Annotated in this window: 95 protein-coding genes (2 of these 95 running past the window's edge); 52 read left to right on the top strand and 43 right to left on the bottom strand. The window is 40.8% G+C overall.

Annotated elements, in window-relative coordinates; genetic code table 11:
- The 13 genes from V2H41_RS02220 to V2H41_RS02160 form a co-directional block, all read left to right on the top strand.
- A protein-coding gene (locus V2H41_RS02220) for a translocation/assembly module TamB domain-containing protein (RefSeq protein ID WP_474064769.1) crosses the window boundary here: on the top strand, positions 1-1,401 show its 3' portion. Its footprint begins 3,588 nt before the window's first position; the window shows 1,401 of its 4,989 coding nt (coding positions 3,589-4,989); the start codon falls outside the window, past its left edge; the stop codon is at positions 1,399-1,401.
- A gap of 31 nt (positions 1,402-1,432) precedes the next feature.
- A complete protein-coding gene (tamL, locus tag V2H41_RS02215) occupies positions 1,433-3,739 on the top strand; it encodes a translocation and assembly module lipoprotein TamL (protein WP_330973483.1) in 2,307 nt (768 codons plus the stop codon).
- Positions 3,740-3,755: 16 nt separating this feature from the next.
- Complete coding sequence (locus V2H41_RS02210) at positions 3,756-4,724, top strand: YihY/virulence factor BrkB family protein (protein WP_330973482.1); 969 nt, start codon at positions 3,756-3,758, stop codon at positions 4,722-4,724.
- A gap of 139 nt (positions 4,725-4,863) precedes the next feature.
- Positions 4,864-7,284, top strand: coding sequence for a heavy metal translocating P-type ATPase (locus tag V2H41_RS02205; protein WP_330973481.1), 2,421 nt, complete (start codon positions 4,864-4,866; stop codon positions 7,282-7,284).
- An 18-nt stretch (positions 7,285-7,302) separates the two neighbouring features.
- Complete coding sequence (locus tag V2H41_RS02200; RefSeq protein WP_330973582.1) at positions 7,303-7,473, top strand: hypothetical protein; 171 nt, start codon at positions 7,303-7,305, stop codon at positions 7,471-7,473.
- Positions 7,433-7,528: a cbb3-type cytochrome oxidase assembly protein CcoS gene (gene ccoS / locus V2H41_RS02195; protein WP_330973581.1), complete on the top strand. Its 96-nt coding sequence runs from the start codon at positions 7,433-7,435 to the stop codon at positions 7,526-7,528. Before V2H41_RS02200 ends, ccoS begins: the two co-directional genes overlap by 41 nt.
- Complete coding sequence (gene ccoN, locus V2H41_RS02190; RefSeq protein WP_330973480.1) at positions 7,528-9,660, top strand: cytochrome-c oxidase, cbb3-type subunit I; 2,133 nt, start codon at positions 7,528-7,530, stop codon at positions 9,658-9,660. The genes ccoS and ccoN overlap by 1 nt, the downstream gene beginning before the upstream one ends.
- A gap of 6 nt (positions 9,661-9,666) precedes the next feature.
- Positions 9,667-9,831, top strand: a complete 165-nt coding sequence (locus tag V2H41_RS02185) for a CcoQ/FixQ family Cbb3-type cytochrome c oxidase assembly chaperone (RefSeq protein WP_330973479.1) — start codon at positions 9,667-9,669, stop codon at positions 9,829-9,831.
- Positions 9,824-11,014, top strand: a complete 1,191-nt coding sequence (locus tag V2H41_RS02180; protein ID WP_330973478.1) for a cbb3-type cytochrome c oxidase N-terminal domain-containing protein — start codon at positions 9,824-9,826, stop codon at positions 11,012-11,014. The genes V2H41_RS02185 and V2H41_RS02180 overlap by 8 nt, the downstream gene beginning before the upstream one ends.
- 13 nt (positions 11,015-11,027) lie before the next feature.
- Positions 11,028-12,446 carry a cytochrome c oxidase accessory protein CcoG gene (gene ccoG / locus V2H41_RS02175; RefSeq protein WP_330973477.1) on the top strand — a complete coding sequence of 473 codons (1,419 nt, stop codon included), beginning with the start codon at positions 11,028-11,030 and terminating at the stop codon, positions 12,444-12,446.
- Positions 12,447-12,451: 5 nt separating this feature from the next.
- A complete protein-coding gene (locus tag V2H41_RS02170) occupies positions 12,452-12,892 on the top strand; it encodes a FixH family protein (protein WP_330973476.1) in 441 nt (146 codons plus the stop codon).
- A 3-nt stretch (positions 12,893-12,895) separates the two neighbouring features.
- Positions 12,896-13,594, top strand: a complete 699-nt coding sequence (locus V2H41_RS02165) for a sulfite exporter TauE/SafE family protein (RefSeq protein WP_330973475.1) — start codon at positions 12,896-12,898, stop codon at positions 13,592-13,594.
- Positions 13,595-13,682: 88 nt separating this feature from the next.
- Positions 13,683-14,966, top strand: a complete 1,284-nt coding sequence (locus V2H41_RS02160) for a dicarboxylate/amino acid:cation symporter (protein WP_330973474.1) — start codon at positions 13,683-13,685, stop codon at positions 14,964-14,966.
- Positions 14,967-15,051: 85 nt separating this feature from the next.
- Here V2H41_RS02160 and uxuA read toward each other — a convergent pair whose 3' ends face one another.
- On the bottom strand, positions 15,052-16,224 hold the full coding sequence (gene uxuA, locus V2H41_RS02155; RefSeq protein WP_330973473.1) for a mannonate dehydratase: 1,173 nt from the start codon (positions 16,222-16,224) through the stop codon (positions 15,052-15,054).
- Between the two features lie 124 nt (positions 16,225-16,348).
- Complete coding sequence (locus V2H41_RS02150; protein ID WP_330973472.1) at positions 16,349-17,722, bottom strand: DUF6600 domain-containing protein; 1,374 nt, start codon at positions 17,720-17,722, stop codon at positions 16,349-16,351.
- Positions 17,723-17,973: 251 nt separating this feature from the next.
- On the opposite strand from V2H41_RS02150, the gene V2H41_RS02145 reads away from it, so the two are divergent.
- From V2H41_RS02145 to mqo, 7 genes are all read left to right on the top strand, one after another.
- A complete protein-coding gene (locus V2H41_RS02145; protein WP_330973471.1) occupies positions 17,974-18,615 on the top strand; it encodes a J domain-containing protein in 642 nt (213 codons plus the stop codon).
- Positions 18,616-18,668: 53 nt separating this feature from the next.
- Positions 18,669-19,373 carry a rhomboid family intramembrane serine protease gene (locus V2H41_RS02140; RefSeq protein ID WP_330973470.1) on the top strand — a complete coding sequence of 235 codons (705 nt, stop codon included), beginning with the start codon at positions 18,669-18,671 and terminating at the stop codon, positions 19,371-19,373.
- 85 nt (positions 19,374-19,458) lie between these two features.
- Complete coding sequence (locus V2H41_RS02135; RefSeq protein ID WP_330973469.1) at positions 19,459-21,039, top strand: M1 family metallopeptidase; 1,581 nt, start codon at positions 19,459-19,461, stop codon at positions 21,037-21,039.
- A 32-nt stretch (positions 21,040-21,071) separates the two neighbouring features.
- Positions 21,072-21,857, top strand: a complete 786-nt coding sequence (locus tag V2H41_RS02130; RefSeq protein WP_330973468.1) for an SDR family oxidoreductase — start codon at positions 21,072-21,074, stop codon at positions 21,855-21,857.
- A 98-nt stretch (positions 21,858-21,955) separates the two neighbouring features.
- Positions 21,956-23,290, top strand: coding sequence for a phosphatase PAP2 family protein (locus V2H41_RS02125; RefSeq protein ID WP_330973467.1), 1,335 nt, complete (start codon positions 21,956-21,958; stop codon positions 23,288-23,290).
- 188 nt (positions 23,291-23,478) lie between these two features.
- Positions 23,479-25,362: an ABC-F family ATP-binding cassette domain-containing protein gene (locus tag V2H41_RS02120; protein WP_330973466.1), complete on the top strand. Its 1,884-nt coding sequence runs from the start codon at positions 23,479-23,481 to the stop codon at positions 25,360-25,362.
- A gap of 404 nt (positions 25,363-25,766) precedes the next feature.
- Positions 25,767-27,248 (top strand): malate dehydrogenase (quinone), encoded by a 1,482-nt coding sequence (gene mqo / locus V2H41_RS02115; protein WP_330973465.1) that lies wholly within the window; start codon positions 25,767-25,769, stop codon positions 27,246-27,248.
- 18 nt (positions 27,249-27,266) lie between these two features.
- Here mqo and V2H41_RS02110 read toward each other — a convergent pair whose 3' ends face one another.
- From V2H41_RS02110 to dnaE, 3 genes are read right to left on the bottom strand one after another with little or no spacing between them, the layout of a single operon-like run.
- Positions 27,267-27,752 (bottom strand): GNAT family N-acetyltransferase, encoded by a 486-nt coding sequence (locus V2H41_RS02110; RefSeq protein ID WP_330973464.1) that lies wholly within the window; start codon positions 27,750-27,752, stop codon positions 27,267-27,269.
- A gap of 36 nt (positions 27,753-27,788) precedes the next feature.
- Positions 27,789-28,358 carry a thioredoxin family protein gene (locus V2H41_RS02105; protein ID WP_330973463.1) on the bottom strand — a complete coding sequence of 190 codons (570 nt, stop codon included), beginning with the start codon at positions 28,356-28,358 and terminating at the stop codon, positions 27,789-27,791.
- A 17-nt stretch (positions 28,359-28,375) separates the two neighbouring features.
- The gene (gene dnaE / locus V2H41_RS02100; RefSeq protein WP_330973462.1) at positions 28,376-32,044 is read right to left on the bottom strand and encodes a DNA polymerase III subunit alpha; all 3,669 of its coding nucleotides are present in this window, start codon (positions 32,042-32,044) and stop codon (positions 28,376-28,378) included.
- Between the two features lie 270 nt (positions 32,045-32,314).
- Between dnaE and V2H41_RS02095 the strand changes: the two genes are divergently transcribed.
- The 5 genes from V2H41_RS02095 to V2H41_RS02075 all read left to right on the top strand — a co-directional run bounded on the left by V2H41_RS02095 (position 32,315) and on the right by V2H41_RS02075 (position 39,272).
- Complete coding sequence (locus V2H41_RS02095; protein WP_330973461.1) at positions 32,315-34,825, top strand: phosphocholine-specific phospholipase C; 2,511 nt, start codon at positions 32,315-32,317, stop codon at positions 34,823-34,825.
- Between the two features lie 162 nt (positions 34,826-34,987).
- Positions 34,988-35,710, top strand: a complete 723-nt coding sequence (locus V2H41_RS02090; RefSeq protein ID WP_330973460.1) for a C40 family peptidase — start codon at positions 34,988-34,990, stop codon at positions 35,708-35,710.
- A gap of 256 nt (positions 35,711-35,966) precedes the next feature.
- The gene (locus V2H41_RS02085) at positions 35,967-37,415 is read left to right on the top strand and encodes a TolC family protein (protein WP_330973459.1); all 1,449 of its coding nucleotides are present in this window, start codon (positions 35,967-35,969) and stop codon (positions 37,413-37,415) included.
- Positions 37,416-37,436: 21 nt separating this feature from the next.
- Positions 37,437-38,792 carry an efflux RND transporter periplasmic adaptor subunit gene (locus V2H41_RS02080; protein ID WP_330973458.1) on the top strand — a complete coding sequence of 452 codons (1,356 nt, stop codon included), beginning with the start codon at positions 37,437-37,439 and terminating at the stop codon, positions 38,790-38,792.
- Between the two features lie 12 nt (positions 38,793-38,804).
- Positions 38,805-39,272 carry a VOC family protein gene (locus tag V2H41_RS02075; RefSeq protein ID WP_330973457.1) on the top strand — a complete coding sequence of 156 codons (468 nt, stop codon included), beginning with the start codon at positions 38,805-38,807 and terminating at the stop codon, positions 39,270-39,272.
- 14 nt (positions 39,273-39,286) lie between these two features.
- On the opposite strand, the gene V2H41_RS02070 is transcribed toward V2H41_RS02075, so the two are convergent.
- Positions 39,287-39,568 carry a barstar family protein gene (locus V2H41_RS02070; RefSeq protein WP_330973456.1) on the bottom strand — a complete coding sequence of 94 codons (282 nt, stop codon included), beginning with the start codon at positions 39,566-39,568 and terminating at the stop codon, positions 39,287-39,289.
- The gene (locus tag V2H41_RS02065) at positions 39,565-40,032 is read right to left on the bottom strand and encodes a ribonuclease domain-containing protein (protein ID WP_330973455.1); all 468 of its coding nucleotides are present in this window, start codon (positions 40,030-40,032) and stop codon (positions 39,565-39,567) included. Before V2H41_RS02065 ends, V2H41_RS02070 begins: the two co-directional genes overlap by 4 nt.
- An 86-nt stretch (positions 40,033-40,118) precedes the next feature.
- Here V2H41_RS02065 and V2H41_RS02060 point away from each other — a divergent pair, with 86 nt between their 5' ends.
- Positions 40,119-41,012 carry a 3-hydroxyacyl-CoA dehydrogenase family protein gene (locus V2H41_RS02060; protein ID WP_330973454.1) on the top strand — a complete coding sequence of 298 codons (894 nt, stop codon included), beginning with the start codon at positions 40,119-40,121 and terminating at the stop codon, positions 41,010-41,012.
- Here the strand turns inward: V2H41_RS02060 and V2H41_RS02055 are convergent.
- Positions 40,983-41,429, bottom strand: a complete 447-nt coding sequence (locus V2H41_RS02055) for a type I restriction enzyme HsdR N-terminal domain-containing protein (protein WP_330973453.1) — start codon at positions 41,427-41,429, stop codon at positions 40,983-40,985. The two genes, V2H41_RS02060 and V2H41_RS02055, sit on opposite strands and share 30 nt — an antisense overlap.
- A gap of 40 nt (positions 41,430-41,469) precedes the next feature.
- On the opposite strand from V2H41_RS02055, the gene V2H41_RS02050 reads away from it, so the two are divergent.
- The 3 genes from V2H41_RS02050 to V2H41_RS02040 all read left to right on the top strand — a co-directional run bounded on the left by V2H41_RS02050 (position 41,470) and on the right by V2H41_RS02040 (position 44,523).
- Positions 41,470-42,240, top strand: coding sequence for an AMP nucleosidase (locus tag V2H41_RS02050; RefSeq protein WP_330973452.1), 771 nt, complete (start codon positions 41,470-41,472; stop codon positions 42,238-42,240).
- A 187-nt stretch (positions 42,241-42,427) separates the two neighbouring features.
- Positions 42,428-42,817 (top strand): hypothetical protein, encoded by a 390-nt coding sequence (locus tag V2H41_RS02045; RefSeq protein WP_330973451.1) that lies wholly within the window; start codon positions 42,428-42,430, stop codon positions 42,815-42,817.
- Complete coding sequence (locus V2H41_RS02040; RefSeq protein WP_330973450.1) at positions 42,817-44,523, top strand: ABC transporter ATP-binding protein; 1,707 nt, start codon at positions 42,817-42,819, stop codon at positions 44,521-44,523. Before V2H41_RS02045 ends, V2H41_RS02040 begins: the two co-directional genes overlap by 1 nt.
- A gap of 25 nt (positions 44,524-44,548) precedes the next feature.
- Here V2H41_RS02040 and V2H41_RS02035 read toward each other — a convergent pair whose 3' ends face one another.
- On the bottom strand, positions 44,549-45,547 hold the full coding sequence (locus V2H41_RS02035; RefSeq protein ID WP_330973449.1) for an FAD:protein FMN transferase: 999 nt from the start codon (positions 45,545-45,547) through the stop codon (positions 44,549-44,551).
- Between the two features lie 477 nt (positions 45,548-46,024).
- Here V2H41_RS02035 and queA point away from each other — a divergent pair, with 477 nt between their 5' ends.
- Positions 46,025-47,074 carry a tRNA preQ1(34) S-adenosylmethionine ribosyltransferase-isomerase QueA gene (gene queA, locus V2H41_RS02030; protein WP_330973448.1) on the top strand — a complete coding sequence of 350 codons (1,050 nt, stop codon included), beginning with the start codon at positions 46,025-46,027 and terminating at the stop codon, positions 47,072-47,074.
- A gap of 97 nt (positions 47,075-47,171) precedes the next feature.
- On the opposite strand, the gene V2H41_RS02025 is transcribed toward queA, so the two are convergent.
- Complete coding sequence (locus V2H41_RS02025) at positions 47,172-49,766, bottom strand: phosphoenolpyruvate carboxylase (protein WP_330973447.1); 2,595 nt, start codon at positions 49,764-49,766, stop codon at positions 47,172-47,174.
- Positions 49,767-49,959: 193 nt separating this feature from the next.
- Here V2H41_RS02025 and V2H41_RS02020 point away from each other — a divergent pair, with 193 nt between their 5' ends.
- Entirely contained in the window at positions 49,960-51,183 is a 1,224-nt protein-coding gene (locus V2H41_RS02020) for a DUF1015 domain-containing protein (protein WP_330973446.1), read from the top strand.
- 1 nt (position 51,184) lies between these two features.
- Here V2H41_RS02020 and V2H41_RS02015 read toward each other — a convergent pair whose 3' ends face one another.
- From V2H41_RS02015 to V2H41_RS01985, 7 genes are all read right to left on the bottom strand, one after another.
- Positions 51,185-51,673, bottom strand: a complete 489-nt coding sequence (locus V2H41_RS02015) for a ribonuclease H-like YkuK family protein (protein WP_330973445.1) — start codon at positions 51,671-51,673, stop codon at positions 51,185-51,187.
- A gap of 148 nt (positions 51,674-51,821) precedes the next feature.
- Positions 51,822-52,931, bottom strand: coding sequence for a PA0069 family radical SAM protein (locus V2H41_RS02010; RefSeq protein WP_330973444.1), 1,110 nt, complete (start codon positions 52,929-52,931; stop codon positions 51,822-51,824).
- 29 nt (positions 52,932-52,960) lie between these two features.
- Positions 52,961-53,572, bottom strand: a complete 612-nt coding sequence (locus V2H41_RS02005) for a 2'-5' RNA ligase family protein (RefSeq protein WP_330973443.1) — start codon at positions 53,570-53,572, stop codon at positions 52,961-52,963.
- A 117-nt stretch (positions 53,573-53,689) separates the two neighbouring features.
- Positions 53,690-54,076 (bottom strand): Co2+/Mg2+ efflux protein ApaG, encoded by a 387-nt coding sequence (apaG, locus tag V2H41_RS02000; protein ID WP_330973442.1) that lies wholly within the window; start codon positions 54,074-54,076, stop codon positions 53,690-53,692.
- A gap of 58 nt (positions 54,077-54,134) precedes the next feature.
- Complete coding sequence (locus tag V2H41_RS01995; RefSeq protein WP_330973441.1) at positions 54,135-54,476, bottom strand: translation initiation factor; 342 nt, start codon at positions 54,474-54,476, stop codon at positions 54,135-54,137.
- A gap of 24 nt (positions 54,477-54,500) precedes the next feature.
- Entirely contained in the window at positions 54,501-55,361 is an 861-nt protein-coding gene (gene nadC, locus V2H41_RS01990) for a carboxylating nicotinate-nucleotide diphosphorylase (RefSeq protein ID WP_330973440.1), read from the bottom strand.
- A 158-nt stretch (positions 55,362-55,519) separates the two neighbouring features.
- Positions 55,520-55,909 carry a DUF4783 domain-containing protein gene (locus tag V2H41_RS01985; protein WP_330973439.1) on the bottom strand — a complete coding sequence of 130 codons (390 nt, stop codon included), beginning with the start codon at positions 55,907-55,909 and terminating at the stop codon, positions 55,520-55,522.
- A 147-nt stretch (positions 55,910-56,056) separates the two neighbouring features.
- Here V2H41_RS01985 and gpmI point away from each other — a divergent pair, with 147 nt between their 5' ends.
- Together gpmI and uvrC are read left to right on the top strand one after the other, a co-directional pair.
- The gene (gene gpmI / locus V2H41_RS01980; RefSeq protein WP_330973438.1) at positions 56,057-57,607 is read left to right on the top strand and encodes a 2,3-bisphosphoglycerate-independent phosphoglycerate mutase; all 1,551 of its coding nucleotides are present in this window, start codon (positions 56,057-56,059) and stop codon (positions 57,605-57,607) included.
- 103 nt (positions 57,608-57,710) lie between these two features.
- Positions 57,711-59,531: an excinuclease ABC subunit UvrC gene (gene uvrC / locus V2H41_RS01975; RefSeq protein ID WP_330973437.1), complete on the top strand. Its 1,821-nt coding sequence runs from the start codon at positions 57,711-57,713 to the stop codon at positions 59,529-59,531.
- On the opposite strand, the gene V2H41_RS01970 is transcribed toward uvrC, so the two are convergent.
- The 3 genes from V2H41_RS01970 to V2H41_RS01960 form a co-directional block, all read right to left on the bottom strand.
- Positions 59,528-60,085, bottom strand: a complete 558-nt coding sequence (locus V2H41_RS01970; RefSeq protein WP_330973436.1) for a DUF1543 domain-containing protein — start codon at positions 60,083-60,085, stop codon at positions 59,528-59,530. The genes uvrC and V2H41_RS01970 overlap by 4 nt on opposite strands.
- A 1-nt stretch (position 60,086) precedes the next feature.
- A complete protein-coding gene (locus V2H41_RS01965) occupies positions 60,087-62,126 on the bottom strand; it encodes a thioredoxin domain-containing protein (protein ID WP_330973435.1) in 2,040 nt (679 codons plus the stop codon).
- 63 nt (positions 62,127-62,189) lie between these two features.
- The gene (locus tag V2H41_RS01960; RefSeq protein WP_330973434.1) at positions 62,190-62,999 is read right to left on the bottom strand and encodes an alpha/beta hydrolase; all 810 of its coding nucleotides are present in this window, start codon (positions 62,997-62,999) and stop codon (positions 62,190-62,192) included.
- Positions 63,000-63,148: 149 nt separating this feature from the next.
- Between V2H41_RS01960 and V2H41_RS01955 the strand changes: the two genes are divergently transcribed.
- Positions 63,149-64,087 (top strand): ATP-grasp domain-containing protein, encoded by a 939-nt coding sequence (locus tag V2H41_RS01955; RefSeq protein WP_330973433.1) that lies wholly within the window; start codon positions 63,149-63,151, stop codon positions 64,085-64,087.
- A 96-nt stretch (positions 64,088-64,183) separates the two neighbouring features.
- Positions 64,184-65,293, top strand: a complete 1,110-nt coding sequence (locus V2H41_RS01950; protein WP_330973432.1) for a carboxylate-amine ligase — start codon at positions 64,184-64,186, stop codon at positions 65,291-65,293.
- Between the two features lie 9 nt (positions 65,294-65,302).
- On the opposite strand, the gene V2H41_RS01945 is transcribed toward V2H41_RS01950, so the two are convergent.
- From V2H41_RS01945 to V2H41_RS01935, 3 genes are read right to left on the bottom strand one after another with little or no spacing between them, the layout of a single operon-like run.
- On the bottom strand, positions 65,303-65,923 hold the full coding sequence (locus V2H41_RS01945; RefSeq protein ID WP_330973431.1) for a SprT-like domain-containing protein: 621 nt from the start codon (positions 65,921-65,923) through the stop codon (positions 65,303-65,305).
- Entirely contained in the window at positions 65,916-66,323 is a 408-nt protein-coding gene (locus V2H41_RS01940) for a hypothetical protein (RefSeq protein ID WP_330973430.1), read from the bottom strand. The genes V2H41_RS01945 and V2H41_RS01940 overlap by 8 nt, the downstream gene beginning before the upstream one ends.
- The gene (locus V2H41_RS01935; RefSeq protein ID WP_330973429.1) at positions 66,307-66,528 is read right to left on the bottom strand and encodes an AtpZ/AtpI family protein; all 222 of its coding nucleotides are present in this window, start codon (positions 66,526-66,528) and stop codon (positions 66,307-66,309) included. Before V2H41_RS01935 ends, V2H41_RS01940 begins: the two co-directional genes overlap by 17 nt.
- Positions 66,529-66,717: 189 nt before the next feature.
- On the opposite strand from V2H41_RS01935, the gene V2H41_RS01930 reads away from it, so the two are divergent.
- Positions 66,718-69,129, top strand: coding sequence for a penicillin-binding protein 1A (locus V2H41_RS01930; protein ID WP_330973428.1), 2,412 nt, complete (start codon positions 66,718-66,720; stop codon positions 69,127-69,129).
- 172 nt (positions 69,130-69,301) lie between these two features.
- On the top strand, positions 69,302-70,561 hold the full coding sequence (locus V2H41_RS01925; RefSeq protein ID WP_330973427.1) for an aminotransferase class I/II-fold pyridoxal phosphate-dependent enzyme: 1,260 nt from the start codon (positions 69,302-69,304) through the stop codon (positions 70,559-70,561).
- A 70-nt stretch (positions 70,562-70,631) separates the two neighbouring features.
- Here V2H41_RS01925 and V2H41_RS01920 read toward each other — a convergent pair whose 3' ends face one another.
- Both V2H41_RS01920 and V2H41_RS01915 read right to left on the bottom strand, forming a co-directional pair.
- Positions 70,632-71,042, bottom strand: coding sequence for a hypothetical protein (locus tag V2H41_RS01920; protein ID WP_330973426.1), 411 nt, complete (start codon positions 71,040-71,042; stop codon positions 70,632-70,634).
- A 441-nt stretch (positions 71,043-71,483) separates the two neighbouring features.
- Positions 71,484-71,891, bottom strand: a complete 408-nt coding sequence (locus V2H41_RS01915) for a hypothetical protein (protein ID WP_330973425.1) — start codon at positions 71,889-71,891, stop codon at positions 71,484-71,486.
- Positions 71,892-72,594: 703 nt separating this feature from the next.
- Between V2H41_RS01915 and V2H41_RS01910 the strand changes: the two genes are divergently transcribed.
- A complete protein-coding gene (locus V2H41_RS01910) occupies positions 72,595-73,014 on the top strand; it encodes an OsmC family protein (protein WP_330973424.1) in 420 nt (139 codons plus the stop codon).
- Positions 73,015-73,223: 209 nt separating this feature from the next.
- Entirely contained in the window at positions 73,224-74,084 is an 861-nt protein-coding gene (locus V2H41_RS01905) for a helix-turn-helix domain-containing protein (RefSeq protein WP_330973423.1), read from the top strand.
- A 61-nt stretch (positions 74,085-74,145) separates the two neighbouring features.
- On the opposite strand, the gene V2H41_RS01900 is transcribed toward V2H41_RS01905, so the two are convergent.
- On the bottom strand, positions 74,146-74,568 hold the full coding sequence (locus V2H41_RS01900) for a winged helix-turn-helix transcriptional regulator (protein WP_330973422.1): 423 nt from the start codon (positions 74,566-74,568) through the stop codon (positions 74,146-74,148).
- Positions 74,569-74,801: 233 nt separating this feature from the next.
- The gene (locus V2H41_RS01895) at positions 74,802-75,257 is read right to left on the bottom strand and encodes a hypothetical protein (protein WP_330973421.1); all 456 of its coding nucleotides are present in this window, start codon (positions 75,255-75,257) and stop codon (positions 74,802-74,804) included.
- 193 nt (positions 75,258-75,450) lie between these two features.
- On the opposite strand from V2H41_RS01895, the gene surE reads away from it, so the two are divergent.
- Together surE and lpxB are read left to right on the top strand one after the other, a co-directional pair.
- Positions 75,451-76,293, top strand: a complete 843-nt coding sequence (gene surE, locus V2H41_RS01890; protein ID WP_330973420.1) for a 5'/3'-nucleotidase SurE — start codon at positions 75,451-75,453, stop codon at positions 76,291-76,293.
- 21 nt (positions 76,294-76,314) lie between these two features.
- On the top strand, positions 76,315-77,460 hold the full coding sequence (gene lpxB / locus V2H41_RS01885; protein ID WP_330973419.1) for a lipid-A-disaccharide synthase: 1,146 nt from the start codon (positions 76,315-76,317) through the stop codon (positions 77,458-77,460).
- Here the strand turns inward: lpxB and V2H41_RS01880 are convergent.
- The 3 genes from V2H41_RS01880 to V2H41_RS01870 all read right to left on the bottom strand — a co-directional run bounded on the left by V2H41_RS01880 (position 77,446) and on the right by V2H41_RS01870 (position 79,855).
- A complete protein-coding gene (locus tag V2H41_RS01880; protein WP_330973418.1) occupies positions 77,446-77,610 on the bottom strand; it encodes a DUF6728 family protein in 165 nt (54 codons plus the stop codon). The two genes, lpxB and V2H41_RS01880, sit on opposite strands and share 15 nt — an antisense overlap.
- A gap of 73 nt (positions 77,611-77,683) precedes the next feature.
- Positions 77,684-78,361 (bottom strand): hypothetical protein, encoded by a 678-nt coding sequence (locus V2H41_RS01875; RefSeq protein ID WP_330973417.1) that lies wholly within the window; start codon positions 78,359-78,361, stop codon positions 77,684-77,686.
- Between the two features lie 84 nt (positions 78,362-78,445).
- The gene (locus tag V2H41_RS01870) at positions 78,446-79,855 is read right to left on the bottom strand and encodes an FAD-binding oxidoreductase (protein WP_330973416.1); all 1,410 of its coding nucleotides are present in this window, start codon (positions 79,853-79,855) and stop codon (positions 78,446-78,448) included.
- Between the two features lie 101 nt (positions 79,856-79,956).
- On the opposite strand from V2H41_RS01870, the gene cysM reads away from it, so the two are divergent.
- The gene (gene cysM / locus V2H41_RS01865; protein WP_330973415.1) at positions 79,957-80,838 is read left to right on the top strand and encodes a cysteine synthase CysM; all 882 of its coding nucleotides are present in this window, start codon (positions 79,957-79,959) and stop codon (positions 80,836-80,838) included.
- Here the strand turns inward: cysM and V2H41_RS01860 are convergent.
- Positions 80,835-81,170, bottom strand: a complete 336-nt coding sequence (locus V2H41_RS01860) for an MmcQ/YjbR family DNA-binding protein (protein ID WP_330973414.1) — start codon at positions 81,168-81,170, stop codon at positions 80,835-80,837. The two genes, cysM and V2H41_RS01860, sit on opposite strands and share 4 nt — an antisense overlap.
- Before the next feature lie 570 nt (positions 81,171-81,740).
- Here V2H41_RS01860 and V2H41_RS01855 point away from each other — a divergent pair.
- Entirely contained in the window at positions 81,741-83,072 is a 1,332-nt protein-coding gene (locus V2H41_RS01855) for a sialate O-acetylesterase (protein WP_330973413.1), read from the top strand.
- A 30-nt stretch (positions 83,073-83,102) separates the two neighbouring features.
- On the opposite strand, the gene priA is transcribed toward V2H41_RS01855, so the two are convergent.
- Both priA and V2H41_RS01845 read right to left on the bottom strand, forming a co-directional pair.
- Positions 83,103-85,589: a replication restart helicase PriA gene (gene priA / locus V2H41_RS01850; protein ID WP_330973412.1), complete on the bottom strand. Its 2,487-nt coding sequence runs from the start codon at positions 85,587-85,589 to the stop codon at positions 83,103-83,105.
- A gap of 35 nt (positions 85,590-85,624) precedes the next feature.
- Positions 85,625-86,365, bottom strand: a complete 741-nt coding sequence (locus tag V2H41_RS01845; protein ID WP_330973411.1) for a lysophospholipid acyltransferase family protein — start codon at positions 86,363-86,365, stop codon at positions 85,625-85,627.
- Positions 86,366-86,520: 155 nt separating this feature from the next.
- On the opposite strand from V2H41_RS01845, the gene mtaB reads away from it, so the two are divergent.
- On the top strand, positions 86,521-87,810 hold the full coding sequence (gene mtaB / locus V2H41_RS01840; protein WP_330973410.1) for a tRNA (N(6)-L-threonylcarbamoyladenosine(37)-C(2))-methylthiotransferase MtaB: 1,290 nt from the start codon (positions 86,521-86,523) through the stop codon (positions 87,808-87,810).
- 12 nt (positions 87,811-87,822) lie between these two features.
- Here mtaB and V2H41_RS01835 read toward each other — a convergent pair whose 3' ends face one another.
- From V2H41_RS01835 to rpoB, 3 genes are all read right to left on the bottom strand, one after another.
- Positions 87,823-88,431 carry an OmpH/Skp family outer membrane protein gene (locus V2H41_RS01835; protein WP_330973409.1) on the bottom strand — a complete coding sequence of 203 codons (609 nt, stop codon included), beginning with the start codon at positions 88,429-88,431 and terminating at the stop codon, positions 87,823-87,825.
- 215 nt (positions 88,432-88,646) lie between these two features.
- On the bottom strand, positions 88,647-92,939 hold the full coding sequence (rpoC, locus tag V2H41_RS01830; RefSeq protein WP_330973408.1) for a DNA-directed RNA polymerase subunit beta': 4,293 nt from the start codon (positions 92,937-92,939) through the stop codon (positions 88,647-88,649).
- A gap of 93 nt (positions 92,940-93,032) precedes the next feature.
- Complete coding sequence (gene rpoB, locus V2H41_RS01825; protein ID WP_330973407.1) at positions 93,033-96,836, bottom strand: DNA-directed RNA polymerase subunit beta; 3,804 nt, start codon at positions 96,834-96,836, stop codon at positions 93,033-93,035.
- Between the two features lie 254 nt (positions 96,837-97,090).
- Between rpoB and V2H41_RS01820 the strand changes: the two genes are divergently transcribed.
- The gene (locus tag V2H41_RS01820; RefSeq protein ID WP_330973406.1) at positions 97,091-98,041 is read left to right on the top strand and encodes a ComEA family DNA-binding protein; all 951 of its coding nucleotides are present in this window, start codon (positions 97,091-97,093) and stop codon (positions 98,039-98,041) included.
- A gap of 30 nt (positions 98,042-98,071) precedes the next feature.
- On the opposite strand, the gene V2H41_RS01815 is transcribed toward V2H41_RS01820, so the two are convergent.
- The 6 genes from V2H41_RS01815 to rplK all read right to left on the bottom strand — a co-directional run bounded on the left by V2H41_RS01815 (position 98,072) and on the right by rplK (position 104,395).
- Positions 98,072-99,103 (bottom strand): hypothetical protein, encoded by a 1,032-nt coding sequence (locus tag V2H41_RS01815; RefSeq protein WP_330973405.1) that lies wholly within the window; start codon positions 99,101-99,103, stop codon positions 98,072-98,074.
- A 129-nt stretch (positions 99,104-99,232) separates the two neighbouring features.
- Positions 99,233-101,437, bottom strand: coding sequence for a hypothetical protein (locus tag V2H41_RS01810; RefSeq protein ID WP_330973404.1), 2,205 nt, complete (start codon positions 101,435-101,437; stop codon positions 99,233-99,235).
- A gap of 658 nt (positions 101,438-102,095) precedes the next feature.
- Entirely contained in the window at positions 102,096-102,470 is a 375-nt protein-coding gene (rplL, locus tag V2H41_RS01805; RefSeq protein ID WP_330973403.1) for a 50S ribosomal protein L7/L12, read from the bottom strand.
- Positions 102,471-102,610: 140 nt separating this feature from the next.
- Positions 102,611-103,183: a 50S ribosomal protein L10 gene (rplJ, locus tag V2H41_RS01800; protein WP_330973402.1), complete on the bottom strand. Its 573-nt coding sequence runs from the start codon at positions 103,181-103,183 to the stop codon at positions 102,611-102,613.
- A 46-nt stretch (positions 103,184-103,229) separates the two neighbouring features.
- The gene (gene rplA, locus V2H41_RS01795; RefSeq protein WP_330973401.1) at positions 103,230-103,922 is read right to left on the bottom strand and encodes a 50S ribosomal protein L1; all 693 of its coding nucleotides are present in this window, start codon (positions 103,920-103,922) and stop codon (positions 103,230-103,232) included.
- A gap of 29 nt (positions 103,923-103,951) precedes the next feature.
- Positions 103,952-104,395, bottom strand: a complete 444-nt coding sequence (gene rplK / locus V2H41_RS01790) for a 50S ribosomal protein L11 (RefSeq protein ID WP_330973400.1) — start codon at positions 104,393-104,395, stop codon at positions 103,952-103,954.
- 275 nt (positions 104,396-104,670) lie between these two features.
- Between rplK and V2H41_RS01785 the strand changes: the two genes are divergently transcribed.
- From V2H41_RS01785 to V2H41_RS01755, 7 genes are all read left to right on the top strand, one after another.
- Positions 104,671-105,570: an SMP-30/gluconolactonase/LRE family protein gene (locus V2H41_RS01785; RefSeq protein WP_330973399.1), complete on the top strand. Its 900-nt coding sequence runs from the start codon at positions 104,671-104,673 to the stop codon at positions 105,568-105,570.
- 92 nt (positions 105,571-105,662) lie between these two features.
- Positions 105,663-106,586, top strand: coding sequence for a hypothetical protein (locus V2H41_RS01780; RefSeq protein WP_330973398.1), 924 nt, complete (start codon positions 105,663-105,665; stop codon positions 106,584-106,586).
- 298 nt (positions 106,587-106,884) lie between these two features.
- Positions 106,885-108,777, top strand: coding sequence for an asparagine synthetase B family protein (locus tag V2H41_RS01775; protein ID WP_330973397.1), 1,893 nt, complete (start codon positions 106,885-106,887; stop codon positions 108,775-108,777).
- A 57-nt stretch (positions 108,778-108,834) separates the two neighbouring features.
- On the top strand, positions 108,835-109,098 hold the full coding sequence (locus tag V2H41_RS01770; RefSeq protein ID WP_330973396.1) for a PqqD family protein: 264 nt from the start codon (positions 108,835-108,837) through the stop codon (positions 109,096-109,098).
- A gap of 47 nt (positions 109,099-109,145) precedes the next feature.
- Positions 109,146-109,562, top strand: coding sequence for a lasso peptide biosynthesis B2 protein (locus V2H41_RS01765; RefSeq protein ID WP_330973395.1), 417 nt, complete (start codon positions 109,146-109,148; stop codon positions 109,560-109,562).
- Entirely contained in the window at positions 109,559-111,343 is a 1,785-nt protein-coding gene (locus tag V2H41_RS01760) for an ABC transporter ATP-binding protein (RefSeq protein WP_330973394.1), read from the top strand. The genes V2H41_RS01765 and V2H41_RS01760 overlap by 4 nt, the downstream gene beginning before the upstream one ends.
- Positions 111,340-112,497 (top strand): nucleotidyltransferase family protein, encoded by a 1,158-nt coding sequence (locus tag V2H41_RS01755; protein WP_330973393.1) that lies wholly within the window; start codon positions 111,340-111,342, stop codon positions 112,495-112,497. Before V2H41_RS01760 ends, V2H41_RS01755 begins: the two co-directional genes overlap by 4 nt.
- 5 nt (positions 112,498-112,502) lie before the next feature.
- Here V2H41_RS01755 and porU2 read toward each other — a convergent pair whose 3' ends face one another.
- Positions 112,503-115,343, bottom strand: partial view of a putative type IX secretion system sortase PorU2 gene (porU2, locus tag V2H41_RS01750; protein ID WP_330973392.1) — the 3' portion only. It continues 2,235 nt past the right edge of the window; the window shows 2,841 of its 5,076 coding nt (coding positions 2,236-5,076); the start codon falls outside the window, past its right edge; the stop codon is at positions 112,503-112,505.

Genomic DNA, 115,343 nt, shown 5'->3' with positions numbered 1-115,343 from the left:
ATGATTAAAACCAAAGATTATCAGAATTTCGGTTTCGATTTAAGGTTGCGGGCTAACAACTTTAGGGTATTGAACTCGACTGTTGCAGATAATGAATTGTTTTATGGCAAGGTATATCTTACTGCAATGGCTCAGATTGGTGGTGATATGAACAAACCTGAAGTTACCGGTACGCTTAGAGTGAATAAAGACACTAGGTTTTTCTTTGCCATACCGGATAGTGATCCGGACATCGTTAATCAGGAGGGCATTGTAGAATTTGTGGACATGGATGCACCACCTAATAACAGCCGACAAGCACTTGATGTGGACAGCATTACACGAGCTCCACTGAAAGGCATTAATCTATCCATGAACCTCCTTACAGAAAAAGAAGCCGAAATTACAATCGTAGTAGATCCTGCAAATGGTGATGCCTTGCTAGTAAAAGGTGAAGCAGAATTAAACCTAACCATGGACCCTAGCGGTACCATTGCAATGACTGGTCGTTACCTTATTTCGGAGGGTAATTATAATTTATCTATTGGAGGCCTCGCAAGAAGAAAATTCATATTGCAGCAGGGTAGTTATATCCAGTGGACTGGCGCTCCCACTGAGGCGAATATCAATATCACAGCTACTTATAATATCAATACCTCGGCTATCGATTTGATTGCTGACCAGATACAAAACGTGGATCAATCCACGAAGACCACCTATAAACAAAAGCTACCGTTTATTGTGTACCTGAAAATGACCGATCAGCTATTAAAACCGCGTATCAGTTTTCAGATCGATATGCCCGAAAATGAGCGAAACGCCTTTAGCGGTATTGTCTATACGCGCTTACAACAACTGAATACTAACGAAAGCGAACTGAACAAACAAGTATTTGCCTTATTGGCCTTAAACAGGTTTGTATCCGAAAATCCTTTCGAAAGCTTATCCAGTGGCATTTCTCCCGAAATGCTGGCACGGCAAAGCGTTAGCCGTCTGCTCACACAACAACTGAATAATCTCGCCGCCGATTTGATAAAAGATGTGGACATTTCTTTCGATCTTACGTCAGAAGAAGATTATAGCACCGGTTCACAGCAAACAAGAACTGATCTAAATGTTGCTCTATCCAAAAAACTGCTTAACGATCGTTTAACCATCACTGTAGGTAGTGACTTTGCATTGGAAGGATCCCGGAACACAGGTTCGGGAACGAATATTGCTGGTAATGTCAATATCGAGTACGCATTATCACGTGATGGGCGGTATAGACTAAGAGCTTATAGGCGCAACCAAAACGAAGGTGTCATCGAAGGCCAAATTATTGAAACCGGCTTGGGATTTGCACTGGTTGTAGACTACAATCGATTTAAAGAAATTTTCGACAGCTTTAAAAAACGAAACAGACGCGGTAGGGAAAGGTAAAACACAATATTAATCTTGAAGTAACCTCTTTGTGAGTATTTATATCTATATGCTAAAGCGCTGGAACATACTACTTCTAATCATTACTGCAGTTTTGCTTTACTCCTGTAGTGGAACAAAATATTTGAAAGAAGGACAGGTTTTATATACAGGAGCGGAGGTAAAAGTAAACCCGGATAGTGCTCGAAAAGTTCCGGGAGAGAAATCTATAAAAAGTACACTGGAAGAACAAACCCGACCTTTACCCAATAAATCCTTGCTGGGAATGCGATACAAACTATTTTTTTATAACCTAGCAGGAGAACCCAAAAAACAGAAGGGATTCAAATACTGGATGCGAAATAAGTTGGGTGAACCACCCGTATTGATGAGCGATGTACGTTTACAAACCAACATCAATGTATTACAGAGTTATCTACTGGGGAAAGGATATTTACAGGCTCAGGTATCTGCAGATACTGTAATTAAAGGAAAAACCGGAAAAGTAATTTATACAGCTATCACCAAAGATCGATATACACTTAACAAAATACAATTTCCTCAAGAACCCACTGCCCTAGACAATCTCATTCGACGCACTTCTAATGAATCGCTTCTTAAAAGTGGTGAATACTATGATATCGATATTTTCACAGCAGAAAGGGAGCGTATAGACAGTGAGTTGAAAGAAAGAGGGTATTTCTTTTTTAATCCGGATTATATATTGCTACAGGTAGACAGTACCATTGGCAATAATCAGGCAGATGTATATGTGAAAGTAAAAGACCTAACGCCTATCGAAGCATTAAAACCTTACAGAATAAATGATATCAATATTTATCCCAACTATAATTTACGCAGAGACTCAGCCATCAAGCATACTGCCCCGATTGTCTACAAAGACTTTAATATCTATGACCTTCAAAACACATACAAACCACAGCTATTTGAAAGGCTAGTATTCTTTAAAAAAGACGAACCCTATAATAGGAGTAACCACAGCCTGAGCTTAAATCGTCTTGTAAACATCGGTACATTCCGATTTGTAAAGGCCGAATTTAAACCTATCGATACGTTGGAAAGTGATCTGCTAGATGCTAATTTTATTCTTACTCCACAAAAGAAACGTTCTCTATCATTTCAAGTACTCGGAACCAGCAAATCCAACAATTTTGTGGGATCGGAGTTAAAAGTATCAGCCACTAACCGCAACTTATTTCGCGGAGCGGAGCAATTTAATGGCAGCCTGAGCGGAGGTTTTGAGACGCAGGTTAGCGGAGCTAATTTAAACTCTTATTCACTTTCCGCAGATGCTTCTCTGATTTTTCCAAGAACTGTTGCCCCGATTCGGCTTAAAAATCTTGGGAACTCGGTTCCTAAAACACGTATTTCCTTAGGTGGCCAATTCTTGAGCCGAGCATTGTATTATAGCCTAATCTCCGGAAAAGCAGAGCTGGGGTACAACTGGAAAGGCAGTGAATATATAGAGCACAATCTGAACCCCTTATCAGCTACCTACGTGCGTACACTGAATACCACTGATAGCTTTAACGTTTTGTTGGAGCGAGTACCCTCCCTCAAAGCCAATTTTGAGAATCAATTTATCTTCAGCTCAAGCTATAATTTTGTGTATAGCGATTACTTTAAGGAAAATAAGCGCAATCATATCTATTTCTTGGGCTCTTTTGAAACTGCGGGCAATCTTGTAAATGCATTTTTGAAAAAAAGAAATGAGAACGGACAAAAAACATTGTTCAACACTGCCGTAAATCAATTCATCCGTATTGAGGCAGATTTCCGCGACTTTTATAAACTCACGAAGAATTCGATACTTGCCGGTCGTGCCAACATAGGCTATGGTATTCCATATGGAAACAGTAATGTGCTCCCTTATATCAGACAATTCTTTGCAGGAGGTAGCAACGATATTAGAGCATTTCGCGCCCGAGCACTAGGTCCCGGCACTTACCATTACCCCGACAGCAGCAGGTATTTTGCAGATCAGGGTGGCGATATTAAAATGATGCTGAATGCAGAGCTGAGAACAAAGCTTTTCAGCATCATACATGGCGCCGTATTTATCGATGCCGGAAATGTATGGACTGCCAAGACAGACTCTTCCAGAATGGGCAGTAAGTTTAAGCTAGCCAATGCATTGAGTGAATTTGCAGTAGGTGGCGGTGTGGGACTCCGTGTCGATGCTACGATATTTGTTGTAAGATTCGACCTAGCCATGCCACTCCGAAAGCCATGGTTGCCAAAATCGGAGCGATGGGTACTAGATAAAATACGATTTGGTGACCCGGCCTGGCGCAAAGAAAATTTAATTCTGAACATCGGTATAGGATATCCATTCTAAATATAAATTATGCAATATGAGCTTTATCATTTCAAAACCTAAAAATTTCTTCGTGGCTACTTTTAATTTGCTCAAGACCGCAGGAAAGGGTTTTATTGAAGATAAGGTTCCTAAATTAAGTGCCTCACTGGCATACTGTACTATTATTTCATTAGCACCATTACTAACGATCATTATTGCATCAGCAAGTATTATCTACCGAAAAGAGATTGTTGAAGGTAAAGTTTACGACATAGTAGCTCAGTTCACTACGCCCGAAACTGCAGCGCAAATACAAACCGCAGTAATGAATGCCAGTCTTAGTGGTAAAACTACCATGGCACTCACAATAGGTATTATATCCCTGCTTATAGGAGCAACAGCTGTATTTTTGGAAATACAAGATAGTATTAACACAATATGGAAAGTAAAGGCCAAACCACGCAATGGATTGTTGAATTTCCTTTTCAATAGGCTAAAATCTTTTTCTCTGATTATATCCTTAGGATTTTTGTTATTGGTTTCCTTAACTATCAATAGCATATTAGGGAGCTTGCAAACCCGCTTTCAAGAGTTAATACCCATTAACTCAGGGTGGCTATTTTTTATATTGAATAACGTCATCACATTTGTAGTTATTACTTTACTTTTCGCGATAATTTTTAAAGTACTTCCGGACGTTATTATTAAATGGAAACCGGCTCTAGTAGGCGCAGCTTTTACTACAGTACTATTTGCAATAGGGAAATTGCTGATAGACCTGTACATTACAAAAGCGAAGCCGGGAGCCATATTCGGAACGGCCGGTACGCTTATCATCATTCTCGCATGGGTGTATTACACCTCTTTTATACTGTATTTTGGAGCCGAATTTACGCGAGCCTATGCCGAAAAATTTAGCGACAGAATTAAACCTTCTAAATATGCCGTACATCTAAAAGTACAGATAGAAGAAGAGCCTATTACTGAACTTCCGACACAACATACCGAAGAAAAACAAGCATAATATTTCAACTATAAGTATGTTGCATTTATTAGGCACTATGGTAGACTTCTGACAAAAATCATTTTTTCACCTAACCTAAGTCACCCGGTAGAAAACATATCCACTGCACCTTTGCCCGAGCCAAGTATGGCTATCAGCAATGGGAGTAGTCATCAACCATACAACATGTTATCACTGCGGTGAATCTTGTCCGGATACTGATATACGTATTGAAGAAAAAAAATTCTGCTGCGAAGGTTGTAGGATGGTCTACGAATTACTGAGTGCAAACAACCTTTGCAGCTATTACAAGCTTAACGAAAATCCAGGCGTTACACAAAACCGTCCTGTAAGTCCTAACAAGTTTGCATTCTTAGACCGCGCCGACATTGCTGAAAGACTCATACGTTTTTCGGACAATAAACAGACACAGGTCATCTTCTATCTCCCACAAATGCACTGCAGTAGCTGTCTGTGGTTGCTTGAGAACATTCATAAGATTAACCCTGGTATTCTTTCTTCCAGAGTCAATTTCGCACGCAAGGAGGTATTTATTATATTCGACAACAAGGCCACAACACTTAAAAAGGTAGCAGAAACATTAACCTCCATCGGGTACGAACCCCATATTAGCCTTGCCGGCAACCACGATGCAACGAAGAAAAACACCGATAACTCTCGGATTTATAAGATAGGGGTTGCAGGCTTTTGCTTTGCCAACATTATGATGTTTTCCCTTCCTGAATATTTTGGGCTGGGACAACAGTCAGAGCAAGAGATAGGATTGGCTTTCAAAATCCTCATTCTATTGTTTTCTTTACCTGTGTTGTTCTACTGTGCTTCAGAGTTTTTTACTTCCGCATGGAAAGGCCTTCGGCATCGCTTTTTAAATATCGATGTACCTGTTGCTACAGCTATTTTAATCACTTTTCTGCGCAGCATATTTGAAATATTACAAGATACCGGGAATGGTTATTTCGACAGTATGAGCGGCATTGTATTCTTCATGCTGGTAGGCCGCACTTTGCAAGATAAAACCTATCAAGCTATATCGTTTGACCGAGATTACAGATCCTTCTTTCCAATTGCGGTAAATGTTGTAAAAGACAGCTCCATCACACCAACACTTGTTCAGGATCTAAAAGTAAACGATGTTATACAAATTCATGCACAAGAGTTAATCCCAGTGGATGCGATCCTTTCAAAAGGCAATGCCAAAATTGATTACAGTTTCGTTACAGGAGAAAGCCTGCCTGTGCAGAAAAATATTGGAGAACTGGTGTACGCTGGCGGGCGCCAAACTGAAGGTTGTATCGAGCTAATTGTTGCCAAAACCGTATCTCAAAGTTACCTTACAGACCTCTGGAACAAAGCTGTATTCCGGGAAGAAAAACAATCAAAAAACTTATTCATTCACCAGATAAGCACATGGTTTACGATAATTGTACTAACACTGGGCATCAGCGCACTCCTTTATTGGCATCTGAAAGGCCAACCAACATTAGGTTGGAATGCCATTACCACTGTATTAATTGTCGCTTGTCCATGTACATTGGTATTAAGCGCATCCTTCGCTAACGGTAATTTGCTGAGAATATTTAGTAAAAATCAGCTTTATTTACGTCATCCCGATGTAATCGAGCAGCTACAAAAAGTTAATCACATTGTATTTGATAAAACAGGAACACTTACCGACAGTAAACATACTTGTAAAGTGTCTTATGAAGGTCACCTGCTATCACCTCAATTGGAACAAGAAATTGCGGCACTGCTTCGACAATCCATCCATCCGTTGGGAGTAGCCGTAGTGCAGACAATCGAGGATCGATTACAACATGCAATCGATATGCTTCCAATTGAAGTAGCCAATTTTAAATTATATGAAGGGGAAGGCATTGAAGGTTGGGTAAACGAAAAACACATCAAAGCAGGCTCTGCAAAATTTGTAAACATCAATTCAAAGCATGAAGAAAGCAGTGTAGTTTATATTGCTATTGATGGAAAAGTTTACGGTAAATACCTTATAAGCAATAATTATCGGAACGGAGTAAGAATGCTAGTTCAACAACTCAAAAAAAACTATACTCTTTCTCTTCTTTCCGGAGATAATGATAGCGAGAAAAGTACGCTGCAGACATTCTTCGGTCTAGATAGTCACCTCCTCTTTAATATGTCCCCTAAAGCAAAACTTACTTACATAGAAAATCTACAAAAATCCCAATCGGAATACGTGATGATGATTGGCGATGGCTTGAACGATGCTGGTGCACTCAAGCAAAGTAATGTAGGCATAGCTATCACCGATGATGATAACAAATTTACTCCAGCCTCCGACGGTATTCTGCATGCATCAAAGCTGAACAAGCTACCGGCCCTGCTTTCCTTAGCACAAAAGAATAGATTCATTATTCTATTTGGCTTTATGCTTTCATTTATATACAACGTAATTGGACTATCGTATGCATTAAGCGGCACCCTATCACCTGTGATATCAGCTATCTTAATGCCACTAAGCTCACTCACCATCATCCTTACATGCTATTTCCTTACTCGATACTTGGCATGGAAAAAAGGATTATGATATGATACGGATAACAGTATGATAAAAATCATTAGTACGGATGACCTAGGGCATTATAAAAAAATCAGTTCTGTTAAATATTTGTGTTGTTATGATGGTGATTATCCTACTCCTGATTATAAGCATCTGTATCTCTGGAGGATTCCTTATCGCCTTTCTATGGAGTGTAAAGGATGGACAGTACGATGATAATTACGCTGCGGCAAACAGGATATTATTTGATCAAACAAAAAATAAAGATTAATGCAAGTGGAGAAATTTCGTTACGACAACCGCATTCCTAAGCTTTTCTTGATTGCCACTATATTTTGGGGTGCTGTAGGCATGCTCGCTGGTCTTTTGATAGCTTTTCAATTAGCATTTCCTGCTTTGAACTTTGACTTACCCTTCACCACATTCGGAAGGGTTAGGCCGGTACATACTAATGCAGTGATTTTTGCATTCGTAGGTAATGGAATTTTTACAGCTGTGTATTACTCTTTGCCCCGCTTGCTTAAAACGCCCATGTGGAGCAATACATTGAGCAAAATACATTTTTGGGGCTGGCAGCTCATCATTGCTGTGGGTGCCACCACTCTTCTTTTAGGATATACTACAGCAAAGGAATATGCCGAACTAGAATGGCCACTCGATATTGCCATTACAGTAATATGGGTTGTGTTTGGCATCAACATGTTTGGTACCATATTCACCAGAAGAGAGCGTCACTTGTATGTTGCAATCTGGTTTTATATAGCCTCTTGGGTAACGGTAGCCATGCTACATATCGTCAATTCATTTGAACTACCGGTATCGCTCTTAAAAAGTTACTCGTGGTACGCAGGGGTGCAAGACGCCTTGGTACAATGGTGGTATGGACATAATGCCGTTGCATTTTTCTTAACTACCCCCTATTTAGGACTGATGTACTATTTCCTACCCAAAGCTGCTGAGCGCCCTATATATTCTTACAGATTAAGTATTGTTCATTTTTGGAGCCTGATCTTTATATATATCTGGGCAGGTCCACACCACTTGTTATATACGGCACTTCCGGAGTGGGCCCAGTCCTTAGGCACCGCATTTTCGGTAATGCTTTTACTTCCCAGCTGGGGTGGTATGTTAAATGGTCTGTTTACGCTGCGTGGTGCATGGGACAAAGTGCGTGAGGATCCAGTATTGAAATTCTTCGTGGTTGCAGTTACCTGCTACGGTATGAGCACTTTTGAAGGTCCCATGCTTTCTTTAAAAAATGTAAATGCTATTTCACATTACAGCGATTGGACTGTAGCACACGTACACATAGGCGCTTTAGGCTGGAATGGATTCCTCACATTTGGTATGGCTTATTGGCTGGTTCCACGATTATTCTCCACCAACCTCTATTCTAAGAAGATGGCTGCCCAACACTTCTGGCTAGGTACGCTAGGAATAGTGCTGTACGCTATCCCTATGTACTGGGCGGCATTCCGTTCTTACTTTATGATGTCTGCCTTTACACCCGAAGGGCAGCTGCAGTACCAGTTTATCGATGTAGTACAATCCATGATCCCCTTCTATATTCTTAGGGCGATCGGTGGCTCCATCTATCTTCTAGGCGTGCTACTGATGGTATACAATCTTGTTAAAACTGCTAAGCAAGGCAGCTTCTTAAAATTTGAAGAAGCTGAAGCACCCCGACTGGGAAAAGCATACAAACCACAACCCGGAACCTTCTGGCATGCAGTCATTGAAAGAAAACCCACCTTGCTTTTAATATTGAGTCTGATCGTAGTAGGATTAGGGGGGATATTTGAATTGATCCCTACTTTTCTGGTAAAATCAAATGTTCCCACAATTGCCAGTGTAAAACCCTACACACCGCTTGAGTTACAGGGAAGAGATATTTACATACGTGAAGGCTGTTATAATTGTCACTCACAAATGATTCGCCCGTTCCGGTATGAAGTGACGCGTTATGGAGAATATTCCAAAGCAGGAGAATTTGTGTATGACCACCCGTTTCAGTGGGGCAGTAAACGTACCGGTCCCGATCTGGCTCGCATAGGCGGCAAGTATCCTGATAGCTGGCACTTCAACCATATGCTCGATCCGGAATCCATGGCTCCCGGCTCTGTTATGCCCAAATACCCATGGCTTTTCGAAAACAAGTTAGATATCTCAACTACTAATTCCAAAATACATGCAATGCGAAAGCTGGGTGTACCTTATCCCATAGGTTATGAAAAGGAAGCCAATGAAGAGCTGAAAAAACAGGCAACAGATATAACCAACAATCTTGCAAAAGATAAAATAAAAATAAGTAGTGATAAAGAAATCATCGCTTTGATCGCATACCTGCAACGACTAGGCAAGGACATTAAGGGAGAAGAAAAAGAATCTCTCGCATCAAAATAACGCAATATGAAATTCACGTACTATCTGGAAAAAATAACAGGGGTAAGTATTTATCCCATTATCTCTCTGCTATTGTTTGTAACCTTTTTTATACTAGTTACGCTGTGGGTGTTACGAACAGATAAAAAAACTATTGAGCATGTTGAAAATCTTCCGTTAGACAATGATTAAATCAGTTTTTATGGGGAACCTGAAATTCATATATATTACAATACTCCTATCATTATCTCTTACAACTATACAGGCCCAAGATGCAGCGACTGCTGCAAAAACATCGTTCGGATTTATCAGTTCCAATGATATACTAATAGCATGTGCCGTATTTCTAGGACTTGTAATCATCGGACTAGGAAATGTATTAAAATCAGCCATCAGTTATCATAGACACAGAAAGAAAACTGCCACATCCGAAAGTATTAAAACGCTATTAGTACTGATAGCTCTTGTATGGTGGGGCGTGGCCGCTGCACAGGGAGGCGATACCGAAGCCCCTGTCACCCCCACATATACATTTACAGAAGCTGATTTTTTCAGGGGGGTAATGCTCATCATCATATTGTTGGAAATGATTACCATTTTTCTGTTTGCAAAATGGATTAAATATTTTACCGGCATAAAAGATTATGAGGAATCCTTAGCAGCAGCAAAAGCTCCTACAGAACAAAAATCTAAAACGGCCTTTCAAAGTTTTTGGGAGCGCATTAATAAGTTCCAACCCATAGAACATGAAGCACAAATTGATACGGGACATAGCTATGATGGCATTCGCGAATTGAACAACGTAACACCACCATGGTTTAAAATAGCATTTACTGCCAGTATTGTATTTGCTGTAATCTATCTATGGCGCTATGAAGTATCGGGCAGTGGTTTGAGTCAGATAGAAGAATATGAGCGAGAAGTAGCTATTGCCAGAGCTAAACAGGAAGAATATCTGAAAAAACAAGCCAACAAGGTGGATGAAACCAACGTAACCATGTTGGATGCTGCAGGCATAGCGGCCGGTGCCAAACTTTATGCCACCAACTGCACGGCTTGCCATGGTGACAAAGGTCAAGGAGGTGTGGGGCCGAACCTTACCGACAAATATTGGCTACACGGTGGCAGTCTCAGCGATATTTTCAAAAGCATCAAATATGGCTGGCCTGCACAGGGAATGAAATCTTGGAAAGATGATTTCTCTCCGGTACAAATAGCACAGCTAACTAGTTATATAAAATCCATTCAAAATACGAATCCGCCCGGAGCAAAAGAACCACAGGGAGAAGAATACATTGAAGAAGTTGTGGAAAATAATAATACTTCTGACAACAGATCAACAGGGAATGATAGTAATGAATTGGTAGCGCAATAGACACGACAACAATATGAACGAACCAATATCATCCATACAAGAAGAAACATATAGAGACAGAATCGCTTCGGTCACCGAAAAAGGAAAAAGAAAATGGATATATGCACAACAGCCGACAGGCCGATTTTATAAAGCACGTACTATCCTTGCCTGGTTATATCTGATTGTTTTTTTCACCATGCCGTTTATAAAGGTAAACGGCATGCCTTTCATCATGCTGAACTTCTTTGAAGGCAAATTCATACTGTTTAGTAAAATATTCTGGCCGCAGGATTTTATCATATTCGCGCTGGGCATGATTACTATGGTAATATTTATCGCACTTTTTACTGTAGTGTATGGCCGGCTGTTTTGCGGATGGGTATGCCCACAAACCATTTTTATGGAATTTGTGTTTCGAAAATTAGAATGGTGGATAGAAGGAACCCCAACACAACAGAAAAAACGTGCTCAGCATAAACAATCTTTCGATTTCTTATGGCGTCGCATCATTAAGTACGTACTCTTTTTTGTACTATCCTTTCTCATTGCCAATACTTTTCTCTCCTACATCGTTGGTATTGATGAACTAAAAAACATGATTGCGGCGCCTATTTCTGAAAACTTCGGATTACTAAGCGGTTTGCTGGTATTCACTTTGCTATTTTTCAGTGTGTATGCGTTTGTAAGAGATCTTGTTTGTACTACTGTTTGTCCTTATGGTAGGCTACAAAGTGTACTCTTCGATAAAAATACGATGCTTATTGCTTACGATTACAACCGGGGGGAACCAAGAGGGAAACTAAAAAAGCATACAGAAAATAATTCAAGACCACGAGGAGACTGCGTTGACTGCAAATTATGCGTAAACGTATGCCCTACTGGTATTGACATACGTAACGGTGTTCAGATGGAATGTATAGGATGTACTGCCTGTGCGGATGCATGCGATAGTGTTATGCTAAAATTAAATCGTCCTACAGGATTGATTCGCTATGCATCCGAAAATGAAATCCAACATGGACAAAATTTCCGATTTAGCGGAAAAGTACTAGGATACAGCATTATGCTGTTTTTACTTCTAGCGGCCATGTCGGTAATGATTTTTACACGAAGAAGTATCGACACTTCTATCGCACGGGTAAAAGGGCAACTCTATCAGGAAGTACCAGAAGGCAAACTTAGCAATTTGTACAATGCCAAAATTATTAACAAAACCCACCAACCGATAAAGGTTCATCTCAAATTAAACCATATAGAAGGAGGTGAAATTAAACTGATAGGTATACCTAATATCACTTTAAAACCTGAATCTATTAATGAAATTTTCTTCTTCGTTATTTTACCCGACAGAGCAGTAAAACAGAGGAGTCAGAAAATTAAAATCGATGTATATAGCGAAGAAAACAAATTACAGACTATAAAAACAACATTTCTTGGACCCTTTAGCTAAAACATATGAATTGGGGATTTAAAATATTAGCCGGAATCATTGTATTCATAGCAGGCATGATGACTATGGTAGTTATAGCTCATCAGCAAACCAACGAAATGGTAGATGAAGAATATTATCTGAAGGAACTACAGTATCAGGAGGTCATCAATGCCAAAAACAATTTGGCACAACTTGCAGATACGGTTCAGATAAAAGATAGCCTAAACATGATTTACATTCAATTGCCGCACCAAAGCTTTGAAGCAGGAGCAATCGGCACCATAACGTTTATGCGTCCCGCAGACAAAAGCAAAGACATTAGCATACCTGTGATGGTTGACAAAAACGGAATACAAATAATCAACAAAGAACAGTTATCGCCAGGCATGTATATTGTTACAATAAACTGGCACTGCAGAGAAATCCCTTATTATAAAGAAATGAGGTTCGTCATCAACAATTAAACCATGAGTATCGGAGGAATAATCATCACAGGATTTACTATAGGCCTTCTGGGCAGCTTTCACTGCATAGGCATGTGCGGTCCTATTACCTTAGTGCTTCCGATACAACAACCCACCATATCGAGACGACTCACAGCTGTTGCACTATACAATTTGGGAAGAGCCCTCACCTATGGTGCTATGGGTGCCCTTTTCGGAAGCTTAGGCTATGGATTATTTATGGCCGGATATCAGCAGTTGGTCTCCATCATTTTGGGCGGTGTTATGTTACTGTTTATTGCAGTAAAATACTTTACTCCCTACCCTATTAAAACAAGAAATACATTTCATCAATACATTCAGCAAAAACTAGGCGGCCTACTGAACAGCAAAAACCATGTACCCTATTTATGGATAGGCATGATAAACGGTTTTCTACCCTGCGGCTTAGTGTATATCGCTATAGCATCGGCAATAGCTACAGGGAATGGGCTACATGGAGCCCTTCTGATGTTCATGTTCGGATTGGGCACACTTCCGCTTATGTCCAGCTTTATGATAGTAAGCAAATATCTATCTCACTCTTTTAAAACCAGAATGGTAAAACTTATCCCAGTATTTACAATAATGATAGCTGTGCTGATGATTCTGAGAGGCCTCAACCTTAATATCCCCTTTATTAGTCCGATGGTTAAATCAACGCAAGGAGTAAGCTGCCATTAAAGAGTTTATCTCAAGACGTCTCTCCTTCCATTCTTTTCATTATTGATATTTTTATATAATTTACGCCCCTTTAAAGCGTATATTACTAATGATACAGGGGGTTGCTTCTTCGCCATATAAGAAGAAAAAGTTTTATCAGATACTGTATGTTCAGGTTTTAATAGCCATCGCCATCGGCATATTGCTCGGTTATTTTTACCCATCTCTAGGAGAAAAAATGAAACCGCTGGGTGATGGATTTATAGGATTGATCAAAATGATCATTGCTCCTGTAATCTTTATCACCATTACGGTGGGTATTGCATCGATGAACGACATGAAAAAAATAGGGCGTGTCGCCTCCAAAGCGTTTATCTATTTCATTACCTTTTCTACGCTGGCTCTTATCATTGGCTTGCTAGTAAGCAATATTGTACAACCCGGCAAAGGATTAAATATCAACCCTGCCACACTAGAAGCCTCGGCGATTTCAAAATATGTCGACAAAGCACATGAAAGCTCCCTTATCAACTTTATTCTCGACATCATCCCTAAAACACTCGTAAGCCCGCTTACGGGAGATAATATTCTGCAGATTCTATTAATCGCCATTTTGTTTGGAATATCTATTTCATTAACACTGCCCCATAGCAAGCCTGTACTGGATTTTCTGGAAGCGTTGTCCTATCCTGTGTTCAAAATTGTTGCTATTCTAATGAAACTAGCTCCCATAGGAGCTTTTGGTGCCATGGCCTTTACTATTGGAAAATACGGGATAGAGTCTATTGGCAATCTGCTCATGCTAGTTATTACCTTTTATACAACATCTATTTTCTTTGTTCTGGTTGTGTTGGGAGCTGTAGCAAAATATAACGGGTTTTCCATTTTCAAATTTCTTAAATACATCAAGGATGAACTATTGCTGGTGTTAGGAACCAGCTCTTCAGAGGCTGCCCTGCCCATGCTTATGCAGAAGATGGAGAAAGCAGGATGCCCCAAATCTATCGTAGGGTTGGTAGTGCCTACAGGCTATTCCTTTAATCTGGATGGGACCAATATTTATATGACATTGGCCGCCTTATTCATTGCACAAGCCTGTAATATCGAATTATCCTTAGAAAGTCAGATTGTATTGCTGCTTGTTGCCATGCTTAGCTCCAAAGGAGCTGCTGGAGTAAGTGGTGCGGGTTTCATTACATTAGCAGCGACACTGGCAGTTGTACCCGAAGTGCCTATAGCTGGAATGACTTTAATTTTGGGGATCGATCGTTTCATGAGTGAGTGCCGTGCCCTAACCAACATTACCGGCAATGCGGTAGCAACGATAGTGGTAGCCAATTGGGAGAAACAATTAGATAAGAAGAAACTAGAGGAAGCCCTTAATCAAAGATGATCTGAATTTGATACATCTATATCTAAATAAAAAGCCTGCATACTTATATTGCAGGCCTTTCTTTTATATGCTTTTATAGCGTAGGCTACAGCTTTAATTTATGAATAGCTTCTTCCACGCCTCGTATTTCTGCCAACCCTTTTAATCTACCTATAGCTGAATATCCAGGATAGTTTTTTTTATTCAAGTCGTCCAACATCTGATGGCCGTGATCGGGGCGCATGGGAATGCGGCGCTGTTGCTCCTGCTGTAATTGCGTTACATAATGGATAATCTCGATAAGATTGCCTTTACCTTCAAGGTGGTTTGCTTCGAAGAAATTGCCTTCCTCATCCACCTCGGTACTGCGCAAGTGTAGGAAGTACACCCTATCTCCATATTTTTTTATCATTGCCAGCAGGTCATTATCCCTACGGGCTCCATAGGATCCTGTACAGAAACAGAGCCCTGCACTTTTGGAAGGCACATTTTTAAATAACGCTTCAATATGTGCATCAGTGCTCATGATACGCGGCAATCCCAATATCGGATAGGGAGGATCATCGGGATGAATTGCCAGTTGCACTCCGTACTCTTCGGCTGTAGGCGTAATTTCATTCAGAAAGTCGAATAGATTTTGCTGTAGTTGTTCGGGAGATATTTTTCCGTACTCGTTTAAAAGCGATAACACTTCCTCGGTAGTAAACAGACCATCGGATCCCGGAAGCCCCATTAAACAGGAAACTTTCAGCTTTTCAATTTCATTCAAGCTAAGGCCGTCAAAGAATTTTTTAGCCTTTTTTACGGCAGCTTCGTCGTAATCGTTTTCCGCCCCGGCGCGTTTCAGTATAAAGACATCAAATGCAATGAACTCTTTCCATCCGAAACGCAAACAGAGGGCTCCTGTTTCTGTAGGATAGTCCAGATTGGTTCTTACCCAATCCAGCACCGGCATAAAGTTGTAAGTAACTACACGAATATCATTTTCAGCCAGATTTTTCAGGCTGATTTTGTAGTTCTCGATCCAGGTTTTGTAATTCCCGTCTCTTTTTTTGATATCCTCGTGTACAGGCAAGCTTTCCACCACATCCCAAGTAAGGCCGGCATCTTCAATAATTTTTTTTCTTTTCTGAATTTCTTCTGAAGTCCATACCTCGCCCACGGGAATATGGTGTAGCGCTGTAACAACTCCGGTGGCTCCTGCCTGCAGAATGTCGCTTAGCGAAACAACATCGTTAGGACCATACCAACGCATGGTCTGAATCATCTTATAACTCATAATCTGCTAAAATAATCAAAATAAACATACTCTACATCTTCCCGGGCAACAATAAAAAACAGCCCCATAAAAATGGAGCCGATTCCTAAACCTTAAATATATAAAAAACTAAAGCCTTATTTCATTACCTAGACCGACGATCAGAACGGCTGCTTCTCTCGCTGCGTGCTGCTGAACGACTAGGGGCGGAGCTGCTACTACGGCTTTCGAAGCTACGGCTCTGCGACCGGCTTTCCACTCGGGGGGCCGATTGCCTTTGCGCTTGTACCTCTCTGGCACGTCTTTGAGCTTCGGCCTGGCGTTGCTGTTGTTGCTGTTGAACACTACGCTGTCTAGCCTCAGCGGCTCTTTGCTGTTGTTGGGCGGCTTCATTTCGCTGCCTCATTTCCGAAATACGTGCCTGACGTTCCTGCTCACTGCGCTGTCTTGCCTCACGGGCTCTTTGCTCATGCTCCACCCTTTGTCTTTGCATTTGCTCCGTACGGCCTATATTATTTTCCCTCGTTCTGGACGCGTTATCAGTAATACGACGGTTATTATTACTTCTTATATCATTATTCCCTACGGCTCCTCTGTTTTGAATGGCATCTTCCCTACGTGGAGGAGTATTCACCCGCACATTTCTATCCCTGCTTAATTCGGAACGATTAGTATTACGCGAATTATTTCCATCGTTTCTTGCCTGACTAGGGGCTATAGCACTCCTATCATAACGTTGCACGGTTCGAGGAGCATAAGTAGCTTTACTGCTTCTTTCGACAGTAGGTCTATACACCGATACCGCATTCCTACTCAATGATGCCCTTCCCGGCCTATCAGAATTACGTACGCTCAAAGGGCGTATACGTCCAGTATATCTTTCCACATCGGTTCTGCGTGGGCCTGAGATATAATGTCCGCCTCTGCCACCTCGGTTACCATGATAGTGGATGATAGTGGTACGATTAATAATGGTAACATTATTGCGATACGGATAGTAGTACCTAGAAATATACCGCGAAGTCATATAACGACTGGGAGCAAATGTCCAGTAGTCGTAAGGCGGATTGTATGTTCCTATTCCAATGGAGATACTGATACCCGGACGCAATGGTGCCCAGCCAAAGTAATCACCACCACCACGCCATACTACCCATGCCGGGGCCCAATCATATCCAGGAACCCACAACCATCCATAAAAGGGATCGTAAAACCAGCGACCATAATGAAATGGAGCCCACCCCCACTCATAATCCGAATACCACATCCATTCATAATCGTTGGTATAAATCCAATAACCGTTGGTTGCATAAGGACGGAAATTAGCTCCTACTCGAGGACGCCAAGTATAACCGTATTCTGGATAATCGATCCATTCTCCGTAAGGACTCAGAGCATCGTAGAAGGTCTGGAAGCTTATACTTACGCCTACCCGAGGTTGTGCTTCAACGGGACGTGCCATCAATGCACCTACCAACACCAATACTCCTAGTCCCAACGATTTTATAATTCTTTTCATTATCGAAACGTTTTATTGCTGTTACAAATATTGTTTGAGCTGCGCGCTTCTGTATTAATGACGCATAGATTGCTGTAAAGTTGCTTGAACCGCTCTTAAATTATTTTTCCTAATTCTTTTTAGGATAACTTTTGCATTTAGAAATCGCGACCCACGTAAGAAACCTTTGAATATCAGGATGCTACAAGAAAACCTTCCCTCACAAAAAAATTTAGGAGCGAAGCATAAGAATTGGCATATTTGTAGCATAAATGACCGTTGATTATTACGAAATATTACAAATATCTCCTACCGCCACATTGGCTGAAATCAAAACAGCCTATAGAAGACTAGCACATCTTTATCATCCTGATAAAAATCCGGGTAATAAAAGAGCTCAGGCGCATTTTGAACTGATTAAAGAAGCTTACGAAATACTGTCTAATCCAGCTAATAAAGAACAATATTTACAGGATAGATGGCTTGCCAAAGCACAAGGTAATCCCTTTCAAAATGCGATTATCACCCCCGAAAACATCCTTACCGAAGTACTGGATACCAGTACCCGGCTAAGTTATATTGACCAGTATCGCATGAATAAAGAAGGCGTTAAAACCGAACTGCTTGAATTGTTATCCGATAGAAACATAACGATATTACAGGAGCACAATGAGATTTCCATTAATGACGCAATCGTGAGTGAATTTTTACGCATCATCAATATTTTGCCTGCAGTAGATGAGCTTGCTTTATTAGAAAGGGTACGCTTAATTCCTTCTAATCATACCGAAACGCTTAAAAAAAGAGAAAACACACTGCAATCAAATATGTTTTGGGAAAACTGGAAGCCTGCTTTCATTTTATTGATGGTAATTTTACTGTGCCTGCTTATCTGGAGTAATGCTATCCGATAAATTCCTGCGAATCTGCTTTATAAATTTTATCTTTCATAAATAAAATAAGCAATATGATTCCTATTGGAGATGATAACACCGGTCGTACTATAACTCCGTTCATTAATTATTTGCTTATTATCATTAACGTGGTCGTTTTCATATTTGCCCAAAGATTAGGTTCCAACGAGGCGTTTCTGATGAGCTACGCACTTATTCCTGAAGAAATACTTACAGGAAGAGATATTGTAGGAGGTGGTCTTTTGCATACTCCCATCAACATATATGGCACCATATTCACTGCAATGTTCATGCACGGTAGTATTGCCCATATTATAGGTAATATGTTATATCTCTCGATTTTTGGCGATAATCTGGAAAACGCCATGGGACATTTACGCTATCTTATTTTTTATCTATTATGCGGCGTGTTGGCATCCGCAGCCCATGTATTTATGGCCTACTATACTCATAGTGGTCTGTATATTCCCTGTATTGGCGCTTCGGGTGCTATATCGGGCGTCTTGGGAGGTTATATGATATTGTTTCCCCGCAATAGTATTCGCATGTTCGTTTTTCCCTTTGTTATAAGGGTGAATGCTTTTATAGCACTAGGACTGTGGATAGCCCTACAAGTGTTAGAAGGTATGGGCAACTTGGGTAGAGAAGGCGGCGGAGTAGCTTATGCAGCCCATGTAGGTGGTTTTCTAGCAGGATTGCTGCTGGTACGTTTTTTCGCTACTACTCCTCATCCCAAAACTAAGTACAGACGCTATTAGCTTTTCTTTTAAACAATATATTGCATCTTCGCATTCTAACCTATATTATAAACTTTATTTCAATTAACAACATTAAGCATTTTGTATGAAGTACATTTTTTCAACTATTGTAATCTGGTGTTCCGTACTCTTTGTGTATGGTCAGGATAGTAATACCTACTGGCAGCAAGATGTAGATTACACAATAAATGTTACACTTGATGACAAAGCCAATGCCCTAAAAGGCAACATCAGCATTCAATACAAAAATAATTCGCCGGAAACCCTGAACTACATCTGGTTTCACATCTGGCCTAATGCCTATAAACACGACAGCACCGCTTTGTTCCAGCAAATAAAAACTGATCCTACCTCACAAGAAGATTTATCGAGCATTACTTATGGATATATCGATGGACTCAACTTTAAAGTAAACGGCAAAGCAGCGAAAACCGAACCGCACAGCAATCCTCAATATATCGACATTATTAAAGTAGTACTCCCAAAAGGATTAAAACCGGGAGAGTCTACCAATATTCAAACAGATTTCTACGTAAAACTCCCCTCCTATTTTTCACGATCGGGTTATGCCGATGGTCAGTTCATGGCTACCCAATGGTATCCCAAACCCGCAGTGTTTGATAAAAAAGGGTGGCATGAGTTTCCTTATCTAAGCATGGGTGAATATTACAGTGAATACGGAAACTTTAAAGTAAATATTACACTTCCGGGAGAATATGTAGTAGGTGCTACCGGTGTGCTAGAAAATGAAGACGAACGGGAGCAATACAAAAAAATAGGCACATTCAACGCTACCTACCGCGATACAGTTCCGCAGTTATACCAGGGCAAGCCCGGCAATAAAACACTTACCTATATTGCGAAAAACGTTCCGGACTTTGCATGGTTTGCAGAAAAGAATGTCGTAATTCAATACGATACATTGGTACTTCCATCAGGAAAAACTGTAGATGTATTTACCTACTATAAAAATAAACCTGAAACTATTTGGAAAAACAGTGTGGACTATGCCAAAGATGCTACCAGATTTTATAGCATGGCTATCGGCGAATACGAATATCCCACCGTGCAAGTTTTTGAAGGCCCTAAAAACAATTCCAGTGGCGGTATGGAATATCCCATGATTACCTTGATTACAGTACCAGGAGCCAGCAAAGAGTATTTGGACGGTGTGATTGCACACGAGATCGGCCACAACTGGTTTATGAGTATGTTGGGGAGCAATGAAAGAGAACACACTTGGCAAGATGAAGGTCTCAACACCTATTATCAGTTTCGATATGAAGCCGAAAAGCACCGATATAACTCCATATTTGGAGATCAAATCCCCCCCGAACTGAAAAAGTTGCCACTGAATCAATTCCAGTCGCTTTTATATAATGCCATGAAACAGATTCCGATGACACAGGTGATTGACCAGCCTGCTGCCAATTTTAAGTCATCAGAAGAATACGGCATTATATCTTATATAAAAACAGCCGTTTGGGTTTACGAGATGGAAAAACGCTTTGGAAAGGATCAGTTGGATGCAGCTTTTCAGCAATACTTTAAAGAGTGGCGGCATAAACATCCGCAACCCGAGGACTTAAAAGCCTCTTTCGAAAAATCGTTAGGTACAAATCTGGACGAGTTTTTCGACAAACTGAAAACAGAAGGGAACCTATAATTTTTATAAGCATCATATAAAAATAGGGAACTATGAATATTGTTTTAAAAGGCCGTAAAGCTTTAGTGGGAGGAGCTAGTCAAGGGTTAGGAAAAGCTATTGCTATGCAGCTTGCAGCCAGCGGTGCATCGGTAACCATTGTGGCGCGCAATGAGGAAAAACTCAAAAAGGTGTTGCAAGAACTTCCCGTGACAGAAGAACAGCAACACGGATATATTGTTGCTGACTTTTCAGACTACGGGCGCTATAAAGCTATCATGAATGACTACTTCAGCAGTCATAGTGTTGATATCCTAATAAACAACACCAATGGTCCTAAAGCCGGAACCGTTAGTGAGCAAACCGATGCTGACTACCAAGCAGCCTTTTCGTTACTTTTCCAAACAGTGCAGTACACTACCAGCCTAGCATTGCAAGCCATGAAGGAAAAGCAGTACGGCCGTATTATTAACCTCACCTCACGCACTGTAAAAGAGCCGGCCGACAATCTGGCCTTATCCAATACCATCCGTGCTGCTGTAGTAGCCTGGGGTAAAACACTAGCACGCGATGTTGGCAAATACAACATTACCGTAAACAATATTCTCACTGGTAATTTTGATACCGAAAGACTGAGAGAATTGTTCACACTACAAGCTCAGGCGCAAAATACCACCCTCGAAGCTATTACACAAAAAGCCGAGGCCGACATCCCACTGCAAAGACTTGGCAAGCCCGAAGAACTTGCCAGTTTAGTAACATTCTTGGCATCAGAACAAGCTTCTTATATCACAGGAACCAGTATTCCGGTAGATGGAGGACTTTTAAAATCAATATAACTCTCATATTTCGAGTTACTACTTTTACTTCAAAACTCTTTCTCCAACGAAAGAGTTTTTTTATTTTTATCGCTCATTATCAATCAAAACAAACAATTATGACTAAACGATTATTCATCGTCCCACTTCTCGCCCCTCTTTTGCTAAAAGCACAAACTCAAGACTCCACGCTTGCAAATAATTTTTCCTCCGACCATCCTACCTTCTTTCAAAGAGATTGGGTAAAAAAAGCAGTGGCGCCAACAATTCTTTTCGGGGCATCTGCTGCAACATGGAATGACAGAGAAAAAATTCGCGAGTTAAGAAACCGCTATATACCCACCTTCCGAAGACATTATGACGACTATTTACAATACGTTCCCGCAGCAACCGTATTTGGTTTAAAGTTTGCCGGCGTTAAAGGACGGAATAATCTGGGAAGAGCCACCTTATCCTATGCCAGTAGTGCTGCCATTATGGCTATTATTGTAAACTCTATTAAGTATACGGCTAAAGTGGAAAGGCCCGATGGTTCTACAAAAAATTCATTCCCCTCTGGCCATACAGCCAATGCCTTTAACAATGCATCCTTCCTACATAAAGAATACGGACTCGTAAATCCGGCTTACAGTATCGGGGCTTATAGTGCTGCTACCTTTACAGCTCTTGGTCGTAACCTTAATAATAGACACTGGATTTCGGACGTGCTGGCCGGTGCAGGAATTGGGATTTTGTCTTCCGAACTGGGTTATTTCTTTATCGACAAGATATATAAAAACAAAGGCGACTACTTAGGGTATAAAGATAGAACCAGTGACAAACCCTCCTTCTTATCCTTGAAAGTAGGTACAGCATTATCTACTACCAATTTCCTGAAGGAATCTGAATTAGATGATAAGAAAGAAACAGGCTTAGAGGCCGGAATAGAAGGAGCCTATTTCTTCACAAAGAACTGGGGGTTGGGTGGTACATTCTCCTTCACCAGTTTCCCAGTGAAAGGAGTGTCCTTTGAATTAGATGATGAACCTGAAACTTATGATATCGTAACACAATCGTTAGGGTTTCTCAATTTCAGTGTAGGCCCCTACTTTTCGCATTCACTCAGCGACAGGTTGCAGCTTATGGTAAAAGGTTCCATGGGCTATTCTAGTGGCGCTAGCGGTAAGATTTTCATTAAAAGCGATCTTATCGATACTCCCACTAATGAACTCGAAATTGCAGATTACAAACCTTCCAATGGTTTCAGATGGGGAGGCGGCACTACGCTCACCTATAAATTCAATAATCGTATTGGGATAACCGCATATGCAGATTATCATAGAATGAACTCAACGGTAAAATATACCTTCAATGATATCATTGCCGATGATGATATGGACGAGAATCTCAATGCTCAGGCAAAGGAAAAAATGAACTATGTAGGATTAGGTTTAAAACTAACTGCATTTTTCTAATTAAGCGTCACAGCATTAATAGCTATTTCCCGGAACGGAATCTTGCAAAGTATCACTACTTCAGATTACCTTTCCGGGATTTTTATTAGGGTAATATTTGCAATATGCTTTGTACATTCTACCTACCTTTGCGCATTAATCAGTGTTCATCAATACTGATAATTGAAGGATTGAGTATAATTTGAGTCATGCATTACGTATCTGCGGAATCTTTAGAAAAAAGCTATGGCATCCAGCCTTTGTTTTCCAATATCTCGTTTCACATTGAAGAAGGCGATAAAATTGCTCTTGTAGCCCGCAACGGAACCGGTAAGTCTACCTTACTAAAAATACTGGCAGGCAAGGAAACACCCGATAATGGAAAGCTATGGATTCATAAAGATGTAGATATCGTACTTTTCGAACAGGAGCCCGATTTAGACCCTGAAAAAACAATTGCAGACAATATTTTCTTTCATAACAGCCCGGTCATAGAGGCCATTAAAAAGTATGAATCGGCCAGTGAAAGTAATAATCCCGATCTCATAGCCGAAGCCCTTGTGGCTATGGATGAATTGCAGGCATGGGATTTTGAGGCAAAAGTGAAGCAGATTTTTGGCAAGCTCAACATTCATCAGCTCGACACCTTAGTGAAACATCTCAGTGGTGGACAAAAGAAGAGAGTGGCATTAGCCAAAACGCTTATTGATATCGGTTTTGAGCATAAACATATACTACTGATTATGGACGAGCCTACCAACCATCTGGATGTAGAGATGGTAGAATGGCTGGAACATTATCTTAATAAAGAAAATCTTACGCTTTTACTGGTTACGCACGACAGATATTTTCTCGATGCTGTATGCAACGAAATATGGGAAATGGATGGCGGCAATCTATATGTACATAAAGGAGATTATGAAAATTATCTAGAAAAAAAAGCACAGCGGATAGAAAACGAACAAGCCAGTATCGATAAGGCCAAAAACCTTTACCGCCGCGAATTGGAGTGGATGCGCCGACAACCCAAGGCTCGTACCACCAAGGCGCGCAGCAGAGAAGAGAACTTCTATAGCATTGAGAAGAAGGCGAAGCAAAAAATTGTAGATGAGCAGTTGCAATTACAAATGAAGATGAATCGCCTAGGAGGTAAGGTAGTAGAGATGAAAAAAGTGTATAAATCTTTCGGCGAGAAAAAAATATTGGCAGGCTTCGATTATACTTTTAAAAAAGGGGAGCGCGTGGGTGTTGTTGGTAAAAATGGTGTGGGGAAGTCTACATTTCTCAATATCCTGCAAGGCCTCACCCCTCCAGACAGTGGTAAAATCAACATCGGAGATACAGTTGTATTTGGCAATTACTCGCAGCAGGGGCTGGAGCTAAAAAACGACATGCGGGTTATTGAATTTGTAAAAAGTATTGCAGAAAATTTTCCGCTAGCCAAAGGTGGTACTTTAAGTGCCGCACAATTTTTAGAGCTCTTTCTGTTTAATGCAGAAAAACAATATTCCTACATCAGTAAATTAAGTGGAGGTGAAAAACGCAGGCTGCATCTACTTTCAGTATTGTTTAAAAACCCTAATTTCTTAATACTGGACGAACCTACTAATGATCTTGACCTTCCTACGTTGGGTGTGCTGGAAAATTTTCTAATGGAATTCCCGGGGTGCCTGCTGATCGTAAGTCACGACCGCTACTTTATGGACCGCTTGGTAGACCATTTGTTGGTTTTTGAGGGGGATGGCGTCATCAGAGATTTTCCCGGCAACTATACCCAATACCGATTGGAAGAAGAGGTTAAAAAACAAGTTGCTAGTACCGTTCAGGCAACTTCAAAAACGGCTCAGCATGGCTCCCCTGCTTCTGAAAAGAGAAAGAAAGTATCCTTTAAGGATAAACGCGAGTTTGAACTATTGGGAAAAGAAATAGAAGCACTTACTCAGGAAAAAGATTCCATTACCGAACAACTCCATCAAGGCAACCTACCTTACGAGACATTGCAACAATTATCGGAAAGGATTGCAGAGATTACCTCCCTGTTAGACGAGAAGGAATTGCGCTGGTTGGAATTGAGCGAACTCATCGAAGGTTAATCCCTTGAAATCCTTATCAACACTGCCTTTCATGTGACAAAACAGTTTTGGAGACAAGAAAATTCGTCCTAATATGAATCTTAAAATTGAAAACATTTATATACATTTACCCGCAGACCCTATACGGATAAGATGATAACAGAATCTTCAAAATCAATCAATTACTTCCGTATAACTGTCGTTTTTGTTCATTGGGCTCTTTAAAATAACATGTTATGACAGGATGGTGCAGAACTGTAAATGAACAAGGTTTATAAACATTTCACAGCAATAAAAACCTGTACCGTAGAGAGGTATCAACATCCGAAGGCTGACGTTTCCCCTTCAGAAACTATCAGTAATAGGTTTTCACCTCAACATAATGTGGAAACAGTTAAGTCATATATTACATAGGTTATAAAACAATGAAAGAAACATTAGAAACAGATGTTGCACTGATTGGTGGCGGAATTATGACTGCCACACTAGGAATGCTTATCAACCAGTTTGCTTCCGACAAATCCATTCACATATTCGAACGATTGAACTATGTAGCCGGAGAAAGCTCAGATGCATGGAATAATGCAGGAACCGGCCATGCGGCATTATGCGAATTGAATTATACTCCGGAAGATGAGAATGGTGTAGTACGTACAGAAAAGGCACGTTCCATTATGGAACAATTCGAGGTTTCAAAACAGTTTTGGGCCTATCTTATCGAACAAGAAAAATTGGCTAACCCCAAAGATTTTATTCGCTCGGTTCCTCATATGAGCTTCGTAAGAGGTGAAAAAGATGTAGCCTATTTGAGGAAAAGATATGAGGCCCTTCAGGGGAGCGCTCTTTTCCAGCATATGGAATACACCGAAGATCCTGAAGTAATCAAGAAATGGGCCCCCTTAATCATGGAAGGGCGTGATCCCTCCGAAAAAATTGCAGCCACTTATTCTGCACTGGGTACCGACGTAAACTTTGGAGCCATTACGGGCGCGCTTATCCGTTCATTACAAAGCAGCGGTAAAGCGCATCTACATTTACAACATGAAGTAAGGAATCTCGAACAACAAAGAGATAAACGCTGGCGGCTCAGGGTAAAAGATCTGAATACCGGAAAAAAATTCAATGTAGTAGCCAAATTCGTGTTCATCGGGGCAGGAGGCGGATCTCTGGAATTGCTTCAAAAATCCGACATACCAGAAGGCAAGAAATACGGAGGTTTTCCTGTAGGTGGACAATGGCTCGTGTGCAAGAATCCCGATGTTAGTAACAAACACCACGCAAAAGTATACGGACAAGCCGAAGTGGGCGCACCTCCTATGAGCGTACCGCATTTGGATGCCCGTATGATCGATGGCAAAAAAGCCTTGCTGTTTGGACCTTTCGCCACTTTCTCTACAAAGTTTCTGAAAGAGGGGTCTTACTGGGATTTATTTGGCACCGTTAAGTATTGGAATATCTTTCCGCTCATCAAAGTGGGCATTAAAAATCTCGATTTGGAGAAATATCTCATTCGTCAATTAAGCCTCACTTTTGAAGAAAGAATAGAAGTACTGAAACGCTTCTATCCTGAAGCGAATCCGGCCGACTGGAAACTACAGCAAGCAGGTCAAAGAGTACAGGTCATTCATAATGATGAAAACAATGGTCCCTCTCTGCAGTTCGGAACCGAAATCGTAACTTCTGCCGATGGCACATTATCTGCACTACTGGGAGCATCCCCGGGAGCATCCACCGCGGTATCCATTATGCTGAGACTCCTGCAAAGATGTTTCCCCGATAGAGCAGAAGCCAATATGGAACGCTTGCTGAAGATCATTCCTTCCTTCGGTCAAAATCTGGAAGATAATCCTCAACTACTAGCTGAAGTAAGAGCCCGTACCAGTAAAGTACTGGAACTGGATGTCTAATAAAAAGTACCGCAGGTGTTACAGCCTGCGGTACATGATATATGCGTTGGTATACCCGTTTGTTTGGTGATTAAACGCCTCCGGAATTTCTCCTATAATTTCAAATCCGATTTTTTTCCAAAGGTTGACTGCATTGGTATTGCTGGCAACCACAATATTAAATTGCATCGCTCTGTATCCCAGTTTACGAGCTTCTTCTATAGAATACAATCCCATAGTTTTTCCTACGCCTAATCCTCGCGCCTCCGGAGCGGTCATGTAAGCTGCATTGGCAATATGTGAGCCTAGACCAGGGTGATTATCTTTAATGATAAAGGTACCTACAACTCGATCATCTATGGTGGCCACATAAGTATGTTTGTCCTTGCTACACCAGAATGCTAGCATGTCTTCTCTAGAGGATTTTGGATCAAATACATAAGTGTCGCCACTGGCAATTACTTTTCGAATAATATCCCATATGGCATCTTCATCTTCGGGACGGGACTTTCTAATCGCAATCATAATGTGGGTTTAAAGGTTAACAAAATAGCATGCTTGTTACTGCAAATGTGCAGATAACAATGACACAATTTCTTGCTGAATACTTAAGGATTTGTCTGCATTGTAATAGTTCTGCAGTGTAACAATCATTTCATCCAAGGAAGCTTTACGAGCTGCTAACGATAAATATAACTCCTGCCCTTGCTTAGGACGCGGTCCCCAATAAAACAGTTCATCTCCTTCTGCATTACGTACGATTAAGATGGGTATGGATCGAGAGCCGTTGGTCAAATATTTATCAATTTCGGAGCCGCTGTCACGCAACTGAAACCATAAGGTAATCTTATTATTTAATGTGCTCATTAGATAAATAATCGGTACAATGTGCGCAGCGTCGCCACACCAAGGTTCGGTAATCACTACCCACTGCTGAGGAGTATTAATTTGTTTGATTGCAGCAACTGTTTCTTGAGTTAAAGGATTAGCTTTCAACCAGCGCCTCTGACGCGCTTCATTCATTTTTGTGTAATGATGATAATCCGGTTTATCATATGGAGGTTGTGTATAATGTCCATTTACAATTTCTTGCATATAGTCCACATACTCCTTCCAGTTCAATGCACGCATAAACGATCTTCAATAATTTAGTTATAGTCTACTTTTATCTGCCAGTTCACTTGGTTTGACAAAAATTCAATCAGCTCATTGTTCATCTCAAACCCCTTTCCATTAGACAACAGCTCTATTTGCAAGCCATCTTCCTCATCAACAATGGAAAAAGTGAGTTTCGCCGAACCTCTGTGAACTCTAAGATTTTGATGCATGAATTGTATCATCTCATTTGTAACATCAGCAGCAGGCAGCTGAATCGTCAGGCCTTTGGTAAAATTTTTCTTCACACTTTCGGCCAGACAAATGGAGGAAATTTTAAAATCGAACTCTCCGTTAAATCTTTGTTTATAGTAACCCTGGATAAATACAATGTTATCGGGCTGTAGCAATTGAGCAAACTTGATATAATCCTCCGAAAACAGCATCAATTCAAGTTTCCCGCTATAATCCTCGATCACAAAACTACCGAACTTGCTTCCTGTTTTGGAGATACGATGTTGCGCGTCGCTCACCAATCCCATAACTCGAAAAACTTTGGAAGATTTTATTTCTTCCGGTTCTTTCAGTTTATATTCATTTACATGTGCAATGGGCGTAATACCGTAATACTCCATTTCAAATCGATAATCATCCAAGGGATGACCACTAATAAATACGCCTGTAACCTCCTTCTCTTTACCCAGCTGCACCACCAAAGGCCATGGGGAACAATCCGGAATTTTGGGCGGCTCAATTTCCATTGATGTGCCTAGGTCACCGAACAATGTATTGGTCTGCGTCTGTGCCTGGGTTTGACAAACCTGACCATACTTGATAATCTTCTCTAGTCCGTTGGTATTATCATTCGGCGGAGTAAAGAAATACTGTGCCCTGTGTACTTCTTTAAAGCAATCGAAAGCACCGGCATAGGCCAGGCTCTCCATGGTTTTTTTATTTACCGTACGAAGGTTGACACGTTTTACCAAATCAAATATGGAGGTATAGGGCCCTTTTTGCCGTTCTTCAATAATGCTTTCCACGGCAGCTTCTCCCACCCCCTTCAATCCACCGAGACCAAAACGAATTTCACCTTTTTTATTTACGGTAAACCCTTTTCTCGATTCGTTGATATCCGGTCCCAGCACTTTTAGTCCCATACGCTTACACTCTTCCATAAAGAAGGTGATTTTTTCTAACGATCCCGCATGGTTCAGTACAGCGGCCATGTATTCGCTAGGATAGTGTGCTTTCAGGTATGCTGTCTGATAAGCCACAAAAGCATAGCAGGTAGAGTGAGACTTGTTGAACGCATATTGCGCAAAAGCTTCCCAGTCGGACCAAATTTTTTCCAGTACGTCGATAGGATGCCCGTTCTTCACCGCACCATCGATGAACTGTTTCTTCATCTTATCCAGTACGGCTTTTTGTTTTTTACCCATCGCCTTACGCAGTACATCCGCATCACCCTTACTAAAGCCGGCCAGTTTCTGACTCAATAGCATCACCTGCTCTTGGTAAACGGTAATGCCATAGGTTTCTTTCAAATATTCTTCCATCTCCGGCAAGTCGTACACCACTTCTTCGCGGCCATGCTTACGATCGATATAGTTAGGAATATACGCCATAGGACCCGGACGATACAAGGCGTTCATGGCAATAAGGTCGTCGAAGCGGTCGGGCTTCAGCTCACGCAAGTATTTCTGCATACCGGCACTTTCGAACTGGAATGTACCGTTGGTTTCGCCTCTTTGATATAGTTTATAGGTTTTTTCATCATCCAGCGGAATAGCATCAATATTGATATCCACTCCGTGGTTCAATTTAATCATCTCCAGAGCATCTTTAATGATGGTAAGGGTTTTAAGCCCAAGGAAGTCCATCTTAATTACCCCGGCCTCTTCAATTACACTACCTTCAATCTGTGTTACCCAAAGATCAGAGTCCTTAGCTGTACTCACCGGCATCAACTCAGTAAGGTCTTTGGGCGCAATGATAATACCCGCAGCGTGGATACCTGTATTCCGTACAGAGCCTTCCAAAATTTCGGCTTCGTGTAGTACCCTTCCCTGCAGGGTATCGCTATTATATATTTCTCTGAGTTTTTTTACATTTTCTAGGTCGTCGGAGCCTAATCCTTCTTTTTCACTCAGCGATTTCTCGCCGTCTTTGGAAGTTAAGGGTGCATGTAATACACGTTTAAGACTGATACCCGGTTTTTCGGGAACCAGCTTCGCCAATGCATTCGATTCAGGCAAAGGCAAATCCATTACGCGCGCCACGTCCTTGATACTCATTTTAGCGGCCATGGTACCATAAGTAATGATTTGTGCCACCTGGTTTTTACCGTATTTCTGTACTACATAATCAATTACTTTCTGACGACCCTCATCATCAAAGTCGGTATCGATATCGGGCATGCTTTTACGGTCGGGGTTGAGGAAACGCTCAAACAGTAGATTATACTTTATCGGGTCGATATTAGTAATACCAATACAATAGGCTACTACAGAACCTGCTGCTGAACCCCGTCCTGGGCCTATAAACACCCCCTGCTCCCTACCGGCTTTGATGAAGTCACTTACGATAAGGAAGTAACCGGCAAAGCCCATGGTTTTGATGGTAAACAGTTCAAAGTCGATACGCTCCTTTACTTCGGGCGTTAAAGATCCATAGCGTTTCTGAGCGCCTTCATAAGTAAGATGTTTCAGATACTCCCATTGGTTCAGCGAATCGGCCGATACCACTCCCTTGTCCGTTTTTTCATCCTGTTTATGAATCTTAAATTCATCCGGTACAGGAAAGTTGGGGAGCAGAATGTTACGCTTCAAATCCAATAGCTCTACCTTATCCACAATAGCATTGGTATTATCAATAGCCTCAGGAATATCGTGAAAGAGTTCCGTCATTTCCTGTGTGGTCTTAAAATAGAACTGGTCATTTGCAAAAGCAAAGCGCATGTTTTTCATGTTCACCTCCTCATCTGAGAAATCTCCCCGATAAGCAGGTGTAGACTGCTTTTCACCAGTATTGATACACAGCAAAATATCATGCGCGTTAAAATCTTCCCGATCGACATAATGTGCATCATTGCTGGCAATAACGGGAACATTGTATTTAGCAGCAAACTTTAAGAGCACCTGATTTACTTTTTCTTGATCGGGAATATCGTGCCTTTGCAACTCTACATAATAGTCCTCTCCAAACAAATCCAGCCACCACTTAAATTCTTTTTCAGCTTCTTCCTCTCCTTTTCTCAAAATGGCCTGTGGTACTGATGCCCCTAGGCAGCATGTAGTAGCAATCAATCCTTCATGATATTGTAAAATCAGCTCCTTGTCGATACGAGGATATTTTCCGTACAAGCCTTCAATAAATCCGAGTGAGGTAAGTTTGGTTAAACTTTTATACCCCTGCTCGTTCTTTGCTAAGAATATCTGATGATATCTTTTATCCTTTTTATCCTTGGTAAAAATTTTTTCGTGCCTGTTTTCAACCAGATAAAACTCACATCCCACTACAGGTTTCACCTTGGGCTTTCCGTTATCGTCTAAATTTTTGTAAGCTTCTGCCACAAACTGGAAGACGCCGAACATATTACCGTGATCGCTGATAGCCAGTGCAGGCATACCGTCGGCAATAGCTTTTTTATACAGGTTGGAGATGGAAGCTGCTCCGTCCAGTAGTGAATATTGTGTATGTACGTGCAAATGCGAAAACTTCATTATGGATATTTTTTAGCGCTCTGCAATAATATCATTTTTTGAACCATTCGGGCGGTGATATCTTTTGGTTTTCCTCCGCTGCCGCCAAGTGTTATATATCAACAACAACTTTTGTTATTGAGGAACAGTTAAAAAAGGTATTAGTTCTCTCTGCTACAATTTTTTCTGGCCCATTCAACAAAATTTAATTTTTTTCAATGAAACTTAAAGCTCCTTTATCCATTTTTTAATACATTTATTTTTTCATAACAAAATATCACAACGCTTGTCATGGATACCAGAAGAGATTTTATTAAAAAAGCCATGCTGCTTTCGGGAGCGGCCGGTGTTTCTGCCTTTATACCGGATTCGATTAAAGCAGCGCTTGCCATAGATCCCGCACCAGGAAGTACCTTTTTGGATGCGGAGCACATTGTAATACTAATGCAGGAAAACCGTGCCTTCGACCATAGCTACGGCACGCTGAGAGGTGTAAGAGGTTTTAACGACCCTCGTGCCATTACATTGCCCGATAATAATCCCGTTTGGTTTCAGACCGATGAACACGGCGATATTTATGCCCCATTCCGACTGGATATCAAAAACTCTAAAATTACTTGGATGGGAGATCTACCGCACTCACGCCATAGTCAGGTAGATGCTCATAATCAGGGGAAATATGATAAGTGGCTATTGGCCAAAAAATCGGGCAACAAAAAATATGCTTCCATGCCCCTTACTATGGGATACTACACTCGGGAAGATATACCCTTTTATTATGCGCTGGCAGATGCCTTTACCATTTGTGACCAAAATTTCTGCTCGGCAATGACCAGCACCACGCCTAACCGCTCCTTTTTTTGGACAGGCAATATTATGAGTGAGGAAAACGGTCTGCAAAAAGCCAATATTCGAAATACCGATTACGGTCATGCGAAAATGCGCTGGAAGAGCTTTCCTGAACTGCTCACAGAAAACAATATCGATTGGAAATTCTATCAAAACGAAATTTCCTGTGGAGGCGGATTTAAAGGAGAAGAACGCTCCTGGCTGGCCAACTTCGGATGTAACTTACTAGAGTTTTTTGCGGCATATAATGTAAAATTTACCCCTCGATACATACAAAGCCTTATCAACCAAATAGAAACCCTTCCTGGGGAAATCAATGCCCTACAACAAGCAAGCCCTGGTGAAATGGATGAAGAAAAAAATAAGGCTGCCATACGCGACAAACAAAAAGCGCTGGATAATGCACGTGCAGAATTTGCCAAATGGAATAAAGAAAATTTTGAAAAACTCTCCGAAAAAGAAAAAGAACTATTCCGCAGAGCTTTTACCACTAATATCGGAGACCCCAATTATCGTAAACTCACCAAATTTAAATACATCGACAACGGTAAAGAACGTGAATTAGAAGTACCAGCCGGAGACATCTTTTATCAGTTCCGTAAAGATGTAAAAGAAGGCAAACTACCCACCGTATCTTGGCTAGCTGGTCCCCAGAAGTTTTCCGATCATCCCAGTGCCCCCTGGTACGGAGCCTGGTATATTTCGGAAATATTAGATATTCTCACCCAAAATCCCGAGGTATGGCGTAAAACCATTTTCATCATCACTTACGATGAAAACGACGGATACTACGATCATATACCGCCTTTCTCTATTTCAGACAACAAAGTGCCGGGTACAGGAAAATGTGCTCCAGAAATAGACACCGAAATAGAACATGTGCGCTTTGAGAACGAAGTAAAACAAGGTATTCCACCCGGCCAAGCACGGGAAGCCCCTGTGGGACTAGGTTTTAGAGTGCCGATGATCATTGCATCCCCTTGGACACGCGGTGGAAAAGTAAACTCTCAATTATTCGAGCACACCTCCACTTTGCAATTCCTAGAATACTTCTGCAGTAAAAAATTCAAAAAAAATATCCGGTTTGAAGGTATCAACCCATGGCGGAGAGCTATCAGCGGCGATCTTACCTCCGTTTTCAGTGCCTATAAGGAAAATGATAAAAAGGTAGATTTTGTGGACCGCGATGAATTTATTAAAACCATCTATAACGCAAAATTCACTCCCGAACCGGCCGGATTTAAAAAAACCAATAAATCCGATCTAGAAAAAGGAAATTATTCCGCCTGGTTGCCCAAGCAAGAAGCCGGTACCAAACGGGCTTGCCCCATTCCTTATGAGCTCTACGTGAATGGCCGCTTGAGCAAGGATAAAAAAACATTCTCGATTAATTTTGAAGCCTCCAAAAAATATTTCGGAGAACGTGCTGCCGGATCTCCGTTCCGGGTTTATGCAATGGGCAAACACAAAGCATTGGCGAATCCCCAAGAATATGAAGTAAACCGTTCTTGGAATTATACGGTGGCGGCAGGTTATAAATTGGAAGACAGTTGGAAACTGGAAGATTTTGCAACCGGTGCTTATCATTTGCGAGTGTACGGCCCCAATGGCTTCTATCGCGAATTCATTGGTGATGCTCAGGATGCTCAGGATCCCCAGATTACCATCCACTGTGGCTACCAACATCAACGCCGTCTTACAGGTAATGTAGAGTTATCTATTTCCAATGAAGGCACCACAGAACAGGTGGTAGAAATTATTGATAATGCCTATGGCAATGCGCCTATTGTACAAAAAGTGGCCGCCGGAAAAACCGTCAACATTATTCTCAATCTTACCAAATCTCATAGCTGGTACGATTTTACCGTAAAATCGAGAAATAAGATGCAACAGCGTTTTGCGGGGCATGTGGAAACCGGCGAAGAAAGCATAACGGATCCTTATACTTGTTAAATAAACTAGCACATATTAGATAAAAATTAAAAAAAATAAATTTTATTAAATAAAATAAAAAAATTAAGCCTTTCGCAATATTATAAGCAAGTCAACGTTTATAGTAACCGTACAACGGAAATGCGTTTTATTACGAGGACTTGATACAAAGGATTGACTTTTATGCTAAGAATAATGATAGGAGGGCTGGTTGTCACGTTGTTTATGACCAGTTGCTCAATGCCCTTACAACTACATACTAAATTTATAAATAAGAAAGCAATTAATACTCCTGCAGACGAGGATGCACTTCTGAGCCAACAGCAGGAGGCTTTTTCGGCATATAGTCAGAGTTCTTATCGTAAAAATGTACTGCATACAGAACAATCGTATGAAGAAACCTTGGAAGTAGAACTCCCAAAAGCCAATCCCACAGCAACATTAAACACGCTGACAATTCCTACAGAGATCCAACTCAAATACGCTTCGTTGTTGAATATTTTGCCCCACACTCTTACCAATATCAGGTTGTTGGAAGTAATTGACGATTGGTACGGCACCCGTTACCGATACGGAGGCACTACCAAAAGCGGTATTGATTGCAGTGCATTTGTAAGAGAAGTATATAAAAGCGTATTCAATATCGAACTTCCCCGCACAGCCCGTGAACAATATAGAGCCGCTAATCCCATTAGAACTTCTGAACTAAAAGAAGGCGATTTGCTATTTTTTAACACAACGGGAGGCATCTCTCACGTAGGAATGTATCTATCCAATAACAAATTTGTTCATGCGTCCAGAGGACGGGGTGTTATTGTAAGTGATCTGGACGAATCTTATTATGCTGCACGTTATCTGGGAGCAAGAAGAATACAGACCGATAGCAGCTATTATGCAGCCAACTAACTTTAAAACTTATCAATCCAATTAACCATTCCAAAAATTCCGGTATATCCCGGAATTTTTTTTGTGCAATATGAGAGTATACTAACTTTACCATCATTATACAATGCGATATCCTAACCTATTTAGTTAAAATAACATTAGGAGGAAACCACATTGTACTTTGCTAATGAAATGATCTTTGCCGAATAATCGTAGTATAAAATATTTCAAATTATTCTTTTCTATTGTATTTTTATCTTTAACTACATAGTACTTTATGAAAAAAGCGCTGGCAATACTAACTGTATGTTTTTACACACTTACAGTTGCCGCCCAGGAAAAATGGGATTTAAGACGATGTGTTGAGTATGCTTTAGAAAACAATATCTCCATAAAACAAGCCGATATACAAGCCCGTTTCGATAAGCTTACTCACGATCAAAGCGTATTGGCTCAATATCCTAGTTTAAGTAGCCAGCATAGTACAGGGTTTCAATTTGGTCGCTCCATCGACCCCACATCCAACCAGTTTACGAATAACCAAATCTTTTTTGCCAATCATAGTGTGGATCTGGGATGGGACTTATTCAACTGGTTCAGAAAAAGGAATACTGCCGAGTCTAATAAATATTTAGCACAGGCCAGTGAAGCAAGACTTGAAAAAGCTCGCAACGACATAGCACTAAATGTTGCTAATGCCTATCTGGCAGCACTGCTGAACAAAGAACAAGTCAATATCAGTAAAGTACAATTAAGCCAAAGTAGAGAACAACTGGAGCTCATCAATAAACAAGTAAAAGCCGGCGCCTTACCTGAATTAAATCTGGCCGAGGCCGAAACACAATATGCAACGGACAGTTCCAATCTCATCACAGCACAAACCAATTATACCCTGTCTTTGTTACAGCTCAAAGCTTTACTGAATTTAGACGCTGCAATGCCGTTTGACATTGCAGAACCGCCCGTGGATGCCATCCCGGTAGAGCCCCTTTCAGAATTAGATCCTGAAGTGGTATATCAATCTGCATTGGAGAACCTCCCCCAGCAGAAAGCAAATGAACTTACACTGAAAGCTCTGGAAAAAAATGCACAAGCAGCAAAAGCTGCCATGTATCCTTCGCTAATGTTATTTGGAGGACTTAATGCACGTTATGCGAATGCTCAGAAATTGTTACCGCAAGGACTGGAAGTAGTAAACACTCCCATTGGTACTGTAGAGGTGAATGGTGTAGCCTATACCGTTACTGCTCCCATTACCCAACCCACCAGTTACGAACGAAACACCTATTTTCGACAACTGAAAAACAACTTTAATCAGAACATTGGTATTGGGGTTAGCATACCTATATTCAATGGTGGAATGGCTCGGATCAACTGGCAAAAGGCCAAACTGAATGTAGAGAATCAGTCGTTGCAGAAAGAGCAGGAAACCCAAACTCTTAAACAAGATATTTATCAGGCACACACCAATGCCGTAGCAGCCATTGAAAAGTTCAATGCCTCGCGTACGGCAGTGCAGGCAGCACAGAAAGCTTACGATTATGCACGAAAAAGATTTGAAGTGGGTTTACTGCAACCTATCGACCTTATCACCACACAAAACAATCTATATCGTGCCAAGATCAACATGGTTTCAGCTCAATACGATTATGTATTTAAGATGAAACTACTTGAATTTTATAAAGGCAAAGGATTAAAACTAGAATCAGATACATCAAATTTTTAAACACCCAAATAATTATCACACGTGAGTAAACGTTGGCAGAAAATATTAATCATCGGAGCTGCTGTACTAGCAGCTATTTTCCTATTTGCCGGAAATTTTGGAAGCAATCGTAAACTCATCAACATTACGGCAGAGGAAGCAACAGTACGATCCATCACCGAAACCGTAACTGCAAGTGGGCAGGTGTATCCCGAAGTTGAGGTAAAAATAAGTCCGGATATCAGCGGTGAGATTATTGAATTGAACGTAGAAGAAGGTGATAGTGTAACAAGAGGGCAAATCCTGGCACGCATATATGCCGATGTATATGCGTTACAGAGAGACGAAGCGGCAGCAAGAGTTAGCCAGTCTATGGCCACTGTAGCCAATAGTAAAGCCGCATTAGGTGCTTTAAAGGCCAATCTAGAACAGGCAGAACTTCAGTACAAACGCAACAAACAGTTATACGACGATAAAGTAATCTCCAAAGCCGAGTTCGAGCAGCACGAAACCAATCTAGCTACAGCCAAAGCTAATTACGAAGCTGCACTGGAAAACATCCGCAGCCTAGAAGCTAGTGTACGCTCTTCCCAAACCGGCCTTACATCGGCCGATAAAACGCTGAGCCGTGCTACCATTGTTGCGCCCACAAGCGGTATTGTATCTTCTTTAAAGGTAAAGAAAGGTGAAAGAGTAGTAGGTACAGCCCAGATGGCCGGTACCGAAATGATGACCATTGCCGATATGAATACCATTGAGGTAAGAGTAGATGTGGGTGAAAACGATATTGTAAAGGTAAATATTGGCGATGTAGCCGATGTGGAAATTGATGCTTATAATGATAGAAAATTTAAAGGTGTGGTTACTAAAATTGCCAGTAGTGTGAAGTCTGCTTTGGCAGGAACAACCACAACGAACGATGTAACCAATTATGAAGTACGAATACGTTTGGATAAATCATCGTACCAGGATCTGTTGGATGCATCCAAAGGTAAAAAGTTTCCCTTCCTGCCGGGAATGAATGCAAGAGTTGAAATCAAAACCAAACAAAAAGATAATGTAGTGTCTGTACCTATTGCAGCAGTAAATGCACGCATTAAAGGCAGTGATAAAAGCGTGGCTGAATCCCAAAAAGAAAAAGCTGATAATAGCGATGCCGAAGAAAACAGCTCTGAAAATGATTTGGAAGAAGTAGTGTTTATCGTAACCAAAGATAATGTCGTAAAAAAACAGATTGTCAAAACCGGTATTCAGGATATTAATTATATAGAAGTTACGCAAGGACTAAAAGCCGGAGATCTTGTGGCTACAGGACCTTATAGCGTTGTTAGCCAAACCCTCAAGGATGGGGATAAAGTAAAAGTAGTTCCAAAAGAAAAACTTTTCGATAAAAAATAAATGTATTTGGTAATGCGTCAATATATAGTAGTAATTCTGTCATTATTATTTACCATCAACAGTGCATATGCACAAAATAAGGAGCAACCTAAAGCCATCCTCAACCATCAGGCTTTATATGTGACCGATTTAAAAAAGTCGGCTGAGTTTTATAAAAATATTATTGGCCTGGAAGAAATAGAAGAGCCGTTTAAAATAGGACGACATGTATGGTTAAAAACAGGGCCCCATACATCGCTGCATCTGATTGCTGGGGCAGAAAACAAAAAGGAATATTTCAAAAATCATCATGTATGCTTTAGTGTACCCTCTCTCGAAAACTTTATCAAACTTTTAAAGAAACACCAAATTACCTGGGAAGATGCCGCCGGTAATAAAAGCGGTATTACCAAAAGGCCTGATGGGGTACAACAAATATGGATTCAAGATCCGGATGGCTATTGGCTCGAAATTAACAACGATCAGCAAGGATTTGAATAGCGGCGAGATATCATTTATCCCACTGCTTTCAAATAATATTCGAAAGAGAAATCATCGCCCAGTTGTTCTGCGGCCTCCTCAAAAAGTTGAATCAACCTATCGAAGGTTTCCAGCTGATTCATGGACATATTGATAAACTTAACCTCAATCGGCAAGGCGATATCGCCGGTAATACAGTCCCATAACGCATCCAGATTATTTCCGAAATGAGAAGGCAGTTCCAGCTGACTTTGAGCCATTTTATAAAAATCACTTAGGGTACCGATACGTTCAAAATCGAATGCTACCTTCTTCATCTTTTTTCAAAATTTTTGTAGTGATCGTAAGTAACATATATCAACCCATCATTGGAGTATAATAAACGATGCGCATTTCTTCTGCCACAACGATAATTCAAGTCGGCTTCATACCAAACTCGCTTGGCAGCCTTGGGCAGTTGGCCTTCCCTATTGGCAAATACATCGCCGCCTATAGCCTTACCAGGCAACACTTCACACAAATTTCCTTCCGATGCTATCCAACCCCGCTTCCGGGCCTCACTTTTGGTAACATAATAATCCGGCAATTTTTTATGCATGCGCACATAGGGCACTACCACATCCTCTCTCGTTAACTCATCAATAGCTATCGTATCCGTTATTGGGTCGCTAATAGCTCCACCATAAGGTAAGACCTCATCATGGCCTTTTTTCAAAAAAGCATACAAAGCCAGAAATACCAGAAAAAGGGTCGAAAATGTTACCCATCTATTACGCATCATGATACAAACTTACTTAATAAATTCCCTTTAGCTGGGCTGGGTTGCTTAAATTTGTTACAAGTATTTAACACTAACAATCCTATCATATGATCAACAACGTTGCTGTCATAGGGGCTGGCACTATGGGAAACGGTATTGCGCATGTTTTTGCTCAACACAATTTTCATGTAACACTTATTGACATCTCCTCTCAACAGCTAGAAAAGGCTCTGGCCACTATTTCAAAAAATTTGGACCGACAGATAACTAAAGGGCAGATTACGGAGGCAGAGAAACAATCCGCCTTACAAAACATTGTAATAAGTACCGATATTGATCAAGGCGTGGCAGCAGCGCATCTCGTAGTGGAAGCCGCTACAGAAAATGAAAACCTGAAGCTGCAAATATTTAGGCAAATAGATGCTATAGCGCCGCAGGACTGCATATTAGCTACCAATACATCGTCCATATCCATTACCAAAATTGCCGCAGCCACCCAACGGCCGCAACAGGTGATCGGCATGCACTTTATGAACCCCGTACCGGTGATGAAACTGGTGGAGGTTATCAATGGGTATCACACCTGCAGTTATGTTACAGGCACCATTGTGGAACTAAGCAAGCAGCTAGGTAAAATTCCGGCTCTGGCCAATGATTATCCTGGCTTTGTTGCCAATCGTATTTTAATGCCGATGATTAACGAAGCCATTTATACACTTCAGGAAGGTGTAGCTGATGTAGAAGCTATTGATACGATTATGAAACTAGGCATGGCACACCCGATGGGACCTTTACAGCTGGCCGATTTTATCGGACTAGATGTATGTTTATCTATTATGAAAGTACTGCACGAAGGCTTCGGAGATCCCAAATATGCCCCTTGCCCACTATTAGTCAATATGGTGCACGCGGGACGGCTAGGTGTAAAAACAGGCGAAGGCTTTTATGTATACACACCCGGCAGTAAGGAACTAGTGGTGAGTGAGAAATTCAGGAAGTGAGTGGATTTCCTGCAACTGGCCATCTTTTTTCTGCCATCCATAATTATAATTACCGTTGGTTAATATTAAATATTCTGCCGGCATGGCAATATTATAACGGAGTACCTGGTGCAGTACATTTTGCGTAATTGGTACATCGGGGCCCTTGCATTCTATGAGCATCCAAGGTTTGTGTTGTGTATCGTACACAAGAATATCAAACCGCTTTTTCAGTTCTCCTACAACAATTTCTTTTTCCAGCGCAATGAGTGTTTTGGGATATTTCATTACCTGCAATAAATACTGAACGAAATTCTGACGCACCCATTCTTCATCCTGCAATAACAGCCATTTGCGCCGGATATGGTCAAATATATACGGTTGATCGCCTCTAATTTCTATTTTAAAATCGGGTTGAGGATATTCAATAAAAATCATTAGTCCAAAAATAAATATTAATTTAGCGAAAGTGTTTCTTATGAAGACTAAACAAGAAATTGTACAAAATTGGTTACCGCGCTACACCGGTGAAAAGTTAGAAAATTTCGGGAAATACGTTCTACTCACCAATTTCAGCAACTACGTAAACATGTTTGCCGCTTGGAACAAGGTGGAAGTAGTGGGTAGAGACCGACCTATGCAATGCGCCACTGCGGACAACATTACCATTATTAACTTTGGTATGGGTAGTCCCACCGCAGCCACTATCATGGACCTCCTCACTGCCGTAAAGCCTGAAGCAGTACTATTCTTAGGCAAATGTGGCGGTTTAAAAAAACGTAACAAAGTAGGTGACCTAATATTACCTATTGCTGCCATACGAGGAGAGGGAACGTCAAACGATTATTTTCCGCCCGAAGTACCAGCATTACCCGCATTCGCCTTGCAAAAAGCCGTTAGTACCTCGATTCGAGAAGCGCAGACCGATTACTGGACAGGCACCGTATATAGTACCAACCGCAGAGTATGGGAACATGACGAAAAGTTTAAGGAATACTTGAAGAAAATACGCGCCTACGCCATTGATATGGAAACCGCCACTATCTTTTCGGTAGGATTCTACAACAAGATACCCACAGGTGCGCTACTATTGGTAAGTGATTCACCTATGATTCCGGAAGGAGTAAAAACCGAAGATAGCGACCGAAAGGTAACCGAAAACTTCGTAGAGCTTCATCTTAAAATTGGCATCAACTCTTTAAAACAACTTATTGAAAACCGTCAGACAATAAGACACCTGAAGTTCTAAATAAACAGCCCTAAGAATAGTTGTTTATACATGCATGTTGCGATAATGCCGTTGCAAACGTTATCAGAAATAATAACTCTTTTCTCATTTGTAAAGAGAATATGAGCATATTTGGCTTATCTTCACTATTGAAATAAGCCCACCCCCAATGAAAGGGATAATATAATAACAATTTAAATGGGTATTTATGAAACAATGCATCGCATTTTTGTTCATTGCAACAGCCGTAACCTTGACCGCCTGTCATAAAAGTGTGTCAGTCAGTCAGCAGCACAAGTTGAAAGCACGTTTTGAAATAGCAGGCTTATGTTCTAACTATACATTTAGTCTAATTGAAGGTAATCTGGATACATCTTTGGTAGTAGGATCGTGGACTAATCCTTCAACAGATAAAACATATAAAAATGCTTTTGGTGTAAGCAATCCTTGCTCATTGTCCTCTAATCTCAAAGAAGGCGATGAATTTTACTTTGAGATAGTTCCCGAAAGGCAAAGTAATTGCGCCGTGTGTATGGCCTATTATCCAACTCCCCCTAAAAAGCTTAATATCAAAGTACTGGAAGTAGTAAAAAAATAATGTCGTATCCTTTATTATCCATAGAAAATCTCACCGTCAATTTTATAAACGATGGCGCTGTACATCAGGCCATAAAAAACATATCATTCACAGTTAATAAAGGCGAAATCGTTGCACTTGTAGGAGAAAGTGGTTCGGGTAAATCGGTCACCTCACTTTCCATCCTACAATTACTTCCCGAAAGTACTTCCCAGCTGGCTAGTGGAAGAATTTTGTTTAGTGAAGACGGTAATACAGTAAAGGATATTACAAAAATTAGCAAACAAGAACTGCAGCAAATACGGGGCAATACCATCTCGATGATTTTTCAGGAGCCTATGACCTCGCTGAATCCTGTATTCACTTGCGGAGCGCAAGTATCTGAAGCATTATTACTGCATAAAAAAATATCTAAAAAAGAAGCCCGACTACAGGCCATATCCTGGTTTGAAAAAGTAAAGTTACCTAATCCCGAGGCCATTTACGATCGCTATCCGCATCAGTTAAGTGGTGGACAGAAGCAAAGAGTCATGATTGCCATGGCTATGTGCTGTAGACCATCTCTACTCATATGCGATGAACCTACTACAGCACTAGATGTAACCGTTCAAAAAAGCGTATTGGAACTCATCAAAGAGCTACAGCAGGAAACGGGGATGGGTGTCATCTTTATCACTCACGACTTAGGCGTAGTAGCTCAAATAGCCGACAGAGCCGTAGTAATGTATAAAGGGGATATTATCGAACAGGGGTCAGTTAAAGATATATTTACCAACGCCCAACAGCCTTACACCAAGGCCCTGATAGCCTGCCGCCCCGACAATCATAAACGCGGAGAAAGATTGCCAGTGGTGAGTGATTTTTTACATAATGATTCTTTTTTGACTACGTCCCCTCCTCCATCCCTCCACCGCACCACTACTGCCAGTTCTGGTCAGGTGCTCATCAAAGTGGAAAATCTTTCCGTTCACTATCCTAATAAAAAAAATTGGTTAGGACAACCGATGTCTTATGTAAAAGCGGTGGACAATATCAGCTTTGAGGTATACGAAAACGAAACCTTAGGCATTGTTGGGGAAAGCGGTTGTGGCAAAACAACTTTAGGAAGAACACTACTGCAATTAATTCCTGCCACGGAAGGAAATATATTGTACAAAGAACAAAACCTTCGAACATATTCTCCCAAACAATTAAGAGCCTTAAGACAACATCTACAGATTGTATTTCAGGATCCCTACTCCTCTCTAAATCCACGTAAAAAAATAGGGCATGCCATCGAAGAACCGCTGGCTGTACACGGAATTATTAAAGATCCTACAGCAAGAAAACAAAGGGTAATTGAACTATTACAAAAAGTAGGATTACAGCCCGAGCACTATGACCGCTATCCACATGAGTTCAGTGGTGGGCAAAGACAACGCATTGTCATCGCTCGTGCCTTGGCATTACAGCCTTCTTTTATCATCTGTGATGAATCCGTATCTGCATTAGATGTTAGCGTGCAGGCTCAAGTGCTCAATCTACTTAACGACCTTAAGAAAGAATTCGGCTTTACTATTGTTTTTATTAGTCATGATCTGGGCGTGGTACGTTATTTTAGTGACCGCATTATTGTGATGAATAAAGGGAAAATAGAGGAAATGGGGCCTGCTGATGAAATTTATGAACACCCTCAATCCGCTTACACTCAAAAGCTCATTGATGCAATTCCCCATGTAGCAGTGTAGCAACTCTTTTTGCAAAAACACGGAATTAATAATGGATTTTATACTGTTCTAAGTTAAAGTTGGGGCTGGTGATAATTTCTTGCTTATCGGTAATAACGATGGCTTTATAATCAGGAAACTTTTTCAGCATCCTTAGTCCTTTCTTTACACCTAACACCATTATCGAAGTACTGAAGGCATTAGCCTGTTCAGCACTGGGGCCTAATACCGTCACACTAGTCAGCCCCGATACGGGGTATCCGGTCGCCGGATTGATAATATGGGCATATCGTTTGCCATTAATGATGGCATACTTCTCATAGTTGCCCGAGGTTGTTGCAGCACCTTCCCAGCTAATGGCAGCTATAAGCTTATTATTACTAAAAGGATCGTTGACCCCAATCTTCCAGGGAGTTCCATCGGGGCGTGTACCCCAGGTCAGCACATCTCCTGTAGCATTTACAATGCCTGCCGTTATCCCTTTTTGCAACATCAGTTCCCTACACTTATCAGCCGCATATCCTTCACCCAATGCCCCAAAGCCGATTTTCATACCTTTTGTTTTCAGAAAAATCGTACTGCTATCCCAGTCAATAATGATATTCTTATATCCCACATTAGCTCTGGCTTTTTTCACCACCTTTTTGGAAGGCATTTTCATCTCACTGCCGTCAAACTTCCAGATCTTTTCCATCGCGGCAAAACTGATATCAAAAGCTCCATTTGTTAACCGCGACATAGAAATAGCGCGCTCAGTAAGTTCCAGCACTTCTCGATCCACCTTCACGGGGCGGATACCCGCCTGTTGATTCACTTTTGAAATCTGGGTTTCGGGCTTCCAGTCCGATATTAGATATTCGATACGCGAAATTTCCGCTATAACTGTATCGATATATCGCTCGGCAGTAAGTGAGTCTCCTGCAACAATAGTAATAATGAACTTTCCCCCCATTAGATAGGCGTCGCGGGTGCGCTGCACTTGGGCATTAGCATAAAAATGTAGAAGAGATAAGAACAGTAATAATACCCCTTTTTGGACCTTCATCAAAAACCATCAATTTTAGATTCCTCGAAATACTCTCCTCTGCAGATTACCACTCGCACCTATTCATACCCCCGAGAGCTTTGGAATGGCCTCCTCACCTACGGAGGTCATCATATCCTATACCCACCTTGCTTAAAAACTCTTGATCCGATACTTCCATTCCACAGAGGCCTATAGCCAGGGGCCAAGATAATGATTTAGCCCTCCAAAATGCCAATACTTTCAGAATTTATGCGCATTTCAGGCCCCCGAGTCTTTTTATATAAAAAAAAGTACTCACAACCCTCTGTTATAATTTTAAAAAATTTTCATTTAAACATCAAAATATACTACCTTTGCAGCCACAAATTCGAAAACCGGTGCCGTAAGACCGGGGCTCGGGATTGTAAAATACCTTATACGGGTAACTTTACTACGTACCGTGAGCTTCGTTCTACTGCTTTTACAGGTTTTGACCTTAAAAAAGAAAATCGATACATGAAGCTTTCACAATTTCACTTTGATCTTCCCCTGAACCTTATTGCACAGTACCCCGCGAAAAAAAGAGAAGATGCCAGAATGATGGTGGTGCATCGTCAGACAGGGCAAATTGAAAACAGATACTTCCGCGACATTCTAGAGTATTTTGACGATAAGGATGTATTTGTTGTAAATAACACCAAAGTATTCCCGGCCAGAATGTATGGCCGCAAGGAAAAAACAGGTGCCAAAATTGAAGTTTTCCTGCTGCGCGAGCTGAATAAGCCCAACCGCCTCTGGGACGTTATTGTGGACCCGGCACGTAAAATCCGCGTGGGTAACAAGCTTTACTTTGGGGAAAACGAAGAGCTGGTTGCAGAAGTGATTGACAACACTACCAGCCGTGGTAGAACCATCAAGTTTTTATGGGAAGGTGATGAGGATAGTTTCAGAGCCCAATTACAGGCTCTAGGAGAAACACCATTGCCTAAATACATTAAGCGTAAACCAGAAGAAGAAGATAAAGAACGCTATCAAACCGTTTACGCTAAATACGAAGGCGCCGTAGCAGCTCCCACTGCCGGTCTCCACTTCAGTCGTGAGTTGATTAAGCGCTTGGAGATTAAAGGTATCCGCTTTGCCGAAATCACCCTGCATACAGGACTGGGCACCTTTAGACCCATCGAGGTGGAAGACCTCAGCAAGCACAAGATGGATGCCGAGTACTATCGCATCGACGAGCAGGCATGTAAGATTGTAAACAAAGCTAAAGAAACAGGTCATCGTATCTGCGCTATTGGCACCACTACCATGCGTGCCCTGGAGTCGTCTTTTACCGCACAGAAATTACTGAAACCCTCAGAAGGGTGGACCAACATGTTTATTCATCCTCCGTATGACTTCAGCATCGCAGATGCTATGGTTACGAACTTCCATTTACCGAAAACCAGTCTGCTGATTATGACCAGCGCTTTTGCCGGTTATGAACTTACCATGGAGGCCTATAAAAAGGCGATCAAAGACAAATACCGATTCTTTAGTTATGGAGATGCGTTGTTGATTCTGTAAGCTAGATTTGATCTTCATATATCATAAAAAAAGCTGCATATCTTACATATGCAGCTTTCTTATTTTATGTTAGTTTGAAAAACTGAGCGGTTGTAATCTATGCAGAGTTTCTTCCAGCATTGATAATTCCGAAAGAACAACGCATAACTAGCTTACCGTATACTTCCTTCAATTCTGCAGCCGACTCGCTGTCACTAGCCTCCAACTCTCTTAATTTACTCAACGCATACTGCTGAATGGTAAGCAGGGGCAATACAATACGCTCCCGCATGTAAATAGATAGTTTATCGATCGGATAATTTTCCATCAGCGTACTCTTGCCCGAGAGTTTTAAGAGGTAATCATGAGTAAGCTGATATTCCTCATATATCATATTCCATATTTCCCCATAGGTTTCGTCTTTTGCCATATAAGCCGTAAGCGGGAAATAGGATTTAGACATAGACATTTCACAGTTATCCATCAGCGTTTTAAAGTACAGCGACTTATTGTACAACTGCTTCACTTCCTCAAAACGTCCGATATACTCCATTTTTTTAAGGGCAGTACCTACCCCAAAGAATCCGGGAACATTCTGCTTTAGTTGGCTCCAAGCGCCTGCAAAAGGAATCGCCCTTAAATCAGAAAGCGAAATATCTGTTTGAGAAGGCCCACGTTTGGACGGACGACTGCTGATATTGGTTTCGCTATAAAAACGCAAAGGACTCATCGTATACAGATAGCTGGGCAACAGTGGATGCTCCTTCAGTTTCTTATACGCATCAAAACCATAGGAAGAAAGTTCCTGCATCAGCTCCTCCTCCTTACCGGAGAAAGGTGGATGCCTATCTATATACAAGCTGCTGGAGATGCCTGCATTTAACAACTGTTCTAGGTTATATTGTGCAGAGTCGATAATCCCAAAATTAGAGCTAATGGTTTGCCCTTGTATCGTTAGCTGAATTTCGCGGTTGGAAATATTTTTACCCATCGAAGCATAGAACTTATGGGTTTTTCCACCACCCCTAGAGGGGGGACCACCTCTTCCATCGAAAAATATTACTTCAAAGCCACTGTTTCGTGTAATACGGGTGAGCTCTTCCTTGGCTCGATAAATACTCCAGTTGGCCATCAAATAACCACCATCCTTGGTACCATCACTAAAGCCCAGCATGATGGTTTGGGTGTTATTCCTACGTTTTAAATGGGTTCTATAAGCAGGAATAGCATACAGTTGTTGCATTACATTAGCGGCATTGCTCAAATCCTCCACTGTTTCAAATAGCGGAACAATATCTAAATGAATATCTTCTTCGGCAAATCCCTGCATCTTGAACAGTCCATACACCTCCATCACATCCAGTGCACTGGTAGTATGGCTGATGATATAACGATGACAGCCTTGCTCCCCATTCACCTGTTGAATGCTATGAACAGCAAGAGGTATTTCGGCAGTATCTTTCACTACTTCATCTTCTGCGAATATCGAAGTATCGATCTTTCCTTTAATATTTAGTATAACCTTAATCTTCTCTTCATCCGGCAGCGAGGGATAATTTTCGGGAATAATGCCATTGCTCTTACCCGCTGCCATTTTATATATTTTTCCATGGATGCTGCTATCCTGCCTAATGTCCAAAGAAGCAAAGTACAATCCGAAGATATCTACCTTATTAATAAGGCTCTGAACAAGGGACACAAACAGGGAATTATGCTCTTCTTCCAGAATTTTCTTAATCTGCTTCAGCTTTCCCTTAATCTCCGCTACCGTAATATTGGGTATATGACCGGGAATAAAGAGATTTTGATATAGCTTTTCCTCAAGCTCTGCAATAGGCTCTTCCACTCCATGAAATGTAAGCCGACGTTTAAGGCGACGCACATCGAGGTAATAACATTTAATAATAGCCCCTCTTAAAGCTTCTGCCACCTTTAAAGTAGTTTCATTGCGCACATAGGGGTTTCCATCTCGGTCACCGCCCGGCCAGAAACCCATTTTAAGAACAGGGTTCTCATCGGTAATCACATCCGGAAAATGATTTTTCAATTCATCCAAAATTCTGCCTGCAGCCGTATAAAAAACATTTTCCAGATACCAAATAAGACTTACGGCTTCTCCGTATGGGGTAGGTTTTTTCTTCTTCAGAAAAGGAGTTTTACCTAGTTGCTGCAAAAAGGTATTAATCTCCACCGAGTCATTCCGCATCAGCGCCCTGCTCAGGTCGTGAATAATCCCCAGTACCGATCCGGGATAAAACTGAGTGGGATGGGCTGTAAGAACAGGCCTTACACAAAAGGTTTTCAGTGTTTCTTTCAGCTCCTCAATCTTGTTATACTGTAATGCATCAGCAATCAATTGCTTTAAAGTACCCGGACCGCTCAGATCATGTGTATGTTTATATGCAGCATCCTCTAAAGCATCAAATAACACTACCTGCCGCTCTACATACTGCGTAAACCTGAAAAGTAAATCCAAACGTTCCTTTTCAGAAGTGATAAGCGTATGTTTATTAAAAAATTCATTAATAATATCGATAGGACTCTTAGACTTCTCATACCCCTCCTCACAATTATTGGAAAAAAGGGATAACAAAATCCCGGTCTTTTCCATTTTGTGAAACGGAAGTGATGTAAAAAGACTGTTGTACAATTGAAACCTTGTCCCTACTTCTGTCTTAAAATGATGTAAATTCTTACTCGCAGCAATATCCATTTTCCAAAAATTTGTACTTAATACCCAACTATTTGCAGGCAACAGGGCGTTAAGATAATATTTTTTATGTAGACGGAATAGTTTTTTTAATAAAAACTAATATATTGCTTATTTTATTGAAATAATTCTAATAAGAAAGACACCTAGGAGCTACGCATTTACTATTTCTTACATCAGCAAACACATTGGCCATATGATTACCATTCGACCATTTAAAGCACTAAGGCCCCGACCGGAATGGGCATTGCGGGTTGCAGCACCCCCTTATGATGTAATGAGTCGTGAGGAGGCAAAGAATGCAGCAGGTGATAATCCCCACTCTTTTCTACATGTAACCCGATCTGAGATCGATCTACCGGAAGTAGCCAACCCCTACGACCCTAAAGTTTATGAAAAAGCAAAACAAAACCTTCAGCGCATGATAGCTGACGGCACGCTGATTAAAGAGGCGCAAGCCTGCTTATACATCTATGAACTAACGATGAACGAGCGCAGCATGACCGGTTTGGCTTGTTTATCCTCAATAGAGGATTATCAAAACGGACTCATCAACAAACATGAACTTACTCGCCCTGAAAAAGAAAATGACCGTATCCTCCATATCACCATCACGCGAGCACAAACCGGTAAAGTGTTTCTGGCCTATAAAAGCGTGCAGGAGGTTGATGCAGTAATACATGATTGGAAAACACGACATGAACCGCTATATCATTTCACAGCTGCCGATAACGTCACGCACGCAGTGTGGAAAATTGACGATGAGCGTACGATCCAACATATCATTACACTTTTTAAGGAAAAAGTTCCTGCCACCTATATTGCAGATGGACATCACAGAGCAGCCTCCGCAACGCAGGTGAGCAACGTATTGCCGGATAACGAATCCGCCCGATTCTTTCTTACTGTTATTTTTCCCGATAACCATCTTCATATTATGGATTACAATCGGGCGGTTACAGATTTAAACGGGCTAACGCCTACTGAATTGCTTACACGTATCCGAGAAGATTTTGAAGTATCTGAAAGCACCGAAGCTGTAAGTCCAACACGCCCTCATGAAATAGGCATGTATCTCCAAAAGCGCTGGTACCGGTTATCAGCACGACCCGGCACTTATGCAGAAGACCTGATAGGCCAGCTGGATGTAAGCATTTTGTCCGCAAACATTTTGGACAAGCATTTAGGCCTAAAAGATATCCGTACCGATAAAAGAATTGATTTTATCGGTGGCATCCGTGGCTTAAAGGAACTAGAAAGGCTTGTGAATGATAGCAAAATGCAAGTATCCTTCAGCCTGTACCCGGTAACAATTCAGCAATTGTTCAATATTGCCGATGCAGGCCTTATCATGCCGCCCAAGAGCACATGGTTCGAGCCTAAGTTGCGTGACGGGCTATTAACGCATCTCTTGGAGTGAGTTACTGTACTACTTTATTGGCACAGCAGGAACTGGCAAAAGCCTCAGGTTTCACTTTAAAATTGAAACCCATACCGGAAATATACCCTATCGCCTCCTTCAATGCATCATTGCTCTTGTAAATAGGGTTAGTGTTGATATCCACATGCACCTCCATGTCAATGTTGTGGCTGGTGAACAAATCACAGAGACGGTAAGCCACTTCGATACTTCGGGATACTTCTGTCATCATACGCTGTTTAATGGTCATTTTCTCTTGAGTGGTTTCATTATTAAGGTACATAAAACCACCCTTACCCTTGCGTATGAATACAATGGCTGTTGCAAATTCGGTAAACGTGCCTTTTACCTGACTGTCTGTGCCAATACAAACCTTTAGCGAGTGCCCCTGCTCTTTTTCACGAAGAATTACGCCCAGCACCTCATCCTCAAGATAGTTGGTTAGGTACTCGCCCGTCAACTTCCTCCATTGTTTTGTATGATGTTGCATGGGACTAGTGTTTCACAACGTTATTATTTATCCTCCTAAAAAGCAAGTAATTTTATTCACAATTGTGAATGAAGCACACAATACCGAAACTATTCTATAAATATATAAAACTATTAATTGAGATTAAACATCCGTCCCATGTCTTATCTTAAAATAAAGCCATCTGCTGTCCAGGCCTTCTGAAAATAGTTGTATCCAATCCTATACGCTCCTCATTCATATGATACATTTTACCATATTTGACGTATTGTTGCGCAACCATTTCTGCAATGGCTCCTTCACCGCGCATACGCAAACCCCAGCGGCTGTCATTCACCTGACCGTCATGGCTTTGCTCTATTAGATGCCATACTCTGTCTGCTCGATCCGGAAAGTTCTTATAAAGCCAGTCGCGAAATAAAAATTTAATTGCACCGTTCAGTCTTATAAATGTATAGGCCGTAAATGTAGCGCCCGCATCAGCAGCCGCTTTCATAATACGCTGCATTTCATGTTCGTTCAACCCCGGAATCATAGGCCCCATCATAATACCCATCCTTACTCCTGCCTTACTTAACTCTTCAATCACGCGTAAACGCTGTACAGCAGTAGCCGTTCTAGGCTCCATCACCCTTCTGAGCTCTTCATTAAAAGATGTGATAGAAACCATGGCGCGCACCAGGTTCTTTCGGGCTAATTCTTGAAGAATATCTTTATCATTTAGTATGGCTGAGTTTTTAGTTAGAATCCCTACAGGCTGATTGAACTCATTACACACTTCCAGCAGTCCGCGCGTCAAACGATACTTACGCTCTGCAGGTTGATAGCAATCGGTATTGCCGCTTAACATGATGGGCATTACCTCCCATTTGGAATGCATGAGCTGTTTGCGCAACAATTGAGGCGCATTTATCTTAACAATAATCTTTCGCTCAAAATCCAATCCTGCACTATATCCCCAATACTCATGCGCATTGCGTGCATAACAGTAGATACACCCATGTTCACATCCGGCATACGCATTCATACTGTACGACATCCCCACATCAGGACTTTCCACTTTATTCACTATCGTCTTCGCTTGTTGCTCGATATACTGAGTAGCGATATTTTCTTCCTCCCAGCTATCAATTGCTTCTATATGCTCCCTCACTTGCTCGTTTTTTAAGAATCGATTGCGCGTGTTGAACTGTGCACCTCGTCCCTGCAGGTAGGTATATTCCTCGCCTTTTTTAATAGCAGTCACCTTAAAGTGATCTTGTTGTAATTGCTTTTGCATAGTCCTTGTTTTCGTAATAACAACATGTATTAAAACAACATCGCCTGCGTGGCACTTACAGGCATATTCATAAACTCAAATCGCTCCACAAATGTGAACCTCTCTCCATCTGCTTGTTTGCGTAGCAATACCATATGATTTGCCATAAACTTGGCTGAAAATGAGCGTGTATTATATTCGCTCCAACTTTTCTCATATTGCCAAGGTTTAAGCCTGCGTGCTATGGTAATATGAGGTTCCATGATGAAATGAGGCTTATGCTCCTTATCCGGCTTGAGGAGCGACTGTACCTGTGTTCTCAGTTTTGTTACTAGATTTTGTACCGTAGTCCTTGTTGTTACTTTAATGAAAAGAGTGTGAGTAGGAAAAGAGCCAAAACCCTCTAACTCAATTAGCATGGGGGCCCTTTCGGTTGCAATTTGCCGAAACCGCTGTCGGATGCGACTTTCAAAAGCCATATACTGTGTAAAGCTCACCAATGTAATATGCGGTTTGCTACTCACCGCTTGGGGGGCTTGGTACTTCTCACTAAATTCTTTTTTGATTGCCATAATATCATCTGCCAAATCCTCTCGAGGTTCTATCAACAGCAGATATTCGTATGGATTAGAGGGCTGTATGTAGGGGGTATGAGATGACATAAAAGTTGGTTTTTACTAAAATAATTAGCACAATATTACTAATATTTTTAGTAAAAAAAGTGAAAACTTTTTTGCCTTTTACAATCTGTTGAAAAAGAAACAAGGAAGCAATAGAAGTTAGTTGGCCTTAGCAGGCGCAATCATTTCAAATTCGGGAATGATTACCTGAAATTTCTTTTTAGTGTCTAGATTTTCCATTTCATAAAAACCCTTCATTTTGCCCATATCAGTATTTAAGTTACACCCACTCATATACTGATAGCTTTCACCGGGATGCAATACAGGCTGCACTCCCACAACACCTTCGCCTTCCACCTCTCTATACAAACCGTTGCTATCGAATATATGCCACTTGCGACGCAATAGCTGCACAGGATAGGAATTATAATTTTCGAGAGTGATACGATAAGCAAACATGTATTCGCTTTGCAAAGGATTGCTATACTCCGGTTGATAGAATACCTCCACGTTTACCATTATCCCGGCTGAAATCATGTTGCTCATGAGAAAGGGTTTTAGTAAAAATACGGAAATAACAAATAACTGAAAAAATTATACAGTGTTAGCCGCCGCTCTTTTTAGTGTTGGTATATCCCTGTTGTTGCAACCACTGTAATATTTTATCGCGATGATCGCCCTGAATGATAATTTCACCATCCTTTGCTGATCCGCCTGTACCGCAATAAGATTTTAGCTTTTTGGCCAGACTTTCTAAATCAGCTTGCGTACCTACAAAACCTTTAATCACACTGGCTGTTTTACCCCCCCTATGCTTGGTTTCTAATTGTATACGCAGTTTTTGCGCACTGGGAGGTAACGTTTCTGCCTCTTCGTGTTCATCCTGAAATTGGAAGTTGGGATCGGTACTATATACAAAAGGGCCATTTGATTTTTTCTTTGACATACGTTATGATTTTAGTTTTAGCGGCTATACAATGGCTTTTAAACTCAAATCGAGACTACGCGCTTGATGTATCAATCCGCCCACGCTCACATAGTCTACTCCGGTTGCTGCATAGCTTTCAATCGTATCTAAATTGATGCCTCCGCTAGCTTCGGTTTCGAAAACACCATCAATAATCTTCAATGCTTCTGTTATCTGTGCAGGGGTGTAGTTGTCCAGCATCACTCGAAAAACCTTTCCCACCCCCACTTTCAGCACTTTCTTTACATCGTCAAGCGTTCGGGTTTCTACTTCTATTTTAATGTTTAGATTATTCTCCTGTACATATTGATACGCTCTGTGGATGGCCTTTTCTATTCCTCCCGCATAGTCAATATGATTATCCTTCAGCATTATCATATCGTATAAACCGAAACGGTGATTTACACCACCACCAATGCGCACGGCTTCTTTTTCCAGCAACCTGAAATTGGGAGTGGTTTTGCGCGTATCCAGCAGTTTTGTTTTATAAGGCCGTAACTTGTCAGCATACTGGCGGGTTAAGGTAGCAATACCACTCATTCGCTGCATACAATTGAGCACCAGCCGCTCACAAGCCAAAATGGTATGCTCATGAGCCGCAATTTCAAAAGCCTTGTCACCAGCCTTCATACTGTCGCCGTCTTTCTTAAAAGCAGTAAACTGACACCCAGGTTCTCTATATTCAAAAATAAAACGCGCCACCTCTACACCTGCCAGAATACCATCCTGCTTTATTTTCAATTCTGCCCTACCCTTTTCATTAGCACTAATGCAAGAAAGCGAGGAATGATCCCCGTTACCAATATCTTCTTCAAGTGCTGCTTTTACAAGCTGCTCCAATTTTTGCCGAAACTGCAAATCCATCTGATTATACTTTAAAAACATTGTTCTCTCACACCTACATCAAATACCACAGTACTTAACAAATATAGGGCTTTAGCTATTATGCCACCTACCCCTTTGTCCTACGGCTAACAAAAAGGCCTCTCGATTGAGAGGCCTTATACATTTTTCAAAACGCTTTATTCGATGAGCTGAAAACGCAGCTCTTTAATTACTTCCCGACCACCCTCTTTCTTCATAAAAATATTCACTCTATAATTTCCTCCAGAAGTAACCAGCGTACCAATAGCGTACTGACCGCTTGGAGAGCTACCTTTATGCTTTACATCGAAACCTTTTACCGAATTCTTACCGAAAAAGTCTTTAATGATTTGCTGAGCCTGATCTTTACTATACGTATTTTTTTTATCCAGTATAGCAAGAGAAAAATTACCGTTTGCATTACTTACTACTTGTACTGCATCGCCTTTTTTTAAACCAGCCACCACTCCATCAATACTTTGTGCGCATACCGTTGAAGTAATGAACATTGTTGAAGCCACAAATAGAAAATGCAATATCTTTTTCATTTCACGCATCATTTTATATCATCTTGACCAAAAATATGCCAAATTACCTAGTTTCTATCTTTCTTTGTTCCGATATCATTTTTTACCTTTACGGGATTTTTTGAGCATCAAAAATATTAATTTACTGATAGTCAACAAATTAAAGAAATGTCGAAACAAAAGAAAGCGATCCTTATTATAATGGACGGATGGGGACTAGGAAAAGTTGCAAATGCAGATGCAATTCAAAATGCAAATGTTCCCTTTACCAATTCTTTGTACAACAAATATCCCAATACTACCCTTACTACTTTTGGCGAGCTGGTAGGTTTGCCTGAGGGACAGATGGGGAACTCAGAAGTAGGACATTTAAATCTGGGCGCCGGACGTATTGTTTATCAAGAACTGCAGCGCATCAATGTGGCCATCCGTACCGGCGAACTCGCTAACAATCCAGAAATGGTACGTACCCTGCAAACAGCCAAAGCCAATAATAAACCGTTGCACCTGATGGGACTTGTGAGCGACGGTGGTGTACACTCACACATCAATCACCTAAAAGCGCTGTTAGATATCAGCAAAGAAGCAGGACTCAACGAAGTATATGTGCATGCCTTTACCGACGGGCGTGACACAGATCCCAAAAGTGGTTTACAATTTATCGAAGAACTACAAAACCATATCGACAAAATAGGTATTGGAAAAATCGCTTCTGTGAGCGGGCGTTATTATGCCATGGATCGCGACAAACGTTGGGAACGTGTTAAAAAAGCATATGATGTATTGGTGAAAGGTGATGGCCCTACCGCTACTAGCGCAGTAGAAGCCGTGAAGCGTAGCTACGACGAAAACATTACTGACGAGTTTATTCTTCCTACTGTCATCGTAAATGCAGACAATACTCCTGTTGCAACAATTAAAGACGGAGATCATGTGCTGTGTTTCAACTTCCGTACAGACCGTTGTCGCGAGATTACCGAAGTATTAACCCAGGCCGATAATGACGAGTTCGGCATGAAAAAACTGAATCTGGATTATACCACCATGACAGTATACGACCACAAATTCGTGGGCGTACATACTATCTTCAAAAATGAAGATATTACCAATACTTTGGGAGAAGTGATTGCCGCTAACGGCCTGAAACAAATCCGCATTGCGGAAACCGAAAAATATCCGCATGTAACCTTCTTCTTCAGCGGGGGCCGTGAACAACCATTTGAAGGAGAAACCAGAATCTTAAAACCCTCTCCTAAGGTAGCTACCTACGACTTGAAGCCCGAAATGAGTGCTTACGAACTGACCGAAGCCATTCTAGAAGAAATTAAAAATCAGACTGCCGATTTCATCTGTTTGAACTTTGCTAACGCAGATATGGTGGGACATACAGGCGTTTTCGAAGCGGCGGTGAAAGCAGTTGAAACCGTGGATAAATGTGTGGAGCAAATCGTAACCGAAGCACTAAAACAGGACTATGTCATCTTCCTCACAGCCGATCATGGTAATTCCGACTACATGATTAATGAAGACGGCAGCCCTAACACAGCACACACCCTGAATCCGGTACCTCTGTTCATTATCGATAATCAATGGCGCGGAACTATTAAGGAAGGTAAATTAGGCGATATCGCTCCTACTATTCTCACCTTCATGAAACTGACCATACCTGCAGAAATGAATGGTGATGTATTGGTAGATCCCGCTACCATCAACTACTAATAATTAATATCGTTTATACTATAGTTAAATCTCACAGGCATTGGCCTTGTGAGATTTTTCTTTATACAGTAGCTCCATAATAGTTTGTAATTTTGCCATTCTTATGACGCAGGAAGCATTTTCGAAAATAGCACCGACCATACCCACACAGCCCGGCGTTTACAAATACTTTGATAACACAGGCACCATTATTTATGTAGGGAAGGCCAAGAACCTGCGCAAACGGGTGAGCTCTTATTTTAACAAAAACATCACCAACTATAAAACTCATGAACTGGTAAAGCGCATTGCTAAAATTGAATTTACTATTGTTGATAGCGAATCGGATGCCTTTATTCTTGAAAACTCACTCATTAAGGAATTTCAACCCCGTTATAATATCAGCTTAAAAGATGATAAAAGTTATCCCTATATTGTTATCAAAAACGAGCCCTTTCCAAGGGTGTATCTCACCAGACAACCGGTGAACGACGGATCTGAATATTTGGGACCTTATACATCGGTTTTTAAAGTAAGGGAACTACTCGAATTCATTCGTCGAACCATACCCTTGCGAACCTGCACGCTTAATCTTACCCCAAAGAATATAGAGCGAAAGAAATTCAAAGTGTGTCTGGAATATCATATCGGTAATTGCAAGGGGCCATGTGAGGGATTACAATCTCAGGAAGAATATGAAGCTAATATCCGTCAGGTAAAAAATCTGCTCAAGGGTAACCTTGCTCCCGTAATCAGGCAGTTCAAAGAAGAAATGAAAGCTCTGGCAGCAAATCTGGAATTTGAGAAAGCAGAACAAATAAAAAAGAAAATTGAGTATCTCGAAGATTATTACCAAGCAAAGACGGTCATCACAGGCTTAAAAGGTGGCGACAAAGATGTCTTCAGCATTATCAAAAACGATGATATTGCTTACGTAAATTTTTTAATGGTGCGCAATGGCACGATTGTACAAACGCATACTAACAAACTAGAGACGCATCTGGACGAACCTGTTGAAGAAGTTTTAGTGTATGCCATAGAAAGATTACGTAGCACCTTTAATAGCGATGCCAAAGAAATTGTGGTACCCATTCCTATTGATTATCCCGAATCGGATGTAAAAATTGTGGTACCCAAAGCCGGCGACAGAAAAAAGCTGATTGAGCTATCGGAAAAAAATGCCGGCTACTTCATTGAGGAACTTAAAAACAAAGAGCGCCTGAAAATTAACCGCAATGTAGATCAGGTAAAAGTACTTGAACAATTGCAGGCCGATTTGCAATTACAACAATTGCCGGTACATATTGAATGTTTTGACAATTCCAATTTTCAGGGTAGCTACCCCGTAAGTGCCATGGTGTGTTTCAAAAACGGGGTTCCTAGCAAAAAAGATTACCGACATTTCAATATAAAAACCGTACAAGGGATTAACGACTTTGCTTCAATGAAAGAAGCCGTGTATCGCCGCTACAAAAGACTGAAGGAAGAGCAACAACCCTTACCCCAACTGGTCATCATCGATGGAGGTAAAGGACAGCTAGGTGCAGCCATGGAAGCAATTGAAGAGCTGGAATTGCATGGAAAAATCACCCTCATAGGCCTTGCCAAGAATGAAGAAGAAATATTTTTCCCCGGCGACCAAGAATCTTTGAAATTGCCGTATAGTAGTCCCAGCCTCAAATTCATAAGATTTATTCGCGACCAAGTGCATCGCTTTGGGGTGACATTTCACAGAGCCAAACGCAGCAAAGGCACTTTCAAAAACGAGCTGGAGAGCATCAACGGCATCGGCAAAAATACTGCGGATATGTTGCTTAAAACATTCAGGTCAGTTAAAAATGTTAGCCAGAAGGGTGTGGAGGAACTGGCCCCTGTAATCGGCAAAGCCAAAGCACAAATCGTATGGAATTATTTCCATACAGATAAAGAACCACAAAAAGATTAAATCTTATCTAATTTTAAATACCCGATGTGCAGTTCATCTTCCTTTTTAGTGGCAGCCGGTTCGATAATAAGCGCAAATCTTTCTTTCTGTTGTGAAGGAAGAATATCTTCTACATTGAGAATTTCATCCACGTCCACACCATACTTATTATCCACATGACTCACGCCGCTTCTATCCTCAGTATTGTAATCGCGGTAAAATTCGGTTTGCTTTGCGTTGCGAATGGCTTCCGACATATCAGTAGCAATGGTGAGCAACTTATAATGATGTTCTTCAAATGAGTTTGGTAAATATCCTCCCAAATTAATGAAGAAAAGATGTTGTGATTTGGTATGGTGGACTTGTCTTTCTGCAACTGTAATACTATAACCGTCAACAGTAGTTACTTCTCGCCAACAGTCTATATGTATTTTGCCTGCATCGGGCCAAAAAGCCTGAATATCGGGTACAATATCCTTTAGTGATGTTCCGATACAAAAGAAAACATCATGCTGCTCTGTATGTCTTCCAGGAGGTGTACATCCCAACAGTAAGTAGAATAACTTGTACGCCATATCAATCATTTAACTGTTGTAATAAACTTTCAATATCAAATACGGGTTGCTTACAAGCATAATTTTCACACAAGTAAATAGCAAGAGGATTTCCTACAACCTTTCCTTTTAACAATGGATACTGCTCATCCTCTTCGTGTGTAGCCATAATAATATTAAAAGGCAATGGCTGTTGCAATAAAGTACTTAAGTCTCGCTCGTACGCTCCACATAGCACTATTTCTTTAGTTCCTTTGATGAGCTGATAATATCCCATCAACCACATTCCAAAAGAAGTTGGATACTTCACGGCAAGTGTACTTACACCGGTAATCATTTGCTGTGCCTGCTGCACCCAATCCCGCTTGTCGAACAGCATACCCAATTCCAATAAGTTTAATGCCATAACTGCGTTGCCGCTGGGAGTAGCACCATCGTATACTTCTTTTTTTCGAATAATGACATCTTGCTGTTGTTGCGGTGTGTAGTAAAAATATCCACTCGGCTCTACAAAATTTTGAAGCACCTTTTCGCAGAGCTTTTTGGCTCGTTGCAACCACTGTGGATGGGCAGTCACCTTATACAATTGCAATAAAGCCTGAATGAGATAAGCATAATCATCCAAAAAGGCAGGAAACTTAGCCTCATTATTCTTCCATACATGCATCAGTACACCATCGGCATCGGCAAAATTTTCCAGTAGAAACTGCATATTACGAATGGCCGTTTGCCTATAAGCATCGATGCCTGTAGCCGCGTAGGCATGACTGTAAGCAGCATTCATCAATGCATTCCAACCTAATATGATTTTATCATCCAAAGCAGGCCTTATGCGCAAAGCTCTAGCCTCCAACATTCTTTTATTGCAACGCTTCAATAAGTTTTTCAATGTTGCAACATCTATTTTCTTTTCTGCAGCAAATACTGCCAATGGTGTTTTTATTCTTAATATATTACGGTGCTCCCAATTACCCTCCGCAGTGATATCATAAAATTCACAATAGATATCCGCATCAGTTCCTAGTATACGCTTTACATCCTCCAACGTCCATACATAAAACTTTCCTTCTTCTCCTTCACTGTCGGCATCTAGCGCAGCATAAAAACCATAAGAGGGATGCAACATTTCTCTTTCTACAAACTCCAGCGTTTGCTGAATAACTGTCTTGTATTGTTCCCAACCTGTGATGCGATAAGCTTCACTCAGCGTTGTAACCAACAGTGCATTATCATACAACATCTTTTCAAAATGAGGCACTAACCACTCCTTATCGGTTGCATACCGGGCAAAACCACCACCAATTTGATCATAAATGCCTCCCTCAATCATTTTATTCAGGCTCAGGAAAGCATGCTCGTGCGCAGCCTTAGCCATCTCCGGTCTTCTTTTTTGCTCCAGTAGTCCATACTTCAATAGAAATTGTATAGCAAATGTCTGTGGAAATTTTGGCGCTGCTCCAAAGCCGCCCCATTGCTTATCACCCTGCTTTAAAAGATTTTCGCAAGCGGCATCGATTTGTTCTATCGAAAAATCATTGTGTGGTGTATTAATACCAAAATTGTTCGAGCTCATTAAATGCGAAGTAAGCCCTTCTGCCTGCTCTTCTATTTCCTTACGTTTATGCTGGAATGCTTCTGCTACTGCATGCAATACCTGCTTCCACGAAGGACGATTCACCATCGGAATGGGAGGATAATAAGTACCTCCATAAAAAGGTTTTTTATCGGGAGTCAAAAAAACATTCAAGGGCCAGCCGCCACTCCCCGTCATCACCTGCACCGCATCCATATAAATATGATCCAGATCGGGGCGTTCTTCTCTATCTATTTTAATATTTACAAAAAACTCGTTCATGATGGCAGCCGTTTCAGGATCTTCAAAACTTTCACGCTCCATCACATGACACCAATGACAGGCTGCATAACCTATACTCACGAGAATGGGCTTGTCCTCCTCTTTAGCTTTACGCAAAGCTTCTTCACCCCAGGGATACCAATTTACCGGATTATGTGCATGTTGTAACAGATAAGGGCTGGTTTCATTGATTAGTGCATTGGGCATAATACTGCATTCTGTAATGAAAAAATTAATGCTTCCTATTTTATAAACGCACCAATATACGACTTATTTTCCCCATCCCCATTTTAAAAATACAGGCATAGCTTTCCCCCAGGTAGGAACATCGTGTTTTCCATCGTCTAGTTCCAGATAAGAGATATCTTCCGCACGATAGCCTTTTGCCAATAACTCTTTAATGTGATCTAATGTATCATCAATAGAGTCGATGATACCATTGTTATTTCTATCGCCGCTTTCATCCAGTTTTCCGCACTGGAAGAAAAATTTTAGTCCGGGAGCAAAATGTCCATTGCGGATCACCTGTTGCATGATGCGGTGTTTATCATCCTCATAAGACGGATCGTCCTGATCTACACTACGCCACCATAATGATCCCGAAAATACACCCACTTTTGAAAAAACATCTGGATGATTCCATACAATATCCAATGCAGTCAAACCACCCAAAGAAAATCCCGCAAATGATAGTTCTTTAAACGCGCTTACCTTAAAGCGCTTTTTGATATAAGGCAATAATTCTTTTAAAACAAAAGCGCTATATAAATCGGCTTTAGCGCCGCGTCCCTTGTAATCTACAACACCCGCCACGCCATACTCCATGGTACGCTCCTTCCCTGCCGTAATGCCTATAACAATCAACGGATGTATCGAGCCCTGTTCGTACAATTGTTTTAGCATCTCATCAAACTGCATAACGGGCAAGTCTTGTCCGTCATTTATTAGTAAGAGTGGCAATGCTGACCAATCGGTGATAATGTTAGGAAAATAAAAGCGCAACTCCACATCCCTTTTCAGATTTCGGGACTTCAGCATCACGGTTTCAATAGTCAAAATTGCATCTGTAGCCGTTTTCATGTAACCTCCCAAATTAGCGCTAAAAGTAGCATGAATCAATCTTATAAACAATTTTGTTTATAAGATATAAAAAAATATATTTGATAGAGACATCTACGCCTCCGTAAAAGTACGTTACTACCATAACATTAAAATACAAACCAAGCAATATGAAAAAAATCGGTATCCTTTATGGCAAAGAACGATCTTTTCCGCAAGCATTTATAGATCGTGTAAACAGTAAAAACGTTGAAGGCATTATCGCCGAACCGGTACGCATCGATAAAGCCATACAAGGAGTAGCAAGCGGTTATGCAGTAATCATTGACCGTATCTCGCAGGACGTACCCTTCTATCGGACCTGGTTGAAAAACGCCGCATTGACGGGAACTGCCGTTATCAATAATCCTTTTTGGTGGAGTGCAGATGATAAATATTTCAATAACTGCCTCATGACACAGATTGGAGTTCCGGTACCCAAAACAGCTATTATCCCTTCTTACGAAATGCCTGATGATACCTCAAGCGAATCATTCACCAATTTGGCCTATCCGTTGGACTGGGAAAGCATCTTTAAAGAGATAGGGTTTCCAGCCTATATGAAACCTTTTGCAGGTGGAGGTTGGAAACATGTGTACAAACTCAATAGCATCGAGGAGTTTTTTGAAAAACATAAAGAAACTGAACAGTTGGTAATGCTTCTTCAGGAAGAAATTGTTTTTGAGGAATACTACCGCTGCTATTGTATCGGAAGAAAATACGTGCGCATCATGCCATATGAACCCCGCAATCCGCATCACCTACGCTATCAGGCTAGCTTTACTCCCTCGCCGGAAAGATTACAGGAAATGACGGATATTGTTTTAAAAATAAACCACTATTTAGGGTATGATTTCAACACGGTGGAATTGGCCGTTCGCAATGGGGTGCCTTATGCGATTGATTTCTGCAATCCGGCTCCTGATGCTGATATTGCTAGCGTAGGAGCAGAAAACTTTGAATGGGTGGTGGAAACTGCTGCCAACTATGCCATTGAAAAAGCATTAGCGAATGACGGAGTAAACCATCTCAGCTGGGGAGCATTCGTAAGAGATAGTGCAGGAAAATAAGCCTGCTTTATCAGCAAAAGATTTCGCCCTGATGCTATATGCAAAAGGCGTAATATCTTGCAGTTGTTTTTTTTTACATTTAGTATCGCAACGAATATGGTGTTAAATTATAAAGCTTTCACTTTAGGGATCGAAGAGGAGTACATGGTGCTCGACCCTGAAACATATGAGCTTAAAAGCCATGACCAGAAAATTGTGCAAGAAGGTCAGAAAAGTATCAAGGATAAGGTAAAGGCCGAAATGCACCAGGCTGTAGTAGAGGTGGGTACTGACATTTGCCAGGATATTGACGAAGCCTATAAAGATGTAGCGTTGCTGCGCAAAACGATTAGTGACATAGCCGAAGGGCTGTCGTTCAAACTGGGTGCTTCCGGCACGCATCCGTTTAGCCACTGGCAAAGCCAGCTTATTACTGATCATCAACGTTATAATGAAATCATCGCCGAGCTACAAGAAGCGGCAAGAAGCAATCTAATTTTCGGACTTCACGTACATGTGGGCATGGAAAGCCGTGAGTTGGCCAACCATATTGCCAATTCTACCCGCTATTTTTTGCCACACATCTTTGCACTCAGCACCAATTCTCCGTTTTGGGAAGGCCGCCTCACCGGATACAAATCCTTTCGCACTAAAGTCTTTGATAAATTCCCGCGCACCGGAATTCCTGATGCTTTTGAAAGCATAGAAGCATATGACAATTACGTTAAGATGCTGATCAAAACGAACTGTATTGATAACGCCAAAAAAATCTGGTGGGACCTAAGGGTGCACCCCTTCTTCAATACAGTGGAATTCCGAATATGCGATATTCCCATGACAGTGGATGAAACCATTGCCATTGCCGCATTGTTTCAGGCCATATGCGCCCGTATCTACATGTTGCGTAGCAAAAACCTGAACTTTATTCAGTATTCGCGTGCATTGATTAACGAAAACAAATGGCGCGCCAGCCGCTATGGATTGGATGGCAGACTGATTGATTTTGGCAAGGAAGAGGAAGTAAATACCCGTGCTTTGATTTACGAATTGCTCGACTTTATAGATCCGGTTTTGAATCATCTGGGAAGCCGCCATCATGTAGAATATGTACACCGCATTTTGGAACAAGGCACAGGAGCTGACAGACAGCTGGCTGTTTATGAAGCAACAAATAATCTTAAAGAAGTTGCTAGATATATTAGTGATAGTTTTCTTGCCAATTTATAACTGATCTGTTTATCGGACGGGAAGTACCTCGTACACACCGCTAAACAAATACACTTTATTAGTGGCTATTTCTACACAATTATAGCGCTTGGTACGTTTATTCCCCTTCTGAAATACACGGCCATCATATATCTGGAATAACGCACCTGCCGGAAGCCGTTCCAGTAGCGTATAACCGTCTTTTCTTTCATTATAATCGTAAAGTACACGCTGCAGGTCTTCTTCAGCACAACTAGAGGCTCCAGGATTACGTAGACTTTTGAGCAATTCGTATTCGATATCCGCAGGGAAAATTTTTTTCTCGATAAACTGCGCCAGAAGCCGGGCATAAATATTTTTCCATTCCTTACCATGCGCCTGCACCCGATTACCGTACTGCTCAAAGGTAATGAGATGTGCCAGCTCGTGAAGTAAGGTTATCAAAAAAGCATATCTATTCAGATTGCCGTTAACACTAATGCGGTGATTCGCAGAACCCCATTTATGCCGATAATCGCCCAGAACCGATTTACGGCTTCTTGCTATGGTAAGATGTACCTTATAAAAATTCAAATAAGCGATTACAGATTCGTAAGTGTTATCGGGTAGATACTGTGCCAAATGATGCAGAGGCACTTCCTTTTTAGCCATTACTATTTTCTCTCAGCGCTTTTTTTAAAGAAAAAACTTCGATAAACGAATACAAAACATATATACCCAAACAAGCAAATAGCGAAGGTTTACTCACCCCATCTTTACTCAAATAAATATAAATAAATGCTGCAAGGGCACAAACGAAAAGACGGATGATAAATCCCGCATAATACACTCTTACAAAAACATGAGGGTTGGGATTACGAATAGCCTTCAGTCCGCTTATTATAGTAAAAAGACCTACTATAAAAAGAATAAGATTTCCGGCCACCATTACATAAGGGTCCACACCCGATTGTAACAGTATATCCTTGCAAACAAGAAAAAACGCAGTCAGTAATACAAATACCAGAATCATCAGCTTTACCGGGTTCAATTTTCTACTTGTTTGCTCCATCTTTATTCTTTTTTGAAGTTTCTTTAATCAGTTTATAAAATGTTGAGGCTAATATCAGCAAAGGTAAGATTAGTGTAAATAACGGACTTACACTAAGTTTTTCGTCAAGTTTTATACCGGCATACAATGATAGGCCTATTAATACCAGTAACTGTGCTGTCAGTCCCAGATATCTTAACCAAGGGGAGACTTTTTTAGGTTCCACGAAGCGATTATTTTGGAATAAAACTACTCGAATCCAGTGAAATATTTACTTTTTCAATAACATTACGCCGGTCTATTCTTAATTTTAAGAAATAAATAATTGCTTTAAAATGTAGTTTTACTGCAATTTTGTTAGTCTGTGGTCGGTATTAACATACATACTACCACATTGAATATAAAATATGATTGAATGAAGAAAACGGTAAAATATTTTTGGCGATTGTTTTTTTTGGGATGGGGTGCTTTTATTGCAATTATACTAATGGCCAATTTTGGCCTACTAGGAAAAATGCCCTCTATGGCTGAGCTCGAAAACCCCACCATTGCACAAGCGTCAGAAGTGTATGCAAGCGATGGAACCCTTATGGGGAAATTTTATCTCCCTTCAGGAAACAGAAGTATCGTAAAATACAAAGACATATCCCCGCATGTTATAAACGCATTAGTAGCCACAGAAGACAAAAGATTCTATGATCACGCCGGTATAGATATAAAAGGCACGATGCGGGCTATTATTTACGGAGGCTCTGCCGGTGGTGGTAGTACTATTACCCAACAACTGGCTTTGGCACTTTTTAATAAGCGCGCCAGCAATCCATTTTTAAGAATTCTCCAGAAACTAAAAGAATGGATCATTGCTGTTAAGCTGGAAAGAAATTTCACCAAAGAAGAAATATTGACGCTTTATCTCAATGCCGTTCCTTTCCCGGATAACGTATTCGGTATCAGAAATGCTTCTAGAACTTTTTTTCAAAAAGAACCTAGTCAACTCACCATAGAAGAAGCTGCGCTACTGGTAGGAAGTATCAACGGCCCCGGCATCTACAATCCGCGTCGCAATCCCAAAGCGGCCATGGACCGGAGAAACCTGGTACTGTCGCGCATGGCTGAAAATGGCAATATCACTGCCGATCAGGCAATCAGTTTATCGGCGCAGCCTATTAAATTGAATTATAAGAAACCTACAGAAGACCTGGGTTATGCGCCTTACTTTAGAGAAATATTACGTGAAGAAGTAAAGAAAATATTAAAGGATATCACCAAACCCGACGGCACTCCGTATAACATATACAATGATGGCTTGAAAATCTACACAACCATCAATCCCGTTATGCAGCTCTATGCCGAGGAAGCAGTAGCGCAACAGGCTCCCAAACTATATCGCAATGTTATCAACCAAGGCTTTATAAAAAACGGTTCGGTATGGAAAAAATATGAACACGTTTTGGAAGCGGCTATGAAAAATAGCGAAAGATGGCGTAATCTAGCCGAGGACGGTCTGAGCGATAAAGAAATTAGAGCCACCTTTTTTGTAAAAACACCTATGAAGGTTTTTGCGTGGAACGCAGCCCGTTCCAAAGACACGGTCATGACGCCATACGACTCTATTAAATACCATCGGCTATTTACGCAAGCTGGTTTCATGGCTATGGATCCTATCACCGGTGAAGTAAAAGCCTGGGTAGGAGGTATCGACTTTAAAACTTTCAAATACGACCACGTCAACCTCAACACTAAGAGACAAGTAGGATCTACCATCAAACCGCTGCTGTATAGTGAAGCAGTGGATGAGCTCAATTTTTCTCCCGATACACCTGTAGAGGATGTACAACAAAGTTTTGGAAAGGGTCAGCTGGTGCCGGCCACTTCTGCTAGCTGTACCGGTCGTACGATGAGTATGGCCTCTGCACTTACTTGGTCACGCAACTGTGCCACCGCCTATATCATGAAACAGGTAGGCCCGGCAAAATTCGTAGATTTCCTACAGAAAATAGGGCTCCCCACAGAGGTGAAACCCTTCCCATCCATTGCCCTGGGCTCTTGCGAGCTTTCATTGTTTGAAATGATGTGGGCATATTCCATATTTGCCGGACGGGGCTTTTCCACCAAACCCTACTTTATTAGCCGCATTGAGGACCGCAACGGCAATGTAATAAAACGATTGGATTACAGCGCAAACCGTAGAGAGGTTATTAGCGAAGCCGCTGCATACATCATGACACGTATGATGCAAGGAGTGGTAGATGTAGGAACCGCTGCCGGATTGCGTGCCCGCCTAGGAGCCGCAGAAATGGCCGGTAAAACGGGAACTACCAACGATAATAGTGATGCTTGGTTTATAGGTTTTGTACCGCAACTGCTCGCCGGCGTATGGGTGGGTAGTGACGACCGATTTATCAGAAATGAAGGTGCGGGTGGTTTCGGAGGGCAAGCAGCACGCCCCATATGGGAGTATTTCTTTAAAAAGGTATATGCCAACAAAGATTTGGGCATTAGCAAGGAGGATCGCTTTATTGAACCACCCAGCTTAAGCAATGATGCCGTAAGTGCCGATCCATCCTTATACGTAACTGATATTAACCCTGAACCCTCTGCCGAAGGTAAAGATATCGGAGTAGGTACAGAGGAAGATTACATGCAGAACCTGGAAGAGTATATCGGTCCAGAATCGGCTCCATTACCTGAGGATCCAAAATCCAAACAACAACCTAAGGACACCTCCAAGAAAGTAACTCAAGACAAGCCCATTGGTGCTCCTGAAGAGCCTAAAAAGAAAAAAGGACTGTTTAATAAAATCTTCAAAAAGAAAAATAAAGAGTAACTATGGTCCGAATTCTTGATTTGTGTTAGTTATAATAAACACAAGGATAGTATAAATATCTGTATATCAACTTATAGCAGATTGGAAAACTTCGCCAGCGTCAAAAGTTCTGACTGCGCTTTGGCCAATGGTTCTTATATTTGCGCAATTTTTATTCAAACCAATAAATAATATGGCGGATATTTTTGATAGACTTCTGAAAAACTACGGCCCGATTGGTCAGTATAGAGAAAGAGCTCATGGCTATTTCGCGTTTCCCAAGCTCGAAGGCGAAATTGGAAGCCGTATGAAATTCAGAGGTAAAGATGTTATTGTTTGGAGCTTAAATAATTATTTGGGACTGGCCAATCATCCGGAAGTAAGAAAAGCAGATGCTGAAGGTGCTCAACAATTTGGGCTGGCTTCTCCAATGGGAGCTCGGATGATGAGTGGTAATACCAACTATCATGAACAACTGGAGGCAGAACTGGCTGCCTTTGTGAGTAAGGAAGATGCGGTACTGCTCAACTACGGCTACCAAGGAATGGTAAGTATTATCGATGTATTGTGTAGCCGCCACGATGTAATTGTTTATGATGCCGAGTGCCATGCCTGTATCATTGACGGACTAAGGCTTCACGCAGGTCATCGCTTTGTGTTCAAACACAACAATCTTGAAGATTTTGAAAAACAAATGCAGCGCGCCACTGCATATGTAGAAAAACAAGATCAGGGCGGAATCCTCGTCATTACCGAAGGCGTTTTCGGCATGGCCGGTGATCAGGGCAAGTTAAAAGAAATAGCTAATCTAAAAAGTAAATATAATTTCCGACTGCTGGTGGATGATGCGCATGGATTTGGAACGTTGGGAAAAACCGGTGCCGGAGCAGGAGAAGAACAGGGAGTACAACATTTAATCGACCTTTACTTCTCTACTTTCGCTAAGTCAATGGCTTCTATTGGGGCTTTTGTAGCAGGCGAAAGAAAAATCATCGACTATATCCGTTATAATATCCGTAGCCAAATTTTCGCAAAAAGTCTTCCCATGCCGCTAGTAATCGGCAACCTGAAAAGACTGGAACTGCTGAGAACCCGTCCAGAACTAAAGGATAAGCTGTGGGAAAATGCGCTAAAATTGCAAAATGGGCTGAAAGAAAGAGGTTTTGATATCGGTAAAACAGATTCTGTTGTAACGCCAGTTTATATGAAAGGTGGTGTAGAAGAAGCCACAGCAATGATAATGGACTTAAGAGAAAATTACAGAATCTTCTGTTCGATTGTGGTATACCCCGTAATTCCGAAAGGTCATATCATTTACCGTCTTATTCCTACGGCTGTTCATACCGATGAAGATATACGTATCACACTGGAAGCATTTACTGCGGCTAAAGAAAAACTGGATGCCGGAGCTTACAAGACCAATGCTATTCCAGATATGGCTGAGAAAAAATAAATACTTTACATAACTACAAAAAATAACCCCGGAGTTCCGGGGTTATTTTTTTAATACAATCTAACAACAATTACTTCACTTCATTTACAGAAACCTCACTTACCACTTTGTTGCTTTTTGAAATATCGTACGAAGCCACAGTTTTACCTTTCAAATCAGTTACAGTAAGTGTAAGCTCGTACTCATCGCTATGCTCTTGGCTGTTGAATTGATAGTTACGCACAATATTAGCGCCCTCTACTTCCTGACAGTAGATCACGTTGCCTTCTTTATCAGTTACAGATACGAAGTACCTATCATTTGTTTTGTTCTTTAAAGACAAACGATAAACAGGCAGATTATTAACATCACCAACATACTCCAAATCAGGTGTGGTGTCATTTTTCAGCTTTACGGTAAATACCGAAGCAGCAACAGTAGTGGTGACGAGGGTAATGGCTAAAAGAGCAATAAATTTACTCTTAGAAAAATACTTCTTCATAAAATAAGGGTTTAAAATTTTTACAATTCATTTATAGTATAAACCAATAATTAGCTATGCTATTAAGCTATGATGCTGTTTAGAAAAACATATCACTACTGCTAATTCTTAGCTTTGATGGATCAAATGCACACAAAAAACAGCTTCTGGTTGCTCGCGTATATTCCGTTTCTGAATCATCATATTTTCATTTCCAACGGAATATTAACTTTTATCAACTCATTTAATTGACCGCAAAGGTATAAGCTAAAACTATAGGGATAAAGACGATTATGGCGTTGAATAAAGAAGTCTAAAAAGACAATAGAAATTATAACTATATCATAATCAATAAGATACAATATTCTGTTTTATGATATCCAAAATTTTTTATCCTATACGAAACTTAAAAAGCCCTGCTATTCAGCAGGGCTTTTATCCATCCAAAACGATTGTACCCGATTATTTTACTTTATTTACTGCAATCTCGTCAATTACTTTATTGCGCTTGTTTACATTATATACACCTACCACTTTCCCTTTAACATTGGAAATGGTAAAGTTAAAGTTGTATTCGCTATAGATATCTGTATCAAATTGATAGTTTCTTACAATGCTAGTACCACTTAATTTTTCGTTATACAGAATATTACCGTAGTTATCGCTAACTGTAACGAAAAGCACTTCATTGCTTGGATTGGTTAAAGAAAGACGATACACCGGTAAATCATTCAGATTGCCAATGTAACTAACTTCAGCTTTCGCTACAGTTTCTTCATTGTTTGCAAATGCAGGAACTGCAAGAGAAGCGGCAAAAAGGGTAACTAATGCCAGAATTAAGGCTTTAGTGTTGGTAAATACTGTTTTCATAATTAATAATTTTTATAGTGTGATAAATATTTTTACCGAATAAGTGAAAAGGAAGTGCAAATGGTTTAGAATTATTTGCTGCTTCCGTACATGGGCTGAGATGTCAAAGTGTTCGCAAATACTACTCCCAGAATGTAGGCTATACTTTTTGCTTTTGATAAAATCGCTTTCATATTGCCTCCTTTTTTATTTTTAATAGTTAACAAATATTTTTATTCATCTACATGGTCAGCATCGTCGGGGGCAAACAAAACGTGCAAGCGAAAGTTTTCAGGGTAATCGTATTTTTTAATTCCAATTTTACAATGCAGCTGCAGTGTATGTGAATTATGTATTTCTGACACAAAAATACTTCGACTTAAAGCCTACTACAAACCAATCTTGTTAGAATAATAGGAAGCTAAAATTTTCAGAATACTACATAAGATATTGAAATACAAATAATTGCAATGGCATTTTTTATGATACCCAACTATATTATAAGAAATAATATATATGGTTTTTTATGCCTAAACATAACATTCCCTTCATTATGAAAGCACTTATTAGAATACTTATTTGGATGCGCGCCGAACTTGAATGATTTATGCAAAGGAAAAAAGTACAATAGTCATCCACCTTTATCCATTCCCTCGCGGCTTTTAAGGTACCATCTTTGTACTATTAATCTTAATAAACACTCTTAACCTTCAAAAGCACTATTATGAATCGTTCAGCTACAGCCGTATGGAACGGCACTATCAAAGAAGGAAAAGGAATACTTAGTACACAAAGCCAAACGCTTAATCAAACTCCGTATTCCTTTGTGTCTCGTTTTGAGAATAAACCAGGAACCAATCCCGAAGAATTAATGGCTGCAGCCCATGCAGGATGTTTTACCATGAAACTTAGTGCAGACCTGACTGCTGCGGGCTTCACCCCGGAGGAGCTTGTAACAGAAGCGGTTGTCTCTTTAGAGAATGGAGCTATTACCAGATCTGCATTAAGTGTTCAAGCTAGGATACCCGGTATCACCGACGAACAGTTTCAGCAAATAGCTGCTGATGCCAAGGCAAACTGCCCAGTAAGTAAAGCCTATAATCTGGAGATTACCCTACAGGCTCAACTTATCGCAGCTCCTTAATTAGGCAATATCCATACTCTCTATATATATACGTTGTAATCCCTGTTTTTTTGTAACTTGGATTACAACTTTTTTTATGCCCGCAAAGGAAAAAAATACAACAAAGGAGTTTTGTTGGGAAAATATCATGATAAAGAGTCAAATACCCCTACTTTTGACCTCATTGTATATAATTTTTAACATATATATGATAACAAATGATAACACCCATGCATTCAATCCCTCTTTTTAAAAGCGACCTAAAAACACTGGGAATAATTAAGCTCGATGAAACAACTATAGAGGAAATTAATAATGGAACGTATAAACAATTTATCAGAGTATTGTATATTCCTAAAGGTTATTCATTGCAGATTGACCTCTCCTCTTACAAAATAAGCCGTGCATCGCTATTTTTTGTAAATACAGATCAATATTTGTATATCAACAAATCTACTCGAGAACAGGGATATCTTATCTTTTACAATCGGGATTTCTATTGTATCCAGATTCACGACCACGAAGTAGCTTGCGATGGCATACTATTTAACAACATTCATAATATCCCCTTCGTGCAACTCCCTTCCGAAGACCAGCCTTATTACAGCGCTATTTTCGAGGATATGCTCTATGAACTGGAACAACAACAATCTTCTCAGGAAGAAATGCTACGTACGTATCTGAAACAATTATTTATAAAGGCTGCCCGATTATGGAAACAACAACACTTACATGAGACACTTTCCAAGCAGCCCACCGATGTAGAGTTCTTTCGGAAATTTACGTTGCTGGTAGAAAAGCATTATAAAGAAAAGCACAATGTTGCCGATTATGCAGCCATGTTATTTATGGCTCCCAAAACACTTACACATAAATTCAAAAAGCTGAATCTTCCTCAACCTAACGAGATCATCAAAAACAGAATCCTGCTGGAAGCCAAGCGGCTCCTGGTGCACACAGATCTTACAGCCAAAGAGATAGGATACGAACTGGGTTATGACGATCCGGCCTATTTCAGCAGACTTTTTCTGCAAAAAACCGGCACCACACCATCGCACTACAGGACCAGTTTTCTTAAAGAAACAAACTGAGCTGTCCTGCTTATGATAACAAGGAGGGACAGCTCAGTTTCCACAAATACTATCTTAGAGATTATTTCTTAGAACGTTTCTGAAGCGCTTTTGCATTCTTCAGCAACTCTTCTGTAAGCTCCTGTATAGCCGATTCTTTGTCTCTTTTTAAAGCAGAAGCAAACTTCTTTCTGGTATTCGAACCACCATGCTTCAAACCCCACAAATACATTTCGGCAATAATGGGTACCAATTCAATGCCTTTTTTGGTAAGATAGTAGCCGGTACGGTTTTTACCTTCCAGAGGATACTTTGCAATAAATCCTTCAGCCTCCAGTTGTTTCAGGCGGGAAGACAGGATATTTGTTGCAATACCTTCTCCTGACTCAATAAATTCGCCAAAGGTAGTTTTACCATCCAGCGCAATATCTCTGATAATTAGCAGAGACCATTTATCCCCTACAAAATCCAGACAATTGCTTATGGGGCACTCCGATCTTTTCATAACATCTTTCATAACCGTTCTAAAATTTTTGTATCGTTAATTAAACTTTTCCCTTGCAAAGGCCAAAGTTACAATTACTTTTAATTTAAATGTTTTAAAAGAATGTAAACATTCTGCGCAAACGCTTGCACATAGCAAGTCTGAAAGCACATTTGGCTATTTTCATGCATCTTTTTTATATAAAAAAAGAAAAACCGCCACAAGGCGGTTTCTACAATGGTGTATTAATATACCTATCTTCTGGCTCTGTTTCTGGCAATGATTCGATCCTCATGCGTACGATTGTTGCTTTCTAAATATCTTCTATCCCTGCTGTCACGAATCACCACTTGATTTCTGATATTTTTATATCTGCTATACTTAGCGATATCAGCACGATTGTCACGATAAGGAGGATAATTGCGGTTTATCACAACCTTATAGGTTTTGTATAAATCTATATGGCCATAGTTACGAGGCAGATAGCGGGCAGTAACCCATTTACGACCCGAAGGATAAATAAACATTTTCGCATCCACATCGTAGTACACATTAATTTCTGGGAGATAATAATAACGCACATAGTTGTATCCTACAGGCCCCCATGCCGGCTGGTTACCAATATTAATATTGATGCTTAATTGCGCAGTAGCATTTTGCATCATTAAGATTCCAGCAAGCATAAACGAAACGATAATATACTTTTTCATGGCCTTAAGTTTTAAAGTGAATAATCTGAATTCATCTTCTACACTTTAGACGGAGAGGGAAAAAGAAAGGATGACTGTCCTAGTCATTTTATAAAAACATTAAGATTTGCACAAAATCAGCATATCGCAATCATTTATGATGTACTTCCGTTAAATCCTCATGTAAGAGCACAATATCATAAATTTGCTTTCTATGGCAAAGAAAAACAAACCAGTTATCCTCATTACCAATGATGATGGCATTTCCGCTCCCGGTATCAGGGCATTATACGAAGCTGTAAAGGAGTTTGGGAAAATAGTAATTGTAGCCCCTGATAAACCGCAGTCGGGAATGGGACATGCCATTACGATAGGGCATCCTATACGATTGGATAAAGTGGATACATTTGAGGGAGTAGAAGCATACGCCTGTTCAGGTACGCCGGTAGACTGTGTTAAACTTGCAGTAGACAAAGTACTGCATCGTAAACCCGATTTATGTTTGAGTGGTATTAATCATGGACCGAACCACAGCATAAATGTAATTTATTCGGGTACCATGTCTGCAGCTATGGAAGCTGCTATTGAAAGCATCCCTGCGGTAGGGTTTTCGCTGATGAGCTACGATCATCACGCCGATTTTTCAGCAGCACAACATTATGCACGGCTCATTACCGAAAAAATGTTGAAGGAAAGAACCACTAAGCATATGCTGTTGAATGTAAACATACCCGATCTTCCCTTATCCGATATCAAAGGATATAAAATATGCAAGCAGGCTTATGCAAAATACCAGGAGAAATTTATAGAAAGAAAAGATCCTGGAGGCAGAAAGTATTATTGGCTCACGGGAGAGTTTCTCAATTTTGACAATGCACGTGATAGCGATGTATGGGCACTTGCAAATAATTATGTAAGCATCGTTCCGGTACAGTTTGACCTTACTAATTACACTTTGAAGAAACGACTGGAAAAAAAATGGAAAGATACTACTACGCGCAAGGGAAAAGAGCCCGTAAAGAAAATTGTTAAACGCAGCATGCGAAAATCAGAATAGGAAATCATAAAAGATAAAGCATTGAATACCGGATATCGCAGATATTACATTATTGCCGGAGAGGCTTCGGGAGATTTGCATGGAGGCAACCTAGTTGCTGCACTCAAAAAAATCGAACCTCATGCCCAAATACGGGGCTGGGGTGGCGATAAAATGCAGCAGGCCGGCATGGAGCTGGTTAAACATTATAGAGACCTAGCCTTTATGGGTTTTATTGAAGTAGTAAAAAACCTTCGTACAATACTCCGAAATCTCAAACAATGCAAGCAGGATATTCTATCATTCAAACCAGATGTACTGGTGCTTATCGATTATCCGGGCTTTAATCTTCGCATTGCCAAATGGGCTAAACAACAAAACCTAAAGGTGGTTTACTACATTTCTCCGCAGGTGTGGGCATGGAAAGAAAATCGCGTAAAGATGATGAAGCAATGTATCGACAAAATGCTTGTCATCCTTCCTTTTGAAAAAGAGTACTATCTCCATAAATGGAACTGGGATGTAACTTATGTGGGGCATCCCCTTATTGAAGAAGTTACTAAAAAAAAACAAGCAGGCACAGACCTGATTATCCGCAACCGCCAAGGAGAAGTTAATCAAAAGCCCATCGTTGCACTTCTTCCGGGAAGCCGCAAACAGGAGATAGAAAAAAAGTTGCCGGTAATGCTGGAGGTAAGCAAAACTTTTCCGGACTATCAATTTGTTGTAGCGCAAGCCCCCTCGCTCGACACTTCGTTTTACGATACCTTTACTGCCCCCTACCCTAATATAAGTTTAGTGCAGAACCGTACTTACGACCTCCTGATGCAGTCAAAAGCTGCTTTGGTCACCTCCGGAACGGCTACCCTAGAGACAGCCCTGTTTGGTGTTCCAGAAGTAGTATGTTATAAAGGTTCTGAAATCAGCTATCAGATTGCCAAACGTGTGATTAGCATCCAATATATTTCGTTGGTAAACCTGATTATGAACAAGGAAGTGGTGAAAGAGCTGATTCAGAGGGATATGAATGTCCCTAATCTTATCAAAGAATTGCATTTGTTGCTACACGATGAGACAAAGCAAAAACAGATTCAAGAAGATTACAGCCGGTTAAGGGCTTTACTCACCACCAATAGTATCGCCTCGGAAAACGCAGCGGCCATTATCAGCGAATTAGCTGCGCAATAGTTTTATTGCCAAGATAATCAAACAAATAATAAACAGAAAAAGGCTGATACGGTTAATCCCGTGCATATACTTTACCCATGAGCTCTTCGGCCGATTGGGATCCTTCTTACGAAGGTATAAGTATTCTGCCAGTTGCTTTAAAACACCCATTAGTTTGATAACAGATTTATACTAATGAAAGTTTAATATTGAATAAAGCCGAAAATAAAAGAATAGTTATCACCTAGTCATACACACCATAACGTCCTTGGAACAATCCTACATTCACACCGGCACGAATCACTGGAACAATCCTTACCTTTTCATTGGGCGTTCCATAATAATCTACATCTACATAAGGACTATTTCTATTTTTCAATACATCGGCCAGTACAGACAAATAGAAGAACGTAGTACCACCCTTCAGACGTCCTGTAGAAAGGCCTCCTCCTAATAAAAGAGATGTAGCATTGGCTCTAAATTTACCGCTGGCATAATAAGCACTACCGGGCTTTGCAGTGTAATTCTCTGCAATAAAATTATGCTCTAACTGTCCTTGTACAAAAATAAATGGTACAGGATACACTCTTGTAAAAATACCCGGACCATATACATGTCTTCTAAACTTATCATTTATCTCGCGCCAATCTCTGGCTCCATGATAAACATAATGGAGCAGAACGCCACCATCTACATAATCATTGAATTTATAACCCAAAACAGGACTCAATCCTAATACGGTACCACCGGTATAAAAAGATGCGGTTACACCACCTCCGGTAAATAAGTGATGCTTTTTAAATCCTTTTTCTTCCGGTACTGAATTATCACTAGCACGCTCTTTTCTTTCCTGTTGAGCAAATGCGTTTAAAGCAGTAACTACAAACACAGTCAATATAATCGCAAAACGACAAGTCTTCATTAGCATTCAATTTTCGATGAGGTAAAATTAGGATATATTTTTTAGCTAGCACTCATGAAAACAAAAGTTTCAAATAATTACATATTAATCAAAAATCTTTCCCGGGTTCAAGATATTATTGGGATCAAAAGCCCGCTTGATATCGCGCATGATTTGTAATGTGCGCTCTTCAAACATAATATCCATAAATCCTTTTTGGATCAATCCAACACCGTGTTCGCCTGTGATCGTGCCCCCCAGAGCTTTTATCTGCTGAAACAATTCGCGCAGTATCAGCTGCATTTCGGGGTTTTTATAGCTATCCGCTACCGAATCCTTTTTAATACGGATATGCAAATTCCCATCACCGGCATGCCCATAGGCTACAGATTTAAACTGATGCTTATGCCCCATTTCTTTCAATACTTTAATTAAACGGGACAATTCTGCACGTGGCACTACTACGTCCTCTTCAATCGTATAGCCACACATCTTTACATATTCAGCCATGCGGCGGCGAAGCTTCCAAAGTTCCTCTTTTTGTTGCGCATCCTCGGCCAAAAGTAAATCGCCCGCTCCATGTTGCTCCATTAAGGCAGCTATTTGCTCCATTTCTCCCACCAACACATCTTTGTTATTTCCGTCCAACTCAATAAGTAAATGTGCGGCAATACTGCTGTTTACAGGGGCCGCGTGAGTACCCACCATCTGGCTTACAATAGTTAGGGCATCAATCTCCATCAGTTCCAATGCACTGGGTGTACATCCAGCTCTAAAGATAACACTTACTGCTTCACATGCTTTATCCAAATCATTAAAAGGTGCCAGCATCAGTATATCATACTTAGGCAGTGGTATCAATTTCAAAACAATTTTGGTAACGATGCCTAAAGTACCTTCGCTTCCAATAATGAGTTGAGTAAGATTATACCCTGTTACATTCTTCAATACATTGGCACCGGTCCAAATGATCTCACCTGTAGGCAATACTACTTCCAGATTCAGCACGTAGTCCTTTACTACACCATATTTTACAGCGCGCGGACCACCGCTGTTTTCGGCAATATTGCCCCCGATAAAGCACGAACCTTTGCTCGAAGGATCGGGTGGATAAAACAGCCCTCGAGCCGCTACTTCTCTTTGTAATACCTCGGTAATGACACCCGGCTCGGTAGTGACCTGCAAATTGCGCTCATCGATATGAAGTATTTTATTCAAACGCTCCGTAGAAATAACAATACCGCCCAGATACGGAAGCGCCCCACCGGAAAGCCCTGTGCCGCCACCACGCGGTGTTACAGGAATTTTATACTGATTACAAATTTTTAAAATGGCGCTAATTTCATCTGCAGTTGCAGGTTTCAAAACCGCTTGGGGACTAAATTGCAGCGTTTCAGTTGCATCCTTCGAATAATCCTGTAAAGTTGCTTCATCGGTAAAAAAATACGCCTCTCCTACAATTTTTTTGAACGATTCGGCAAGATCAAGTGTTATTGTTTTTTGCAATACGCTCATTGTTGTAAATATATAAACTTTTTAATGCTTGTTGCTTTTCGACAATCTGTTAAAAACAACATACTTATCTTTGGACGATTATAATAAAATATTCATAGACAATGTCCGGAATTTTAGAACAAATAGGCAATACACCACTAGTAGAATTAAATAAGATATCCGTAAATAAAAATGTAAAAATATATGCCAAACTGGAGGGTAATAATCCCGGGGGCAGCGTGAAGGACCGTGCAGCTTATGGCATGATTAAGGGCGCTCTTGATCGTGGCGAGTTAAAACCGGGCATGAAGCTCATTGAAGCTACCAGCGGTAATACAGGTATTGCCCTAGCAATGATAGCGAACTTGTTTGGAGTTGAAATAGAACTGGTAATGCCCGAAAACGCAACAAGAGAACGGGTGCTGACGATGCGTGCCTTTGGAGCTACCGTTACTTTAACTCCCAAAGATAAAGGGATGGAAGGCTCTATCGATTATGCACGTGAAAAAGCTGCGCAAGGGGATTATCTAATGCTGAATCAGTTTGGCAACCCTGATAATCCGGGAATGCACTATAAAACAACCGGACCAGAAATCTGGCGAGATACCAACCATCAAATCACCCATTTTGTTTCCTCCATGGGAACTACCGGAACCATCATGGGAGTAAGCCAGTATCTGAAAGAAGTGAATAGTAATATTCAAATCGTAGGTTGTCAGCCTACAGACAATTCCAATATTCCAGGAATACGAAAATGGCCTGAAGCTTATTTGCCCAAAATATTTGATCGCAGCCGTGTAGATCGTATCATAGAAGTGGATGAGCAAGACGCGAGAATAATGGCGAAAAGATTGGCCCGAGAAGAAGCAGTGTTTGCCGGCATGAGTAGCGGAGGTGCGGTTCATGCAGCCCTAGAACTCTCTAAGGAACTGGAATCGGGAGTGATTGTATGTATCATCTGCGACAGAGGCGATCGTTATTTGTCTTCTGATCTATTCGATTAATTGCTTCGTTTCTTTTTCCCTACTACGAGATCGTAGGAATGATCGATCCACTCCTTAAGTTGCTTAAAAGAAACGGAACCATCAACGATGATGGTATTCCAATGTTTCTTGTTCATATGATACCCCGGCATTACACATGGGTAACGTTCTCTTAATTCTATCGCAACATCAGGATCGCATTTTACATTAAATGAGAGTGGGACGTTATCCATTCCCATCAGCAAAAAAATTTTGCCATTGACTTTGTACACTAGCGTATCGGGACCGAATGGCATTGTTTCCGCTACATCAGGTTTGCTTAAACAATAGTAGCGTATAGTTTCTATATCCATCGTAACTAAAATAATAAATATTGGCTAGGGGGTCAAATAGAAACGATTCGCTTAAATCCCAAATTCATGGAATTGATGATTACTCTGAAAAATCATTTATAATTTCTTAACGATAACACTGATACCATGGTGTTTATTTATCCTTTCCATAACTATTTGCAGTTTTATTATTCTCAAATAAAAGTTACCTCATAAAATACTTACGCAATGCAAACAAAGATTAACACCCATACAATTGAACAATGCTCATAGAAAACGGATAGGAGTAAACGACATACTCTTTCTTGGCCACTATTATTGTCAATCACACAAATATTTATTGATTAGTGCAACTGCTGAAATAAGCAGTAATAAAATCGTTCTCAATAAGCTTTCAAAAAATCTTCTTCAAACTCAGAAACTCATTAATTTCAATCCTCATTTATCCACATAATAAAAAATCATTCAACAATGAATTGCTTACCATTCAACAAAAAAGTCCTCGCATGTCTTATTAGTTTTCTGACAATTTTAGCATTTCATTTTTCTTCATATGCCCACATACGATTGCCGCATATAATTGGCAGCAATATGGTGCTGCAGCAGAAAAGCGAAGCTTACTTATGGGGTTGGGCTAACGCTGCTGAGAAAATATATGTTACCACTTCTTGGAACAATCACACTGACTCAGTTGTAGCCGACGGAAATGCAAGATGGAAGATTAAATTACAGACACCGGCTGCGGGCGGCCCTTACAGCATTACATTAAAAGGGGACAACACCATTGTTTTAGAAAACATCATGATTGGTGAGGTGTGGGTTTGTTCCGGGCAGTCCAATATGGAGTGGAGTAGTCACCAGAAGTTAAAACAAATTTTAGATGAGCTACCCGTAAGCCACAACGACAATATCCGGCTGTTTCATGTAACTAAAACTACCTCTCCTTATCCTCAAGATGATCTGGAAGGGAGCTGGAAAATATGCGGCCCTGAATCTTTAAAAGGATTTAGCGCTGTAGGCTACTTCTTCGCAAAAGAACTGCAACAAAAACTCAATGTGCCTATCGGTGTTATCAATTCCAGTTGGGGTGGCACTCCGGCAGAGGCATGGACACCTGCAGAAATTATTAATAACAATGAAACATTACTTCAAGCAGCGAAAATGTTAGGTACTACGCCATGGTGGCCCACCCTACCTGGCTACGCATATAATGCCATGATATATCCACTTACCCAGTTTTCCATTGCAGGGGCAATCTGGTACCAGGGAGAAAGCAATACCACCATGCCCTTTACCTATAGCCAGCTTTTCTCGTCTATGATTAAAAGTTGGAGAGCTGCGTGGAATAAGGAATTTCCTTTCTATTATGTACAAATAGCCCCCTACACATACGGCAATCATAATGTAGGTAATTTGGTAAGAGAGCAGCAAACAAAAGCCCTTAGTACACCTAATACAGGAATGGTTGTTATTACGGATTTAGTAGAGAATGTAAAAGATATACATCCCAGCAATAAAATAGACGTTGCAAAGAGATTGGCCGCATACGCATTAGCCGAAACTTATGGCCAGCAAGTGGGCATCTACAAAAGCCCTATGTTTACCCGAATGGATATAAAAGGAGATAAAGCGCACCTGTTTTTCGATAATGCACCTAATGGGTTTAAACTGAGTAATGGTAAAACTGCCACAGAATTTTATATCGCAGGTTCTGACAAAGTATTTCATCCTGCGGATGTGAAAATTGAAAAAGATAGATTAATTGTTTCCAGTAAAAACGTGAAACAACCTGAGGCAGTAAGATTTTCATTCAGCAATACATCTATATCCAATATTTTCAGTAAAGAGGGACTTCCTGTAGCGCCGTTTAGAACCGACAATTGGAGCGTTGATACCACTAAAATTGTAGAACAACCTAAGTAATCTGTGATATATCCCGATGTGTGCGGTATATCATACGCCGTCCACATCGGGTATTACAATAACAGATTTATATCTTTTTTCCTGATGGAGGACTGCCACCTGATATAAAATATCTTTTTTACATTGTTCGAGTACCTTAGCACTCCGTGGCAACTTTAATAACAACTCCATTAAATACTGATTACGCACTTTATTGACAATTGGCTCTGCAGGCCCTGTAAGATACTTTCCATATTTACTGGACAACGCACCGGCAAATAACTGTGCGGCGTCGCGCACCACCTCCTTCTGCTTATTCTTAAAAGTGAGTTTAATGATGCGGGAGAAGGGAGGATAAAAAAACTGCTCTCTTTTGCTTATTTCATTTTCATACAATCCTGTATAATCGTGCTGCTTTACCTGCAACAATACAGGATGTTGCATTTGCGAAGTTTGAATCAGTACTTTACCTTTACCATGCTTTCTGCCTGCTCTTCCACTCACCTGCTCCATTAACTGATACGCCCGTTCATTCACTCTAAAATCGGCAAAGGATAGAATCCCATCTGCGTCGAGAATGCCCACCAGACTTACGTTTTCAAAATCCAGTCCCTTTACTACCATTTGCGTACCTACCAGAATATCAATTTTATGCTGCTCGAAATCCTGAATCAGCTGATGATGGGCATTTTTTCCTCTTACCGAATCAATATCCATTCTTGCTGTACGTGCATCAGGAAAAAATTCTTTTAATGCTTCTTCAATTTTTTCCGTTCCAAATTGCTTTTGAATAAAATCGTGGTTTCCACAACGCGCACAGGTAATAACAGGCGGATAACTGGTTCCGCAATAATGACAAACAAGCTTATTATAGAACTTATGATACGTGAGTGATACGTCGCAATGCCTACACTGAGGCACCCAGCCACAAGTGCTACACCGCTGATATGGCGTATATCCTCTTCGATTTTGAAACAGAATTACCTGTTTTTGATCATTCAGTGCAGCTTGAATAGCCTCACGCAAAGGCTGTGTAAGAATATTCTCTGCATCATTGGCCGATCGATAACGCCGTGTATCTATCATCTCGATTTCGGGCATAGCAATATCGCCATAACGTTGCATCAGCTTCACCAATCCATATTTACCTGCAGTAGCATTGTAATAAGACTCTAACGAAGGTGTAGCACTACCGAGCAGCACTTTACAATCCTCATACAAAGAAGCCATATAAATAGCAGTATCCCGTGCATGATAGCGGGGCGCAGGCTCCATTTGCTTATAAGAAGTATCGTGTTCTTCATCGCAGATAATAAGTCCCAAATCATCAAATGGCAAGAACAAGGCCGAACGGGCTCCTAATACCACTTTAACACGCCCGTCCTTCACTTTATTCCATATTTCAATGCGCTCGTTTTGAGAAAACTTAGAATGATATACTCCAATATGTCCTCCAAAATGTTTTTCTAATCTTCTAATAGTCTGGGCCGTCAAAGCTATCTCGGGCAACATATATAATATCTGTCGACCCGCTTTCAGATACCGCTCGATCAATCTGATGTAAATTTCCGTTTTACCACTGGAGGTTACACCGTGTAGTAAACAAATATTCTTTGATGTAAACACATCGCTAATTTCTTGCAATGCATTCTCTTGAGCCGATGAAAGTTCAAAATTTACTTCGATCTGTTTAGCAGCACCTTTAATTCGATCAACTGTTCTTTTTTCTGCAATTAATATCCCTTTCTCAATTAATCCTTTTAAGTGCGCATCAGTGGCCCCAGCCTTTTTCAGTAATTCAGCTTTGGTAATCTCGCCTTCGGTTCTTTGAAAATGCAAATAGGCTAGTAATAACTGCATTTGCTTTTCAGCACGCTGTAACCGCTTATCCTCATTCAACAAACGCTCTAATGCAGCTTCAGAATCATAATCGGGATGCAATGCAATATATGTTTCTTTCTTGGGGTTGTAGGTTTCTTTTAATGCTTCCCAAACGTAGCAAATCCTTTTTTGTATCAAGCGATTAATGACAGGATACACATGCGTAGCATCCAATATCTGCTGTACTTCGGGTAGTCTTAATTCTCTTCGGATGTGCAATGCTTCTGCAACCAGATATTCTTCTGTATCCAAATTGGTAAAATCATCACCTGCTTCTTCATTAAATACCAGAATTGTTTCGCTAGACAATTTGAAATGCGCAGGTAGTGCTGCAGCCATTACTTCTCCTTCGGTACACATGTAATAGCGCGCCATCCACTCCCACAAGCGTAATTGCTGCTCATACACAACAGGTTGCGCGTCCAGCACATTTAACACTTCTTTGGTTTCCACAAAATCCGGTGGCTCATGATGCACACGTTTTACTACGCCCGCATATCTTTTATTCTTTCCCAAATTCACTTCTACCCGGCATCCCGGCTGTATCGTCTCTTGAAAACGCTGGGGCACCACCCAAGTATAATTCAGGGGCAAGGCCAATGGTATGATCACCTCGGCATAAAGAGTAGTATTATCGATATTTTTTATTGACGCCACTTCCAATCCATCTGTTTAGTCCAAAATGAGCTCACTTAACCCTTAATCCATGTTGCACGATATTCTCTCAAGGCTTGTTCCATTGCTAAAAATACTTCTTCTTTTACTGTATGCATACTTTTATTGGCAACAGAAACGGTATCCAGAAAAACAACTCGACTAATGCCCGGGTTTAAAGAGAACACGCTGCTATAATGCATTCTATCAAAAGTATCTAAAAAAAGTACCGGTTGTATAGGAGTTTGTGTTTCTACAGCTAGCTTGAATGCTCCGTTGTAAAATTCTTTTAATGGTTGATGAGTTTCATTGAAAGTTCCCTCGGGGAATACGAATATGGATATCCCTTTATTTAAAATAGAACGCAAAATTTTCAGACTGGCAGCACGATGTGCCGCATCACTTCTATCTACCGTTACGATGGCATTCTTATAAATAAATCCAAAAATGGGCACTTTAGTCATTTCAATTTTTCCTAGTGGACGCACCGGCTCCCGAAATACCTTCACCAACATAGGAATATCCATGTAGGAAATATGGTTAGCCACAATAATACTCCTTGGCGTTTTGCGATAGCCTGGTTGGTATATTTTCTTGACACGTATACATACCAAGGCAAACCACACATCGGCCCAAAATGTACAAAGCCTGTAAATCATATTCCCTCCCTTGATACGCCCCCAAAGGCTTGCTATCACCACCAAGGGAAAAATTAGCAGCATCAATACAACAAAAATGATGGCGGCATATAAAGTGAAAAGAAATCGTAAAAACTTCATATTCTGTAACAAATGTAGCAGGAAAGTTGATAGAATGGTCTACCTCCCCTCCAAAATACGCATTCATAAGCCCCGTGGTGTCGAGAATTTACCGTTAGCTACCCGGAACGCTAAACCGCGTAAAATCCCGATAAAAGAAGTACCTTTGCAGACTTATGCAAGGCGCGAAAACTGTAGCTTTTCACACATTAGGCTGTAAATTAAACTACTCTGAGACTTCCTCGTTGTCCCGCTTGATGGAAAATGAGGGGTTTGAGAAACGTGAATTTACGGATGCTGCCGACATATACGTAATTAATACCTGCTCGGTGACGGAAAATGCAGACAAGGAATGTCGGCAATTGGTACGCCGTATTCAGCGTAAAGCGCCAGCAAGCATTATCGTTATCACGGGTTGCTACGCACAATTAAAACCTAAAGAAATTGCTGAAATTCCGGGAGTAGACCTTGTATTGGGAGCCGCGGAAAAATTTAATATTGTTAAACATCTCAGAGAAATATCCAAAGGCGACTCGGCTAAGATATGCAGTTGCGATATTGAAGATGTCACCGGCTTTAATGCCTCCTACTCTATCAACGACCGCACGCGCACTTTTTTAAAAGTACAAGATGGATGCGATTATAACTGCTCTTTCTGTACTATACCCATGGCTCGTGGAAAGAGTCGTAGTGATAGTATTGCCAATGTGGTTAAAAATGCCGAAGCGCTGGCAGCTAGCGGAGTCAAGGAAATTGTACTTACGGGTATTAACTTAGGAGATTTCGGAAAAGGCCCTGATGGTAATGGTCCAATAGGACTCAACCAGCGTGAAGAAAATTTTTATAAACTAATTCAGGAACTGGATAGAGTTGAAGGAATTGAACGTTATCGTATTTCGTCTATCGAACCCAATCTGCTTACCAACGAGATTATAGAGTTTGTGGCTAACAGTCGTAGGTTTATGCCGCATTTTCACATTCCTTTGCAAAGCGGTAGTAACAAGGTTCTGGGAATGATGCGTCGTCGATATAGACGCGAATTATATGCAGAACGTGTAGGGCTTATTAAGCAATTTATGCCACATTGTGCTATTGGTGTGGATGTCATTGTAGGTTTTCCGGGAGAAGCCGATGAAGACTTCCAAGAAACTTATAATTTCCTTCACGAACTGGATATTACCTATTTGCATGTATTTACTTATTCTGAACGAGATAATACACACGCCCTCACGCAGAAACCGGTAGTACCTATGCATGTTCGTCACGAGCGAAATAAGATATTGCGCAATTTGTCCTATATGAAATCGCAGTATTTCGAGGCGCAACACGCCGGACAAACACGCAAAGTGTTATTCGAACACCATAATAAAAATGGTATGATGGAAGGTTATACCGATAACTACATCCGTGTTACCGCTCCTTTTAAAGAGGAATGGGCCAACCAAATCGTAGAGTGGACCTTATAATTACAAAGGGTCTTATTTTTCTTTTTTCGAAGCTGTTTTATATTCTTCGTTGAGTCCCTTTATAACTTCCTTTGTAATATCATAAGCGGGGTCGCTATAATAAAAGAAATTTTCGTGCGAGAAGATAAAAGTATACATGCCGTTGGCATTATACTTCTTTAAAAATTCCTGTATTTTTTTGCGTACACTTACATTTCTGGATGCTATCCACTGGCCAAACTCCTCTTCCAGTGCCTGTTTCCGTTCAACCATTTGTCTTTGGGTTACCTCCATATCCTGTCTGGCGGCATTCATTTCTTCCTCCGTCATGGTAGGAGCTTTCTCTTGATATTTTTCCAACTTCTCTTTATATGCGCGCTCCATTTTGCTGATTTCATTATTCAGCGCTTCACTTTTTCTTTCAAACTCTTTGGAAACTTCTTTTGCCAGTATATATTGATTCTGTATGGAATCTGGATTAATATAAGCAAACAAAATACGCTTGTTTGCGAGCGAGTCCTTATCGATTGCTTGGGCTGCAGCAGCACTTGGAACGGTATCTTTCCTTGTAAAATCCTTATACAGTAAGTAGGAAACTGCAACCAGCAAAAACGCATTTACCACCAATAAGGCTTGCTTCATAGTTATATAGATTTTAAAGTTGCAATATAAGGATCAATCCTAAAAAAAACGAATATAAAGCCGTTTCTTAGGAAAGGGTTAACGGAATCCGTCGCCAATACTTGAACCCAAGCAATAGGGTTGCTTTTATAATGTTATGATTATATAACACTACAAATAATAAAAAAGGAGCAACCTTATCGATTGCTCCTTGTATAATTTTCTGAGTAACACGATTACTCTTCTTCGTCAAAAGACATGGCTTCACGGGTTGTTTGTAACAACTCGTATTCCTCTTTGCTGCCCACAATCATATTCTCAAACTCACGCAATCCTGTACCTGCAGGGATATGGTGACCGGTAATCACATTTTCTTTCAAGCCCAGCATTTCATCGGCCTTACCTTGAATAGCTGCAGCAGAAAGCACTTTGGTAGTTTCTTGGAACGAAGCTGCAGAGATCCAGCTTTGTACTCCCAGAGAAGCCTTAGTAATACCTAACAAGGTAGGCGCTGAAGTAGCAGGTCTTGCATCCCTATACTCTACCAGTTTCTTATCTGCACGGCGCAACAGTGAGTTTTCTTCTCTTAACTCGCGCAGGCTTACGATTTGTCCTGCACGCAGCTTAGTAGAATCTCCCGGATCTGTTACCACCTTTTTGTCGAAGATATAATCGTTCTCTTCAATGAATTCGAATTTATCTACCAAATCATCCTCGAGGAAGCGAGTATCACCCGGATCTACGATGCTTACCTTACGCATCATCTGACGCACAATCACCTCAATGTGTTTATCGTTGATCTTCACACCCTGTAAGCGGTATACCTCCTGAATTTCGTTCACCACATATTGCTGTACCGCAAATGGACCTTGGATGGATAAAATATCCTGAGGCGAAACTTGACCATCACTTAACGGAGTACCGGCTTTAACGAAATCGCCATCTTGAGCTAGGATTTGTCTGGTCAACGGAACCAGATATTTTCTGGTTACGCCGTCCTTAGCTTCAACGATAATTTCACGGTTACCACGTTTTACAGAACCCATTGTTACCACACCATCAATTTCAGAAACTACAGCAGGGTTGCTTGGGTTACGAGCTTCAAACAGCTCAGTTACGCGCGGCAGACCTCCGGTGATATCTTTTACCTTTCCTAAGATACGAGGTATTTTTACCAACACTTTACCGGCTTTCACTTCTTCGCCCTCTTCGAGCATGATATGGCTACCGGTAGGCAAGTTGTAAGATTTGGAAGTCTTACCTTCTATGATAATTGAAGGAATCTTAGTTTTATCTCTGGTTTCGATAACCACTTTTTCGCGGTGTCCAGTTTGTTCATCCGCTTCCTCACGGTATGTAACACCTTCAATAACGTTTTCAAATTTCAGTACACCATCTACCTCAGCAATGATTACGTTATTGTAGGGGTCCCAAGAGCAAATCACATCGCCTTTGCTCACCTTCTGCCCATCTTTCACCATAAGGGTAGAACCGTAAGGAATGTTATTGGTGATGAGCAGTCTATCGTTCTTAGTATCGATGATACGTACTTCACCGGTACGACCAATCACCACTTTCACTTCCTCTCCTTCAGCATTAGTAGTTATTACAGAACGTACCCCGTCGAACTGGATCACACCATCGAACTTAGCCGTTAATGTAGATTCTACAGATGCAGAACCGGCCACACCACCCACGTGGAAGGTACGAAGTGTAAGCTGAGTACCAGGCTCACCGATGGATTGAGCAGCAATGATACCCACTGCATCACCTTTTTGAGCTAGATAACCAGAAGCCAGGTTCTTACCGTAACACTTCACACAACATCCGCGTTTACTTTCACAAGTCAGTACAGAACGGATTTCAATAGACTCAATACCGACATCTTCAATCTTCTTGGCAATGGCAGGAGAAATTTCCTTACCAGCTTCAATGATCAGCTCATCAGTTAGAGGATGATATACATCATGCAATGAGGTACGGCCCTCAATTCTATCTGCTAATGGTTCTATAATATCCTCATTGTCTTTCAGAGCTGAGATGCTGATACCACGCAGTGTACCACAATCTTCTTCTGTGATTACCACATCTTGTGCTACGTCTACCAGACGACGAGTCAGATAACCCGCATCAGCTGTCTTCAACGCTGTATCCGCAAGACCTTTACGAGCACCGTGTGTAGAAATGAAGTAATCCAATACGTTCAGTCCACCCTTAAAGTTTGACAGAATTGGGTTTTCGATAATTTCTGAACCGGTAGAACCAGATTTTCTAGGCTTAGCCATGAGTCCCCTCATACCGGCTAGCTGTTTAATCTGCTGCTTAGAACCACGAGCTCCTGAATCCAGCATCATGTATACGGAGTTGAAACCTTGTCTGTCTGATGCCAGTTCACGAATCAGTGTTTCTGTAAGGCGGGTATCCACACGGCTCCAGATATCTACTATCTGGTTATAACGTTCGTTGTTGGTGATCAAGCCCATGTTATAGTTATCCCACACTTCATCTACTTCACTTTTTGCATTTTCGAGCAACTCTTGCTTAATTTCAGGAACAATCAGGTCGTTGATGCTGAACGACAGACCACCTTCGAACGCTGTGCGGAAACCTAACTGCTTAATATCGTCAAGGAATTTCGCCGTTTTGGGAACATTGGTAATTTCGATAATATCACCAATGATTTCACGCAGGTTCTTTTTAGTCAATAGCGCATTTACAAAACCTACTTCTTCAGGTACGAACTGGTTGAAGATCACACGACCTACTGTGGTTTCAATCAATTGGGTCTTCAGCTCTCCGTTTTCTTTTCTTACTTTAGCTCTTACCTTAATCCAAGCGTGAAGATCTACGCGCTTTTCGTTATATGCGATAATTACTTCTTCGGCGGAATAGAACACTTTACCCTCTCCACGCACAATCTCAGTATCGGTAGATTTTTTACCCTTAGTCAGATAATACAGACCAAGTACCATGTCCTGAGAAGGTAGTGTGATAGGAGTACCGTTCTGAGGGTTAAGAATATTGTGAGAAGCCAGCATCAGCAGCTGTGCTTCTAGGATAGCCGCATTGCTTAGCGGTACGTGCACCGCCATCTGGTCACCATCGAAGTCGGCGTTAAACGCGGCGGTTACCAGCGGGTGCAGCTGAATAGCTTTACCCTCAATCAATTTAGGCTGGAACGCCTGGATCGACAAACGGTGCAGTGTTGGGGCACGGTTGAGCAGAACCGGATGTCCTTTCAAAATATTTTCGAGGATATCCCAAACTACCGCTTCTTTTTTATCTACCAGCTTTCTTGCCGATTTTACGGTTTTTACAATACCTCTTTCTATCAGTTTACGAATGATAAACGGCTTGAACAGCTCGGCCGCCATATCTTTTGGCAGACCACATTCGTGAATTTTTAATTCGGGACCTACAACGATTACCGAACGACCTGAGTAGTCAACACGTTTACCCAGCAGGTTCTGACGGAAACGTCCTTGTTTACCTTTCAGCACATCGGAAAGCGATTTCAGCGCACGACCACCTTCTGCTTTTACGGCATTGGATTTACGGCTGTTATCGAACAGAGAATCGATCGCTTCCTGAAGCATACGCTTTTCGTTACGCAGAATCACTTCAGGAGCTTTGATTTCAATGAGACGTTTCAGACGGTTGTTACGAATAATTACCCGACGATATAGATCGTTCAGGTCTGAAGAGGCAAAACGACCACCATCCAGAGGAACCAGCGGACGTAGCTCCGGTGGAATTACGGGGATGTATTGCATCACCATCCATTCAGGACGGTTGGTAATTCTGGAGTTAGCATCGCGGAAGGCCTCTACTACACTTAAGCGTTTCAATGCGTCGGCCTTACGTTGTTGTGATGTTTCGGTGGCAGCAGCATTGCGCAGATCGAAAGACAGTTGGTCTAAGTCTATTCTCTGCAGCAAATCGTGAATGGCTTCTGCACCCATTTTGGCGATGAACTTTTGAGGATCATCATCAGGTAAATACTGGTTGTCTTTGGGCAAAGCATCCAGTATATCCAGATATTCCTCTTCTGTTAAGAGGTCGCCATAGTTTTGTCCCTTATCGGCTCGTACTCCCGGCTGAATTACCACATAGCGTTCGTAGTAAATAATGCTCTCCAGTTTTTTGGAGCTCATTCCCAGCAGGTAACCGATTTTGTTAGGGAGTGATTTAAAATACCAGATGTGTACTACAGGCACCACCAATTTAATGTGCCCCATACGCTCACGGCGTACTTTCTTCTCGGTTACTTCTACACCACATCTGTCGCACACAATTCCTTTATAGCGTATACGTTTGTACTTACCACAAGCACATTCGTAGTCCTTTACCGGACCAAAGATTCTTTCGCAGAATAAACCATCGCGCTCCGGCTTATAAGTACGATAGTTGATCGTTTCAGGCTTTAACACTTCGCCATAGCTTCTTTCCAGAATAGAGTCGGGAGAGGCTAAGCTAATTGTAATTCTTGAAAACGATGCTTTTGGACGATTGTCTTTTTTAGTAGCCATTAGATTTATTTCTAATTTAGAATTTTTAATTTGATATTGATTCCTAAGTTCCGAATGAGGTATTCCCTGAAGGTGGTTCAGGGAATAATGCGATTATTCAAAAGTTAAGTCTAATCCCAATCCTCTCAGTTCATGCACTAATACATTGAACGACTCAGGAACTCCGGCGCGAGGTATATTCTCACCTTTCACAATACTTTCGTATGTCTTAGCGCGACCCACAATATCATCGGACTTAATGGTCAACAACTCTTGCAGGATGTTGGATGCACCGTAAGCTTCCAATGCCCACACTTCCATTTCCCCGAAACGCTGACCACCGAACTGTGCTTTACCACCCAACGGTTGTTGTGTAATCAAGCTGTATGGTCCTATAGAACGGGCGTGCATCTTATCATCCACCATGTGGTGCAGTTTAATCATATAGATAACACCCACGGTTGCTTTCTGGTGGAAGCGTTCGCCGGTTTCACCATCATACAAATAAGTGTGACCGAATTTCGGAATACCTGCTTTTTCGCAGTACTCCTCGATTTCGTGAGGCTCAGCACCGTCAAAAATCGGTGTTGCGAATTTTACGCCTAGTTTCTGACCGGCCCAACCCAGTACGGTTTCGTAAATCTGTCCGAGGTTCATACGAGAAGGTACCCCCAGCGGATTCAGTACGATATCTACCGGTGTTCCGTCTTCCAAGAACGGCATATCTTCCTCACGAACGATTTTGGCTACGATACCCTTGTTACCGTGACGGCCCGCCATCTTATCACCCACCTTCAGTTTACGTTTTACGGCCAGATATACTTTAGCCAATTTCAACACACCGGCAGGTAACTCGTCACCGATAGAAATATTGAATTTCTCCCTCTTGTAACGACCCAGCTCTTCGTTATACTTAATATTGTAGTTGTGCAGCAATGTGTTCACCTGCTCATTAATCACTTCATCATTAGTCCATCCTAGCGGGTTCACATTGGTATAGTCAATAGAAGCTAGGTTTTTAGAAGTAAACTTCACACCTTTACCAATCACGATTTCGTCGAAGTTGTTTTTCACTCCGGCAGAAACCTGATTTTCCAGTAAAGTGCCCAGTTTATCTAGCAAGATGTTTTGCAGATCCTGAACATTCTTCTCGTGTACTTTTTCCAGCTTTTCCATGGCCGCTTTTTCACGGGCCTTAGCATTTTTATCTTTCTTAGCACGCTGGAACAGCTTTTTACCAATTACCACACCTTCTACTCCGTTTGGAGCTTTCAGCGAGGCGTCTTTGGCATCTCCTGCTTTATCTCCAAAGATAGCGCGCAACAGTTTTTCTTCAGGTGTAGGATCGCTCTCTCCTTTAGGAGTAATTTTACCGATTAGGATATCACCTTCTTTAATTTGCGCACCTATACGGATAATACCGTTTTCGTCCAGGTCTTTAGTCGCTTCTTCAGAAACGTTAGGAATGTCGGCTGTCAGCTCTTCTTCTCCTAACTTAGTATCGCGTACTTCGAGCTCATATTCCGAAATGTGGATAGAAGTAAAGAGATCTTCTTTTACCACACGCTCACTAATCACAATCGCATCCTCGAAGTTGTATCCTTTCCATGGCATGAAGGCCACTTTGAGGTTTTTACCCAATGCCAGCTCTCCGTCGCGAGTTGCATAACCTTCAGTAAGGAAGTCACCCGCTTTTACTTTTTGTCCTTTCTTCACAGCAGGCACTAGGTTGATACAGGTTTCTTGGTTGGTTTTAATAAACTTGGTGAGCTTGTATACTTTCAGATCTTCTTCGAAGCTTACCAGTTTTTGGGTGACATCTCTTTCGTAACGCACATGAATTTCGTTAGCATCCACATATTCTACTACACCGTCACCTTCTGCATGAATTTGGATTCTAGCATCACGTGCCGCCTTGCTTTCCAATCCGGTACCCACAATAGGTACATCTGGGCGCAATAATGGAACAGCTTGACGCTGCATGTTGGATCCCATCAGTGCACGGTTGGCATCGTCGTGCTCAAGGAACGGAATTAAGGAGGCGCTCAGACCCACAATTTGGTTCGGAGCCACATCCATGTATTCCACCTCGCTTTTATCCAGGACAGGGAAATCTCCTGTTTCTCTACTTTCTACTCTATCGTTGATGAAATTACCGTTGTCATCGATTGGCGCATTGGCCTGTGCGATCTTAGCGGTATCTTCTTCTTCAGCACTCAAGTATTTCACCTCCTTCATATCTACCTTTCCGTTCTCTACCTTACGATAGGGGGTTTCGATGAAGCCCATTTCGTTAATCTTAGCATGAACGCAAAGTGTAGAAATCAAACCGATGTTGGGTCCTTCAGGAGTTTCAATGGTACACAAACGACCGTAGTGTGAGTAGTGTACGTCACGCACCTCGAAGCCTGCACGCTCACGGCTTAAACCACCTGGACCCAAAGCTGAGATACGGCGTTTGTGGGTAATTTCGGATAATGGGTTGGTCTGATCCAAGAACTGAGACAACTGTGATGTTCCGAAGAAAGAGTTAATCACAGAAGAAAGTGTTCTGGCATTGATCAGATCCACAGGAGTGAACACCTCGTTGTCACGTACATTCATTCTTTCGCGGATGGTACGGGCCATACGAGCCAACCCTACACCAAACTGAGCATACAACTGCTCTCCTACGGTACGCACACGACGGTTACTTAAGTGGTCGATATCATCAATCTCCGCTTTACCATTGGTAAGGCGTACCAGATATTTGATGATTTCGATAATATCTTCTTTAGTAAGTGTTTTTTGCTCAAGCGATACGTCGATTCCCAGTTTACGGTTAATTTTATAACGACCTACTTCGCCTAAGTCGTAACGCTTGTCGCTAAAGAACAATTTATCAATAATACCGCGAGCAGTTTCGTTATCCGGAGCGTCAGCACCTCTCAATTGACGATAGATAAACTGAACCGCTTCCAGCTCGCTGTTCGAAGTATCTTTGTTTAAAGTGTTATAAATGATGGCATAATCACCGCCCACATCTTCTCTTTGTACAAATACAGTATCGATTCCCATATCTACAATGGTTTCGATAGCTTCTTCATCCAATACTGTATCGCGCTCCATTACAATTTCGTTACGCTCGATAGATACCACCTCTCCGGTATCCTCATCCACGAAGTCCTCAACCCAAGTACGTAGTACACGAGCGGCTAGGCGTTTACCGATATGTGCTTGAAGCGATTTTTTATCTCCGGGAACTTCATCAGCCATACCAAACAGCTCCAAAATATCCTTATCGGTTTCGTAACCGATAGCACGTAATAAAGTCGTTACCGGGAATTTCTTTTTACGATCGATGTAAGCATACATCACGTTATTAATATCGGTAGCGAACTCCATCCATGCTCCTTTAAACGGAATCACACGAGCTGAATATATTTTAGTACCGTTAGGGTGTACAGACTGACCAAAGAATACACCGGGAGAACGATGCAACTGAGAAACCACCACACGCTCAGCACCGTTGATCACAAAGGTACCGCGGGGGGTCATATATGGAATATTACCTAAGAATACATCCTGAACAATAGTCTGGAAGTCCACGTGCTCCTCGTCATTACAGCTCAAACGTAGTTTAGCCTTCAGAGGAACCGCATAAGTTAATCCACGCTCCATACACTCTTCGATGGTGTAACGGGGCGGATCGATGAAGTAATCCAGAAATTCCAGCACGAAGATGTTCCTGGTATCGGTAATCGGAAAGTTATCCTTGAACACACGGAACAACCCTTCATTCTTACGCTTATCTGGAGTAGTTTCTAATTGAAAAAATTCTTTAAAAGATTGGATTTGAACTTCGAGCAAATCAGGTGTTTCAGCTAAATGTTTGATTTTTCCGAAATTAATTCTCGATTGTACGCTTGTAGCAGACATAAATATTAAACCGGTTTTAATGATTGACCTGTAGAAATGCCAATAGGATCACTTTTATTGCTAAAAGAAATCCTATTGAAATTCAATTACTTGAACACATTTCGTAAAGTCAAAATTTTATTGGCCAAAATAAAAGGATTGCAAAGTTAGGGGAATATCCGGTAAAGAAAAAACTTATCCGCAATAATTCTGCCAATTTTTAACATAATACATCATATAAGTTTATTTGTATATTTGTTAAAAACCCTATGAAAATGCGCTCAACCTTTGTAAATAAACACCTTACATTCTCAAAAAAAGAAAGAATTGCCATCCTTGTTCTACTTTTAGCCATCTGCTGCGTTATCATATTACCTTACATCACCACCAGTCATAGAAGGTATACCGATATAACCACTTCAGCTGATACAGCTTGGTTGATGGCAGCTAACGCATTGCAGCAGAAGCCCATGTCTAACCCATCAAAAACGAATAGTGAAGATAAGAATAAATATCAGTATATTCAATCCGAAAATTTTTCCCAACCTACTCCTAATACCCCACTTTTCGTCTTTGATCCTAATACGGCAGAAGTAGAGGATTTACGCAGGCTAGGCTTACGCGAAAAGACCATACAGATTTTAGTCAACTACCGTAATAAAGGAGGCAAGTTCAAAAAAGCTGAGGATTTACAAAAGATTTACGGGCTCAAGCAGGAGGAATATGAACGATTACTGCCTTATATTGTCATTACCCCACCCACTAGTGCCCCCAGTTCTTCTTTGCCATTACGCAGCACATATATGGAAGATGTGGTAAAGTCGCGTCCCACGCTTATTGAAATCAATAGTGCCGACCGAGAAACCTTTAAATCCCTATACGGCATCGGCGACAAGCTAGCAACACGCATCATTAACTTCAGGAATAAATTAGGTGGTTTTTATAGTATAGAGCAGATAGGAGAAACATATGGGCTGGCCGATTCAGTTTTCAATAAGATCAAACCTCATTTGCAAGTAAATGCCGAAATGGTGCAGAAAATTAACGTTAATACGGCAACCTACGATGAATTAAACAATCACCCCTATATCAATTCACAAACGGCCTATCAGATTCTAAAATACCGCAAAGAAAATGGTAGTATTAACGACATAGAAGCAATAAAAAGCCTGGTACAGCCTAATGATGTCTTTGACAAAATCAAGCATTATATCAAAACCGAATAAGCCGCTGTACCAGGCATTTCCCTATTTGCACTAACGGATCACCTGTATGGTTTTGCTGTACTCGTATTTTCCGTCAACATCCACCTGCTTGATGCGCAGAAAGAGCTTACCATCCATAACACTGTCAATTGCGGAGCTGTCCTTACTACATGCAGTTGCCCCCAATAATCCTCCCATCAATATAACTGTAAGCATCTTGGCAAGCGCGCTTCTTCGAGAACCCCAGCACAAACTTAATAGGAGAACGGGCAATACCATCAGGCCCTTCCATTGTTTTAATGGCGCCATCACTTCATAATGCTGAGGCCTATCGGAGTTTCCATCTTTCGACTTTAAAGTAGCAATAGTTGAAAAATGCTTACCATCATCCGACAGTTGCACTTCAAAATAATCGTTATTAATCTCCTGTAAAGTGGTCCAGCTAGCATACAGGTTTTCACCATCCAATAAAGCAGCAATATCCCCGAAAACAACAGGCATGGGCGTATCAGAAAGTACAGCTATATCATCAATACGGTAACTTACAGAGTTTTCGGGTCCACTAGTATTGTAAAAACTAATACTGAGAGATGAACCGGAGGGAATAGATACGGAAGAAACGATATAATACCATTGCGTAGTACCAGCTCCAGTCGGTAATGAAGGCGAAAAACTTATAGCCCCCGACCCATCAACACTTACTTGCACCGTTAAGGTGCTTCCATCGCTCGCTGTACTGGTTTTGCTAACCCCGAATGCTACGCGCACATTTGTAGCTCCTAAGATGGAGATGTTCTGAATTGTGAAAAAGGAGCTGTTATTGCCGCTTAGAAATAGAAAGTTGCCACCCGATGCTGTGGAATAACCTGATGAACTACTGCTGTTACTTCTTATTGAAGCAGTACTACTACCTGAAGATGCTGCATAAGCCACTGCTCCATAATTAAGATAACCTGTATAACTGTTTGCTGACAAAATGGATGCTCCTACAGAAGTGCCACCCATATTTTCTTCGAAAAAAGTGTACTGGGCAAAAACAGGATGAGAAATGGCAAAAAACAATAAAGTAATTATGTATTTCATAGGTAACAGATTTTGGCACTACTAAATTACAATATGTATACAATAAATCAAATATGAAATGAAGATAATTTATACAATATAAAAAAAGCCGCCCTTTCGGACGGCTTTAGATACCACTTTAGGTTAGGTTTATTTCTTTATCACTTTTACTACTTTAGAGTAGGTAACATCCCCATTTTTATCTACCTGTGCGATGCGTATGTACAAGTCACTCACATCGGGGTTGCTGATATAATCTTTGTTCTTGCTGCATGATACACCTACTAAAATCAAGAATGCTACCAGCAAACCACCTCTTATAAAACGGTTTCTGAAGAATGGCATGCTTAAAAGAGCCATAATACCAAATCCTCCTAAGACTAATCCTCCCAGCCCTTTAGTAAAGGTGTATTCTAGGGTAATATCTGAATTTCCACCATTAGCTTTTGTGTTGAGTTTGCCAATCTGAGTCCAATTTTTACCATCAGTAGAAGCTTCCACAATAAACTCTGCATTGTTGGTTTCCTTGAGGGTTGCCCATTTAATAAAGAGGTTGTTGTTTTCCAATGTAGCGTGTACATCCCCAAACGTTACAGGGAGCGCTGGTGGCTCATCAGCATTTGCAAAGGCTGCAAATACCTGCAATTCGTCGCCTACGCCCGCCAGATCATCTACCTCCATTCTAATTTCGTTGAATGGCAGACTTGTTGTCATATACACAGCTTCAGCATCCGGTGGGAAATCCCCAATATTAATTAAGTTGAGAACATTAAGCTTAAGCAAATTATTGTCCACACTAGCCTCTTCTTGTAATTGCCCATTATTGTAAGTTTTGATCTTCACTCCTTTCATTAATACTAAATCAAGCAGCGGATTAGACCTTTTGATGATAAATCCAGCCAACTTAGCGGGTTGATTAAATGTGTATCCAGGAGTTGCTACAGACAGGGTGGCGCCATTTGCTAACTGAGCACCCAGCAGGCTGCTTATTTTTACAAAGTTACCAAATATGTTGTCGATCAATCTACCCATGGTAGCACCAATGGACTCATTACCCACTAAAGCAATATTTGCCAAACCTGCATTCCGAGAATTTACAGTTATGCCCATTCCGTTGGTGGAAGAATGTCCATTGGCTAGAATAACTGTACCATTAAGAGATCCAGTAGGCGGGCAAAATTGTTTTACTACAACTCCATAGATACGTGTTTCGCCTAAAGTGGCCAGAGCAGAAAGCACTGCATTTCCAAACTTCAATCGCAATTCATTATATTCCCCATTGGTGACTAACATACCCACGGTATGTCTTTCCGTTTCCGCTCCAATAACAGTACCCGATAACAAGTTAAAGCTCCCTTCCTCTTGCACTAACGTACCGTTATTATATGCTTGAATTGTTATCCCCCCTAGTAAATTCAAATTAGACAACAGCCCAATTGTATTAGAGATTTCAAAGCCGGCATAGGTATTATTAGGAATAGTACCTGCTAATAACTTCACAGAAAGATAAGTATCTCCTAACACGGTAACGTTTAACGGAGATAAACTAGCATAATCATCAACATCTGACGATACTACGTTTGCTACATTTGACATTGAATTGATAAGATTAACCGCATCGGCATTGGCAATCCCATCCAAAAGGGCCGGACTAGTATAATTAGCTACAGCGGGAAAATCAGTTTGATTAATACGTACTTCGGCATTACATTCGTTGGGATTAAATACACCAGCTTTAGGCACCATCACCTCTGCATAATACACGCTCACCGTAGCACCTGCGCCTAAGATTGAAGTTAGTACACTTAGATTTACCCCACTAACAGTGAGTCTTACCCGATTAAAAGCCCCTTCAGATACCAAGCCTATTTTATCCTTACCACCGAGTAATGAAATACCCAGAAGACTTCTACCACTCTTTTGAGACACCTGAGTATTGCCATTATAGGTGGTAAGTTCAAGTCCGCCAAAAAGTGATACATTCAGCAAGCCTGCGCTAGTTATAAAACTCACCTCAGTACCAGCCGGAAACACGTCGTCATACTCTACTTCAATCCATGCACCTAATAATCCCCCAAGACCCAAAGTTGCAGCGGAGTTGGGATTTCCATTAATTACATGACTCGCATTATTAAACCCCAGTAGAGAGGTTCTAACTGATAGATCATTTCCAAAAGGACCCGTATTAGAAGCGACATGTAGATACTGATTCTTGTATTCATCTGGTATTGCAGCAAAAGCTATGCTAGTAATGCATAATACTGCCACTATGAAACTGATGAGTGCAGGCAATCTTCTCCTGCTCTGATAAACGGTGTTAGAGCTTGATAGGTTAAGTCGTAAATGCTTATTCATAATTAAAATTGTTTTAGAGTTTATTAGCTAGGAAGTCAATATGTGCAAATGCAGTCGCGGATTTTTTTTTAGAAAAGTAATTCAAAACAAAGGGGGTAACACAACCCACCTTAAGGGCTAAATTATTTAGAGTTTAAGGATTACAATTCTATCCTATTTATTATTTTAATTGCTGTCTAATCATACTACACGGCTAGAAACTAATACAGATTCATGTAAAGCAGTTCATAGAAAAAACTTTTAACTGATAGCCGATGTAATAAATAATAAAGTTTTCAGCCACTTTACTTTTCAATAATTCTATAAACCGATTAAGTAATACGAATAAGTTTCAAATACGTAGTTGAGGAATACATATCCAATCTATTGAGTTAGGTTAAGAGTCATTAAGGTTTAGAGGTCATTCTCACTGAACGCATACAGCAAACACTCATACTAAATGGTCTTATTTGATTATTATCATCTGACTTAATGCTTCAATGACCATGATTTCTCATGCTAGGCATGAGATAAGGGCTACAGAATCCTGAAATACAAATCTGTTTCACCAACAAAGATAATGATCCATATTAGAATTAACAAATTATTTTGGTATTCTCAAAAAAAATCCCCTGCTGAATAATCAGCAGAGGATTTTTTATCGATTAGGACAATTCCATTAAGCTATTTCTACTTCCGCACCAGCTTCTTTTAATTTAGCTGCGATATCCTCAGCTTCAGCTTTAGAAACACCTTCTTTAACTGGTTTCGGAGCACCGTCTACTAATTCTTTAGCTTCTTTCAGACCTAAACCTGTAAGATCTTTAACAATCTTAACAACATTCAGTTTAGAAGCCCCTCCGTTTTTCAGAATTACATCGAACGCAGTCTTTTCTTCTGCTGCGCCAGCGCCACCACCAGCGTCGCCAGAAACTACCACTGCTGCAGCAGCAGGTTCGATACCGTATTCATTTTTTAAAAGATCTGCCAGTTCTTGTACTTCTTTTACAGTTAAACCTACCAGGCTTTCTGCTAATGATTTAATGTCTGCCATTTTGTTTCTAATTTTTACCGTCTTCATTCCCCTTGCGGAGTCCGACGGCGGGTTTAAAAAAATTGTTTCGGCCCCAATTTATTTACAACTCACTTGGGGAAAATGAGTGTTTATATTCCAGTAGGAATCTCAAAAACAAGTTATTCAGCTGCAGGTGTATCTTCTGCTGCAGGAGCTTGGGGAGACGCAGGAGCTGCGTCAGCAGCCGGTGCAGCAGCCACTTCACCTTCAGGCTTGTTCTGCAAAGCTCCAATAACACGCTGAATCGGAGAAAGCAACAGGGTAATAACTTCGCCGATAAGTTCGTTCTTAGTCTTAATCTGAGTTAATGCTTTCAGATTATTATCGCCTGCATATAATTCGCCGTTAATGAAAGCCAGTTTCAGCTGAGGCTTTTCGCCTTTGGTTTCATTACGGAACGAGCTTAAGATAACAGCCGGTTCTTTCGGATTCTCGGAGAACATCAGCGCTGTTACATTATGCAGGGCATCGTATACGCCCGAGTATTTTTCTGCATCGAGAGACTCTAATGCTTTTCTGATAAGTGTATTTTTAGCCACTTTCATTTCGACATTCTTGTCGAAACAAGCTCGGCGCAGTTTATTTACCTGTTCTACGGTAAGCGATTCTGTATCGGTTATATAGAAATTGTCGTATTGAGAGAATTTACCTTTCAATACTTCAATTATCTGGTTTTTTTGTTCTTTAGTCATTTTATTACGATTTGACTGATTTAAAATTTTTGGGGGAATTCAACCATTAATGAGTAAAGCTTTTAACATCCAAAGGAATACCCGGACTCATGGTGCTGGCCATGCTTACACTCTTCAGGTAAGTTCCTTTTGCGGTAGCAGGCTTAGCTTTAATCAGTGCATTGATGAGTTCCATTCCGTTTTCAGCAATTTTTTCCGGAGGGAAACTAACACGACCAATAGAAGCGTGTACAATACCTGCTTTATCCACTTTGAATGCAATTTTACCCCCTTTCACTTCGTTTACCGCAGCAGCCACATCATTGGTAACGGTACCTGTTTTAGGGTTAGGCATCAGGTTACGAGGACCTAATATTTTACCCAGTTTACCAATTTTAGGCATTACCGCCGGAGTAGCAATAATTACATCTATATCAGTCCAGCCGCCTTCGATTTTTTGGATATATTCATCCAATCCTACATGATCAGCGCCGGCTTCTTTAGCAGCTGCTTCTTTATCTGGAGTGCAAAGCACTAATACGCGTTTTGTTTTACCGGTTCCGTGAGGCAATGTAACCGTACCACGAATGGCCTGATCAGCCTTCTTAGGATCCACTCCCAGGCGCACGTGTAAATCTACAGAAGCATCGAACTTAGCAATATTTACTTCTTTAACCAGAGCAGATGCTTCGTTCAGTGTATAGGTTTTATTGGCATCTACTTTGGCGTTCGCAATTTTTCTTTTTTTAGTTATAGCCATTGTAATTCTTTTAAAGGTTCTTTAATGGATTAATTTTCCCAAGGAGCTTTACCCTCAACTGTCAAGCCCATACTGCGTGCAGTACCAGCTACCATTTTCATGGCGCTTTCTACTGTGAAGCAGTTCATATCAGGCATTTTGTCTTTAGCAATAGCCTCAATCTGCTCCCAGGTTACTTTACCAACCTTAGTACGATTGCTTTCTTTAGAACCCTTTTGAATCTTAGCCGCCTCCATCAACTGCACTACTGCAGGAGGAGTTTTGATTACGAAGTCAAAGCTTTTGTCCGAATAAACTGTGATTACTACGGGAAGAACTTTTCCCATTTTGTCCTGAGTGCGCGCATTGAACTGCTTGCAGAATTCCATGATGTTGATACCCTTGGAACCTAGCGCCGGACCAATCGGAGGTGCGGGATTTGCCTGTCCACCTTTACATTGCAGCTTTACGAAGCCGCTGATTTCTTTTGCCATGTCTTACAATTTTTAATTGGTTCAAACGTGACGTTAATAGGCGCCACTCCCAATTCCGATATTCCTATCGGGCCCTTTCATCCCTTAACGGGTTTTCGACCATTATTATCAACAGAACTTAAGCCTGCCGGGCAATAGTCGCATTTGAAAGAACTAATTGGGGGTGCAAAGGTAAGGAGATTTGTATAATTGCAAAAAAAATTATAACCTATGGCGTTCCCACAAATTTACACGGCTATAGGCTATACTACCCTAGATTTTGTAATTTCATGGTTATGAGAGCTGTAATTTTAATGATATTACTGAGCATAGGACATATGCTTTTCGCACAACAAGTTGTGTTTGACTCACTTGGTATTATAAAATCAGGAGCAACACTCCAGCGCATAAGTAATGAGTTTAGCTTTACGGAAGGTCCCGTAGCCGACCAATATGGGAATATTTATTTTACCGACCAGCCGAATAACCGTATATGGTACTACGACGTTGAAAAAAATGCGCTTAAAGTATTTAAGGATAATGCCGGCCGAGCTAATGGACTGGCTATTGACGCTGCAGGAAACATCATCGCCTGCGCGGATGAAAACAATGAATTGTGGGCGATTGCCCCCGACGGTGAGGTGAAGGTTTTAGTAAGTAGCATGAATGGTAAAAAATTGAATGGACCAAACGATTTATGGATTGATAAAAAAGGAGGTATCTACTTTACCGACCCCTACTATCAGCGCAATTATTGGTCGCGTACCGAACCTGAAATAAAAGAACAAAAGGTCTATTACCTCCCCAAAGGCGCCACAAAACCTATTGGGGTAACGGATGAGCTGGTCAAACCCAATGGTATTGTAGGCTCCGCTGATGGCAAGTATCTGTTTGTTGCAGATATCGATGGCCACAAAATATACCGATTTGACATCCGACCCGATGGAAGCCTGGGCAATAAACACCTCTTTGCTCCGCAAGGTGCCGACGGCATTACATTGGATGAAAAAGGCAACCTATATCTGGCAGGACGGGGCGTAACAGTGTATAACCCCCACGGTGTTAGAATCGCACACATTCCGGTACCGGAAAAATGGACAGCCAATATTTGTTTTGCCGGCAAAAACAAAGACATATTATTCATTACCGCGAGCAACAGCATTTATATACTAAAAATGAATGTAAAAGGACAGTAAACCCCATCCCCGAATACACGGTTTTACTATCGAATAGTGTACATTTGTGGCTATCCAAATTTTTACAGGCTCAAAAACATTTATTAACCTTCATGACCTATCGTTATCTGGCATTTGGTATTCCCGTGCTCTCCGATATTGAACTACCTGCGTTATTGCCATTAAATAAAAATATATCCCCAGAACGTCCTGTAACGGTTAAACTAGGTAAGGTGCCTCAAACACTGAAAACTCCCGGTATCCAGGCCGATTATTTCACCTATTGCAATGCCGAAGAAATGATCTTCACATTGCCGAAAAAAATAAAGTTCTACATATCTAAAGGGGAAAACATCATTATCGAACCCATCCATTACGATTATAGCAGATATTTACTCTACTTCTACTCCAATTGCTTGGCAGCAATGTTATTGCAACGCAATTTGATTCCTTTTCATGTATCGGGCGTTTTTACACAGCCTGGCAAAGTAGTGCTATTTGCAGCTCCCTCAGGTACTGGAAAATCCACGCTCGCAGTAAAACTACAGGAATTAGGATTTGCACCATTCACCGATGATACCGCCATTCTTTTCGTAAAAGACGGTAAATGCTATGCACAGGCATCTTATCCTATGATAAGGTTATGGGAGAATGCATTGGACAAACAAAAGATGCTCAATATTGATGAAAAACAAATTATATATGATGGAGAAAAAGATAAATATGGCTTTTTGTTCCATAGCCAATTTGCAGATACCCCGGCAGAAGTAGAACGTATTATTTTTATGCAGAAAGACGCCTATCCGCAAATTCAAACACTGAAAATTAAAAGCACAGATGCCTTTAAAGCATTGGCCGACAATGTATACCGACGACATTGGATTCCTGCCTTTCAAATGCATAAACAGCAGTTTTTATTAATTAGCCAGATACTACAAACAGTACCCAACTTATTAATTACCAGACCATTAAATCACGACACTTTTGATACATTACCACAAATTATAAAGAATATTTTGAATAATAATGATAATTAGTTATCTTGCGGCTCAATAGAAACACAAACCTATTATCCTTTGTTATTAACAAAAAGTATTAATCATTAAATCAAAAAGTATTATGGAAACTAAAAAACAATGGATTTTACCAGAAGTTACAGAGCTTGAAATCAATGCCGGTGGAAGTGCAGGAGGTGATGCTGCCAGTTTAGAAGAATTAACTAGCTAAGAACAGTTGAAAGCTTGAGGTTGTAGCTTATAATAAAAACTTATTAGCAGAGAATTTCTCTGCTTTTTTTTTGCCATTACCATACCGATATTTATTTTAATCCCAGTCATGAGTCTGATCTTCGGATGTTGGTTATTTGAACCTGGTAAATCCGTTGCAAACACACTTGAGCGGATGTGCACAACTTTGGCAGTACTGTCACAGGGAGCATATAATCAGCGCATTCATAATAATACCGGAGTAGGGCATATTCGAACACTGCCGCATATTACAGATTCGCAAGAAGCATCTATTTTTTTGAATGCTACTTTTCTATTTACAGCACAGGGCAGAATAGACAATAGCCCAGCCTTATGTCGAAAATTGGGAATTGAGATATCCGATGGCTATACCTCTGAGTACCTTATGTGGCAGTCCTTCCTCAAATGGGGAAAAGACTGTGTAAATGAACTAAGAGGTGATTGGAGTTTTGCTGTGTGGAACTATGAAACACAAGAACTATTTATAGCCAGAGATCCGATGGGCTATACAGCGCTGTATTACTATCAGGATGCTACGGGGTTTTATTTCAGCTCATCCCTTAAAAACTTGCTGACACTCCCCTCCTATCAAAAGCAACTGAACGAAGAGTATTGGTTGCGGATGCTCACCCTATGGGATCACTTGGAAGCGAATCACCAAACATTCTTTAAAGGCATTCACACAATTCCCCTTGCTCATACGTTAACTTTAAAAAAAGATAGTAAAGTTACCCTAAACAGGTATTGGTACCCACAGCATACTTCAATTAGGATATACAAGAATAAACAGGACTATGCAGAGGAGATGTATGACATTTTTTCTCATGCAGTAGCTGTAAGATTAAAGAGTCCCAAACCGATAGCCTCCATGCTTAGTGGAGGACTGGATAGCTCGGCAGTAAGTTACATTGCAGCACGCTTACTCCAGCAAAAAAACATACCTCTTACCACCTTCAGTCATGTGCCTCTTTTTCAGAAAGAGCTACAAGGTATCGATATAGCAGAGAAACAAATACTGGATGAAACGCCTCTTATCCTGGAAACAGTAAAAGCAGCCGGTAATATCAACCCGATATTGTTGAATTCCGCCAATTACAGCATTCTGCAAGGAATGATAGATGTGTTAAAAATATACGATGCTCCTATTCATGGAGCCTTTAATGCATATTGGATACAGGATATTTTTCGCACAGCTTCACAAAAAGGCTTTGGCGTTCTATTAACTGGTGAGGGGGGAAACGGCAGTATTTCTTTCAAAGGACGTCCTCAATTATTACCTTTACAATGGAAACAGGTACTGCAACATCCTTTCAGATACCTGAAATCTCATATAGCCAAGCCCATAGTAAAAACACTATATCCTCAATATTTTGAAAAGCGCAAACGCGCTCATAATGACCTTGCTGATTATGTTACAATGATATTTGCCAATGAGCAGCTACTGCAAAAATATCAGATACTGGAGGACATTCAGACAAATCAAAAAAGCTTTCAGCTTAACATAAAAGACATTAACGAACTTAAAGAACAGTTCGTATCACTTTACCAAATACGCAGTTTGTTCGGAGCAGCACACAATCATTTTTACGGAGTGGAAATGCGCGACCCTTGTGCAGACCAAGATGTGATGGAATTCTTTTTCAGCCTACCCAATGAAGCCTTTTTTGACGAGCATCACAACAATCGCATGCTGGTAAAACGCATGATGAAAGGGCGGATACCGGACAGCGTACTCTTTGAAAAGAAAAAGGGATTACAAAGTTCAGATATCCTATATCGTGTAAAAGCTCAGCAGCACGAGATCACTGAGGCTATAGCATTGCTCTCAAAAAGTGCTGCCGCAACCTCTTGTATTGATGTGCAAAAGCTTTCGGCAGCGTGGCAAACCTATTTGGCCCAGCCCTATACGTCCCCCTTTCAAATACAGTGCCTCCTGAAGGCGATACATTTTGGTTTATTTCTACAGATGCATTTTGATTAATACGAACCCGAAAACAATTATTTTAAAACCCGTTACTCATTTAATATTTTTGTATCTATGAGTTATCAATTCAATGCCAAAGATGTTTTAGTAACCCAGCTGGGTGAAGAAGGTGTAGCCTTTAACAGTGCTACAAACGAATATTTTTCGCTCAACGAGACTTCTTATAAAATCCTGAAAGGTATTGAAAACAATACTCCGGTCGAGGACATCATCCAGCAACTGGAAGCCGAGTACGATATATCGACAGAAGAGTGTTCCCAAGCAGTGCATAATATCATCCGCACTTTTATAGAAAAAAAGCTGGTAGTGGAGGCATGATAAATAAAATAAAAACATTTGCGAGATTAAGGCCTCAGTTGAAAATAATGATATTACAGACATTTGTTTTTTCGCTGTATACCGGTTTTCTTTTTGCCTTTTTCAATCGATATGCCCGATTCGGAGAAAGATTAGCTTTGACTGAAAATAGTGCGAAAAATACCGTATCATCGTCCATTGCTGCTGATGAAAAAACCCATACAAAAATCAATGATATCGCCAAAGCCATCCATATCGTCTCCAAATATATTCCCTGGAAAAATGTATGCAGGCATCAGGCATATCAAGCTAAGTTATTATGCAATCTTTATAATATTCCTTATCTAATATTCATAGGTTTTAAAAAAGACATAGCAAAAAATGAAATACAGGCCCATGCCTGGACCATGGCAGGAGGAAGAATGATTACAGGTTTTTGTAATCCTGAAGAGTACATCATACAAAGTATCTACAAAAACAGATGACCATTACTTATAAAAACTTTAACCTTAAAGAGCTGAAAAAAAATATTCAACGCTCTTTATTACTGCTATGGCAAGCCAGTAAACGTCTTGCAATACTCAGTTTTGCATTGCATATACTGCAGGCTTTTTTACCTGTGATATCATTATATTTTATAAAAACATTAGTAGAAAAAGTTACCGCCAAGCTTCCCTTTTCCGAAATACTACCCGCAATTATATTATTCCTTGGAGCGCAACTGTTACTTGCTGTCACCCAACAATGCGCTACTTATGTCTCCACAATTTTTCAATTAAAACTCACAGATTTCTTGTCGCAAAAGGTTCTTGATAAAGCTGTACAAGTAGATTATAATTATTATGAAAATCCCGATTATCATGATAGCCTGCATCTAGCACAACAACAATCTCTATATCGAGCAAGTATGCTTTTGACCAGCTACAACACCTTTATTACATCGGGATTTGCGCTTTTGTTCCTCTTGCTTTTATTTATTAGTGTACAATCCTATTTTGCTATTTTATTTATTGCTTTTTCGCTACCCTTGGCCATTATTAAATGGTATTTTGGCATTGCCACTATGCAGCAAGAAAGAAAACTTGCACCCCTAGAAAGAGAAGCTAATTATCTGCATTACACCTTAACGGGAGTAAGCCCTGCAAAAGAAGTACGTGTTTTCAACTTTGGTAAGTTTTTCATTGAGAAGTTTATCAATATTCGCCACTATATCCGCTTACAAAAACAACAACTCCACAAACGCCTTACGCGTTACAGCCTTATTGCTGAATCAGCAGAGATTGTGGCCATGGCTATAATCTTTGCATTACTTGCTAAAGAAGCTGTAGCTGGTGCTATAACACTCGGCCTATTTGTGATTTACATACAAGGGTTTCAAAGTTTACAGAACAATTCCAAAAATTTTTTACAATCCGTTGTTCAGATCTTACAACAACGTATTTTCTTACAGGACTTGTTCGCCTTCCTAGATATTAAAATCATAAACAACAACCATCACACATTACCCTTCCCCTCTACCGATAATAATCTCTCTGTAAGTAATATAAGTTTCCGTTATACGCCTGATGGTAGAGAAGTGTTGCAAAACGTTTCCCTCACTTGTAACAAGGGACAAATCATCGCTATTGTAGGAGAAAATGGTTCTGGAAAATCTACCTTGATCAAAATTCTAGCCCGACTTTACGAACAGAAATCGGGCACTATACACTTTGGCAATACCGAACTCCAAGATATTGATATCCCTTCCTACCGACAACATACGGTATTTTTATTCCAAGATTTCGAAAAATATTTCTTTACAGTAGAAGAAAACATTGTTTTAGGTGCTTCAGCTACACAAAAGACAATCGACGATGTAAAGAACGCTGCCGTATTATCCGGGGCTGATAAATTCATCAGTAAATTATCAAAAGGCTATCAGACACGCATGGGACGCACATTCCATGAGAGCGAACAATTAAGCGGAGGACAATGGCAAAAGCTGGCACTGGCCCGTGTTTTTTACAGAGATGATGCTTCATTAATCGTACTGGATGAACCCACCAGTGCATTGGATGCTCAGGCAGAGTTTGAGATTTTTACGCAGATAAAAAATCTGGCAAAAGATAAGATGGTTATCCTTATCACACATCGTTTATATAATCTGAAAATTGCAGATTATCTCTATGTGATGGATGAAGGTCGTATTATTGAAGAAGGTACATTTGATGAGCTCGTTAATAAAAACGGAGCATTTACCCGGCTTTATAACATGCAGCAATTATGATTGCCATCAGTGACATACAAAAAAAATATGGTAATGAGATAGCAATGTTAATGCTATGCTGCAGGGTATTTCTAAAAACTGAAGATCTGTCGGCATTGGAGCAGTTCGTTCATGCCCATACCCTCGATTGGGATGAAGTGTACCATCTTGCCAAAGTACACCGGATAAGATATATCGTATACGAAACAACCCTTCCTCTTCAAAGTTTAGACCTCAAGTTCAAAGAGCAACTCAAACAGGCATATTTGAACCATAGTGTTCGCGCTTTTCGTTGTCAACAAAAAGCCCATCAGTTGGTCGCATTAATGCAACAACATCAAATACCTATTCAGGTATATAAAGGCATCCATTTATCACAACAACTATACAATCATCTTTCGCTTCGTGAATTCAGTGATATTGATTTTATCGTAAACGAAGAAGATATTCCCCGCCTAGTTGCAATGCTCAAGACTGCCGGCTACAAAGTAGAAGGAGCAACATTATTCGAAGACTCTGAAGAGAAGTACCTAAAGCATCAGAAAGATGTGATTTGCTATGATGACAGCCCAGAAGGTTTTTTCTTGTATGAATTTCATTATAAACCGGTAGGTTCCTACCTGGCTACTAACATTTCCTTTAACGATCTATTCGGCCCATCATGGCAAGTAGGAAAAGACCTCTCCTTGTGCGAGTATCTCCCTTTACTTACTGTTAATCACGGTCTGGTTGACCGTTATCCCACGCTCCGGTGCATGATAGATATAGCTCTTCTCACTCAGAAATGTAAGCAAAGCACCTGTTACCGCCTTCCGCAGCTATTAAGCGGTTATTACAGTCTGAATGCCTATATAATCGAAAAACTTTTTAGTGTTCAGGCTACAGAATATCCTGCTTATCCTGACACGCGTTTTATAACACAGCAGGGAGAGCAAATTATTCAATGGTTGCTTAAAAAGAAAGAAGCCGGTCGCGTACCCTTAAGCGCCATCATTAAAGTAGCGTATCGGTTACGATCCGGCTTATTTGAAAAAATAAAACTCGTAAAAGCGGTGGTAAAATACATACTCACGCCTAATTATAACGACACAACCAATGCTCAGCAACAACCCAAATGGATGTATGTACTTTCTCGTCCTATAAGATTACTGCAACACCTCAAACGCTACATCTAAGGTTGCTATCGAATCAGGACCATCTTACCATATCCTTTGTTAAAGTATTTATCGGTATTATCTCCGTTCGCTTTATACTTGTCCAAAGATTTACCATGATGATTGGTTAACACTCGATATAAATACACGCCGTTTGCCAATTTCTGACCATACTGATCAGTTCCATCCCACTTAAACTCGGTGATATTTCTACCGATGCGTAAAGGCCCCAATTCCTCTTTGGTAATCTCGCGTACAATCTTGCCTGTAATCGTCAGGATTTGAATACGAATATTCTGCGGAACCTCTGAGCCCGTCAATGTAAAGACAAAGGCTGTTGAAGTCGTAAAGGGATTAGGATAGTTCAGCAAATTGGAGATCATGGGTTTATTGATCACCTGAAATGCTACTCTGTAATTAAGAACACCTGCATAATTACCACTTTGGTCCTTAGCACTCACAATTAACTCATACTCTCCATCTTCCAACAGATGCGGTTTAAAGTTAATTATAGCCATGTTCTTCGCATCATTGGGCGATGGAGGCGTAAAGATAAGAGTATCGTTGTCGAACTGATAATCACGAAGCAGCCCGTTAGGGAACTTCAATTGCACTTTTATCAACTCCGGATTATCCAACAATAAGTACTTCGCATCATCAGTAAGCTTCATCAATATATCGGGTTTGCTCGATACGATGTCTCGGTTAAGTATATGTATACCATCAAATGTAACATCCAAATAAGGATTGATGGTATCGCTACGTACAAAGAAACTGTGATTTATGAAGTTATTAAACTGATATTGCTCGGGTTGATGGTCATTGCCTTCAGGATTCAGTTCTAAGAACACTAAATTATTACCTACAAAGGAACGTGTATCTATGGGAATATTTACCTGTAACGTATCGCCTGCCACTAATGGCCTTACTTTAGGTACAGGGATAACACGTTCGATATTATTCTGATCTCTCACAGTAAGTTTTACAGCAATACTATCGAAATTGCTTGCACTAATGTTCTTGAATGCGAGCCCTAATTGTAATGGTTCTCCGGCCTCTAATGTATCTTTAGCGGAGAAGTACAGATTGGGCGCTACAGCACCTTCGGCCACAGGAGTTGCATAAAGCCTCCAGTATTTTAACTGATAAGGTGTTCTGTCCTCGGGATCCTCGGTATTTATTGCAATTTTTAATCCGGGGTAAGTATTCGCGTTAATAGAAGAGATGTCTACCTCTTTCTGAGCCACCGGAATATTTTGCATCAACACCGTCTCCCCTCCGTTTTTATCTATACCGATGACCGACAAAGTGGCCTTATCCGAAGTAGGAGTTTCTTTACTATACCCATCCCACAGCAGTTTATTCCAGGAAGCAGCTTGGGAGAAGATGGGAGAGGTCATCGATCCCTGCACGCCATTAACCGATACTGTAGCCGAAGCTTGTAAGACACCAGTACCACCTATAGCCTGCGTCAGCGGTACGGGATTACCTTTCTGATAAATAAAAATATATGGGATGGGTGAGGTTACAGAATCAATATAGGTAAAGCCAAGCTGTTTAAACTTGTGGTACAACGAAACCCCAGAACCTAAAACAGCCGTATCACCCTGCCAAACCATAGGTAATATGGATGGTCTACGATAATTATTAGATACACCTACATAGAATCCGTCCGGAATAGAGTCGAGGAAATCCATTACTTTTTTACGGGCTTCCAGCGTTGATAGGTCAAATTGAAAGAAATACGGAAGAGCTGTTGAGGTACGGGGAAGTGGGCGATAACTACCGTACAAACCACTGGTGCCTAAATCGCGGTTCTCCACTGGTTTCATGTTTCGGTTATCAATCAGATAGAATCGTATAGATCTTTCATTTGGATTAACACCGTTCATATCAGCGAGTGCCCCTTGCTGAACAATAATGCCATCTATCTGCAGGGATATATCGGAAATAGGGATAGCGGTCCCAGGTTCAACGGATACAGTTTTAATCATTATCTCGGACCTGAGGCTATCATAGATGAATGTTCTAGATTCATGTAATGTCATGTTTTGATAGCTCGCATTCTGGAACTGGTAATAATGCGACTGATTAAATCCGGTATGATTTCCCGGAAGATAGATGAATGAGGCACTGTTCCACACCGGCTCATCCGACGGAGCATTAGGCACAGCAGCTACGCGCCAGTAATAAGCTGTACTATCCCTAAAAGTAATGCCCGGACTAAATGCTACAACGCCACCAGCAGAAGTTTTAGTTTGCGAAACTTTAAAAGAAGAATTAAAGAGCATTGTAGTATCAATTTCCATTATATAGCTTCTTTGTTGCGCAAACGGATTACCTGTAGAAGCACTGAAAGTGATGTTCTGCTGATTAACTATTGAATAATTATATGGATAGATAGGCTTTATATCATCTTCATAGATAAATATATCCTTAATACAAATATTGTTACTCTCGAAAAGTTCGTCAATGGTATTATCTGGATCCACAGTAATCGTAAATTTATTCGCCCCTTTATCCCTTAGCGGATCTATATCAATTCTATATGTCAACGAATCCATATAACGAATACCACTTAATGTATCTCTCCTAATTAGCTGCACGGTTAAATCGGGATAAGTCCTTTTTAGCTCGACAATTACAGGAGTATTAATGGCTTTACCCAAATTTGCAATCTTCGCTTTTATGGTAAAGCTGGGATCAGTAACCGACACTACAGCAGGAGTTACAGTAACCATTGCATCTTCTATGGCATAATCAGGCTTGTCAAACTGATACAAGCGAATAGCGGGGTCTCCGTTAAGATTAAAAACCTCATTCTGTACGCGTGTGAAGATATCAGATTCTCCTCCGACAGCTGCATA

The organism is Niabella digestorum (assembly GCF_036409055.1).
In the GTDB taxonomy this organism is placed as follows: Bacteria; Bacteroidota; Bacteroidia; order Chitinophagales; family Chitinophagaceae; genus Niabella; species Niabella composti.
The sequence above is the reverse complement of the archived record's forward strand: the minus strand, read 5'-3'. Positions and strand labels throughout refer to the sequence as shown.

What these genes read in the sequence shown, in the direction of transcription:
- V2H41_RS02010 (WP_330973444.1), bottom strand. Translation starts at nt 52,931, where the DNA reads ATGCAAAAGCAATTACAACAAGATCACTTTAAGGTGACTGCTATTAAA.
- rplA (WP_330973401.1), bottom strand. Translation starts at nt 103,922, where the DNA reads ATGGCTATAACTAAAAAAAGAAAAATTGCGAACGCCAAAGTAGATGCC.
- V2H41_RS01785 (WP_330973399.1), top strand. Translation starts at nt 104,671, where the DNA reads ATGAGAGCTGTAATTTTAATGATATTACTGAGCATAGGACATATGCTT.
- V2H41_RS02110 (WP_330973464.1), bottom strand. Translation starts at nt 27,752, where the DNA reads ATGATTGCGATTAGAAAGTCCCGTCCCGAAGATGAAGATGCCATATGG.
- V2H41_RS01905 (WP_330973423.1), top strand. Translation starts at nt 73,224, where the DNA reads ATGCATTCAATCCCTCTTTTTAAAAGCGACCTAAAAACACTGGGAATA.
- mtaB (WP_330973410.1), top strand. Translation starts at nt 86,521, where the DNA reads ATGCAAGGCGCGAAAACTGTAGCTTTTCACACATTAGGCTGTAAATTA.
- V2H41_RS02075 (WP_330973457.1), top strand. Translation starts at nt 38,805, where the DNA reads ATGCGTCAATATATAGTAGTAATTCTGTCATTATTATTTACCATCAAC.
- V2H41_RS01775 (WP_330973397.1), top strand. Translation starts at nt 106,885, where the DNA reads ATGAGTCTGATCTTCGGATGTTGGTTATTTGAACCTGGTAAATCCGTT.
- V2H41_RS01770 (WP_330973396.1), top strand. Translation starts at nt 108,835, where the DNA reads ATGAGTTATCAATTCAATGCCAAAGATGTTTTAGTAACCCAGCTGGGT.
- V2H41_RS02145 (WP_330973471.1), top strand. Translation starts at nt 17,974, where the DNA reads ATGACCGTTGATTATTACGAAATATTACAAATATCTCCTACCGCCACA.
- V2H41_RS02025 (WP_330973447.1), bottom strand. Translation starts at nt 49,766, where the DNA reads ATGGATATTGCTGCGAGTAAGAATTTACATCATTTTAAGACAGAAGTA.
- V2H41_RS02045 (WP_330973451.1), top strand. Translation starts at nt 42,428, where the DNA reads ATGAAACAATGCATCGCATTTTTGTTCATTGCAACAGCCGTAACCTTG.
- V2H41_RS01815 (WP_330973405.1), bottom strand. Translation starts at nt 99,103, where the DNA reads ATGAAATACATAATTACTTTATTGTTTTTTGCCATTTCTCATCCTGTT.
- V2H41_RS01925 (WP_330973427.1), top strand. Translation starts at nt 69,302, where the DNA reads ATGGCGGATATTTTTGATAGACTTCTGAAAAACTACGGCCCGATTGGT.
- V2H41_RS01855 (WP_330973413.1), top strand. Translation starts at nt 81,741, where the DNA reads ATGGTGCTGCAGCAGAAAAGCGAAGCTTACTTATGGGGTTGGGCTAAC.
- V2H41_RS02050 (WP_330973452.1), top strand. Translation starts at nt 41,470, where the DNA reads ATGAAGACTAAACAAGAAATTGTACAAAATTGGTTACCGCGCTACACC.
- V2H41_RS02020 (WP_330973446.1), top strand. Translation starts at nt 49,960, where the DNA reads ATGATTACCATTCGACCATTTAAAGCACTAAGGCCCCGACCGGAATGG.
- V2H41_RS02165 (WP_330973475.1), top strand. Translation starts at nt 12,896, where the DNA reads ATGAGTATCGGAGGAATAATCATCACAGGATTTACTATAGGCCTTCTG.
- apaG (WP_330973442.1), bottom strand. Translation starts at nt 54,076, where the DNA reads ATGAGCAACATGATTTCAGCCGGGATAATGGTAAACGTGGAGGTATTC.
- V2H41_RS02120 (WP_330973466.1), top strand. Translation starts at nt 23,479, where the DNA reads ATGCATTACGTATCTGCGGAATCTTTAGAAAAAAGCTATGGCATCCAG.
- V2H41_RS02055 (WP_330973453.1), bottom strand. Translation starts at nt 41,429, where the DNA reads ATGATTTTTATTGAATATCCTCAACCCGATTTTAAAATAGAAATTAGA.
- V2H41_RS01860 (WP_330973414.1), bottom strand. Translation starts at nt 81,170, where the DNA reads ATGGATATAGAAACTATACGCTACTATTGTTTAAGCAAACCTGATGTA.
- surE (WP_330973420.1), top strand. Translation starts at nt 75,451, where the DNA reads ATGGCAAAGAAAAACAAACCAGTTATCCTCATTACCAATGATGATGGC.
- V2H41_RS02085 (WP_330973459.1), top strand. Translation starts at nt 35,967, where the DNA reads ATGAAAAAAGCGCTGGCAATACTAACTGTATGTTTTTACACACTTACA.
- uxuA (WP_330973473.1), bottom strand. Translation starts at nt 16,224, where the DNA reads ATGAGTTATAAGATGATTCAGACCATGCGTTGGTATGGTCCTAACGAT.
- V2H41_RS02065 (WP_330973455.1), bottom strand. Translation starts at nt 40,032, where the DNA reads ATGATGCGTAATAGATGGGTAACATTTTCGACCCTTTTTCTGGTATTT.
- V2H41_RS02090 (WP_330973460.1), top strand. Translation starts at nt 34,988, where the DNA reads ATGCTAAGAATAATGATAGGAGGGCTGGTTGTCACGTTGTTTATGACC.
- V2H41_RS01835 (WP_330973409.1), bottom strand. Translation starts at nt 88,431, where the DNA reads ATGAAGCAAGCCTTATTGGTGGTAAATGCGTTTTTGCTGGTTGCAGTT.
- mqo (WP_330973465.1), top strand. Translation starts at nt 25,767, where the DNA reads ATGAAAGAAACATTAGAAACAGATGTTGCACTGATTGGTGGCGGAATT.
- V2H41_RS01910 (WP_330973424.1), top strand. Translation starts at nt 72,595, where the DNA reads ATGAATCGTTCAGCTACAGCCGTATGGAACGGCACTATCAAAGAAGGA.
- V2H41_RS01915 (WP_330973425.1), bottom strand. Translation starts at nt 71,891, where the DNA reads ATGAAAACAGTATTTACCAACACTAAAGCCTTAATTCTGGCATTAGTT.
- V2H41_RS01930 (WP_330973428.1), top strand. Translation starts at nt 66,718, where the DNA reads ATGAAGAAAACGGTAAAATATTTTTGGCGATTGTTTTTTTTGGGATGG.
- V2H41_RS01760 (WP_330973394.1), top strand. Translation starts at nt 109,559, where the DNA reads ATGACCATTACTTATAAAAACTTTAACCTTAAAGAGCTGAAAAAAAAT.
- uvrC (WP_330973437.1), top strand. Translation starts at nt 57,711, where the DNA reads ATGACGCAGGAAGCATTTTCGAAAATAGCACCGACCATACCCACACAG.
- V2H41_RS01965 (WP_330973435.1), bottom strand. Translation starts at nt 62,126, where the DNA reads ATGCCCAATGCACTAATCAATGAAACCAGCCCTTATCTGTTACAACAT.
- V2H41_RS02200 (WP_330973582.1), top strand. Translation starts at nt 7,303, where the DNA reads ATGATAAAAATCATTAGTACGGATGACCTAGGGCATTATAAAAAAATC.
- cysM (WP_330973415.1), top strand. Translation starts at nt 79,957, where the DNA reads ATGTCCGGAATTTTAGAACAAATAGGCAATACACCACTAGTAGAATTA.
- V2H41_RS01895 (WP_330973421.1), bottom strand. Translation starts at nt 75,257, where the DNA reads ATGAAAAAGTATATTATCGTTTCGTTTATGCTTGCTGGAATCTTAATG.
- V2H41_RS01810 (WP_330973404.1), bottom strand. Translation starts at nt 101,437, where the DNA reads ATGAATAAGCATTTACGACTTAACCTATCAAGCTCTAACACCGTTTAT.
- V2H41_RS01950 (WP_330973432.1), top strand. Translation starts at nt 64,184, where the DNA reads ATGGTGTTAAATTATAAAGCTTTCACTTTAGGGATCGAAGAGGAGTAC.
- rplK (WP_330973400.1), bottom strand. Translation starts at nt 104,395, where the DNA reads ATGGCAAAAGAAATCAGCGGCTTCGTAAAGCTGCAATGTAAAGGTGGA.
- V2H41_RS02150 (WP_330973472.1), bottom strand. Translation starts at nt 17,722, where the DNA reads ATGAAAAGAATTATAAAATCGTTGGGACTAGGAGTATTGGTGTTGGTA.
- V2H41_RS01955 (WP_330973433.1), top strand. Translation starts at nt 63,149, where the DNA reads ATGAAAAAAATCGGTATCCTTTATGGCAAAGAACGATCTTTTCCGCAA.
- V2H41_RS02160 (WP_330973474.1), top strand. Translation starts at nt 13,683, where the DNA reads ATGATACAGGGGGTTGCTTCTTCGCCATATAAGAAGAAAAAGTTTTAT.
- V2H41_RS02135 (WP_330973469.1), top strand. Translation starts at nt 19,459, where the DNA reads ATGAAGTACATTTTTTCAACTATTGTAATCTGGTGTTCCGTACTCTTT.
- V2H41_RS01985 (WP_330973439.1), bottom strand. Translation starts at nt 55,909, where the DNA reads ATGAAAAAGATATTGCATTTTCTATTTGTGGCTTCAACAATGTTCATT.
- rpoC (WP_330973408.1), bottom strand. Translation starts at nt 92,939, where the DNA reads ATGGCTACTAAAAAAGACAATCGTCCAAAAGCATCGTTTTCAAGAATT.
- V2H41_RS02180 (WP_330973478.1), top strand. Translation starts at nt 9,824, where the DNA reads ATGATTAAATCAGTTTTTATGGGGAACCTGAAATTCATATATATTACA.
- V2H41_RS01995 (WP_330973441.1), bottom strand. Translation starts at nt 54,476, where the DNA reads ATGTCAAAGAAAAAATCAAATGGCCCTTTTGTATATAGTACCGATCCC.
- V2H41_RS01900 (WP_330973422.1), bottom strand. Translation starts at nt 74,568, where the DNA reads ATGAAAAGATCGGAGTGCCCCATAAGCAATTGTCTGGATTTTGTAGGG.
- V2H41_RS02140 (WP_330973470.1), top strand. Translation starts at nt 18,669, where the DNA reads ATGATTCCTATTGGAGATGATAACACCGGTCGTACTATAACTCCGTTC.
- dnaE (WP_330973462.1), bottom strand. Translation starts at nt 32,044, where the DNA reads ATGAAGTTTTCGCATTTGCACGTACATACACAATATTCACTACTGGAC.
- V2H41_RS02130 (WP_330973468.1), top strand. Translation starts at nt 21,072, where the DNA reads ATGAATATTGTTTTAAAAGGCCGTAAAGCTTTAGTGGGAGGAGCTAGT.
- V2H41_RS01970 (WP_330973436.1), bottom strand. Translation starts at nt 60,085, where the DNA reads ATGGCGTACAAGTTATTCTACTTACTGTTGGGATGTACACCTCCTGGA.
- gpmI (WP_330973438.1), top strand. Translation starts at nt 56,057, where the DNA reads ATGTCGAAACAAAAGAAAGCGATCCTTATTATAATGGACGGATGGGGA.
- V2H41_RS01920 (WP_330973426.1), bottom strand. Translation starts at nt 71,042, where the DNA reads ATGAAGAAGTATTTTTCTAAGAGTAAATTTATTGCTCTTTTAGCCATT.
- rplJ (WP_330973402.1), bottom strand. Translation starts at nt 103,183, where the DNA reads ATGACTAAAGAACAAAAAAACCAGATAATTGAAGTATTGAAAGGTAAA.
- V2H41_RS02015 (WP_330973445.1), bottom strand. Translation starts at nt 51,673, where the DNA reads ATGCAACATCATACAAAACAATGGAGGAAGTTGACGGGCGAGTACCTA.
- V2H41_RS02070 (WP_330973456.1), bottom strand. Translation starts at nt 39,568, where the DNA reads ATGAAGAAGGTAGCATTCGATTTTGAACGTATCGGTACCCTAAGTGAT.
- V2H41_RS01755 (WP_330973393.1), top strand. Translation starts at nt 111,340, where the DNA reads ATGATTGCCATCAGTGACATACAAAAAAAATATGGTAATGAGATAGCA.
- V2H41_RS02105 (WP_330973463.1), bottom strand. Translation starts at nt 28,358, where the DNA reads ATGCGTGCATTGAACTGGAAGGAGTATGTGGACTATATGCAAGAAATT.
- rpoB (WP_330973407.1), bottom strand. Translation starts at nt 96,836, where the DNA reads ATGTCTGCTACAAGCGTACAATCGAGAATTAATTTCGGAAAAATCAAA.
- V2H41_RS01820 (WP_330973406.1), top strand. Translation starts at nt 97,091, where the DNA reads ATGCGCTCAACCTTTGTAAATAAACACCTTACATTCTCAAAAAAAGAA.
- V2H41_RS01880 (WP_330973418.1), bottom strand. Translation starts at nt 77,610, where the DNA reads ATGGGTGTTTTAAAGCAACTGGCAGAATACTTATACCTTCGTAAGAAG.
- V2H41_RS01940 (WP_330973430.1), bottom strand. Translation starts at nt 66,323, where the DNA reads ATGGAGCAAACAAGTAGAAAATTGAACCCGGTAAAGCTGATGATTCTG.
- V2H41_RS01875 (WP_330973417.1), bottom strand. Translation starts at nt 78,361, where the DNA reads ATGAAGACTTGTCGTTTTGCGATTATATTGACTGTGTTTGTAGTTACT.
- V2H41_RS02060 (WP_330973454.1), top strand. Translation starts at nt 40,119, where the DNA reads ATGATCAACAACGTTGCTGTCATAGGGGCTGGCACTATGGGAAACGGT.
- ccoN (WP_330973480.1), top strand. Translation starts at nt 7,528, where the DNA reads ATGCAAGTGGAGAAATTTCGTTACGACAACCGCATTCCTAAGCTTTTC.
- V2H41_RS02205 (WP_330973481.1), top strand. Translation starts at nt 4,864, where the DNA reads ATGGGAGTAGTCATCAACCATACAACATGTTATCACTGCGGTGAATCT.
- V2H41_RS01960 (WP_330973434.1), bottom strand. Translation starts at nt 62,999, where the DNA reads ATGAAAACGGCTACAGATGCAATTTTGACTATTGAAACCGTGATGCTG.
- V2H41_RS02040 (WP_330973450.1), top strand. Translation starts at nt 42,817, where the DNA reads ATGTCGTATCCTTTATTATCCATAGAAAATCTCACCGTCAATTTTATA.
- V2H41_RS02035 (WP_330973449.1), bottom strand. Translation starts at nt 45,547, where the DNA reads ATGAAGGTCCAAAAAGGGGTATTATTACTGTTCTTATCTCTTCTACAT.
- V2H41_RS02125 (WP_330973467.1), top strand. Translation starts at nt 21,956, where the DNA reads ATGACTAAACGATTATTCATCGTCCCACTTCTCGCCCCTCTTTTGCTA.
- rplL (WP_330973403.1), bottom strand. Translation starts at nt 102,470, where the DNA reads ATGGCAGACATTAAATCATTAGCAGAAAGCCTGGTAGGTTTAACTGTA.
- V2H41_RS01945 (WP_330973431.1), bottom strand. Translation starts at nt 65,923, where the DNA reads ATGGCTAAAAAGGAAGTGCCTCTGCATCATTTGGCACAGTATCTACCC.
- V2H41_RS01870 (WP_330973416.1), bottom strand. Translation starts at nt 79,855, where the DNA reads ATGAGCGTATTGCAAAAAACAATAACACTTGATCTTGCCGAATCGTTC.
- V2H41_RS02005 (WP_330973443.1), bottom strand. Translation starts at nt 53,572, where the DNA reads ATGTCATCTCATACCCCCTACATACAGCCCTCTAATCCATACGAATAT.
- nadC (WP_330973440.1), bottom strand. Translation starts at nt 55,361, where the DNA reads ATGGATTTGCAGTTTCGGCAAAAATTGGAGCAGCTTGTAAAAGCAGCA.
- V2H41_RS01765 (WP_330973395.1), top strand. Translation starts at nt 109,146, where the DNA reads ATGATATTACAGACATTTGTTTTTTCGCTGTATACCGGTTTTCTTTTT.
- ccoG (WP_330973477.1), top strand. Translation starts at nt 11,028, where the DNA reads ATGAACGAACCAATATCATCCATACAAGAAGAAACATATAGAGACAGA.
- V2H41_RS02185 (WP_330973479.1), top strand. Translation starts at nt 9,667, where the DNA reads ATGAAATTCACGTACTATCTGGAAAAAATAACAGGGGTAAGTATTTAT.
- queA (WP_330973448.1), top strand. Translation starts at nt 46,025, where the DNA reads ATGAAGCTTTCACAATTTCACTTTGATCTTCCCCTGAACCTTATTGCA.
- V2H41_RS01780 (WP_330973398.1), top strand. Translation starts at nt 105,663, where the DNA reads ATGACCTATCGTTATCTGGCATTTGGTATTCCCGTGCTCTCCGATATT.
- V2H41_RS01845 (WP_330973411.1), bottom strand. Translation starts at nt 86,365, where the DNA reads ATGAAGTTTTTACGATTTCTTTTCACTTTATATGCCGCCATCATTTTT.
- V2H41_RS02210 (WP_330973482.1), top strand. Translation starts at nt 3,756, where the DNA reads ATGAGCTTTATCATTTCAAAACCTAAAAATTTCTTCGTGGCTACTTTT.
- V2H41_RS02095 (WP_330973461.1), top strand. Translation starts at nt 32,315, where the DNA reads ATGGATACCAGAAGAGATTTTATTAAAAAAGCCATGCTGCTTTCGGGA.
- V2H41_RS02170 (WP_330973476.1), top strand. Translation starts at nt 12,452, where the DNA reads ATGAATTGGGGATTTAAAATATTAGCCGGAATCATTGTATTCATAGCA.